This window comes from Pseudarthrobacter sp. alpha12b, assembly GCF_054130495.1.
Map to the genome: position 1 here is coordinate 1259463 of NZ_CP196746.1, position 112528 is coordinate 1371990.

A 112528-nucleotide genomic window follows, 5' to 3' on the forward strand; every position below is an offset into this window, starting at 1 on the left:
CATGGCCTGGAAGTGCGCGGCGATTGCCACCAGCGACTTTCCGGAGCCCGTTGGCGTGGCCAGGATAACGTTGGCGCCCGTTGCCAGCTCCATGATTGCCTCGTCCTGGGCCGGGTACAGGGACAGGCCCCGGCTGTCCGTCCACTCCACAAACCGGGCATAGAGGTCGTCGGGGTCGACGGCGGCGGCGTTGGGGGCGGACAGATCGCTCAGCTGGTCAACGAGTTTCATTGACTTCAACCTTAGTGCCCGCGTAATGGGCGGAGAGGCCGCTCCGTCCGGGTTAGGCTACGCCTTGCCCGTGTGCGCGTCAGAAACCTGGAGAAATTCATGAAATGGGACCCCGCCAAGTACATCCGGTTTGGCGACTACCGGAGCCGGCCATTCTTCGACCTCACCGCCCGGATCCATGCCGACCGGCCCGCGCGGGTGGTCGACCTTGGCTGCGGGCCGGGAAACCTCACGGCCACCCTGGCCGAACGCTGGCCCGGCGCCCAGGTGGTGGGCCTGGATTCATCGGCGCAAATGCTGGCAAAGGCAGCACCCCTCGCCGGCGAAGTCCGCTCCCTGACGTTTGAACGTGCCGACATCGCCGGCTGGATGCCCTCTCCGGAGACGGACGTTGTGGTGAGCAACGCAGCGCTGCAGTGGGTTCCGGGACACCAGGTATTGATACGCAGGTGGCTGGAAGCCCTCCGGCCGGGTTCCTGGTTTGCCATGCAGGTGCCGGGTAATTTCAACGCGCCCTCGCATTCGCTGATGCGCGAGCTCGCGGCGTCGGACCGCTGGGCCGCCAAGCTGGGCGGGGTGCTGCGGGGCGGAGAATCGGTGGGGGAGCCAGGGGACTACCTGGGCATCCTGCTCGACGCCGGCTGTGCGGCGGATGCATGGGAGACCAGTTACCAGCAGGTCCTGCAGGGGCCGGACCCCGTCCTGGAGTGGGTCCGGGGCACGGCACTGCGGCCGGTATTGGGCGTCCTTGGCGACGATGACGCCAAGCGTTTTGAATCGGAGTACGCGGCTGCCCTCCGGGAGGCCTACCCCCAGGGGGTCCACGGCACGGTTTTCCCCTTCCGGCGGATCTTCGCCGTGGGCCGCAAGGCAGGGTAGCCGAGGGCTCGGCCGCCTTGTTTTCCAGCCCGTCACAGGGCGTGACAGCGCCGGAAAGTGATGTGGCTTACAATGGCCACTGTGCTTTAGGGGTCAAGCCGCTGGCCCCATCTTCGGCCGTAGGCATTTACAGGGGGTATTTTGCTGGTCGGACTCATGAGGCGGCAGCTTGCCGGCCAACGCGCGCACGTATGGGCGATCGTTCTCCTCCAATTGGTACAGGCGGCGGCAAACCTGCTGCTGCCCACAGTGAACGCCGCCATCATCGATGACGGAATTGTGGCGGGCAAGCCCGACGTGATTTCACGGCTCGGCGTGCTCATGGCCGCTATCGCAGTGGTTCAGGCGGCGTCGGCCATCGCGGCGGGCTACCTGGGCGCGGTGGTTGCCATGAGGATCGGGCACCGCCTGCGGGCTGAGGTCTTCACCCGGATCCAGTCGCTGTCCTCCCAGGATGTGGCCCTGTTCGGCACCCAGAGCCTGACCACGCGCGCCACGAACGATGTCCAGCAGATCCAGGCGTTCGCCGTGCTTGTCTTCACCATGCTCTTTGCCGGGCCCGCCATGGGCATCGGCGGGATCGTCCTGGCCCTCCAGCAGGATGTGGCGCTGTCCGTGGTGGTGATCGTCATCGTGCCCCTGCTCCTCCTGATCATGTACCTGATCATCCGCCGTCTCATTCCGCTCTATCGGGACGGCCAGGACCTTCTGGACCGGTCAGGCGGCATCCTGCGCGAGCAGATCATCGGTGTGGATGTGATCCGAGCCTTCGTGCGCCAGGGCCACGAAGTGCGGCGGTTCGCGGCGACCAACGCCGGCTTGACGGCCAACAACCTCCGGTCGGCGCTCCTGGTCGCCGGGATGTTGCCGATGATCATGCTGGTGGTCAACACCAGTTCGGTGGCTGTGGTGTGGTTCGGCGGCCACCGCATCCAGGCCGGCTTGATGAACGTCGGTGCGCTTACGGCGTTCATCGCCTACATCATGCAGATCCTGCTGGCGATCATGATGTCGATGTACGTCCTGATGACGGCGCCGCGCGCCTCTGTGTGTGCCGAACGCATCCAGGCGGTCCTGGACACCGAGCCCTCCGTCCGCAGTTCAGCCCAGCCGCCGCACGTCCGGCTGGACGGGGCGCAGCCGGCAACCTTGGCCTTCCAGGGCGTTAACTTCTCCTATCCGGGAGCGGAAGCGCCGGTACTTGCAGACATCAGCTTTACCGCCGCTCCCGGTACCACCACCGCAATCGTTGGCTCGACCGGCAGCGGCAAGACCACGCTGCTGAACCTGATCCCGCGTTTCCTGGACCCCACCAAGGGCCGCATCACCCTTGCCGGCCAGGACATCCGGGACCTGCCACTGGACCAGCTCCGCGCAGCCATGGCCATTGTGCCCCAGCATTCCCACCTGTTCACCGGGACAATCGCGGACAACCTCCGGATGGCCGCCCCCGGGGCGACGGACGAGGAACTTTGGGCTGCCCTGGAGACGGCGCAGACCATGCGGTTCATGCGGGACCTCCCGCTTGGGCTGGCCACCCCAGTCGGCCAGGGAGGTGCCAGCCTGTCAGGCGGGCAGCGGCAGAGGCTGTGCATCGCCAGGGCCCTGTTGCGCAAGGCACCCCTCTACCTTTTTGACGACAGCTTCTCCGCCCTCGACTACGACACGGACACCAGGCTGCGGAATGCCCTGGGCCAGGTGCTCGCCGCCGCCACGGTCATCATCGTGGCTGAACGCATTTCAGCAGTGGAGGACGCAGACCTCATCCTGGTGCTCGACGACGGCCACCTCGTCGCCCAGGGAACGCACCGGGAGTTGCTGGAAGCGTCCGCCACCTACCGCGAAATTGCCGAATCGCAGCTTGCGCTGGACGGCACCCTGTGACGGCAGGGGAAGAGGCCGGGGGAACGGCCTACAGGTTCTGGCCGACGGCCCGCCGGCTCCTTGGCCTCCTGCGGCCCTTCCGGCTGCAGATGCTCGGAGCTATCGGAGCCACCTGCGCCTTCGCAGTCCTGAACGTTGCGTCCCCCAAGTACCTGGGGGACGCCACCGACGTGGTGGTGGAGGGCGTCTTCCAGGGCAGCCTGGATCAACGCCTCGGGGTCCTGCTGGCGGCGGTGGCCCTGATGTACCTCTTCGCTTCCCTGTTCAACTGGGTCCAGGGTGCGCTGACGGCCCGCGCCGTGCAGGGGCTCATGTATGGCCTGCGCGCGTCGGTGGAGGACAAGCTGCACCGGCTCCCTTCCACGTACTTCCGGGCACGCTCCCGCGGTGACGTGCTGAGCCGTGCCACCAACGACATCGACAACATCGCCCAGGCGCTGAACCAGGTCCTGACGCAACTGATCGTGTCCGTCCTGATGCTGTGCGGCTCGCTGGCCATGATGCTGTGGATCTCACCGTTGCTCGCAGCCATTGCCATTGCCACTGTCCCCGTCTCCACGTTGATCACCGTCCTGGTGGCCAGGCGGTCCCAGGAGCATTTCGCCCGGCAGTGGAAGGAGACCGGCGAACTCAACGGTCACGTGGAGGAATTCATCAGCGGCCACGAAGTCATCAAGGCCTTCGGCCGGCAGGAACAGGCGGCGGACGTCTTCAGCCGCAGCAACGGACGCCTGGCCCGGGCGGCCGCCAAAGCACAGTACTCAGCCGGGGTGGTCCAGCCGCTGATGGTGCTGATGTCCAACCTCAACTACATAGCCGTTGCGGTGGTTGGAGCCCTTCAGGTCATCGCGGGGGCCATGACCATCGGCGGAGTCCAGGCCTTCATCCAGTTCAGCCGGTTGTTCACCCAGCCGGTGGGGCAGATTGGCGGGCTGCTGAATGTCATGCAGTCCTGCGCAGCATCGGCCGCCAGGGTCTTTGTACTCCTTGATGCCGGCGAAGACCTGCAGGAGCCCGAAGCGCGCGGTGCCGCCATACCGGCCGGCGGGCGGATTGTCTTCCACGACGTCACGTTCGGCTACCCCGGATCCGTCCCGGCCGTCCGGAACCTCACGTTCGCCGTGGAACCGGGCCAGGCAGTAGCCATCGTGGGACACACCGGCGCGGGCAAGAGCACCGTGGTGAACCTCCTCATGCGGTTCCTGGAGCCTTCATCCGGCCGGATCACCATGGGCGGCCGCGACATCGCGGCAATTCCCCGGGATCACCTGCGGGCACAGTTCGGCGTGGTGCTCCAGGATTCCTGGCTTTTTGATGGCAGCATCCGCGAAAACATCGCCTATGGCCTGCCTGACGCGCCGGAAGCGGCCATTGTTGCCGCTGCGGAGGCCACCCACGCGGACCGCTTCATCAGGTCCTTGCCGCACGGCTACGACACGGTGCTGGAGAACGGGGGCGAGCCGCTCAGCCAGGGGCAGCGGCAACTCCTCACCATCGCCAGGGCGCAGCTTGCCGGGCGGGCCGTCCTGGTGCTGGACGAAGCAACCAGTTCCGTGGATTCCAGGACGGAACTGCTCATCCGACAAGCCATGCAGCGGCTGCGCGATGGACGGACCAGCTTCATGATCGCCCACCGTTTGTCCACTATCCGGAACGCTGATCTAATTCTCGTCATGGACCACGGACGGATCGTCGAGCAGGGCACGCATGGAAGCCTGCTGGCCGCCAACAGCTACTACGCGAAGCTATACAACGCCCAGTTTGCCGAACGGGACGGCCGGGCCGGGGTCCTGGAGGGCGGCCTGTGAGTGCGGAAGGGGACTTTCCCGGATCATGGCGGCCCAACCCGGCCAGCAGCGTTGCGCTCTTCGAGCAGCTGCGGCTCCAGGTCATCCACCTGGCTGACAATGGTGCACTGGCGCCCGGCACCAGGCTGCCCGCAGTGCGTGCCCTTGCAGAGAAACTCGACGTCGCCCCCCACACCGTGGCCAGGGCGTACAAGGAGCTGGAAGCGGCCGGCATCGTCGCCACCCGCGGGCGGAACGGGACAGTGGTTTCGGCCCGGGATGAGAGGCTGGGAGGCCTGTCTGACGCTGCCGCCGCGTACGCCGCCGTCGCCAAATCCCAAGGGGCCAGCTTCGCCGAAGCGGTGAAGCTCCTGGCCGCCGCCTACGATGTTCCCTGAGGGCGGAACCGTGAATGTTCGAAAGAGTTTTCGATTAGCATAGTGGGGTGCCTAAAGCCGTAGCTGAAGAAACCCCTGCCCTCTCCACTTCCCTCGCCGTCCCCTCCGCTGCCGCCCCGCAGCGTCCGGACCTCTCCCGCCTCGTGGTGAAGGGCGCGCGGGAGCACAACCTGCGCAATGTGGACCTCGATCTGCCGCGCGATGCCATGATCGTCTTCACCGGCCTCTCGGGATCCGGCAAGTCTTCCCTGGCATTCGACACCATCTTTGCCGAAGGCCAGCGGCGGTACGTTGAATCTCTGTCCGCCTACGCGCGCCAGTTCCTGGGCCAGGTGGACAAACCGGACGTCGACTTCATCGAAGGCCTCTCCCCGGCGGTCTCCATCGACCAGAAATCCACCAGCAAGAACCCGCGGTCCACGGTGGGCACCATCACCGAAATCTACGACTACATGCGTCTGTTGTGGGCGCGTGTCGGCAGGCCGCATTGCCCGGTGTGCGGTGAGCCGGTGTCCAAGCAGACGCCGCAGCAAATCGTGGACCAGCTCCTTGAACTCGATGAGGGCACTCGTTTCCAGGTCCTCGCGCCTGTGGTGCGCGGACGCAAGGGCGAGTTCGTGGACCTCTTCAAGGAACTCACTGCCAAGGGTTACTCCCGGGCGCGGGTGGACGGCAACCTGGTCCAGTTGAGTGATCCCCCCAAGCTGGGCAAGCAGTTCAAGCACACCATTGAAGTGGTGGTGGACCGCCTGGTGGTCAAGGAAGGCATCAGCCAGCGGCTCACCGACTCCATCGAAACAGCCCTTGGGCTGTCCGAGGGCCGGGTCCTGGCCGAATTCGTGGACCTTGAAGCCGATGCGCCCGAACGGATCCGGGCGTTCTCGGAGAACCTCGCATGCCCCAACGAACACCCCCTCGCCATTGACGAGATCGAGCCCCGCTCCTTCTCGTTCAACAACCCCTTCGGCGCCTGCGCGGCCTGCAGCGGCATCGGCACCCGCCTTGAGGTGGATGAGGAGCTGATCGTTCCCAACCCGGAACTGTCACTGTCCGAGGGCGCCATCGCCCCCTGGTCGCTGGGCACCGCCACCACTGAGTACTGGAACCGGCTCCTCGAAGGCCTGGCGAAGGAAGTGGGATTTTCCATGTCCACGCCCTGGGAGAAACTGGGCAAGGATGTGCGCCAAACCATCCTGCACGGCAAGGACCACAAAGTTGTAGTGCAGTACCGCAACCGCTTTGGCCGCGAACGCAAGTACAGCACCGGGTTCGAAGGCGCCATCCAGTACGTCCACCGCAAGCACGGCGAAACCGATTCCGACTGGGCCCGCGACCGCTATGAGGAGTACATGCGGCAGGTTCCCTGCCCCTCCTGCAACGGCGCACGCCTCAACCCGGCATCCCTTTCGGTGTTGATCAATGGCAAGTCAATCGCCGAGGTGGCGGCCCTGCCCATGCGGGACTGCGCGGAGTTCCTGAACAACCTGGTGCTGACCGGACGCGAAGCCCAGATCGCCCATCAGGTCCTCAAGGAAATCCAGGCCCGCCTGACCTTCCTCTTGGACGTCGGCCTGGAATACCTCAACCTCGAGCGCCCGTCCGCCACCCTCTCCGGCGGCGAAGCGCAGCGCATCAGGCTCGCCACCCAAATCGGCTCGGGCCTGGTGGGCGTGCTCTACGTCCTCGACGAACCCTCCATCGGCCTGCACCAGCGGGACAACCGCCGGCTGATCGAAACCCTCACGCGGCTCCGCGACATGGGAAACACCCTCATCGTCGTCGAGCACGACGAGGACACCATCCACGTGGCCGACTGGATCGTGGACATTGGACCCGGCGCCGGCGAGCACGGCGGCCAGGTGGTCCATTCGGGGACCTACAAGGAGTTGCTGGACAACAGGGAATCCCTGACCGGCGACTACCTGTCCGGCCGCAAGGCCATCGAGGTACCCAAGAAGCGCCGCAAGTACGACAAGAAGCGCGAAATCAAGGTGGTGGGCGCACGGGAGAACAACCTCGTGAACGTCGACGCAGCCTTCCCATTGGGTTTGTTCACCGCGGTGACCGGCGTGAGCGGTTCGGGCAAGTCCACACTCGTCAACGAGATCCTTTACAAAGTGCTGGCGAACAAGCTCAACGGGGCCAAGCAGGTGGCCGGGCGGCACAAAACGGTCCAGGGCCTGGAGCACCTGGACAAGGTGGTCCACGTGGACCAAAGCCCCATCGGCCGTACGCCGCGATCCAACCCGGCCACATACACGGGTGTCTTCGACAACATCCGCAAGCTCTTTGCCGAGACCACCGAGGCCAAGGTGCGCGGCTACCTTCCGGGGCGGTTCTCCTTCAACGTCAAGGGCGGCCGCTGCGAGGCATGCTCGGGTGACGGCACGCTGAAGATCGAGATGAACTTCCTGCCGGACGTGTATGTTCCGTGCGAAGTGTGCCACGGGGCCCGCTACAACCGGGAAACCCTGGAGGTGCACTACAAGGGGAAGACCATCGCCGACGTCCTCAACATGCCCATCGAGGAGGGCGCGGAGTTCTTCGCTGCGTTCTCACCCATCGCACGCCACCTGAACACCCTGGTGGACGTGGGACTTGGCTACGTCCGCCTGGGACAACCTGCCACCACCCTCTCCGGCGGCGAGGCGCAACGGGTCAAGCTCGCGGCAGAACTGCAGAAGCGGTCCAACGGCCGCAGCATCTATGTCCTGGACGAGCCCACCACGGGCCTGCACTTCGAAGACATCCGGAAGCTGCTCATGGTCCTGCAGGGGCTGGTGGACAAAGGCAACACGGTGATCACCATCGAGCACAACCTCGACGTCATCAAGAGTGCCGACTGGCTGGTGGACCTCGGACCGGATGGCGGATCGGGCGGCGGCCAGATCGTCGCGGCCGGAACGCCGGAGCAGGTGGCCAAGTCCAGCACCAGCCACACCGGGAAGTTCCTGGCCGAAATACTCGGCTGACCAGAGGAAATTACACCAAAGTATTCCTTCCCGGGAATGCGAGTTTCAGGCACTCCTGCTGTCGTGAGAAACTAACCCGGTGACTTCAACAACAGTGCCCGTGATCTTTGACCTGGACGGCACTCTTGTCGATCCGGCCGGTGGAATAACTGAGGGGATTGCCTCAGCGCTCCGCGGGCTGGGCCTCCCGGTTCCCGGCCAGGACCTGCTCGATGCGATGATCGGCCCCAAGCTGAGCGATTCCCTGCTCAATGTGGCAAAGGTGCCGGCGGACCACCTGGAAGAGGTGGTCCGCCGCTATCGCGAACACTACGTGGCCACGGGTATTGCCCAGAGCCGGCTGTACCCGGGCGTCCGGGAGATCCTGGAATCGTTCGCGGCGGCGGGACGGCGCGTGGCTGTAGCCACGCAAAAGCCGCAGCGGCTCGCGCACAAAGTGCTGGCGCATCACGGCATCGACGGACTCTTCCACGGCATCCACGGGTCCGCCGATGACGAAGCGGCCGTGGAGGGCGTCCCGCTGGGTAAGACACAGATCATCGCCGCAGCTTTGAGGGACCTGGACACGCGGCACGCCATCATGGTGGGGGACCGTGCGCAGGACGTGTCCGGCGCGATCGCGAACGGACTGGACTGCATCGGCGTTGCCTGGGGGTTCGCCCCGGACGGGGAGCTGGAAGAAGCCGGTTCTGTGGCCGTCGTCAGCACCCATGAGGAACTGGTGGCGGTCATCGAGCGGCTGCAGTCCGTCCACGCTGCGGCAATGAGTGGGGTGAGCAATGATGGAAATGTTTGATGCCGTCCGCTGGACCACGCGCAACCTGATTTCCGGCACCTGCCGGCCCACCGTCGTCGGACTCGAAAATGTCCCCTCCGATGGCCCCTTTATCGTGGCACCCAACCACCTGTCCTTCTTTGACAGTGTGATCGTGCAGGCACTGATGCCGCGGCCGGTCGCTTTCTTTGCCAAAGCCGAATACTTCACTACCGGCGGCGTCAAGGGCAAGGTCATGAAGGCGTTCTTCGAATCCGTGGGCTCCATCCCGGTGGAGCGCGGCGAGCAGGCCGCCAGCGTCCAGGCACTCAAGACCCTGCTGGACATTTTGGAGTCCGGCCGCGGCATCGGCATCTACCCGGAGGGAACCCGCTCCCGCGACGGCATCCTTTACCGGGGACGCACCGGCGTGGGCTGGCTGGCGCTCACCACCGGTGCACCCGTCATTCCCGTAGGCCTGATCGGGACCGAGAAGCTCCAGCGGGCCGGCGAAAAAGGGGTCAGGCCGCAGCACTTCACCATGAAGGTGGGGGAGCCGCTGTACTTCGACAAGACCGGGCCGGACCACTCACTGCCCGCACGCCGGGAAGTCACGGACCGGATCATGGATGCGATCGCCGAACTCAGCGGCCAGGAACGCTCCGCCAGCTACAACCAGAGCAAGGTTGCAGAATAGCCAGCTGGCAAGAAGACCCGGCGGGACTCAGTAGACTTGATAGGTGGCAAATCCAGCAAGTTACCGGCCCAAGACTGGTGAAATCCCCACCAATCCGGGCGTCTACCGGTTCCGTGACCCGCACGGCCGGGTCATCTATGTAGGCAAAGCCAAAAGCCTCCGGTCCCGGCTGAACTCCTACTTCGCCAATCCGGCGGGGCTGCTGCCGAAGACCCATGCGATGGTCCACGCGGCCAGCAGCGTCGAGTGGACCGTGGTGGGCAGCGAACTCGAGTCGCTGCAGCTGGAATACACCTGGATCAAAGAATTCAAGCCGCGCTTCAACGTGGTGTTCCGGGATGACAAAACCTATCCCTACCTGGCCGTGACCATGAGCGAAAAGTACCCCCGGGTCCAGGTCATGCGGGGGGACAAGCGGAAGGGGACCCGGTACTTCGGCCCCTACACCGCCGGCGCCATCCGGGAAACCATGGACACCCTGCTCCGCGTCTTCCCTGTCCGGAGCTGCAGCCCCGGCGTCTTCAAACGGGCAGAGGCCAGCGGACGGCCCTGCCTGCTGGGCTACATCGATAAGTGCTCCGCGCCGTGCGTGGGGCGGATCTCGCCGGAGGACCACAGGGCACTGGCCGACGATTTCTGCGCCTTCATGGGCGGTGAGGCCACGAGGTTCATCAACAAGCTGGAAAAGCAGATGGCCGGCGCCGTGGCGAAACTCGACTACGAGCACGCCGCACGGCTGCGCGACGATATCACGGCGCTGCGGAAGGTGTTTGAACGGAACGCCGTAGTGCTGTCCGAAGACACCGACGCCGACGTCTTCGCCCTGCACGAAGACGAACTGGAAGCGGCCGTCCAGGTGTTCCACGTCCGCGGCGGCAGGATCCGCGGCCAGCGCGGCTGGGTGGTGGAAAAAGTGGAGGACTTCACCACCCCGGACCTGGTGGAACATCTGCTGCAGCAGGTCTACGGCGAGGACGGCGACACGCATGGCCGGCTGCCCCGCGAAGTCCTGGTGCCGGTGGCGCCCAGCAACCCGGAAGACCTGGCCAAATGGCTGGGCGGGATCCGCGGCGCCAAAGTGGATATCCGGGTGCCGCAGCGCGGGGACAAGGCGGCGCTGATGTCCACCGTGCGCGAAAATGCCGAACACGCGCTGAAGCTGCACAAGACACGGCGTGCGGGGGACATCACCGTCAGGTCGCAGGCCCTCCAGGAGCTGCAGGAAGCCCTGGACCTGCCCGTCCCCCTGCTCCGGATCGAATGCTTCGACGTCTCCCACGTCCAGGGCACCAACGTGGTGGCCTCCATGGTGGTGGTGGAGGACGGGCTGCCCAAGAAGTCCGACTACCGCAAGTTCTCCATCACCGGCCCCGCGGCCTCTGATGACACCGCCGCCATGCACGACGTCCTGACGCGCCGGTTCCGCCATTACCTCCAGGACAAGTCCGCGCAGGTGGACGAATCAGTGCTGGCGGCGGACGGCCAGGACGAGGCGCCGGATGCCGCCGTGCTCGACACCACCACCCCGGCGCCCAAGGCCAAGTTCGCGTACCCGCCAAACCTGGTGGTGGTCGATGGCGGCCAGCCCCAGGTGAACGCCGCCGCCCGCGCCCTCAGGGACCTGGGGATCGACGATGTCTACGTGGTGGGGCTGGCCAAGCGCCTGGAGGAAGTGTGGCTCCCGGACAGCGACTTCCCGGTGGTCCTGCCCCGCACCTCGCAGGGGCTGTACCTGCTGCAGCGGATTCGTGACGAGGCCCACCGCTTCGCCATCACGTTCCACCGGCAAAAGCGCGGCAAGGCGATGACGGTGTCGGCGCTGGACGCCGTTCCGGGCCTGGGCGCCTCCAAGCGCAAAGCCCTGCTGGCGCACTTTGGATCCGTCAAGGGCGTGAAGGCTGCCACAGCGGAGGAGCTGGCACAGGCGAAAGGCATTGGCCCGGCTCTGGCCGGCGCCATCGTGAACCACTTCGCCGCTGAGGGACCCGAGGCCGTGACCGTGCCGGCGATCAACATGGCCACCGGCGAAATCATTGAAACTTAGCTAGGGTAAAGGACGGGGCAGCGCCAGAGCGGCCCCGGGGACAACGAGGAAACGGGGCAGGCTTCATGGCAGACACGACGGCGGGATCCGGAGCGGGCCACGATGGGCTGGAGCCCGTCAAGCCGCTCGAAGCGGAGCTGCTGGTGGTCACCGGAATGTCCGGCGCCGGGCGCAGCACCGCCGCCGACGCATTGGAGGACCACGGCTGGTATGTCGTGGAGAACCTCCCGCCGCAGATGCTGGGCACGCTCGCGGAGCTGGTGTCGCACGCGCCGCAGTCCATTCCCCGGCTTGCGGTGGTGATCGACGTCCGCAGCAAGGGCCTCTTCGCCGATATCCGCGCGGCGCTGGGCGCACTCGCGGCCAGCGGCGTCACCTTCCGCGTCCTGTTCCTCGACGCCAGCGACGACGTCCTGGTCCGGCGGTTCGAACAGGGAAGGCGCCCCCATCCGCTTCAGGAAGGTGGACGCATCCTTGACGGCATCGCTGCGGAACGTGAGCTGCTGCAGGAACTGCGCGACAGCTCCGACGTCGTCCTTGATACCTCCAACTACAACGTCCATGGCCTGGCCACCGCCATCACGGAACTGTTCACTGAGACCGGCCCGGTGGCCCTGAGGCTGAACGTCATGAGCTTCGGCTTCAAGTACGGGCTGCCGGTGGACGCCAACTACGTGGCCGACGTCAGGTTCATCCCCAACCCCCACTGGGTGCCGCAGCTGCGCCCGCTGACGGGCCTGGACAAGGATGTCAGCGATTACGTGCTGGAGGCTGAGGGCGTCAAAAACTTCGTGGACCGCTACGTCCTGGCCCTGGAACCCGTCCTGGAGGGGTACCGCAGGGAGAACAAGCACTACGCCACCATCGCCGTCGGCTGCACGGGCGGCAAGCACCGCTCCGTTGCGGTCGCCGTGGAACTTTCCAAGAAACTTGCCCAGTATCCCCGGGTCACGGTGACCACCGCGCACCGGGACCTGGGCCGCGAATAATGGCCCTGTTCACCGGAGCCCTGCCCCTAGTGCCGCCAGCCGCCGGTAAGGGCTCGGGCCAGCAGGACAAAGGCCCCAACGTCGTGGCGCTGGGCGGCGGGCACGGCCTGGCGGCCTCGCTGTCGGCACTGCGCCTGCTCACCTCAGAGCTCACCGCGGTCGTCACAGTGGCGGACGACGGCGGCTCGTCCGGGCGTCTGCGCGAGGAGTACGGCGTCCTTCCGCCGGGAGACCTGCGCATGGCCCTGTCCGCGCTCTGCGACGACACGGACTGGGGACGGACGTGGCGGGACGTCATGCAGCACCGGTTCCTCGCCGGGAAGGGCCCCGGGGGCTCTTTGGACGAGCATGCCATGGGCAACCTGCTGATCGTCACATTGTGGGAGCTGCTGGGCGACGCCGTCGCCGGGCTCAAGTGGGCCGGTGCACTGCTGGGTGCCCGCGGCCAGGTCCTGCCGATGTCCACCGTCCCGCTCACCATCGAAGGCGATGTGCGGGTCACCGGTCCGGACGGCGGCACCACCCTGCAGACCATCCGCGGCCAGGCGCGCTGTGCCGTGGCCGGTTCGCTGGAGGAAGTCCGGCTCCTGCCGGAAGCCGCACCTGCCTGCACCGACGCCCTGACGGCAATCGAACTGGCGGACTGGGTGGTCCTTGGCCCGGGCTCCTGGTACACGTCAGTCCTGCCGCACCTGCTCCTCCCGGAGATGCGGCAGGCACTGTGCAGCACCCCTGCCAAACGCTGCCTGACCATGAACCTCGCAACGGACACCAAGGAAACCACCGGCATGACGGCGGCCGATCATCTCCACGTCCTCCGGCGCTATGCCCCGGAGTTCAGCGTGGACGTGGTCCTGGCCGATCCCGCGTCGGTACCGGACCGGCAGGAGTTCGAGAAGGCCGCCGGCATGATCGGCGCGGAGGTGGTCTTGGGTAAAGTAGGGGCGTCGGGACGCCGCCCTGTCCACGAGCCGCTGCGGCTGGCGACGGCGTACCAGGACATTTTTGGGAACAGTTAGGAAGGTGCCATGGCACTGACAGCATCAGTCAAGGAAGAACTGTCCCGTCTGGACATCAAGAAGTCATCAGTGCGCAAGGCTGAAGTCTCCGCAATGCTCCGGTTCGCCGGGGGACTGCACATCATTTCCGGCAGGATCGTCATCGAGGCGGAAGTCGACCTGGCATCCACGGCGCGCAGGCTCCGTGCCGCCATCGCCGAGGTCTACGGACACCAGAGCGAAATCATCGTGGTCTCCGCCGGCGGTCTCCGGCGCGCCAGCCGCTACGTGGTCCGCGTGGTCCGCGACGGCGAGGCGCTTGCCCGCCAGACCGGCCTTCTGGACGGACGTGGCCGCCCCGTACGCGGCCTGCCATCCGCCGTCGTCAATGGATCGGCGGCAGACGCCGAAGCCGTCTGGCGGGGAGCGTTCCTGGCACACGGCTCGCTGACGGAACCCGGCCGGTCGTCGTCCTTGGAGGTCACCTGCCCGGGGCCCGAATCGGCCCTGGCCCTGGTGGGTGCGGCCCGACGCTTGGACATCCAGGCCAAGGCCCGCGAGGTCAGGGGAGTGGACCGGGTGGTCATCCGTGACGGCGACACCATCGCCGCCCTCCTGACGCGCATGGGTGCCCACGACGCACTGATGGTGTGGGAGGAACGCCGGATGCGCAAGGAGGTCAGGGCCACCGCCAACCGGCTTGCCAACTTCGATGACGCCAACTTGCGCCGCTCTGCGCAGGCAGCCGTTGCCGCTGGTGCGCGGGTGGACCGGGCACTGGAAATTCTTGGTGACGATGTCCCGGACCATCTGAAGTATGCAGGTGAACTGCGGGTGGCGCACAAGCAGGCAAGCCTTGACGAGCTGGGGCGGCTTGCCGACCCCGTGATGACCAAGGACGCGATCGCGGGCAGGATCCGCCGCCTGCTGGCCATGGCGGACAAGCGTGCCCTTGACCTGGGCATTCCCGGCACGGACGCCAATGTGACGCCTGAAATGCTGGACGAGTAAGCGCCCCATAGAATCAGAAATAATTCCGGGCACCAGCTGCCCGGATGCACAATCCGAGAGTTACCAACCGGGCCCTCGAGGTCCACGATATTGGAGGATTTTGTGACCGAGTACGTATTGCCGGAACTCAGCTACGATTACGCCGCCCTCGAACCGCACATTTCTGCGCGGATCATGGAGTTGCACCACAGCAAGCACCACGCCACCTACGTGGCGGGCGCCAACAACGCCCTGGCCCAGCTGGCCGAGGCCCGCGAAAAGGGCGACTTCGCCAACATCAACCGGCTCTCCAAGGACCTCGCGTTCCACACCGGCGGCCACATCAACCACTCCGTGTTCTGGAAGAACCTCTCCCCGGACGGCGGCGACAAGCCCGAGGGTGAACTCGCTGCCGCGATCGACGACGCCTTCGGCTCCTTCGACGCGTTCCGCGCCCAGTTCTCTGCCGCAGCGCTTGGCCTCCAGGGCTCCGGCTGGGGCTTCCTGGCCTACGAACCCATTGGCGGCAACCTGGTCATCGAGCAGCTGTACGACCAGCAGGGCAACACCGCGCTGGGCACCACCCCGCTGCTGATGCTGGACATGTGGGAGCACGCCTTCTACCTGGACTACGTCAACGTCAAGGCAGACTACGTCAAGGCGTTCTGGAACATCGTGAACTGGGCGGACGTCGCCCAGCGCTTCGAGGCAGCACGCGCCAACGCCACGGGACTCATCACCCTTCCGTAGTGATCGGCGTTATACATCGCTGTAACAAACTTCACATTCTGACTTAAACCGGCCGGGATGTGGACCGTCCGCCCCCGCACTTGCGGGGGCGGACCCAGTTAAACGTAAGATAGGTCACGGAAGGCGGTTAGCCTTCAGCAATGAGGCTGGTCGCCCTCCGTGTAAATCATCTCTGCCCAATGGCGTGCGGGATCTGTTAGTTGGCTTGAACGCCCGCTCAACTAGTAGTGCTTTTCAAAGCACCAAGGAGACTGTAAAAGTGACGACCCGTATTGGTATCAACGGCTTTGGCCGCATTGGCCGCAACTACTTCCGCGCAGCACTCGCACAGGGCGCGGACCTGGAGATCGTTGCAGTCAACGACCTCACCAGCCCCGAAGCACTCGCGCACCTCTTCAAGTACGACTCCGTCGGGGGCCGCCTGAAGGAAACCATCGAGGTCAAGGACGGCAACATCGTCGTCAACGGCAACGTGGTCAAGGTCCTGGCGGAACGCGATCCCGCCAACCTCCCCTGGGGCGAACTGGGCGTTGACATCGTCATCGAATCCACCGGATTCTTCACCAAGGCAGCCGACGCGAAGAAGCACATCGACGCTGGAGCCAAGAAGGTCCTGATCTCCGCTCCCGCCTCGGACGAGGACATCACCATCGTGATGGGTGTCAACCACAACCTCTACGACAACGCCACGCACCACATCATCTCCAACGCCTCCTGCACCACCAACTGCCTCGGCCCGCTGGCCAAGGTGATCAACGACGAATTCGGCATCGAACGCGGCCTCATGACCACCGTGCACGCCTACACCGCCGACCAGAACCTGCAGGACGGCCCGCACAAGGACCTGCGCCGTGCACGCGCCGCCGCCATCAACATGGTTCCCACCTCCACGGGTGCCGCCAAGGCCATCGGCCTGGTCCTGCCCGAGCTCAAGGGCAAGCTGGACGGCTACGCCATCCGCGTTCCCGTGCCCACCGGCTCTGCCACCGACCTCACCGTCACCGTGTCCCGCGAGACCACGGTGGAGGAAGTCAACGCAGCCCTCAAGCGTGCCGCCGAATCCGAGGAACTCCAGGGCTTCCTGACCTACACGGACGAGCCCATCGTGTCCTCCGACATCGTCGGTGACCCCGCTTCCTCCATCTTCGACTCCGGCCTGACCAAGGTCATCGGCAACCAGGTCAAGGTTGTTTCCTGGTATGACAACGAATGGGGCTACTCCAACCGCCTCGTCGACCTCACGGAGCTCGTGGCAGCCAAGCTGGGCTAGGGTTAGACACATGACATCACACACCCTCAACGAACTGATCGCTGAAGGTGTCCGCGGGCGGTACATTCTGGTTCGAAGTGACCTGAATGTGCCGCTCGACGGCTCTACAGTCACTGACGATGGCCGCATCAAGGCCTCCCTTCCAGTGCTGTCAAAGCTCACGGACGCCGGTGCCCGCGTGCTGGTAACAGCCCACCTCGGACGCCCCAAGGGCGCCCCGGAGGACAAGTACTCCCTCCGTCCCGCAGTGGACCGCCTCGCTGAACTGGCGGGCTTCAAGGTCACCCTGGCTGCTGACACGGTCGGTGACGGCGCCAAGGCTGCGGCCGCATCCCTGCAGGACGGCGAAGCCCTGGTGCTCGAGAACGTCCGCTTCGATGCCCGCGAGACCAGCAAGGACGACGCCGAGCGCGGCGCCTTCGCCGACGAACTGGTGGCCCTCACCGGTGACAACGGCGCCTACGTGGATGACGCCTTCGGCGCGGTCCACCGCAAGCACGCCAGCGTCTACGACGTCGCCACCCGGCTGCCGTCGTACCAGGGCGACCTGGTGCACACCGAGGTGGAGGTCCTGCAGAAGCTGACCACCGACACCCAGCGCCCCTACGTGGTGGTTCTGGGCGGTTCCAAGGTTTCGGACAAGCTCGCCGTCATCAACAACCTGATCGGCAAGGCTGACACCATCCTGGTGGGCGGCGGCATGCTCTTCACGTTCCTGGCGGCACAGGGCCACAAGGTTGCTTCAAGCCTCCTTGAAGAGGACCAGATTCCTGTCGTCCAGGACTACTTGAAGCGCGCAGCCGGCGCCGGCACGGAATTCGTGGTTCCCACGGACGTCGTGGTGGCAGAGAAGTTCGCTGCCGATGCCCGGCACGAAACCGTTGCTGCCGACGCCATCGAAGGCAGCAGCTTCGGCGCCCAGGGCATTGGCCTGGACATTGGCCCCGATACCGCTGCAGCCTTCTCCGCACGGATCAAGGGCGCCCGGACGGTCTTCTGGAATGGCCCGATGGGTGTCTTCGAATTCGAGGCGTTCTCTGCAGGCACCCGTGCCATTGCCCAGGCCCTCACTGAAACCGACGGATTCACCGTGGTGGGCGGCGGAGATTCGGCTGCCGCGGTACGCACACTGGGATTCAGCGATGACCAGTTCGGCCACATTTCCACCGGCGGCGGAGCCAGCCTGGAATACCTCGAGGGCAAGGAACTCCCCGGCCTCAGCGTCCTGGACCGGTAGAACCACCGCTGCTGTCCGGCAGTACCGGACTACGCAGTCCTCCGGCCGGCAGGTTGCCCGCGGCAGCCTGCCGGCCGATCACATATCAAGAACTTTTTTGGAGATTACGTGACTACGTCAACGAACGGCGCTTTCGACCGCAAGCCCTTCATCGCGGGCAACTGGAAAATGAACATGGACCACGTGCAGGGCATCACCCTCCTGCAGAAACTCGCGTGGACACTCTCCGACGCCAAGCACGACTACAGCCGCGTTGAGGTTGCCGTGTTCCCCCCGTTCACTGACCTCCGCGGCGTCCAGACCCTGGTGCAGGGCGACGACCTGCACATCGCTTATGGTGGCCAGGACCTCTCCCAGTTCGATTCAGGCGCCTACACCGGTGACATCTCCGGACAGTTCCTGAACAAGCTCGGATGCGGCTACGTCCTGGTGGGCCACAGTGAACGCCGCACCATCCACAACGAGTCCGACGACGTCCTCAACGCCAAGGTCAAGGCGGCCTTCAAGCACGGCGTCACCCCCGTCCTTTGCGTGGGCGAGGGCCTGGAGATCCGCCAGGCCGGCACCCACGTCGAGCACACGCTGCAGCAGCTCCGCGCCGGAGTGGCAGGGCTCACCAACGAGCAGGCAGCCGAACTCGTGGTTGCCTACGAGCCCGTCTGGGCCATCGGCACCGGCGAGGTTGCCGGACCGGAGGACGCGCAGGAGATGTGCGCCGCCATCCGGGCCGAACTTGAGAGCCTCTTCGGCGCCGACGTGGCAGCCAAGACCCGCCTGCTGTACGGCGGCTCGGTCAAGGCCAACAACGCTGCCGCCATCCTGCAGGAGCGCGACGTGGATGGCGTCCTGGTAGGCGGCGCCAGCCTCGACCCGGCCGAGTTTGCTAATATTGTCAGGTTCGAGAGCCACCTCGTGACGGACTAGTCCTTCACCGGTACACCCTCCAGCAATTCCAACTTCCGAAAGGCCGTCGTGGACGTTCTTCATGTCATTCTGCAGATCCTCCTGGGCATCACCAGCCTCCTGCTGACGCTGCTGATCCTGCTGCACAAGGGACGCGGCGGCGGCTTGTCCGATATGTTCGGCGGCGGCATGAGTTCGGGCCTCAGCTCCTCAGGCGTGGCAGAACGCAACCTCAACCGCTTCACCATCGTCCTGGGCGTCACCTGGGGCGTGGTCATCATCGCGCTTGGGCTGATCATGCGGTTCAGCGGGACCGGGGATTCCTGACCCCATGCTGTACAAGGTCCTTTAGGCCCTGGAGGCCCGTGGGCCTGCTCATTAGACTGTGGCTGCCGGAACACCCGGCAGCCACAGTTTTTGTTTAAGCTGCGGGCCTCCGGCGTCCGCTTCAAGGCAGGAGTTGCCATGGTCCATCCGTCATCAGGCTTTCGAGGCACCCGTGCCGGGGTTATCGCAGGGTCCGGATCCAGCCTGCAGTCCAACAACTCGTCCCAGCGCCCACTACCCCGCATCCGGGTGTCGTACTGGTGTGCCAAAGGCCATGAGACCCAGCCCGTGTTCCTGAAGATGCCCGAGGACCAGATTCCCCAAACATGGGACTGCCGGCGGTGCGGCGCCCCTGCTTCCCGGGACGGCCAGGCGGCGGCACCTGATGATCCGTTCGACGACGGCTACAAAAGCCACCTGGAATACGTTAAAGAACGGCGCTCCGGCCAGGACGCCGAGGACGTCCTGGCCGGAGCGCTGGAAAAGCTACGCGCCAGCGGCGTCCTTCCGGACCAGCTGCTCCGGGACACGTGACGCTGCGTTCTCGTCGATCAGCCACAGGGTACGCGCCGTTCCCCGCGGACCGGACGCAGGTACCTGCACAGGATTGGCCCCTGCCAGAGCAAGTCCAACCGCTCCGGCCTTGTCCTCCCCGGCCACAACCATCCATACCTCCGCCGCCGTGTTGATGGCAGGCAGGGAAAGGGAGATCCGCAGCGGAGGCGGCTTGGGGGAGTTCCGGACCCCCACCACCATGCGGTCCTTTTCGCGGATACCGGCCTGCTCAGGGAACAACGACGCAATGTGTGCGTCAGGCCCCACGCCAAGCAGCACCACGTCGAGCCGGGGGAGTGATGAGGGCTCCTCAGGCCTGTCGTCGGACATGTCAGCCGCGTGCTCGGCGGCTGCGGCGTCACGCAACTGGCGCGCGTAGTCCTCCGCCGCCTCCTCGGGCGTGCCGAACTCATCCGAAGAACCCGGCGAGTGAACCCGCTCCGGGTCCACCGGAATATGGGAAAGCAACGCGTCAAACGCCTGTTTGGTATTCCGTTCCGGATCAGCTGAACCGACGAAGCGTTCGTCGCCCCACCAGAAGTTGACCTTGGACCAGTCGACGGCGGGCGCCGCCGGGGAGTCCGCAACGGCCTTCAGGGTGCCGATCCCCACGGTCCCCCCGGTGAGCACCACAGTGGCTTCGCCGTACTTGTCCTGGACATCAACGAGCTTGGTGATCAGGCGTGCCGCTATGGCGGCCATAAGGACGGACGAATCAGGATGGATGCTTACTCGTGGGTCAACGCTCACTGGGTCGGACGCTCCTTAGATTGGTACGTGGCAGTCCAATAGTAATCACTTCACCAAATACTTCGTCGGGGTCGAGGCGGCGGAGTTCTTCGGCGAGGCAGTCGCGCAGGCTGCGGCGGGGAAGGGATATCCGTTGGGCGGGTTGGCCCGGCTGGGTAAGTTCGGCAATGGAGAGTCCGGGCCGGAAGAGCTGGACGTCCCCGCCCGGGCGGGTGAGGCGGACGCGGCGGATGCCCGTTCCGGCGGGGTCCGCGACGATGGTCACCGGGGCGTCCAGGGTCAGCGTCAGCCACGCAGCGAGCAGGATGGTGGAGGGTGAGTCCGACGCACCTTCGACCGCGACGGCGGTCACGGGCGAGGAGTCCACCTCATCCAGGGCTGCCGCGAGTTGGATGCGCCAGTTGGTCAGGCGGGTCCAGGCCAGATCGGTGTCGCCAGCCTTGTAGGTCTGGTGGATCCGTTCCAGGGCGGCCTGGGGGTCGGGTTCATTCGCGGAATCCGTGATCCGCCGGTGCGCGATCGCGCCGATGGAGGTTTCGCACGCGTTCTCCGGTGCGCCGTGCGGCCACCAGGCCACGATGGGTGCGTCCGGGAGCAGCAGCGCGGCAACCAGCGACTCGGACTCGTGCGCGAGTTGGCCGTAGCCGCGCAGCACGATCACCTCGGAGGCGCCGGCGTCCCCGCCGACGCGGATCTGCGCGTCGAGCCGGTCTTCTGCGTCTTTCCCGGCGTCGGCGAGCACGATGATCCGGCAGGGGTGTTCCCGGCTGGCGTCATTCGCGGCCTCGATCGCTTCTTCCTCGAGCCCGGACTTGGTCACCACCACCAGGGTCAGGACCCGGCCCAGGGCGATCACGCCGCCCTGCTCGCGGAGGGCCATGAGCTTCTTGGACACCTTTGAGGTGGTGGTGTCAGGCAGGTTAACGATCATGGCCTTCTCCAGGTTCGTCCGTCACGGGCCAGCAGCTCATCAGCAGAGGCCGGGCCCCAGGAGCCGGGGGCATAGGGTTCGGGCTGTTCGGCGAGCGACGCCCAGTATTCCTCGAACGGGTCAAGGATCTTCCAGGACAACTCCACTTCCTCATGGCGGGGGAACAGTGGCGGCTCACCGAGCAGCACGTCCAGGATCAGCCGTTCGTACGCTTCCGGAGACGACTCGGTGAATGAGTGCCCGTACCCGAAGTCCATGGTCACGTCCCGGACTTCCATCTGCGTGCCGGGGACCTTGGACCCGAACCGGATGGTCACGCCCTCGTCAGGCTGGACACGGATTACCACCGCGTTCTGCCCGAAGTCATCCTCACCATGGTCGCGGAACAGCAGGTTCGGGGCGCGTTTGAACACCACCGCGATCTCCGTCACCCGCCGGCCAAGCCGCTTGCCCGCACGCAGGTAGAACGGCACGCCGGACCAGCGGCGGGTATGGATGTCCACCCTGACCGCGGCAAAGGTCTCGGTGGTGGAATCGGCCGGGATGCCTTCTTCCTCCAGGTAGCCCAGGACCTGCTCGCCGCCCTGCCAGCCGCCGGTGAACTGCCCCCGCGCCGAATGCGTCGAAAGGTCGTCCGGAAGCTTGACCGCGGCGAGGACCTTTTCCTTCTCCGCGCGCAGGTCATCGGCGTTGAACGAGATGGGCTCTTCCATCGCCGTGAGCGCAAGCAGCTGCAGCAGGTGGTTCTGGATCACGTCGCGGGCCGCGCCCACGCCGTCGTAATACCCGGCACGGCCGCCAGTGCCGATGTCCTCGGCCATGGTGATCTGGACGTGGTCAACGTAGTTGGCGTTCCACAGCGGTTCGAACAGCTGGTTCGCGAAGCGCAGCGCCAGGATGTTCTGCACCGTTTCCTTGCCCAGGTAATGGTCAATCCGGAACACGGCATCCGGCGGGAACACGGACTCCACAATGTCGTTCAGCTGCCGGGCCGATTCGAGGTCGTGCCCGAACGGCTTTTCGATCACCACCCGCCGCCACTTGTCGCCGTCAGCCTGCGCCAGGCCGTGTTTGGAGAGCTGACGGCAGACCTGTTCGAAGGCCTTGGGCGGGATGGACAGGTAGAACGCGTGGTTTCCGCGGGTGCCCCGGACGTCGTCGAGCTCCTTGATGGTCTCGCCGAGCCGCTCAAAGGCGGCGTCGTCGTCGAACTCGCCCTGCACAAAACGGATGCCCTCTGAGAGCTGGTTCCAGACCGCCTCATCAAATGGAGTGCGGGCGTGTGCCTGCACCGAGGCCTTCACCTCCGCGGCGAAGTCCTCCCTGTCCCACTCCCGGCGGGCAAACCCCACCAGCGCGAAACTGGGCGGCAACAACCCACGATTGGCGAGATCGTACACTGCCGGCATCAGCTTCTTGCGGGCAAGGTCGCCCGTGACCCCAAAGAGCACCAACGAGGACGGCCCGGCGATCCGGTTCAAACGGCGGTCCCGCGGATCGCGCAACGGATTGCGCGCGCGGCCCGCGCCCTTCCTGCCGTATTCAGTTTCTGGCATGGTTGCTTTTGCGCCTTAGCTTTCGGTTGCGGATGCGCGGGTGGACAGCGCAGCGACGATGTCCTGCAGCTGGGCCACGCCGGCGGCACGGTCGGTGAGGTGAAGGCGCAGCACGGGACGGCCGTGCTCGCCCAGGACCTGGGCGTCGCCTGCAGCCTGGGCGGCGATGAGCTCACCAAAGCTGAACGGCCGGTCCGGGATGCCAAGATCCTCGGCAGGAGCGGCCGTGACCTGAAGGAACACGCCGATGGCGGGGCCGCCTTTGTGGAACTGTCCGGTGGAGTGCAGGAAGCGCGGGCCCCACCCAAACGTCACCGGACGGCCAGTGGCCGCCGCCAATTCGTCCCGGATGCCTTCGAGTCCGGCAAAGGCCAGCCGGTCAAAGTACGCCTGGACGCTCAGGTAGCTGTCGGAAGCCAAGGTGTCCAACAGCGCCTTGACCGCACCCTCTGCGGTGGAAGCACCGCCAAGCCAGTCGCCGCCGCGCACCTCGATGGCGCCGTCAACGAATGCGGCCGGGGTGGGCTCCGGCTGGGCGTCCAGCAGACCACGTGCCGCCACCTTGGCGGCCTCAACGTCGGGTTGGTCGAAGGGGTTGATCCCCAGCAAACGGCCCGCAACGGCGGTGGCGAACTCCCACACCATCATCTGGGTGGCCAGGCCGCCGGCGATGGCCACCTGGTTGTCGCCGAGCTCAATATCGGCATCCGGCGCCACGAGCCGCACCACCAGTACGTCGGACGCGCCGGAGGTAACCTCCGGAGCCTGCGGACCTGCGACGACCGGAAGGACGCCAGTGCCCAGCTTGCCGGTGGATTCGGCGATGAGCTGCTCGGCCCAATCAGCGAAACCAACGATGCCCGAGCCATCCTCGGCGATGACAATCTTGTTCCGCAGCGGGCTGGTCCCACCCAGGGCGGTGCCCAGTGCAAGCCCGATGTTTTCGGGGGCGTCGTCATTGAGGATCTCGGCAGCTTCCTCTGCCTCATCCAGGAACGCCTGGATATCCACCCCGGCCAGGCCGGAAGGAACAAGGCCAAAAGCGGTCAGGGCCGAATAACGGCCGCCGACGTTGGGATCGGCATTGAAGATCGCGCGGTAACCCGCTTCGCGCGAGGCCTTGTCCAGGGGTGAGCCGGGGTCTGTCACGATGATGATCCGGCTCTTGGCGTCCACGCCGGCCTCGGTGAAGGCCTGCTCGAAGATGCGCCGCTGGGAATCCGTTTCCAGGGTGGAGCCGGACTTGGACGAGACCACGATGGCGGTCTGGCCCAGCCGGTCGGCGAGGGCAGCACGGACCTGGTCCGGGTCCGTGCTGTCCAGCACTGTCAGCTCGACGCCGGCCGTGCCCGCGATAACCTCGGGAGCCAGCGAGGATCCGCCCATGCCGCAGAGCACAATCCTGCTGACGCCTTCGGCGCGCAGCGAGTCACGAAGTTCCAGGATGTCCTTGACCAAGGCCTGTGAGACCGTGGCGGCCTCCACCCAACCCAGGCGGACTGCCGACTCGGATTCGGCGTCCGGACCCCACAACGTGTGGTCCTTGGCGAAAATCCGGGTGGCGATCCGGTCCTCGACGAGGGCGGGAAGGTGCTGTCCAAGCGCCTGCTGGGCAGCGCCGGTGGCGTCGTAGCTGAGAGTGCTCATAGGTGTTAGGAAGCCTTCCGTGCAGAGGCGAGTGCGCCTTCGACGTCGGCCAGCAGTTCCTTCCAGCTGGCCACGAACTTGTCCAGGCCTTCGGTTTCAAGGAGTGCAACGACGTCGTTGTAGGAGATCCCGAGCTTCTCCAGTGCATCGAGGGTGGCATTCGCCTCCTCATAGGTGCCGGTGACGGTGTCACCGGAGACGACGCCGTGGTCGAAGGTCGCGTCCAGCGTCTTCTCCGGCATGGTGTTCACCACGCCGGGGGCCACGAGCTCGGTGACGTACAGGGTGTCCGGGTACGCCAGGTCCTTTACGCCGGTGGAGGCCCAAAGGGGGCGCTGGGGGAGTGCGCCGGCGTCGGCCAGAAGGCCCCAGCGTTCAGTGGCGAAGAGTTCCTCATATACCTGGTAGGCCAGGCGGGCGTTGGCCAGGCCGGCCTTGCCCTTGAGGGACTTTGCTTCGTCGGTGCCGATCTTGTCGAGCCGCTTGTCGATTTCGCTGTCCACGCGGGAGACGAAGAACGATGCCACGGAGTGGATCTTCGAGAGGTCGTGGCCGTTTTCCCTGGCCTGCTCCAGGCCGGACTGGAACGCGTTGATGACTGCGCGATACCGCTCCAGCGAGAAGATGAGGGTCACGTTGACGCTGATGCCCTCGGCGAGGGTTGCCGTGATGGCTTCAAGGCCCTCGATGGTTGCCGGGATCTTGATCAGGACGTTGTCCTTGTTGACGCGCTGGGAGAGGTGCTTGGCCTCGGCGATGGTCCCTGCGGTGTCCCAGGCGAGCCGGGGGTCGACTTCGATGGAGACGCGGCCGTCGATGCCCTTCGTGGCGGCGGCCACGGGTGCGAAGAGGTCGCAGGCGTCGGCGACGTCCGTGGTGGTGATCTCGAAGATCGTGTCCTCCACGCTGGCGCCTTCTGCGGCCTTGCCGGCAATGATGTGGTCGTAGTCAGTGCCGGACGTGATGGCGGCGTGGAAGATCGACGGGTTGGTGGTAACACCAACCACGTTCTTCTCCTCGATGAGCTTGCGGAGCGTGCCCGTTTCCAGGCGTCCGCGGGAAAGATCGTCGAGCCAGATGGAGACTCCGGCGTCGGAGAGCTGCTGGGTGGGAGTAGTCATTGCTGTATCTCCTGAAATTTGGGTTTAGGCCTGGGTGGCGGCGAGGGAGTCCTTGGCGGCGGCGGCAACTGCCTCTGCCGTGATGCCGAACTCCTGGAAGAGGCGCTTGTAGTCGGCGGAAGCGCCGTAGTGCTCAAGGCTGACGGAACGGCCGGCGTCGCCGACGAATTCCCGCCAGCCCAGTGCCAGTCCCGCTTCGACCGAGACGCGTGCCTTGACGGCGGCGGGCAGGACGGATTCGCGGTAGGCGGCGTCCTGCTTCTTGAACCATTCAACGCACGGCATGGACACCACGCGGGCGGCGATGCCGTCAGCCTGGAGTGCTTCGCGGGCCTGGACGGCCAGCTGGACCTCGGAACCGGTGGCGATCAGGATCACGTCGGCCGGAACCGTGGCGCCGTCCTTCGAAGCCTCGGCCAGGACGTAGCCGCCCTTTGCCACACCTGCCGTGGACGCGAAGGTGTCGCCGTCGGCGTCGCCCGTACCGCGTTCCCAGGTGGGAATGTTCTGGCGGGTCAGGACGATGCCTGCCGGGTTGGCGTGGTTCTCCAGCATGGTCTTCCAGGCCGCTGCAACTTCGTTGGCGTCGCCGGGGCGGACCACATCCAGGCCCACGATGGCGCGCAACGAGGCGAGCTGTTCCACCGGCTGGTGGGTGGGCCCGTCCTCGCCCAGGCCGATGGAGTCGTGCGTCCAGACGTACAGTGACGGGACGCCCATCAGGGCACCGAGGCGGATGGCGGGGCGCTGGTAGTCGCTGAAGATCAGGAAGGTTCCGGAGAACGCGCGGGTGTTCCCCGCCAGGCTGATGCCGTTCACGATCGACGCTGCAGCGTGCTCGCGGATGCCGAAGTGCAGCACCCGGCCGTAGGGGTTGCCGGACCAGGCGCCGGTCTGCTTGGAGGCAGGGACGAAGGACGGGGAACCTTCAATGGTGGTGTTGTTGGACTCCGCGAGGTCAGCGGAGCCGCCCCAGAGTTCGGGCAGGACCGGGCCCAGGGCGTTGAGGACCTTGCCGGAGGCTGCCCGGGTGGAAACGTCCTTGCCGGCAGGGAAGACCGGAAGGGCGGCGTCGATGTCTCCGGGAAGTTCCTGCGCTTCGATGCGCTGCAGGAGTGCCGCCCCTTCCGGGTTGGCTGCCTGCCAGGCGTTGAAGGATTCTTGCCATTCCTTGTGCTCTGCAGCGCCGCGTTCCACCACTGCCCGGGCGTGGTCCAGGACTTCCTGGTCCACCTCGAAGGACTTGGCGGGATCGAAGCCCAGCACCTCCTTCAGGGCGGCGACCTCTTCGGCGCCAAGGGCAGAACCGTGGATCTTGCCTGTGTTCTGCTTCTTGGGGGCCGGGTAGCCGATGATGGTGCGCAGCGAGATGATGGACGGCTTGGAGGTTTCGGCCTTTGCGGCGAGCAGGGCGCTGTACAGCTCCTGGACGTCTTCCTTGTATTCGCCGGTCCGGGTCCAGTCCACGCGCTGGGTGTGCCAGCCGTAGGCCTCGTAGCGCTTCAGGACATCCTCGGTGAACGCGATGTCGGTGTCGTCCTCGATGGAGATGTGGTTCTCGTCATAGATGACCACGAGGTTGCCGAGCTCCTGGTGGCCGGCCAGCGAGGATGCCTCGGACGTGACGCCTTCCTGGAGGTCGCCGTCGGAAGCGATGACCCAGATGGTGTGGTCAAACGGCGAGTCGCCGGCGGGAGCGTCGGCGTCGAACAGGCCGCGCTGGCGGCGCTGGGAGTAGGCGAAGCCCACCGAGGACGCCAGGCCCTGGCCAAGCGGGCCGGTGGTGATTTCCACACCGGCGGTGTGCTTGTACTCAGGGTGGCCCGGGGTGAGCGAACCCCACGTGCGCAGGGCCTCCAGGTCTTTGAGTTCCAACCCGTAGCCGGACAGAAAGAGCTGGATGTAGAGCGTCAGGGACGTGTGGCCGGGGGAAAGGACGAACCGGTCACGGCCCAGCCACTGCGGATCGCGCGGGTCATGGCGCATCAGCTTCTGGAAGAGAAGGTATGCGGCCGGAGCCAGGCTCATGGCGGTTCCGGGGTGGCCGTTGCCCACCTTCTCCACGGCGTCCGCGGCCAGGACGCGGATGGTGTCCACGGCACGCTGGTCCAAGCTGGTCCATGACAGTTCTTGATCTTCCAAATGTGGCACGAAAACCGGGCCCCTCTCTGTGCTGATGGCGGGCGGTACACCGGATCCGGCCAAGGGCGCGCTGTTGGCGCCCGCTGCGGTGTGTACCAGCCGTTCACCATCGAAACGTTGATCCTTGCATATCAGTCACAGACGCAATGGGAAAGCGGTTTCCACCGCTTTGTTGCTGTGTGCTGATCTGGTGACAGCTTAGCTCTTATCCATCCTGTGGGCCGCGCAAATCTCACGTTTTGGACGCAATTTCCCCTTTTGTGAATCACCATCACGGAGGGTTGACTTAATCTGCTCGAATGGGGCCGCGAGCAATCAATTGCGCATACGGCAGGGCGGGGGGAGGGCTGGCGGCGCGGTATGATATTCGGAGGCCAACGCCGGGTGCGCATCCCTATCGCCGCCCGGAGTTTCCCCGCTGTTGCACGCACCTGGCGCATTTCCTCCCTTAGTGCCGTGCCCGGGTCCGGGCCGCACGACCGGAGCTGCATTGCCAGCCTCAACTGCCACACAGAACGGGTGACTGCCACCGTGAGCACAACAGATACGCCGCTGAACGCGTCCCGGGCCTCCGGCGTCGGGTTCGCCCGTAAGGCCAAGGCGTATCTCGCCCTCACCAAGCCGCGAGTGATCGAGCTGCTCCTGGTCAGCACGCTGCCAACCATGATCTACGCCGAGAGGGGCTTCCCTTCCATCGGACTGATCCTTGCCACACTGGTGGGTGGGGCCTTTGCCGCCGGGAGTGCCGGGGCTTTTAACTGCTACATCGACCGGGACATCGACAAGCTGATGCACCGGACGGAAAACAGGCCGCTGGTCACCGGCGAAGTCACCCCTCGCGAAGCCCTGGTCTTCTCCTGGCTGCTTGGCGCGGCCGCCATCGTGATCCTTTGGTTCGGCGCCAATCCGCTCTCTGCCTGGTTGGGCCTGGGCGCCATCTTCTTCTACGTGGTCATCTACACCATGATCCTCAAGCGCCGCACGGCGCAGAACATCGTTTGGGGTGGCGCGGCCGGCTGCTTCCCCGTGCTGATTGCATGGGCAGCCGTGACCAATTCGGTGGAGTGGCCCGCGGTCATCCTGTTCATGGTGATCTTCCTGTGGACGCCCCCGCACTACTGGCCCCTGTCCATGCGCTACGGCGAGGACTACCGGAACGCCAATGTCCCCATGCTTGGAGCCATCGCCGGGGCCAAGGTGGTGTCCGTCCAGGTGGTCCTTTACGCATGGGCCATGGTGGCGTCCTCATTGCTGATGATCCCGGCCGGTGGGGCCGGCTGGGTTTACACGGTTACGGCGGTCGTCGCGGGTGCCTGGTTCCTCTACGAATCACATGCGCTGTACTCCCGGGCCCACCGCGAGGATATTCCTGACAAGCGCGCCATGAAGGTGTTCCACGGTTCCATCAGCTACCTGACCCTGCTGTTTATCGCCCTGGCGGTGGACCCGTTCGTTGGAAGTGCCGTAATGCCCGGCTAGCCACTACGGCTTGGCGCACGGCGGTTCCTGCTTTACGGCGGGAGCCGCCGCTTTTTTTGGCCGCCAATTGACGTCGACTGGATATGACAGCTTTGTCATATCCGTCACTTTAACTGTCATTGTCAATGACTGCGTGCTTACGGTGGAGCGGACCCTTCCCGCGACCAAAGGAATTTCCATGGAAGCCCGTCCCTCCGCCGTCCCCGCCCCCAGCCACAGCCCGCCTGCAGGAAAGGGAGGACGCCGCCGCTTTCCGTTTTCCCGCCCTCCGTTCTTCGCCCATCTTGGCGCCGACGTGCCGGCGTCGATGGTGGTGTTCCTCGTGGCTCTGCCGCTCTCACTCGGCATTGCAGCGGCCTCTGGGGCGCCCATTATGGCCGGCCTCATCGCGGCCGCCGTGGGCGGAATTGTGGCCGGAAGCCTGGGCGGCTCCCCGCTTCAGGTGAGTGGACCGGCGGCCGGGCTCACCGTCGTCGTGGCCGGCCTGGTGCAGGAGTTTGGCTGGCAGGTGACCTGCGCCATCACCGTGGCTGCCGGCGTCGTTCAACTCCTGCTGGGCATCAGCCGCGTCGGCCGGTCAGCCCTGGCCGTTTCCCCCGTGGTGGTGAAGGCCATGCTGGCCGGCATCGGCGTGACCATCATCCTGCAGCAGGTCCACGTGCTCCTCGGATCCCAGCCGGCAGGTTCGGCCTTCGAGAACCTCGCGGCACTGCCTGCAGCCATCACCAACCTGGAACTGCACGCGGCCCTGCTGGGACTGGCCGTGGTGGCAATCCTCCTGTGCTGGAAGTTCCTTCCCGCGGCGGTCCGGAGGGTTCCCGGCCCCCTGGCCGCCGTCGCGGCAGGCACCGCACTGTCCGTGGCCTTTGCCCCCGGTGTCGAACGCATCTCGCTGGACGGCTCGATCATCGATGCCATCGCCCTGCCGCAACTCCCGGACAGCAACTGGCGGGCCTTCGCCTTTGCCATCCTGACCATGGCCCTGATCGCCAGCATCGAATCCCTCCTGTCCGCCGTCGCGGTAGACAAGATGCAAACCGGACCGCGGACCAACCTGAACAGGGAGCTCATTGGCCAGGGCACAGCGAACATCGTTTCCGGGTCACTGGGCGGGCTGCCTGTTACGGGCGTGATTGTCCGCAGCGCCACGAATGTGGAGGCGGGTGCGGCCACCCGGACGTCCGCGGTGCTGCACGGTGTGTGGGTCCTGGCATTTTCTGCCCTTTTTGCCGGCCTGATCCAGCTCATCCCGCTGGCCGTCCTGGCCGGGTTGCTGGTGGTCATCGGTGCGCGCCTGATCAAGGTGGCTGACATCCGGACCAGCCTGCGGACCGGAGACCTCCCGATTTATGCCGTCACCCTGGTCTGCGTGGTGTTCCTGAACCTGCTTGAGGGCGTCATGATCGGCCTTGCCCTCGCTGCCGCCAGTGTGCTGTGGCGGGTCCTGCGGGCCCGGATCCATGCCCATCCGGCCGCGCCGTCGTCGCCCTGGCGTGTGACCATCGCCGGTTCGTGCAGTTTCTTCGCCCTGCCAAAGCTGAACCCCGTCCTGCAGTCCGTCCCCGCCGCCGCGGACGTGGTGGTCGAGCTGAACGCTGACTACGTTGACCACTCCTTCCGCGAAGCCCTGCTCGCATGGCAGGTCCAGCACCAGGCCACGGGCGGCACTGTACACCTTGAGGAGCACGGCAACACCGTCTTCCAGGATGCCGGACGCCAGGCCCCAAGGCGCGAGGAAGCCACCGAACTGCCGCTTCCGCCCCGGAAGGGGCCGCTGCTGCTGGGCGTTGACAAATACCACCGCCGGTTTGCCCACCAGGTGCGTCCGCTGGTGCATGACCTGGCGGAAGGCCAGAATCCGGACAGCCTTTTCGTGGCCTGCGTCGATTCCCGCGTCAACCCGAACCTGATCACCAGCAGCGGCCCGGGCGATCTGCTCACCCTGCGCAACATCGGCAATGTGGTGTGCAGCCACGGCCGGGACGCCTCGATTGACTCCGCCCTGTCCTTTGCCGTCAACGGCCTGGGCGTGCAGTCGCTGGTCATCTGCGGACACTCCAACTGCGGTGCCATGAAGGCACTGCTCGAGGAAGCCGAGGGCGGGGACAACAGTTCCCTGGGCCCGGCGTTCGAGCTCTGGCTGGACCACGCCCGGCCGGCCTACACGGCCCTGCTGGCGGGGCACCCTGTGGGGAGGCAGGCTGCGGCGGCGGGCTACCGCACCCTTGACCAATTGGCAATGGTGAACGTGGCCGTGCAGTTGGCCAAACTGCAGGAGCACCCGGTGGCGGGCCCGGCGCTGGCCGCCGGAACGGTGCAGGCCATTGGTCTGTTCTATGACATTGCCACGGCCCGGGTTCACCAGATCACCGCCGACGGCATCGAGGACCTGGATCGTGCATTCGACGGAGCGCGACAGGGCGAGGCCCTGGCGGGCCGGTAGCCTCACGGCCGGCCTCCGCGCTGGACAAAAGGAGGCCTTGAACGGCCAGGTGCCCCGGTCCAAAGATTGGACCGGGGCACCTGGTGCGTAATGGGCCTGGGCCTATTCCACCTTGCTGGAACGCGCGATGTCCCACGCATTCGTCGAGGCTGCCATCAGCAGGGCCGCGCCGAGCATGTGGGCCGCCACCAGCAATGCCGGAATGCCGTTGTAGTACTGCGTGAAGCCGATGGTGGCCTGGAGCACGGTGACGCCCAGGAGTGCCAGGACGGCCGTCCGGAAGGGGCCCCTGATGCCGCGCCTGATGACCAGCACCAGGGCCACCGCGGTTCCGGCGGTCACCAGGTAGGCCGGCACAGCATGGATGTGGGAGAACAAATCCCAGTCCAGGTCGTTGCGGGGGGCATCGGCGTCGCCGGCATGCGGACCCGCCCCCGTGACCACCACGCCGAGCATGACGGCGACTGCGGAGAAAAGGGCGACGGCGGCCGTCACCGGACGCAGGGCGGCGGGCAGTGCGGCGGGCCGGGAGGCAAGGAAGCGGCCGGTCCGCCCGAAGGCCCGGTTGACCAGCAGGGTGGCGAATACCACCAGCGCCATGGAGACCAGGAAATGCAGGCCTACAACCCAGGGGTTGAGGTTGGTGAGGACCGTGACGCCGCCAATCACGGCCTGGGCGGGGATGCTGGCCAGCAGGCCCAGGGCCAGGAGGAAGAGGTCCTTGCGTTCCTTCCTCAGGTTCCACAGGTACACCAGCATCAGGGCAGCCACCGCGGCCAGCGCGAAGGTCAAAAGCCGGTTCCCGAACTCGATGAAGCCATGAATGCCCATCTCCGGGGTGTTCACCAGGGAGTCCGAGGTGCAGCGGGGCCAGGTGGGGCAGCCGAGGCCGGATGCCGTCAGGCGAACAGCGCCGCCGGTGACTACCAGAAGCGTCTGGCCAAGCAGGGAAGCGACGGCCAGGCGGCGGATCCGGGCGTCCACGGTGCGGGGGAGCCGCGATGCCAGGCGGCCGGCGAGCTGGGGGAGGCGTGAAGCCGTGGTCACGATTATCTCAATTCCACTTGAACCAACGGATGGCTGCGGCCCCGGCGATAACCGTCCAGAGCAGCAGGATGAGGGCAGCGCCGCCGTTCACGGCCCCGCCCAGGAAGGCGGCCCGCATCGATTCGCCCAGGGCGCCGGAAGGCAGGAAGTGCACAATGGCCTGCGCCGCGGCAGGCAGCCGTTCGGCAGGGATGACGATGCCGCCCATGGCGCCGAGGAGGATCCACAGCAGGTTGGTGATGGCCAGCGTGGCTTCCGGCCGGACCGTTCCGGCCACCAGCAGCCCCAGCGCGGTGAACGCCGCCGCGCCCAGCGCGAGCAGCGCCAGGCCCGGGAGCCAGCCCGCCGCCGTCGGCTGCCATCCCAGCGCCAGGGCAACCAGGCCCACCACCACCACCTGGAGGCACAGGACGGCCAGGACTGAGAGGACCTTGCCGGCGATCAGGCCGCCGCGGCCCAAGGGTGTGGTGGAAAGGAACCGCAGCACGCCGTAGCGGCGGTCGAAGCCGGTGGCGATGCCCTGGCCGGTGAATGCCGTGGACATTGCGCACAGCGCCAGGATTCCGGGAACCGCCACGTTGATTCGGCTGGAGCCCATTCCGTCCAGGAAAGGAGTCACCGTCAGGCCGACAAGCGCCAGCAGCGGCAGCACCACCGCCAGGATCAGCTGCTCGCCGTTCCGCAGCATTGTCAGTGCCTCGTATTTGCCCTGCAGCAGGACACGGCGCAGAAGGGAGGCCGGCTGCTGCGTCTCCTGAATCGCTGCGGTCATCGGATGTCCTTTCCCGAAATGTCCAGAAAGACGTCTTCAAGGCTACGCGCCTGGAGGCTCATCGATGCCGGCATGATGCCCTTCGCTTCCCACCACTGGGCCAGTGCGGAGAGGTGGCGCGGGGTCAGGGCACCGGTCACGGTGTAGCTGCCGGCGCGGGCTTCGGAGACGTCCACGCCCGCCGGCAGCACCGCTGCCAGGTCCAGGCCGGGCGGGACCTCGAACACCAGCGTCCGGATGTGCTCGCCGCCCTGGTCCGCAACCGGGCTGCGCTGAAGCAGCTCCTGCACGGTCCCTTCGGCAACATTGCGGCCGCCGTCGATGATGTACACGTAATCCGCCAGGCGCTGGGCGTCGTCCATGAGATGCGTGGTCAGGATGATTCCCATCCCGCTGTCGCGCAGCTCGGCAATGAGATCGAACACCAGCTGCCGTGACTGCGGGTCCAGGCCGGCGCTGGGCTCGTCCAGGAACAGTACTTCGGGCCTGCCGATCAGGGCGGCGGCCAGCGCCAGGCGCTGCTTCTGGCCGCCGGACAGCCTCCGGACGCTCGTCCGGCTGAAGCCATCGATGCCCAGCCTGGCCACCAGGTCCTCCAACGGCCAGGGGCGGGCGTACAGCCCCGCGATATGCCGCAACAACGGCAGGGGCCTTGCCGACGGCGGGAGCCCACCGTCCTGCAGCATCACGCCCACGCGGGAGCGCAGATCAGCGCCTGCCGTTGCCGGGTCCTGGCCCAGCAGGGAGATGCTGCCGCCGCTGCGTTTCTGCAGGCCCTGGGCGCACTCGAGGGTGGTTGTCTTCCCTGCGCCATTCGCGCCCAGCAGGGCGGTTACCTGGCCCCGCTCCGCGATGAGGGAGACGCCGCTGACAACCCTGAGCATCTTTCCGTCCAGGCTGGAGAGGGGGCCAACGTCCTTGATGAGCCCATGGATGGACAAGACGGGGGACTGGGGGGATCGCACCAGAGTATTCTACGGGATGTAGTATTTAGCGCCGTCCGTCGGAAACTGCGCAGTGCCCAGCTAAGGTCAGCCTGCCCTTACTGGAGTGCGGGACTAAATTACGACATGATTGTGTTGTGTATTCCATGACCAACAGTAGCGCTGTGCCCATGGCCGGACCCGGTCCTGCGGCGCCCAGTCCTGTGGCTGATGCGGACGAGCGTACCCGGGACCGGGTCCTCGCCGCCGTCCTGGAAAACGGCCCTGTCAGCGCGGCCGAGCTGGGAGACATGCTGGGGTTCACCCCGGCCGCAGTCCGGCGCCACCTGGACCACCTCTCGCGTGCCGGCGTCATCGAGGTTAAGCGGGTGGCCAAGCCCGGAGCCGGTGCCGGCCGCCCCGCCCGCCGCTATGTCCTCAGTTCCCAAGGCCAGTCGAGCCTGGGCAATGACTACCTGGACATCGCCGCCCTTGCGCTCCAGCAGCTGCAAAAGGCTGCCGGTCCGGATGCAGTGCGCGCCTTCGCCGAGGAGCGCTTTGCGGACATGGAGCGGCGCTATGCACCCGAAATTGAGCAGGCCGGGCCCGACATCCGGGACCGCGCCACCGCACTCGCAGCTGCCCTGACCCGCGACAACTTCGTGGCCTCCGCTGCGTCCATCGAGGCGAAGGCACCGCTGCCCGCGGCGCTTTCCAGCGTCCAGCTCTGCCAGGGCCACTGCCCCATCCAGCAGCTCGCCGCCCGCTTCCCTGTGTTCTGCGACGTTGAAACCGAAGTCTTTTCAAGGCTGGTGGGAGTGGACGTCCGCCGCCTGTCAACGCTGGCCCGCGGCGGCCACGTCTGCACCACCCACATTCCTACAGGCAGGCTGTCTGCCAAACCGGCCACCGCGCCGGCGGCAGCCCCCGCCAGCCTGCACGAAGTAACCAACCATCAGTAAGAAAGGCCGTGATGACGGACCAACTATCAGAGAAAGCAGTAGCCGAAAACACTGTGATCTCGGAGATTCTGGAAAAGAATCCCGAGCTCCACGGCATCGGCAACTACGAGTACGGCTGGGCCGACAAGAATGACGTCGGCGCCAATGCGCGGCGTGGTCTCGATGAAGAGGTAGTCCGGGACATCTCGGCCAAGAAGAGCGAGCCCGAATGGATGCTCGACCTCCGGCTGAAGGGCCTGAAGTACTTCGACCGCAAGCCCATGCCCACCTGGGGTGCAGACCTCTCCGGCATCGACTTCGACAACATCAAGTACTTCGTCCGCTCCACCGAGAAGCAGGCCGCCACCTGGGAAGACCTCCCCGAGGACATCCGCAATACCTACGAGAAGCTGGGCATTCCGGAAGCTGAGCGCAGCCGCCTGGTCTCGGGCGTCGCGGCCCAGTACGAATCCGAGGTGGTCTACCACCAGATCCGCGAGGACCTCGAAGCCCAGGGCGTCATCTTCCTGGACACCGACACTGCGCTGAAGGAACACCCGGAGATCTTCCAGGAGTACTTCGGCACCGTGATCCCGGTGGGCGACAACAAATTCGCCTCGCTGAACACGGCAGTCTGGTCAGGCGGTTCGTTCGTGTACGTCCCCAAGGGCGTCCACGTGGACATCCCGCTGCAGGCCTACTTCCGCATCAACACGGAAAACATGGGCCAGTTCGAGCGCACCCTGATCATCGCCGACGAGGACTCCTACGTCCACTACATCGAAGGCTGCACCGCGCCGATCTACACCTCCGACTCGCTGCACTCCGCCGTCGTGGAGATCATCGTGAAGAAGGGCGCCCGCGTCCGCTACACCACCATCCAGAACTGGTCCAACAACGTGTACAACCTGGTGACCAAGCGTGCCATCTGCGAAGCCGGTGCCACCATGGAATGGGTTGATGGCAACATTGGCTCCAAGGTCACCATGAAGTACCCGGCCGTCTACCTCGTCGGTGAGGGCGCCAAGGGCGAGACCCTCTCGATCGCGTTTGCCGGCGAAGGCCAGCACCAGGACACGGGCTCCAAGATGGTGCACATCGCGCCGAACACCAAGAGCTCGATCGTTTCCAAGTCGGTGGCCCGTGGCGGCGGCCGTGCGGCATACCGCGGCCTGGTCCAGATCCGTGAAGGAGCCAAGCACTCGGCCAACACTGTGCGCTGCGACGCCCTCCTGGTGGACACCATTTCCCGGTCTGACACGTACCCGTACATCGACATCCGCGAGGACGATGTCCAGCTGGGACATGAGGCCACCGTTTCCCGCGTCAGCGAGGAGCAGCTCTTCTACCTCATGTCCCGCGGTATGCGCGAGGACGAGGCCATGGCCATGATCGTGCGCGGCTTCATTGAGCCGATCGCCCGCGAACTGCCCATGGAATACGCCCTTGAGCTGAACCGCCTCATCGAACTCCAGATGGAAGGATCCGTCGGTTAATGACTGCCGAAGCAACTACCGAAAAGGCGCGCATCGGCGCACCGTCGATCGCCGGCTTCACCGAGGAGGGCGAGCACCTCGTCGCCTTCAAGGTGGACCGCCACCACAGCCATGGCACGCAGGTCATGGCCTCCCGCGCCGAGCGGCTTACCAGCCATGACGTGGCCGACTTCGCCCTGCCCAACGGCCGGGAAGAGGAATGGCGCTTTACGCCGGTGCGTGAGCTGGGCAACCTCCTCTCCGATTCCGCGTCCGAGACCGGCGCCCTGGGCGTTTCGTTCGAGGCGCCTGCCGCCGTGGTGCAGGGCACCCTCCGCGCAGGCGAGGCCCCCCGTGGCGCCACCCTGGTCCCGGCCGACCGTGCCGCCGTCGTGGCTTCCGCCAACGCCGTGGAAGCCCAGCTCATCTCCATCCCGGCAAACGCCGAGCTGGACGTGCCGGTGCGACTGGTCCTGACGGGCAACGGCGCGGGCCGCCGCACCAACTCCCATGTCGTGATCGAAGCCGGAACCAACAGCCGCTCCGTCGTGATCATCGAGCACGACGGCACCGCAGACCACAACGGCAACGTCGAGGTCCTGGTCCGCGAAGGCGCCCACCTCACCGTCGTTTCCGTGCAGCTGTGGGAAGACGACGCCAAGCACCTGGCGCAGCATGACGCCGAGGTCGCCAAGGACGCCGTGTACAAGCACATCGCCGTCACGCTTGGCGGCAGGATCGTCCGCCTGAACTCCAACGTCCGGTTCGCCGGGGAAGGAGCCGAGGCTGAGCTCCTGGGCCTCTACTTCGCCGACGCCGGCCAGCACCTGGAGCACCGTTCGTTCGTGGACCACAACGTAGCCAACTGCAAGTCCAACGTCCTGTACAAGGGCGCGCTGCAGGGCAAGGGTGCGCACACGGTCTGGGTTGGCGACGTGCTGATCCAGAAGCAGGCCGAAGGCACCGACTCCTACGAGAAGAACCAGAACCTGGTCCTCACCGACGGCTGCCGCGCGGACTCCGTGCCCAACCTCGAAATCGAGACCGGCCTGATCCAGGGTGCCGGCCACGCGAGCTCCACCGGCCGCTTCGACGACGAGCACCTGTTCTACCTGATGGCCCGCGGCATCCCCGAAGATGTTGCCCGCCGGCTGGTGGTCCGCGGCTTCCTGAACGAGATCATCCAGCAGATCAAGGTCCCGGCCCTCGAAGAGCGCCTGACCGAGGCTGTGGAACGCGAACTCACGGCAATCGACTACTAGAGACAGGCAGGCAGGAACGTATGAGCGGCAAACCCAAGGGTGAGCTGGTGTGCAGCGCCAATGACATCAAGGTCAAGCAGGCGCTGCGCATCCTGGTGGACGGCTATCCAGTGGCCGTGGTCCGGGACTCGATGGGGGACATCCACGCCATCGGTGACACCTGCTCGCACGCGGACATCTCACTGTCCGAAGGCGACGTGGAAGGCTGCGCCATCGAGTGCTGGGGGCACGGCTCCCAGTTCGACCTGCGCAGCGGCCAGCCACTCCAGCTCCCCGCCTACGATCCCGTGCCGGTGTTCGCCGTCGAACTCGACGGAGACGACGTCTACGTGGACGTCACCAACGTTTTGAACGGCGCAGCAGTAAACAATTACTGAGCGCCTGCAGCACCAGACTTACGAGCGAAAAGAAAGAAGAGCATGTCAACTCTTGAGATCAAGGACCTGCACGTCAGCATTGACACGGAGCAGGGCACCAAAGAGATCCTGAAGGGCGTCAGCCTGACCATCAGGACCGGTGAGACACACGCCATCATGGGCCCCAACGGCTCGGGCAAGTCCACCCTGGCCTCCACGATTGCAGGCCACCCCCGCTACACCGTGACCAGCGGCACCATCACGCTGGACGGCGAAGACGTACTGGCCATGAGTGTTGACGAGCGTGCCCGGGCAGGCCTCTTCCTGGCCATGCAGTACCCCGTAGAGGTTCCGGGCGTCACCATGACCAACTTCCTGCGCACCGCCAAGACTGCCATCGACGGTCAGGCACCTGCCCTCCGCACCTGGACCAAGGACGTCAAGGCCGCCATGGAGAAGCTGCGCATCGACGCCGACTTCGCCCAGCGCAACGTCAACGAAGGCTTCTCCGGCGGCGAGAAGAAGCGCGTGGAGATCCTCCAGCTGGAGCTCTTCAAGCCCAAGTTCGCCGTCCTGGACGAGACCGACTCCGGCCTGGACGTCGACGCGCTGAAGATCGTGTCCGAGGGCGTCAACCGTGCCCACGCTGAGGGCAACATGGGCACGCTGCTCATCACCCACTACACGCGCATCCTGCGCTACATCAAGCCTGAATTCGTCCACGTATTCGTGGACGGCCAGGTTGTCGAGGAGGGCGGCCCCGAGCTGGCCGACCGCCTCGAGGAAGAAGGCTACGACCGCTACGCCAAGGGCGCCGGCGCTGCCACCATCGCCGCTGAAGCCGCAGTACAGGCCTAGTTAGGACTTGCCATGACCGAAATCAAGCCGGGCCGGACGGCCCTGGAGGACGTCGAAGAGGCGCTCAAGGACGTCATTGACCCTGAGCTTGGCGTCAACGTTGTGGACTTGGGGCTGCTGTACGGCCTGAAGTACTCCGATGAGGACGGCGCGCTCCTGATCGACATGACGCTTACCACCGCCGCCTGCCCGCTCACCGATGTGCTCGAGGAGCAGGTGGGCCAGGCGCTGGACGGCGTCGTGGACGATTGGCGCCTCAACTGGGTGTGGATGCCGCCATGGGGTCCCGAGCGGATCACCGACGATGGCAAGGACCAGATGAGGGCCCTCGGCTTCAACATCTAAGCAAGTACGACGACGGCCGGTCAGCTTTCCCGGGAAAGGTGACCGGCCGTCGTCGTTCCCCGCTCCCTCACATCGATTGCTCCGTAACGGCCGTTATGAACGTTCAAAACGGCAGTTACGGAGCAATCGACGGGGGCGGACCGGGGGTTAGAGGGTGGCGGCGCTGAAGGTGTCGCACTGCTTGATGTCGCCGGACTGGTAGCCCCGGGTGAACCAGCGCTGGCGTTCCTCGCTGGAACCGTGCGTCCAGCCCTCGGGGGAGACCCGGCCGGTGGCGGCTTTCTGGATCCGGTCATCGCCCACGGACGCGGCGGCGGACAAAGCGTCGTTCACATCCTGCTGGGTGAGGGGTTCCAGGTAGGGCTGGCCGGTGGCGGGGTCAGGCGTGGTGGAGGCGTATTTGGCCCACAGGCCTGCGTAGCAGTCGGCCTGCAGTTCGGTACGGACGGAGCCGGACTCCGGTCCCTGCGGATCCTGCTGCGCCCGGCCCAGGTCACCCAGGAGGTTCTGGACGTGGTGGCCGAATTCGTGGGCCACCACGTACTCCTGGGCCAAGGGGCCGCCGGAGGAACCAAAGCGGTCCACCAGTTCCTGGAAGAAGCCGGGATCGAAGTATGCGGTGGTGTCCGTGGGGCAGTAGAAGGGGCCAACCTCGGAGGTGGCGGCGCCGCACCCGGTGTTGGTGCCCCCGCTGAAGATCACTGCCTCCGGGCGCGGGTACTGCACGTTGTACTGCTTCAGGTAGCCGGGCCAGAACGCATTAAGGCTGTTGACGGTGCCGGTGATCCGGCAGTCAAGCCGGGCGTCGGCGTCCGCTCCGGTGCTGCAGGCAGGTGCCGTGCCCTGGGACTGCCCGGCACTTCCGCCGTCGGTCAAGCCTCCAAGCAAATTGGGATTGATGCCCAGCAGGAGCGCAACAAGCAGCACCAGGCCGCCACCGATTCCGCCGCCGACTTTCACCCCGGTGCCCATGCCCCGTCGGTCCTGGACCTGGCTGGGATCAAGCTGCACGTTGTCATTGAAACTCATAACGTCACATTACCCGCGGGCCGGGGGCTCAACCCGTAGGGCCGGTAAAGTTGGTCCGTGCCTTTCCTCGACAAAATCCAGCTCTGGGCCGGGCAACGGCCGCACGACACCGCCGTCGTGATCGCCGGGCGGCGCCTTGACTGGGCGGGGCTGCTGGATGCTGCCGCCGGGCTGGTGCCGGACATGAAGTCGGTCAGCACCCTCTGTGAGTCCAATTCCGTGGACTTTGCCGTTAAGTTCGCGGCCGCGGTGGCTGGCCGCCGCCAGTGCGCCGTCCTTGACCCCACCTGGCCCGCGTCCCTGCAGGAGGACATTGTCCGGCGGGTGGAGGCATGCGCCGTTCCGGCCCCGGTCTCCGCGGACGACGACCTGGTTGATGGGCCGCCAGAGTCCAGCTTCCTCATCGGCCTGACCTCCGGCACCACGTCAGTGCCCAAGGCATTCAGCCGCTCCCGCCGGTCATGGCAGCAGTCCTTCGATGCCTCAATCGAGTTCTTCGGGCTTCGCCAGGACGATGTCACCCTTGCGCCCGGCCCGCTGGCCGCCAGCCTTAACCTCTATGCCCTGGCCGAATGCCTCTATGCCGGGTCTGAATTCCAGACGCTGGAGACGTTCGACGTCGGCGACGTCCACGCTGCCATCACGTACGACAGCGTCACCCGGCTGGTGCTGGTGCCCACCATGCTGCGGATGCTCAGCGAACGGGGGATGACAGGTTGCGTCGACGCTTCCGGAATCCGCACCATCATCTGTGCCGGCTCCAAACTTGACGCCCGCACCCTGGAAGCGGCCCGTCGCTGGGCCCCGAACGCCACCATTTACGAGTACTACGGCGCCTCCGAGCTGAGCTTCGTCTCCGGCCTTGGCCTGGCCGCAGGTCAGGACGCCGCAGCCGGCGGCACCGGAATCGGGCGGCCCTTCCCCGGCGTCGACGTCCGGGTCCTGGACGACGACGGCGGCGTGGTTCCGGACGGCGGCTACGGCAACATCTGTGTCCGCAGCGGCATGGTGAGCAACGGCTACCTGTGGGGCGACGACGGCGAGGCGCTGCGGTCCTTCGGCGACTGGTACACGGTGGGGGACCAGGGCTACCTCGCGGACGGGGAACTGCACATCCTTGGCCGCCGCGCCGACATGATCCTTACCGCGGGAAGGAACGTCTACCCGCACGAGGTGGAACTGGCCCTGGCTGCAGTCCCCGGCGTTGCGGCAGCGGTGGCCGCAGGCATGCCGGACGATCTGCGCGGCCAGCGCGTGGTGGCCGGAGTGGTGGCATCCCATGGCGGGCTCACGGCAACGCAGCTGCGGGCCGGCCTGGAGGACATCCTGTCCCGGCACAAGCGGCCCCTTCAGTACTACCTCCTGCCGGAACTGCCTGTCACGGACCGCGGAAAGGTCAGCCGGAGCCTGCTGCTGGAGTGGATCAATGCCCGGGATCCCAGGATACGGGCCCTTGGTGGCTGACCTTCTGCCGGACGGCCTTCTGCCACCGGACCGCCAGCCGGTGATCATCGCGGCGCGCCGGACCCCGGTGTGCCCCATGAACGGAGCCCTTCGGACCCTCCGGGCACATGAACTGCTGGCTCCGGTCCTGCGCGGGCTTGTCATTGGACTGTCACTGGATCCGGAGTCTGTTGCTGACGTCGTGATCGGCAACGCCGTGGGCGGCGGCGGAAACGTCGCCAGGCTGGCCCTGCTGGCGGCGGAACTGCCTGTCACCGTGCCCGGGATCACTGTGGACCGGCAGTGCGGTTCAGGCCTGGACGCCATCGTGCTTGCCGCCCGGCTCGTGGCGGCCGGCGGGAGCCCGCTCTATTTCGCAGGGGGAGTGGAGAGCACCAGCACTGCGCCCATGCGCGCCCACCGGAAGGACGACGGCAGCCCGGAGTTCTACCGCCGCGCGCAGTTTGTGCCCGCCAGCTTCGGTGACCCGGACATGGGCGTGGCCGCGGAAACGGTGGCAGGGGAATATGCCATCGGCAGGGACCGCCAGGATGCCTTTGCGCTGGCCAGCCACCGGAAAGCCCTCGCGGCGATCAGGGAGGGGCGGTTCGCAGACGAAATTGTTCCCCTGGCCACCGGTACGGGGCCTGTTACCACTGACGGAGGCCCGCGCGCGGGCCTCAACCCCGCCATCATGGCACGGTTCCCTGCCGCCTTCGTGCCCGGAGGAACTGTCACCGCCGGAAACTCCTGCTTCGACGCGGACGCCGCATCCGCCGTCGTCATCACTTCCCTGCAGCGCGCGCGTGAACTTCAGGCGCGTGACGGCCTGTTGGTGCGTGGCACCGCCACGGCCGGGGTCGATCCGCAGCTGCTGGGGATCGGTGCTGTCCCGGCCGCCCGGGAAGTGCTGGCTGAGGCAGGCGTGAAGGCCGGCGACCTGGACCTGGTGGAGTTCAATGAGGCCTTCGCGTCACAGACACTTGCCTGCCTGGACCAGCTTGGCATTGATTCCGGGCGGGCCAACCTGGACGGCGGCGCCCTGGCGCTGGGGCATGCGTACGGCGCGTCGGGTGCCGTGCTGGTGACCCGGCTGCTGGCCCAGGCGCGGCGGGCGGACACCGAGGGTGCCCTGGGGCTGGCCATGATCAGCATGGCCGGTGGAATGGGCACGGCGGCGCTCCTGGAGTACCGGCTGCTGGGCTCCCGCTGACTTTCCCGGCCGTCAGTCTTCGGCCTCGCCCAAGCCGCGGGCGGCGAGTGCTTCACCGGTTTGGCGGGCGTAGGCCACGGAGGTGATGAACACCGGCAGGATCAGGGCCCGCGGGTTGCGTTCCAGGCCCCTGGCCCGGGCGGAGTCCCGGACGTCGGCAAACGTGCCGGCGATGAACGGGATGCTGCGGAGCATGATGCCAATGGTCAGGGCGAAGCGTTCCGGATCTGCACCGAACCTTTTGAAGGGACGCGCCAGGCGTACTACCCCATCCAGGAGCCGCTGAATGGGCGTGGTGGCCGTGAGCAGGGAGGCGGCCACCACGCAGACCAGGATGTTCAGCACGATCCGCGCCGCGGTGGGTCCACCCAGCTGCCACCACTGGAAGAGCCCGATGGCCAGCAGCACCGGAGCGAGCGGCCGGACGGCCCCCCAGAGCCGTTTCACGCCGGCGCCGGTCAGGAGGAAAAGGCCGCTAAGAAGGGCCAGCACGGCTGCGGAAATGCTCCAGTCCACGATGATGAAGGACGCCAGCCCGCAGGCGAGGACCAGCGCGAACTTCAACGCCAGCGGTGCCCGGTGAAGGAGGGAGTTGCCCGGCACATAGTTGGCCAGGAGGAACCCGTGGCCCCTCATTGTGCGTCCCGGCCTGCGTGGTCAAGCCCGTGCAGGCACCACGAACGGTAGGTAGCCACGGCTTCGGCGGGGCCGCCGTCGAATGCCACGCGGCCCGCTTCAATGACCAGGACGCGGTCCATCTCCAGGGCAAGGTCAAGGTCATGGGTGGACATGATGATCTGCTGGTCCAGGGTGGCCAGTGTCCTGCGGAGCAGCTCACGGTTGCGCAGGTCAAGGAGCGTGGAGGGTTCGTCCAGGACCAGCACCGCCGGGTCCACCGCGAGCACGGCGGCGAGCGCCATCAGTTGCCGCTCTCCGCCGGACAGTTCGTAGATGCTCTGGTCCGCCAGGTGCAGGAGGCCAAGGCGTTCGAGCGCGGCTTCGGCCTGGCGGCGCCGTTCCGGGCCGTTCTTCACGGAGCGGCGCAGGGACAGCTCCACATCCTCCCTGCCGGTGGGCATCACCAACTGGGAGAGGGGGTCGGTGAAAACGAAGCCGACGTTCCGCCTGACTTTCCGCACGGCACGCACCGTATCGTCGCCGTCGACCGTCACCCTGCCGTGGGTGGGCTGGACGAGTCCGTTGACCAGGCGCAGCAGCGTGGACTTGCCGGAGCCGTTGGCGCCGATGACGCCCACGCGTGCCTCCTCAAGCCGGAGGGTCACCGCGTCAAGGAGGACTTTGGGGTGCGGGGAGTTCTCCGTTTCGACGGCGACGGCCACCTGGTCAAAGGTCACTGCGGGCATGGCGATGGGTCCTAGGCGCTTTCGGTTGCGAGGGCACGGCGGCGCACGCGGCGCACCAGGACGTCGGGGAAGGCGCGGTGAAGGGCGACGGCGATGGCGGCCGCCAGGACATTCTTGATGATGTCGCCCGGGTAGAAGACAAGGTCGCTCAGGAAGGCCTGCTCCAGGGTGGCCTTGGAGTTCAGGGCGATGCCCAGGATGCCCAGCGAGTGCACCACCACGATGCTTGTAACCGTGGCAGACAGGAAGAACCAGAGGGCGCGGGCCTTGGTGGTGCGTTTGATCACCACACTGGCCAACCATCCAACGACGCCCGCAGCGATGGGGAAGGCAATGATGTAGCCGGCCGAGGGACCGGCAAGGATGCCCAGGCCACTGCGGCCCTGGCTGAAGATGGGCAGGCCGGCGAGGCCAAGGAGTGTGTAGAGCCCGACGGCGGCGAACCCGCGGGCGGGCCCCAGCACCAGTCCGGTGAGCATGACGGCCAGGGTCTGAAAGGTGATGGGGACTCCGAAGCCGTTCAGGGCCAGCCCCGGCACAAGGGCTGCGCCGGCCACGAGCGCGGCAAAAACGGCGATGAGCCCTAGGTCAGTGCCGTTCCAGCGGCGGCGTTCCGTCCGCGGGCTGTTCTTGGTAGTGGTGGTGCCCGTGTTGCTCATGGTGGTCCTGTCGGGGTTGTACAAGCGGAATCTAATGTACAGCCGACGCTACCGGGGCGGAACGATGTCCATTTTGTAGGAAACCCACCAAGCACGGCCCCGTCTGCTTCGGGCTGGTCACAATGAGGAGGCCGCTACTCTAACTGTCTTCTGTCCCTACCCCTGAGAAAGGGGCCATGCTACGTTCAGCGTGATCAGGAAGTCCCAACGCGGTCCCTCCCCTTCGGCTCCTGACGCAAGTTCAGAAAGCAGGGGCAACGATGCCAACGCTAATCATCACCCACGAGGTCGACGACGTTGAGCACTGGCTCAGCTCACCACGACGGGAAGAAATTTTCGGCCCTCTGGGCATCACGGTTCGAACGTTCGTCGATCCGGCGAAGGCCAACCGTGTGGGCCTGATCGTCGAAGTTCCCGACATGGATACATTCCAGCGAACAATGGAGTCCGAAGCTGCGGCCGATGCGATGAAATCCGACGGCGTCCGCCCGGAAACCATCCTGACGCTCGTCGAATCCTAGAATCCGCCCGACGGTTGACCGGCCACGCCGGCTTGGTAACGTGTGCCGCATGTCCATCAAACTAGAGAACGTCGGCATTGCAGTCCGGGACCTGGAGGCGGCCATCGCGTTCTTCACGGACCTCGGCCTCACCGTGATGGGCCGTCAGACGGTCAGTGGGGAGTGGGCCGATACGGCCGTAGGCCTGGACGGCAACCACGCCAAAATCGCCATGCTCCAAACCCCGGACGGCCATGGCCGCCTCGAGCTCTTCGAGTACATCCACCCCGCGGCGATCGAGACTCGACCCACCCTGCCCAACGAGATCGGCATGCACCGCGTTGCCTTCTCGGTGGACGATATCGACGCGGCACTGGAGATTGCGGCGAGGCACGGCTGCCACCCCCTGCGCGGCGTGGCCACGTACGAAGACGTCTACAAGCTCACCTACGTCCGGGGGCCCAGCGGCATCATTGTGATGCTCGCCGAGGAACTGAAGAAGGGCTGACCGCCTGCTGCAATATACTCCGAATATGCCCATCACGCACCCAGTCCTTACTGCCCATCGGTCCGTTACCGTGCTGCGCGGAGGCGAACTGTGAGCGGCGGTCTCGTTGCCCTGCTCGATGACGTCGCAGCCTTGGCCCGTATTGCGGCAGCCTCCGTGGACGACGTTGCCGCCGGCGCCGCCAAGGCGGGTGCCAAGGCCGCGGGCGTTGTAATTGACGACGCCGCCGTCACACCGCAGTACGTCTCAGGCGCTGACCCGTCACGCGAACTGCCGATGATCAAGAAGATCTTCTGGGGCTCCATCCGGAACAAACTCCTGATCATCCTGCCGGCCCTGCTGCTCATCAGCGCCTTCGTCCCGTGGATCATCCCCTTCATCCTCATGCTGGGCGGCACCTACCTCTGCTACGAGGGTGCCGAGAAGGTCTGGCACAAGTTCCGCGGCGGCCACCATGAGGATGAAGAAGCGCCGGCGGTGGAACGCGGGCACGACGCAGAGGCCAAGGTCGTCAAGGGCGCCATCACCACAGACTTCATCCTGTCCTGCGAGATCATGGTCATCTCCATGAACGAGGTAGCCGCAGAATCGATCTGGGTCCGCGCGTTCATCCTGGTCATGGTGGCGTTCGCCATCACGGTGCTCGTGTACGGCGCTGTCGCACTCATTGTCAAGATGGACGACATCGGAATGCACCTGGCCGCCAAGGACTCTGCCCGTTCCCAGCGCTTCGGCAGGCTCCTTGTGAGAGGCATGCCGGCCGTGCTGGCCGCGATTACCTTCGTCGGCACCATCGCGATGCTCTGGGTTGGCGGCCACATCATGCTGCAGGGAGCACATGACCTCGGCTGGCACGGACCGTACGACCTGGTCCACGCCCTCGAATCCCCGGCATCAGGCGTTCCCGTACTCGGCGGTCTCCTCGGCTGGCTCGTCAACACGCTGTGCTCAACGGTCGTCGGACTGGTCTGGGGCCTCGTCGTCATGGCCATCGTGGGCCCGGTGTTGAAGGTGCTGCCGTTCGGCAAGGCGAAGGACGGCCATGGGGAAGGCGACGTGCGTGCCGAGGGCGCCGGCCACCCGGCCCGGAAGCACGAAGGCTGACGGCTGCCGCATATCCAACTAGAAGGCGTAGCGGATGCGGCAGTACGGCGCTATGTCCTCAATGAGCCCGGTCAACTGCCGAACGTAGCCCGCCTTGGCACGAGACCGGTAGCGGACGTTGTTGAAACCGTTGGACGAGATTTTGGACTCCTGGAGGTCGGGACGCCACAGGACATTTTCGGCCTGCGGATGCCAGCCCAGGTTGACCTGGTGCAGTTGCTCGTTGTGCGTTAGGAAAATGACCTCCGCGGCCAACTGCGCCTTGGCTGCCGGCGTCAGGGTCGCGTCGAGTTGGCGCAGCAGTTGCTCCCAGTCCGCGAGCCATGTGTCCGTGATGATGACGGGGGAGAAGTTCACATGGACTTCGTAGCCCGCGTCGACGAAGTCGTTGATGGCGGCCATCCGTTCCGCCACAGGTGAAGTCCGGACGTCGATGGACTTAGCCATGTCTGCGGGCATGAGCGAAAAGCGGATCCGAGTGTGGCCGCCGTGGTCCCACGTGAGCATCTTGGGGTTGACGAACTTGGTGGCGAAGGACAGCTTGGCGTTGGGCAGTTCGCGGAAGAGCATGACCAGCTCCTCCACGTTGTCGCTGATCAGCGCATCGACTGAACAATCGCTGTTCTCGCCGATGTCGTATACCCACAGCTCCGGATCGCACTGGTTGGGCTCCAGTTTCAGGCCTTGGCGGGTGGCGTGCCGCTCCACTGCCTTGGCGATCTGGTCTATGTTGGCGAACACGGTGACGGGGTTGCTGTAGCCCTTGTGGCGCGGAACGTAGCAATAGGCGCAAGCCATAGCGCAACCGTTTGCCGTGGAAGGTGCAATGAAGTCCGCCGACCTGCCGTTCGGCTTAACGGTCAGCGCCTTCTTGACGCCCAGGACCAGCGCCTCCGTCTTGATCCGGGACCAGCGCGGCACATTGGTTTCGTCACCGTGCACGTCCGGAATGTTCCAATGGCTGTCCACCAGCACGACGTCGGCCCCCGGCCAGCGCGCGACGATTTCCTGGCCACGGGGCAGCTCCAAGGCGGCAGGCTGTGCGTAAATGCGCCGAATCTGGAGCAGCCGATCAAAGTCCATGACCTCATTCTTCATGAACCCCCGGGTCTGCTGGCCGCGGTTAAGCCCACGGCATCAGCCACGCGGCTTTCCCGCGGGCCTTGACTACATTGACATTGTGTTGGCCCGCCGGACGGTAGACTTGATTGTGCCGTTCTCCGGCCACTCTGCCCCAGCGTCCTTTCGCACTACGTGCGCGGACTGTGGCGTTCCCTGTTGTGAAAGGCCTTACCTGCTGTGATTACTGTCCAGGATCTTGAACTGCGTGCCGGCGCCCGGCTCCTGATGGATCAGGTGAGCTTCCGCATCGACAAAGGGGACAAGATTGGCCTGGTGGGCCGGAACGGCGCCGGCAAGACGACCCTAACGCGTGTTCTTGCAGGCGAAGGCCTTCCCGCCGCCGGCAAGGTGACCCGCAGCGGTGAGATCGGCTACCTGCCGCAGGATCCACGTACCCCCGACATGGAGCAGCTGGCACGGGACCGGATTCTGTCCGCCCGCGGCCTGGACGTGGTCGTCGGAAAACTCCGCAAGGCGCACGACGAAATGGCAAGCGAGGACGCCGACGTCCAGCGCAAGGCAATGAACCGCTACGACCGGCTGGAATCCGAGTTCCTCGCAGCGGGCGGCTACGCGGCCGAGGCCGAGGCGGCGTCGATCTGCTCCAACCTTGCGCTCCCTGACCGGCTGCTGAACCAGCCCCTCAAGACGCTCTCCGGCGGCCAGCGGCGCCGCGTGGAGCTTGCGCGCATCCTCTACTCGGATGCTGAGACCATGCTCCTGGACGAACCCACCAACCACCTCGACGCCGATTCCATCGCCTGGTTGCGTGACTTCCTGAAGAACCATCAGGGCGGCCTGATCGTCATCAGCCACGACACCGACCTGCTGGAAGCCACCGTCAACAAAGTGTTCCTGCTGGACGCCAACCGCGCCCAGATCGACTTCTACAACATGGACTGGAAGCGCTACCTGCTGCAGCGGGAGACGGACGAGCGTGCCCGGAAGCGGGAACGGGCCAACGCCGAGAAGAAGGCGCAAGTCCTCATGGACCAGGCCAACAAGATGCGTGCGAAGGCCACCAAGGCTGTGGCCGCGCAGAACATGGCCAAACGCGCCGAGCGGCTGCTCAGCGGCCTGGAAGCCGTCCGCGAGCAGGACCGCGTGGCAGCGCTGCGGTTCCCGGACCCGTCACCCTGCGGGAAGACCCCGCTCACCGCGGACGGGCTCAGCAAGTCCTACGGGTCGCTTGAGATCTTCACTGATGTGGACCTGGCCATCGACCGCGGCTCCAAAGTAGTCATTTTAGGGCTCAACGGTGCCGGCAAGACCACCCTCCTGCGCATGCTCGCCGGCGTGGACACCCCGGACACCGGCGAGGTCATCCCTGGCCACGGCCTGAAGGTGGGCTACTACGCCCAGGAACACGAGACCCTGGACCACAACCGCACCGTGCTGGAGAACATGCGCTCTTCCGCGCCCGACATGAAGGACGCCGAGGTCCGCGGCATCCTCGGCTCATTCCTGTTCTCCGGCGATGACGTCGATAAGCCGGCTGGTGTACTCTCAGGCGGTGAGAAGACCCGCCTGGCCCTCGCCACCATCGTGGCCTCGAGCGCCAACGTCCTCCTCCTCGACGAACCCACCAACAACCTCGACCCCGCCAGCCGCGCGGAAATCCTCGGCGCCCTCCGCAACTACACTGGCGCCGTCGTCCTGGTCAGCCACGACGAAGGCGCGGTGGAAGCCCTGAACCCCGAACGCGTCGTCATGCTTCCGGATGGTGTCGAAGACCTCTGGAACGAGGACTACCTGGACCTGATCACCCTGGCCTAAGCCGCTCCATGCCTTACGTTCGCTGCGCGACGCAGGCGATTTCCCGCGTGCTGGCTCCTTCGTCGCCTTTGACGCACGCTACATAAATCACCTGCGCCGCTCCGCTTGTGCCTTCGTCGCCTTTGGTCTAGCGCACCTTCAGTTCCAGGGCTTCGGTTATTTGTTGGAGCTGCCCGTAGGTGATGCTGAACATCGACTTGTGGTCTCCTGCTCCGGCCCAGAGGGTCTGGTGTTCCCGGAGGCTCAGGTCCAGCAGGGTCCTGATCCGTTTCGGGTGCCCTACCGGGGCTACGCCGCCTACTTCCTGGCCCGTGTGTTCCAGGACGAAGTCGGGGGAGGCGCGGCGGATCCTGCCGTGGCCCAACTGCGTTGAGACCAAGGCGGTGTCCACGCGGGCTGCCCCGCTGGCCAGAATCAACAGCGGTTCGCCGTTAAGGTCGAAAATGAGGCTGTTGGTGATCGCCGCCAGATCGCATCCCAGTGCTTCCGCCGCTGCCGCGGCTGTCGGGACGCCCGACTCAAAGATCCGCACCGTGTCGCCAACCCCGGCACGCACCAGGGCCGAGCGCACCAAGGCGACGGGGCCGGCGTCGTATGTTGTCACGCCTTAGTACCCCTGCGCGTCCAGGAGGGCGTCTTCTTCTTCCTCCGCTGTCGCCTTCTTCCGCTTGCGCGGTGGGGCCTGCCGTCGGCGGGGAGCCTGGACGGCGGAATGGACCGCTCCGTCCTGCACAGTCTCTTCCTGGTCCTCGGCGTCGATCGCTGCATTGCGTGCCTGCTGCCGGGCCGCATAGCCAAAGCCGACGAACATCAGCACGCCGAAGGCGAACCATTGCAGCGAGTAGGACAGGTGTGTCCCCTCGTCCGTGGACGGCTTGGGGAACGCCACGGGCATGTCCGCGGACGGCGGCGTTTCCGAGGCAAGCTGGCCGTACGCGCCGGTGAGCAGGGGATAGCCCAGCTGCGCGGCGTAGGTGGGCAGGTCAATGGATGCGAGCTGGCCTTCGGGCGCCCCGCGCTGCAGTTCCGGCTCGCCATGCTTCAAACGCACGACGGCGGTCACGTCACCGGAGGGAGGGGCCGGCACGGAATCGGGGCTGCCCGGATTCTTGTTCCCGATGGGCAGCCAGCCGCGGTCAACAACAACGGTTTCCCCCGATGTGAGGCGGAAGGGAACCACCACCTCGTACCCGGGCTGTCCGTTCAGCGGCCGGTTGCGGACAATCCGCTGCCCGGCGGCATCGTATGAGCCTTTCAGCTCAACCTGGGTCCATTCCCTGGCCGGGTCCAGCTGGGTGAACTGGTCCCGTGCCTGCGCGAAAGGGATGGGGGTCGCCGAGTAGTTGCTGACCACGCGGTTAATTTCGGCAAGGGTCTCGGCGCGCCGGTCCATCTGCCAGCGGCCCAGGAACACGCACGCCGTGGCAAAGATGGCGGCCAGCAGGAGATAGCCCAGCCACTTGCTGGAAAAAAGGAACCGGTACATTCAGATGTCCTGCTCCGGTGCCGCGTCCCCGGCGGCCTCCAGCGGAAGCGTTTCCTTCCAGAGCCCCCGCGTCTGCAGGTAGTCCTCCAACCACTCCCTGTGGTCGCCGCAGGCCAGCCAGGTCTTGCGCCGCTCGGGAGCATGGATTTTCGGGTTGTTCCAGAGAAGCTGCCAGGACGCCTGGGCCCTGCACGCTTTCCGTGAGCAGACGGCGGCAGCCTCCGACGCCACGTCCGATCCTGCTGCGAAATCGAAAATGCTCATGATGCCTGCCACTCCTCCCCATGGTCCGGGTCATCGTCCTTCACCAGTTCGCCCTGCAGTACGGCACTTCCTGGTTCTTCATCCGTGTCCGGGAGCACCGGGCTTTCCAGTTCGGCCAGCGGGGCTGAGTCCAGGAGCAGGTCGCTGTGCCCTTCAGCCTTGTCGCTGCCGTTGGCTATCACCACCGCAATCCACGGCAGGAATACCGCACCGGCCACCGCAATAATCTTCAACCAGCCGTCCACCACGAAAATCAGGATCAGGCACACCATGCGGATGCCCATGGCCAGGGCGTACTTGATCATCCGCTGCCGCATGTCCTCCGAGTGGGCGCCCGCTGCGTCCGTAATGCTGTGGACGCCGGTGTCGCCGGAGAACCGGCCCGGTTCTCCGGGCGCGGAGTGTCCCGCATGGTTTTCAAGGGTCACGGTGAATGATCACGCTCCAAAGGCTTCCCTTAATTCTCGCACCATCGGCAGTGCTGCCCAAACCCGCGGCAGCGCTGCCGCTAAGATCGGATGCAGCCAAACCACACCCTGCTACCGCGGCGCAGCCTGCCGCAGAATCCCGGAGCACCTCTATGACTGAAGCAGTTTCCACACCGCGCAGCGTCCTCATCACCGGCGGGAACCGCGGTATCGGCCTGGCCATCGCGCAGGCGTTCTTCGCCAACGGCGACAAGGTGGCTGTCACCTACCGCAGCGAAACCCAGTTGCCGCAGGGCATCATGGGCGTCAAGGCGGACGTCACCGATGAGGCTTCCGTGGATGCTGCGTTCAAGGAAGTGGAAGCTGCCCACGGTCCGGTGGAAGTCCTGGTGGCCAACGCCGGCATCACCAAGGACACCCTGCTCCTGCGCATGAGCGAGGACGACTTCACCTCCGTCATCGACACCAACCTGACCGGCGCCTTCCGCGTGATCAAGCGTGCGTCCAAGGGCATGATCCGGCTCCGCAAGGGCCGCGTGGTGCTCATTTCCTCCGTCTCAGGCCTGTACGGCGCGCCGGGACAGATCAACTACTCCGCATCCAAGGCCGGCCTGGTGGGCATCGCCCGGTCCCTCACCCGCGAACTGGGTTCCCGCGGCATCACGGCCAACGTGGTGGCACCCGGCTTCATTAACACGGACATGACGGCCGAACTCCCCGAGGCCACCCAGAAGGACTACCTTTCCAGCATCCCCGCCGGGCGCTTCGCTGAAGCTTCAGAGGTGGCCAACGTGGTCCGGTGGATCGCCAGCGATGAAGCCGCTTACATCTCCGGTGCTGTCATTCCGGTTGATGGCGGCCTGGGCATGGGCCACTGACCTTCCGGCCCCGGCCGCTGCAGGAAACTAGCCCTGGGGTCCTTCTTTGTCGATGTCGGACAAGGGATATCGGCAATCACCGCTGGCATGATGGACTGCAGACCACCACGATTTAGATGTTTCGAACAAAGGAAGCTCGCATGGGACTGCTGGACAACAAGACGGCAATCGTCACCGGATCATCGCGGGGCATTGGCGCCGACGTAGCCAAGATCCTCGCCTCGGAGGGTGCCGCCGTCGTGGTCAACTACCGCCAGAAGGCACCGCGCGCCAACAAGGTGGTACAGGGAATTGAAGCTGCCGGCGGCCGTGCCGTCGCCGTGGGGGCCGACCTCACCACGCAGGAGGGCGTGCAGGCCCTGGCCAGCGCCGCGATGGAGAACTTCGGCTCGCTGGACATCCTGGTGCTGAACGCCTCGGGCGGCATGGAAACCGGCATGGGGGAGGATTACGCCCTCAAGCTGAACCGTGATGCCCAGGTGAACATGCTCAACGCCGCCGTGCCGCTGATGAAGGAAGGCTCCCGCGTGGTGTTCGTCACCAGCCACCAGGCCCACTTCATCAACACGGTGCCCACCATGGAGGCTTACGAGCCGGTGGCCCGGAGCAAGCGTGCCGGTGAGGACGCCCTGCGTGAACTGATCCCCAACCTGGCGGAGAAGGGCATCTCGCTGGTGGTGGTGTCCGGCGACATGATCGAAGGAACGGTCACCGCCACGCTGCTGGACCGCTCCACCCCGGGGGCGATTGAGGCCCGCCGCGCGGAAGCCGGCAAGCTGTATTCCGTGGAAGAGTTCGCTGAGGTGGTGGCCGGGATGGCAACGGCCGACGTCGAGTCCGGCCACACCGAGTACGCCGGCGGAGCAGACTACTTCGGCAAGAGCGCGCAGTAGCCCCAGGCCAAGCCCATTAGGTAACGCGGGATGACACTTCGCGGCAATGTTCCATCGGAACACGGCCGCGAAGTGTCATTTCGCGGTTCGTTGCGGCAGACGAACGCAGCTACGGTGTGCTGGTGACTTTGGCGGCCCCTCCAGAGATTCGTTGAGTCCCCGTGCACGCTCGAAGAGATCGCGCCATCTCCGATGTGACATAAGGCAATACCGACTAAACGATCGATCTGCGGATCAAGTTTCGGGTCCCGGCCGCGGTCCCACCGGCCAGCGCCTTGAATTTCCTCGCCTTGCCGTCCTCGAAGAGTGCGATAACGAGCGCCTTTGTGGCTAACACACCATAGGTCCCAAGAGTGCCGCGCTGGTTAACCTTCAAGTGAGTCGGTGACGTCCGGTGCTTGTGCGCGTATGCGAGTATGTCGCTGGCCATGTGCCGAAGCCGAAACGCCGAGTGGTTGTATGCCGTCAGCCGGCCGTGCCTCGTGATCTTGCCGATTTCGTGGAGAATAACTGCGTCGTTGTCCCTGATCAGTGTGTAACCGATCATGCGGAGCCTGATGCAGTAGTCGAAGTCAACGAAATCAATAAACAGCGACTCGTCGTAGCCGCCCACAGTTCGCCACGCGCCTATATCGCATAGAGATCCAGAGGTGATGCAGTAGTCCACCTGCTCCCGGCCGCTCTTGCGGCCATGAGTGTCAGGGTTGTTGCGGTCTACGACCGCGGGAGCAGCAATAGCCACGCCAGGTAGCAGGGCATCTTTAAGCCTCCCTACCGCGCCTGAACCCAAAACTGAGTCCTGATCGAGAAGGACCACTGCCCCTGCGCCGTGGCGTTCGGACCATTCCATCGCCTGGTTGAGGGCTTTGGACATGCCCCCATTGTGACTCTTGTTCAGTATGTGAAGGCTGGGGAAGGTGCGCAGCATCGTTCGGATGGCCTCCAGATTGGAGGACGCGTTGTCTATTATCAACACTTCATCCACCTGTGAGCAGACAGCATCAACATTGTCTATAAGCCGCTGCAGATCCGGATTAAAAGTAATGATGGCAGCTATGGTTTTGGGCTCCGCCATGCTGCCGATATTAGCAGCGCACGGACACAATCGTTCGCGAATTCAGGGCCCAGGATTCCCTCCGGGGCATGGCAAGGCATCGCCGGCGGGATGAAGCAGAACCAGGAAGCAGGACATCAGAGCCTGTGCCTAAAGCCAGCACAGGTCATAGGGCAATGGCGGGCAAACCGCCGGCCCATGGATTCAGACGCCGGCGATGTGCCGGACGGCGTCCAGGTACGGCATGTTCAGAGCGGCGTCGGCTACGGCACGGACGGCGGGCTTGGCGTTAAAGGCCACGCCGATCCCGGCAGCGCCGAGCATGTCCAGGTCGTTGGCGCCGTCGCCCACGGCCACGGTGTGCTCCAGGGCGATGTCCTCGGCAGCGGCCCACTCCCGCAGGTACTTTTCCTTGGCGGCCCTGTCCACCACGGCGCCCAGCACCTTGCCGGTCAAAGCGCCGTCGACGATTTCCAGTTCGTTGGCCTGCCAGTAATCCAGGTCGAGGCCGGCGGCGATCGGCTCGAGGATCTGGTTGAACCCGCCGGACACCACCGCCACCGCGTGGCCGGCGGCCTTGAATGCCGCCACCAGTTCCGCGGCGCCTTCGCTGAGTTTCACTTCGTTGCGGACGGAATGGACGACGTCGGCCGGCAGCCCGGCGAGCACGGCCACCCGGGCGTGCAGGCTCTGGGCGAAATCCAGTTCGCCGCGCATGGCAGCTTCCGTGACGGCTGCGACTTCCTCCCGCTTGCCGGCGTAGGCCGCCAGGAGTTCAATGACCTCCTGCTGGATCAGCGTGGAATCCACATCCATGATCAGCAGCTTCCGGGCAGCGGACCGAAGGCCGGCCGGGACAACAGCAGTATCGAAATCGCCGGTGGCGGCCTCAGCCACGGACCGGCGCAGGGCGGCGAGCCCCGCCGCTGTCGCGTCGGGAAGGGCCAGTTCAGCGACATGGACCTGGTACCGGTCCGCCGCCGGGGCCGATTCGGACAACACCTGTGCCCCGCGCGTTGCAAGGACGGAACGCAGCTGCTCCAGCCCGGTGGGGGTCACATTGAGGCCATAGCTGACCGCAGTCACGTTCGAAGTCATGCCTGCAATCTTAGCCAGCGCCGGTGGCGCGACTGGAATTCGTTGCAGGCCCGCCGCCGCGGAGCATTTAGGGGACCTTCACACCGGTTATCAGTCATCTTCTTTTTTGTCCTAGTGTCTACTCCTATGAGTGATGTTCTGGAACTGGACTCCGTCAGCGTTGTCCGAGGTAAGAAGACCCTGCTGGACAAGGTTGACTGGCAGGTCAATGAAGGCGAACGGTGGGTCATCCTGGGCCCCAACGGCGCCGGCAAAACAACCCTTCTCCAGATCGCGGCAGCCCGGCTCCACCCGAGCAGCGGCACCGCCGGCATCCTCGATGAGATCCTGGGCCGCGTTGACGTCTTCGAACTCAGGCCCCGCATCGGCCTTTCCTCTGCGGCACTTGCAACCCAGATCCCCGAACACGAAAACGTCCTCAACGTGGTGGTAACCGCCGCGTACGGTGTCACCGGCCGCTGGCGCGAAGGCTACGAGCGCGACGACGAACGCCGCGCCTTCCGGCTGCTTAACGACTGGGGCATGGGCCCCCTGCTCAACAGGACCTTCGCCACCCTGTCCGAAGGTGAGCGCAAGCGCGTGCAGATCGCCCGGGCCCTCATGACGGACCCGGAACTACTGCTCCTCGACGAGCCGGGTGCCGGCCTGGACCTGGGCGGCCGCGAGGAACTGGTCCACAAGCTGGGCGAGCTGGCCAGGGATGAGTCGGCTCCGGCCATGGTCCTTGTCACGCACCACCTTGAAGAAGTCCCGCCCGGATTCACGCACGCCATGCTGCTGCGGGACGGCGGCGTCGTGGCCGCCGGCCCCATCACCGAGGTCCTGACTGAAGAGCACCTGAGCACCACCTTCGGGCTTCCTTTGGATGTCGCCGAAAACGCGGGGCGCTACACCGCCACTGCACGCCGCTAGAAGAGGCCTGCGCTACTACCTTGGAACTCTTCAGCAGCATCATTGTGTTCATCGCCGGGCTGTGGGCCGGCACCATCAACGCGGTGGTGGGCTCCGGCACCCTTGTCACGTTCCCGGTGCTCATCGCCCTGGGCGTGGCCCCCGTGACCGCCTCCATGAGCAACGCCATGGGCCTGGTGGCCGGTACCGGTGCCGGGGCCTTCGGCTACCGCCGCGAACTGGCCGGCCGGGGACGGCAGGTCCTGCGCCTGCTGCCGGCATCCGTCCTGGGCGGTATCACTGGTGCCTGGCTGCTGCTGCACCTGCCCGAACAGGTCTTCCACTACGTCGCCCCCGTCCTGCTGGTCCTCGCACTGTTGATGGTCGTATTCCAGCCGCGGCTCCAGGACTGGGTCCGCAACCGCGAGGCCAACCCCGAGCACGCTGTCAGGGACAAACGCCACGGCATCCTGCTGGTGGTCCTGGTCTACCTGGCCGGCGTATACGGCGGCTACTTCGTGGCAGCACAGGGCATCCTGCTGGTCGGCATCCTTGGCGTGTTCCTCACCGGCACCATCCAGAATGCCAACGCCATGAAGAACATCCTGGTGCTCGGCGTGAACATGGTCGCCGCCATTTCCTACCTGCTGTTCGCCTTCGACCGGATCAACTGGCTGGTGGTGCTGCTCATCGCTGTCAGTTCCACCATCGGCGGCCTCATGGGATCGAAAGTAGGGCGGAAGCTCTCGCCGCGTGTTCTCCGCGCCGTGATCTTCAGCCTGGGCATTGTTGCCCTGGGCGTCATGATCGCCAACCTGCTGAAATAATCACCCGGTGACCTTCCACTACCTCGAATCCGCCGATGACCCGCGCGTCAGTGACTACACCACCCTGACCGACGTGCACCTGCGCAAGCTCCGTGAACCCGCCGAGGGGATGTACATCGCCGAATCCTCGCGGGTCCTGCGCCGGGCCCTCGCAGCTGGCCACCAGCCGCGCTCGTTTTTCCTGGCCGAGAAGTGGATGGCGGACCTGGAGGACGTCTTCCAGGCCTACCCTGACGTTCCGGCCTTCATCGGCTCAGCTGCCCTGCTGGAGGAAATCACCGGGTTCCACCTGCACCGGGGAGCCATGGCTGCCATGCAGCGTCCTGCCCCCGTGCCGCTGCCGGAGCTCCTCGCCGGAGCGCGCCGCGTGGCCGTGCTTGAGGACATCGTGGACCACACCAACGTGGGCGCCATCTTTCGTTCCGCAGCGGCACTGGACATCGACGCCGTACTGGTCTCGCCGCGCTGCGGCGACCCTCTCTACCGCCGCAGCGTACGGGTCAGCATGGGGACCGTGTTCCAGGTACCGTGGGCACGCCTGCAGGACTGGCCCGGGGACCTCCAAGTGCTCAAGGAGCATGGTTTCACCGTCGCGGCACTGGAACTGACGCCGGACGCGGAGGACGTCGACGCCGTCGCCTCCCGCAACGTGGACAGGCTCGCCCTGGTGCTCGGCACGGAAGGTGCCGGCATGAGCCCGGAGACGCTCGCCGCCGTCGACCTCGCCGTCAAGATCCCCATGCGCAATGGCGTGGATTCCCTGAACGTGGCTGCTGCCTCGGCCGTCGCCTTTTGGGAGCTTCGCGCCCGGTAGGTGTGCGATGCCGCAGGAGAACCGGTTCGTCAGCCCCTTCCGAATCGGCTATGATTGATAGCTGGTTGTCCTGCTTTTTCAGCTTCGGCTGATGCGACAGATCCCGGCCATCCCATTCATACCTGGCAACTGGCAAAATCCAGCTGCGCGAACAAAGGTCCCATTATGAAGTCTGATACCCACCCGAAGTACGAAGCTGTTGTCTTCAACGACCTGGCCTCCGGCACCAAGTTCCTGACCCGCTCCACCGTGTCTTCCTCCAAGACCATCGAGTGGGAAGACGGCAACACCTACCCGGTCATCGACGTCGAAATCTCTTCCGAGTCCCACCCGTTCTACACGGGCAAGCAGCGCATCATGGACTCTGCAGGCCGCGTCGAGCGCTTCAACGCTCGCTTCAAGGGCTTCGGCGGCAAGAAGTAATTCCTTCGCCCAAGCTTGTTGCAGAAAGCCCGCACCGGTCACGGTGCGGGCTTTTTCGCGTTAAGGGCGTCCTCAATTTTGGGGCAGGATGGGATGTATGACCGAATCATCCTCTTCTCCCAACAAGACCGCGGGCCAGCGCCTGCACGGCGAGTACAAAGTTCCGGGCGGCAAGCTCGTGGTGGTGGACCTGGCCGTGGTGGACGGCGCCCTGGCGGACGTGTCCGTCAGTGGTGACTTCTTCCTGGAACCGGACGAGGCCCTGGAAGACATCAACCGCGCGCTGACCGGGCTCCCGGACACCACGCCTGCCGCAGACCTCGCAGCGGCCGTCACTGCCGCCCTGCCGGCCGGAGCCGTGCTGTTCGGCTTCTCTGCGGACGCCGTGGCTGTGACCGTCCGCCGGGCGCTGGCAAAGGCCACCTCCTGGGGAGACCACGAGTGGAACGTCATTGCCCCCACGGTGCTTCCCACGGAGATCAACGTTGCCCTTGATGAGGTGCTCACCGAGGCCGTTGGCGCCGGCGAACGGACGCCCACCCTGCGGTTCTGGGACTGGCAGGAGCCGTCGGTGGTCATCGGCAGCTTCCAGTCCGTGCAGAACGAGGTGGACCCCGAGGGCGTGGCCAGGCATGGCATCAACGTGGTCCGCCGGATCAGCGGCGGGGGAGCGATGTTCATGGAGGCCGGCAACTGCATCACCTACTCGCTCTACCTGCCGCAGACCCTGGTGGACGGCCTCAGCTTCGCGGACTCCTATCCGTTCCTCGACTCGTGGGTCATGGCGGCACTGGAGCGGCTCGGCATCAACGCGTTCTACATCCCGCTCAATGACATCGCCACGGACCAGGGAAAGATCGGCGGTGCCGCGCAGAAGCGCCTGGCCAACGGCGGCATGCTGCACCACGTCACCATGAGCTACGACATCGACGCCGACAAGATGGTGGAGGTCCTCCGGATCGGCAAGGAGAAGCTGTCCGACAAAGGCACCCGCAGCGCGAAGAAGCGCGTGGATCCGCTGCGGCGCCAGACCGGCCTGGCCCGCACGGCAATCATCGAAGCGATGATCGAGGTTTTCAGCGAGCGTTACGGGGCTACCCCGTCAAAGCTGGCCGGACACGAGCTGGCAGCTGCCGAGGACCGGGTGGCGGCCAAGTTCGGGACCCGGGAGTGGCTCCACAGGGTTCCCTAGCCCCATCCACTGCTGCGTACTGGTCGTTTTGACGCCCCAAAACGGCAGTTAGGGAGCAATCGATGGGTGGTGGGCCCACGCCGGCAGGGTTCCCTGGCCGAGCGCAGCGAGGTTAGGGGGCCGGTGGGGAACGACGGCGGCCTGTGCGGTCAGTGCGCGCAGCAGGTGGCTGCGCTGTTCGATGATGATCCGGCACAGGGCGTGCGGCGCGTCAGGGTTGGTGTTCAGCCAGTCATCCGTCCGCCGCACGACAGGGTGGTCCGCGGGGCGGGTACCTGCCGGCAGGTCCTGCGCCGACGGGTAGAGGCCACGGACGATCCGGCTGGCGATTTCGATGCTTCGTGCGTCCCAAACAGCGCGCAGGCAGTCGAAGTAAGGCTCCACATACGGCTCCAGCAGCGCCGGCGGCGCGGTGGTGAAGCCGCTGATCGTGGCCGTCAGGAGCTGGTTGGAGAGCTCGGTCCCGTGGACGGCTGCATCCCAGGCCGCAGCCTTGACCCCGGGGTCGGGCCGGGACGCCATGGCCGTCGCATGGCCCGCCCGGCCAGAGGCGGTGGTGTCCCTGGCGAGTTCGGCGTCGAGTTCGGCGGCATCGGCCTGGCCATGTGCTGCCAGTGCATGCCACAGGTGCCACCGCAGTTCAGCGTCCACCGTCAAGCCCTCCACGGGAGCGCTGGCATCCAGCAGGCCGCGCAGCCGGGGGAGCATGGCGGCGTCATGCCTGCTGAGGGTGGCCACCGTACGGGCCCAGGCAAGCTGCGCGTCGGACCCCGGCACGGCCCTGTCCAGCTCGGCAGCGGCTGCAGCGAGGAAGGACGTTCGGACGGCGTCCCGGGTATCGGCAGACGTGTAGCGTTCCACGGCGGTGGAGGCGTTGTCGAGGATGTTCAGCAGGACGCCGATGCCGGTCTCGGCCGGGGCGAAAGCAGCCACGGCGTCAACATATTGGGAGGCGGGACTTTCGCCGTCCCGGGCGGAGTTCCAGAGCGCCGTCCAGCACAGGGCGCGGGCCATTGGATCGGTGATCCGGTCCAACGATCCACGGACCGTCAGCAGGGATGCCTGATCCAGCCGGACCTTGGCGTATGTGAGGTCGTCATCATTGACCAGCAGGAGCGCTGGCCGCGGCTTGCCCGCGAGCTGGGGGAGTTCAGTCCGTGCGCCGGCCACATCGGTCTCGATGCTCCCGGTCCGCACCAGTGCGCCGTCACCGTCGAAATCGTAGGAACCCACGCGGAGGCGGTGCGGACGCAGCTCCTGCCGTCCCGTGACCGGGTCCACCGCTTCCTGCACGATCGCCACCCCGCCCAGCACGCCGTCGTCGTCCGCTGCCGTCGCATGGGGAGTGAAATCCAGGGACAGGGTGGGGATCCCGGAGGTCTGCAGCCACTGCCGGGCCCAGCCTGACAGGTCCCTGCCCGAGGCGGCTCCCAGGGCCGCCAGCAGGTCACCCAGCGAGGTGTTCCCGTAGGCATGCTTCCGGAAGTAGTCCCGCGAGCCGGCGATGAAAGCATCGAAGCCCACGTAGGCCACCAGCTGCTTGAGGACGGAGGCGCCCTTGGCGTAGGTGATGCCGTCGAAGTTCTGTTTTGCCGCTTCCAGGTCCGGGATGTCCGCCACGATGGGGTGTGTGGTGGGCAGCTGGTCCTGGACGTAGGCCCATGCCTTGCGCTTGTTCGCGAAGTTGACCCACGCGGTGTCCCAGTCCGTGGCCCGGTCAACACCGAGCGTTCCCATGTAGTCGGCGAACGATTCCTTGAGCCACAGGTCGTCCCACCACTGCATGGTCACCAGGTCCCCGAACCACATGTGGGCCATCTCGTGCATCAGGGTGTTGGCCCGCGCCTGGTACTGGGCATCGGTGGCCCGTGAGGTGAACACGTAGCTCTCCGTGAACGTGACCAGTCCGGGATTCTCCATGGCACCGAGGTTGTACTCGGGCACGAACGCCTGGTCGTACTTGCCCCACGGGTACGGGAAGTCGAAGAGGCGGTTGAAGAAGTCCAGGCCCCTCTTGGTGAGGGCAAAGAGCTCGTCGGTGTCGAAGGATTCCGCCATGGATGCGCGGCAGTAGAGGGCCAGCGGGACGTCAAGGCGGGTGCCGTCGTCGAGCGTTGCCTGCCAGCGGTCGTCGGCCCTGTAGTAGGGCCCGGCCAGGACAGCGGTGATGTAGGTGGACATGGGCAGCGTGGTGGCGAAGTCCCAGCACGCGGTGGCGGGGTCGCTGGTCAGCAGGGTCCGGTTCACCTCGGCGCCGTTTGAGGCTACCTTCCACTCGGCCGGAGCCATCACATGGAAGGTGTAGGTGGCCTTGAGGTCGGGCTGTTCGAAGTTGGCGAAGACGCGGCGGGCATCGGCCGGTTCATACTGCGTGTACAGGTACGTTTGCCCGTCCGCGGGGTCCACGAACCGGTGCATGCCTTCGCCGGAGCGGCTGTACAGGGCTGTTCCGGTGACGGTGACCTGGTTCTCGGCCCTCAGGTTGTCCAGCCTGATCCGGGCGCCGTCCACCACGTCCTCCACCCGCAGGCCCTTGCCGTTGAGGAACACGCTGTGCACCTCGCCGGCGATGAAATCCAGGAAGGTACTGGCTCCGGGAACGGCCGTGAAGGTGATGACGCTGCGGCTCGTGTAGCCGGGAACGGTGGGATCTGCCGCCTGCCGCACATCCAGGGAGATGTCGTAGCTGGTGGTGCGGATCAAGGCTGAACGTTCGGCGGCTTCGCGGCGCTGCAGATTCTCATGTGGCACCCGGCTATCTAATCACGGTGCTGTTCCATTGGTTCAGCCCGCGATCAGGAAGGCAGCCCCCAGCCCCAGGACGGCAATCAGGAGCCAGGACGCCATCGCGGCCAGGAGCGCCTGCCCGCCCGTATGGAGGAGGCTGCGGATCCTTACTGCGGAGCCCAGCCCGAAGAGTGCCGCACCCAGGAGGATGTCCTGCAACGTGCCACCGGTTTCAAGCCAGGCCGGCGTCAGCCAGCCCGTGGAGCGCAGGGCCACCATGGCCACGAAGCCAACGACGAACAGCGGCACCACCGGCGGCATTTTGGATGTGGCGCCGTCGGCGGCACCCAGGGCCCGCGCACCTTTCCGGTGGTGCGCGCCCGCCAGGGCGGCAACAGGCGCCAGCAGCAGCACGCGGGTGAGTTTGACGACGACGGCGATCGCCAGGGCGGCGGTCCCTGCGGTCTGCGCCGTGGCCACCACCTGGCCTACATCGTGCACGGAGGCGCCGGTCCAGGCACCGAACACCGTAGCCGTCAGTCCCAGGGGGTGGGCCAGGAGGGGCAGGACGCCGATGGCGAGCGTTCCGCAGAGCGTCACCAGGGCCACCGGCAGGACGGTTTCCGCATGCCGGATGCGGCGGACGGCGGCCATGGCGCCAATGGCAGAGGCGCCGCAGATGGAGAATCCCGTGGCCACCAGGAGCGAGGTCACCGGCGGAAGACGGAACAGGCGCGAGATCGCATAGGTCCCGCCGAAACTTGCGGCCACCACGGCCACGATCAGGACCAGTGCCGCCCACCCCAGGTGGAGGACGTCCATAATGCTGACCTTCAGGCCCAGGAGCACGATCCCGCCACGCATCAGGTGCTTGCCCGCGAAGTCCAGGCCCGCACGGGCCCGGCCGCCGGTCCAGCTGCCTGCGCCGGGCAGGTTGGCCGCAAGAACACCCAAAACCACGGCCAGGGTCATTGCAGGCAATGCCGGCAGCAGCGCATGCACCATGAAGGCCACTGCAACGGCGGCGGCCGCCGTCAACAGGCCTGGAACCAGGCGCGCCACAAGGGGCCGGAAACCGCCGCGGCCCGGCACTGGGAGGCTTCTGCTGTCTGGCACTCAACTACTGTGCCCGAAGAGGCCAGTAAAGTACGAACCGGGCCATCGGCGCCAACACGCCAGAATGGATGGCAGTAATGAACTCGAAACAAAAAGATGGTTGGCTATTGGACATGTCAGACCTATTCCAGGATTACTCCGAGGCCGCGGGCCGCACCGGAGCCTATGACGAGATGTTCGCCCCCGGGCAAGAGGCAAGAGACTCGTACGGGCAGGTGGCGGAGGCACTCCGGAAGCTCTCCCTGGCGGACGTCAGCGCGCGCGCTGACTCGATGGCCCGCACCTTCCTGGACCGTGGCGTCACGTTCGACTTCGCGGGCGAGGAGCGGCCCTTTCCCCTCGACATCGTGCCCCGGGTCATCCCCGCGGCTGAATGGGATGTCCTGGAACGCGGCGTCGCCCAGCGCGTACGCGCCCTGGAAGCCTTCCTGAACGACGTCTACGACAAGATGACGGTGGTGGCCGACGGCGTGATTCCCCGCCAGCTCGTGACCACCAGCGCCCACTTCCACCGGCAGGTCCACGGCTTTGAGCCGGCAGGCGGGGTACGGGTCCACATCTCCGGCATCGATGTCGTCCGTGACGCCGCCGGCACCTTCCGGGTCCTGGAAGACAACGTCCGCGTGCCTTCCGGGGTCAGCTATGTGCTGGAGAACCGGCGCGCCATGGCCAAGGGCCTGCCTGAGGCGTTTGGGCAGCAACTCATCCGGCCTGTGGAAGAGTACCCGCGCCGGTTGCTCTCTGCCCTGCGCAAAACCGCACCGGCGGGCGTGGATGACCCCACCGTCGTCGTCCTGACCCCCGGCGTGTTCAACAGCGCCTACTTCGAGCACACCCTCCTGGCTGGCCTGATGGGCGTGGAGCTGGTGGAGGGCCGGGACCTCATCTGCCGCGGAAACCGCGTGTACATGCGCACAACGGCGGGCGAGCAGCGCGTGGACGTCATCTACAAGCGGATCGACGACGACTTCCTGGACCCGCTGCAGTTCCGGTCCGACTCCATGCTGGGCTGCCCGGGCCTGGTCAACGCGGCCCGCGCCGGCGGCGTCACCATCGCCAACGCGGTGGGCAATGGCGTAGCCGACGACAAACTGGTTTACAGTTACGTCCCTGACCTGATCCGCTACTACCTCAGCGAGGAGCCCATCATCGCCAACGTGGACACCTTCCGCCTTGAGGAGAAGGAGGCCCGGGAGTACACCCTGGACAACCTGGCGGAACTGGTGGTCAAGCCGGTGGATGGCTCCGGCGGCAAGGGCCTGGTCATCGGCCCCGATGCCTCCAAGGACGAGCTGGACGCCCTCCGCCAGCGGATCATCTCCGATCCCCGCGGCTGGATCGCCCAGCCGGTGCTGCAGCTCTCCACCGTTCCCACCTTGGGCGGGGACAAGTTCGGTCCGCGCCACGTTGACCTGCGGCCTTTCGCCGTGAACGACGGCGACGACGTCTGGGTGCTCCCGGGCGGCCTGACCCGCGTTGCATTGAAGGAAGGGTCGCTGATCGTGAACTCCAGCCAGGGCGGTGGATCCAAGGACACCTGGGTCCTTGCCGATTCACCCCAGATGCCGGTGGAAACCGTGCCCCGCCAGTCCGTCACGGTCCGTGAACGGGTTTCCGTGTGGCCGGTGGAAAGCAACTGGCGCGACCGCCAGTCGGAGCAGCAGCAGTGAGCCCGGCACTTGAAGACGTGGCCGCCGTCGCACATTTCTTTGACAACGTTCCGGGCGCGCAGGAGGTAGCCGCGAATGCTTAGCCGTATTGCCGAGTCCCTTTTTTGGATCGGCCGCTACGTGGAGCGGGCGGACGGTACCGCCCGCATTTTGGATGTCCACCTGGAACGCCTGAACCACCTCCCCATGGAGGAACGCAAAAGCGTGGCCCAGGAACTCCTGGCCGTCATGGGCGCCAAGCCGCAGAGCGAGGATTTCGGCCTGCCGGAACTGCTCCATGCCCTGGCCTACGACAAGACCAGCGCCACGTCCATTGCCGGTTCACTGGGCGCTGCCCGCGAGAACGCCCGCCGCGCACGCGAAACCGTGTCCTCCGGGCTGTGGGAGAGCCTGAACACCACCTACTACGGGCTGAGCCAGCACCGCAAGGACGTGGTAGGCACCTACCGGTTCTGCAACTGGACCCTGGAGCGCACGGCGATGGTCAGCGGCCTCGCCGACACCACGGTGAGCCATGACGAGAGCTGGCTCTTCCTGGTCCTGGGGCGTTCCCTGGAGCGTGCGGACATGACGGCAAGGATGCTCTCCACCCGCGACGTGCTCTCCGCAGGCATGTCCTGGGTGAACATGCTCCGCTGTGCCGGCGCCTATGAATCCTTCCTCCGCACCCGCCGCGCTGCGTTCGGCGACCAGCACGCTGCCGAATTCCTGCTCCTGGACCGCCTGTTCCCCCGGTCAATTGTCTATGCGCTGCGGGACGCTGACGAATGCCTCGCCAAGCTGGACCCCTCCGCGCAGCGGGTGGGCTTCATCAACGATGCCCGCCGCATCGTGGGCCAGGCGCGGACCTTCCTTGAGTTCCACCGGACGGATGACCTCATGTCCGAACTGCCCGAGCACATGGAGCGGGTGCAGAAAGCGGTGTCCCAGGCCTCGGACGCCATTTCCCGTAAGTACTTCAATCAGGCGGACGAACTTGCCTGGGTGGGAGAAGTGTCATGACCCGGTTGAGCATCGTCCACAGGACGGCCTACAAATACAACAAGCGGGTGACACTGTCCTACAACGAGGCCCGGATGACGCCGCTGACGGATTCGCAGCAGGTGGTGCTCGAGTCCGTGGTGAAGGTTTCCCCGTCACAGGCGGCGGTGAGCACCTACCGCGACTACTGGGGAACCAGGGTCACGGCCTTCGACATGCAGATGCCGCACGAGAACCTCGAAGTGGTGTCCAACATCACCGTTGAGGTGCACAGGGCGGAAAAGATCCCTGCGGAGGCTGACATCGTGGGCTGGGATGACTTGGCGTCCCCGGAGACCCTTGACGCGTTCAGCGACTGGCTGCCGCAGTCCCGGCTGAGCGGCCCGGGGGACGAAGTCCTGGGCATCATCCCGGACGTCGTGGCAGGGAAGAACCCGCACGAGGCAGCCATGGCTATTTTCGCCTGGATGCGCGGGGAGATGACCTACATGTCCGGCTCCACCGCCGTCACCACCAACGCCGAGGAAGCCTGGGGCCAGCGCCAGGGCGTGTGCCAGGACCTGGCGCACCTGGCCATCGGCGCGCTGCGCAGCTGCGGCATTCCGGCCCGCTACGTCTCCGGCTACCTGCACCCGCGCTCCAGCGCCGGAATCGGCGAGACCGTGGCCGGGCAGTCGCACGCCTGGCTCGAATGGTGGGACGGTGACTGGCGCAGCTGGGACCCCACCAACCACAAACCGGCCGGCGACTTCCACGTCACCGTGGCCCGGGGCAGGGACTACCGGGACGTGCCCCCGCTCAAGGGCATCCTGTCCGGGGGCGGCGGCTCCGCCCTGAAGGTCAGCGTGGAGATCACGCAGCTCGCCTGACACTGCAGGTTCCCCGGCCTCCCTGGCCGGGGAACCCGCCGTCGGCCTATTCAGACGCCGACCTGCCGGAGCCGCTGATCTGTGTCCACCACGTCATCGGATCGGTGACCTTGAAGCGGCGCCCCGTGACGGTGTCCGGGGTAATGCGGACGAACGCGTCCTTGCGCCCCGCCTGCCAGGGGAAGAGATACAGGCGGGAGGTGTCCAGTACTTCCTCAGTGCTCTTGACCAGAGCAGCAGTGCCCTTGATCACCACGCTCCACGCCAGGCCCGTGTCAGGGTCCACCCCGTCCGCCTCCACGGCCACGGCGGCATCGCCGGAGGCTGCCGACAGTTTGGTTCCCTGGGCCGTCCGGAAGACCAGAGTGCCGCCGTCTACCGTGAAGTTGACCGGGAAAATGTCCGGCCGGCCCTCCACGAGGACCGCCAGCCTTCCCACGGACACCGTCCGCAGCAGTGCCCAGCATTCGTGGTGTTCAAGTTTCTGCACTTGGGTGGATGACTCGTTGCTCATGCCGTGAGCATACGCCCATCACCAGGGGCTGGGTTTGTAATCCTTCAGGAAGACGCCGTACTGGTCCTCGCCCTTCTCGCCCATGACGATGGGATCGTAAACGCGGGCCGCGCCGTCCACGAGGTCCAGGGGCGCGTGGAAGCCTTCCTCCATGAGCCGGACCTTGGTGAAGTGCGGACGCTCGTCCGTGATCCAGCCGGTGTCCACGGCGGTCATGAGGATGCCGTCCGTGTCCAGCATCTCCTGGGCGCTGGTGCGGGTCATCATGTTCAGCGCCGCCTTGGCCATGTTGGTGTGCGGGTGCCCGGGCCCCTTGTAGGCCCGGGAGAACTGTCCTTCCATGGCGGAGACGTTCACAATGTATTTCCGCCGTGCGGTGGACCGTTTCATGGCGCCGCGGAGCCGGCTGACCAGCAGGAACGGTGCGGTGACGTTGCAGAGCTGCACCTCGAGCATCTCCAGGGGGTCCACTTCGTCCAGCACCTGCGTCCAGCTGTTGATCGTGGCCAGGTCCGGGACCAGGCCGCCGGCGTCGATGGCGGTCCCCGAGGCGATGCGCTCCAGCGAGGCGGACCCGGTGGAGAGCGCCAGCGAGGTGATGGCGTCGCCGGCCAGGACCGGATGCTCAGTGACGCTGCCGGCAAGCGCCAGCGGGTGCTTGTCATGGGCATGGCCGAAAGTCAGCAGTTCAGGGCCGCCGTTGGCGTGCTCCAGTGCTGCCGGAAGCGGCTCGTCCTCAGCGTCCACCAGTGGCTTATAGGCGTTGCCCGACCGGCGCACGGTCTGGGCCGCGTTGTTGATGATGATGTCCAGCGGGCCGGCCTGGTCGAGTGAGTCGGTCAGGGCCATGACCTGGGCAGGATCGCGCAGGTCGATGCCCACGATACGGAGCCGGTGCAGCCAGTCGCCGCTGTCTTCCATCGCAGCGAAGCGCCGGGCTGCGTCCTTAGGGAACCGCGTGGTGATGGTGGTGTGTGCTCCGTCGCGCAGCAGCCGGAGCGCGATGTACATCCCGATCTTGGCCCGGCCGCCGGTGAGCAGGGCCCGCCGGCCGGTCAGGTCGGTCCGGGCATCGCGCTTGCTGTGGCTGAAGGCCGCGCATTCGGGGCAGAGCTGGTGGTAGAAGGCGTCCACTTGGGTGTAATGCTGCTTGCAGATGTAGCAGGGACGGGACCGGATGAGGTGGCCCGCGATGTTCCCGGTGGCGGACGTAGCCAGTTTATTGCCACGGGTTTCGTCATCGATCCGGTCCGGGGCAGCGGTGGCCGTCTGGGCGATCACGGCGCGGTCAGCCTCGGCGATGGAATCGCGCTTGGTGACCCTGCGGTGGCGTTTGACGGCCTTGAACATCTTCCCCGTGGCGCGGCGCACCGAAATGTAGTCCGGGTGCTCCTCGTCGTACGCGTGGATGGTGTTCAGGACCTTGAGGCAGGCCTGGATGTCCTCAGGGGTCAGATCGGGGGAGCTCATTGGGAAAATTTTACAGCGTACGCCGCAGGCCGGGGCACCATCTCTGGTGCCCCGGCCTGCAGTATGCCTTTGGGAGGTTCTGGCTGCGGGTCAGCGCAGCCGGGCGGCGGGAGCGGCCTCCGCCGCTGCGGCCGCGTGCGTGCCGGCCACCTTGTCCGCGGCCTCGCGGACGTCGGGGTACTGCTCTGCGGCCGCTTTGATGGCGTTGGGCAGGACGCTCAGGTGGCTGGCGGCAAGCCGGCGTTCCTCATCGCCCGGTTCCGGAACTTCCTGGCCCTTGGCGAGGACCGTGATGCCGGACTCCGTGACCTTGAACCCGCGCGCCCGGTCCAGGTCCGGGTCCAGGCCGATGGCGGCACCGGCCGGGACCTTGACGTTCTTGTCCAGGATGGCGCGGTTGATCACTGCCCCTTCACCCACCTGTACCTTGTCCATCAGGACCGAATCGATGACCCGGCCGCTGGTTGCGACGTAGACGTCGTTGGACAGCACGGAGCCTTCCACCACGCCACCGGAAATCACCACACCGCTGGAGACGATTGAGTCCAGCGCCGTGCCCACGGTGTTGTTCTTGCCCCGGACGAACTTGGCGGGCGGGGAAATGCTCTGCCGAGTGTAGATGGGCCACTCGGAGTTGTAGAGGTTGAAGACCGGCAGCGGGGAGATGAGGTCCATGTGGGCGTCATAGAAGGAGTCGATGGTGCCGACATCGCGCCAGTAGGTGCGGTCGCGTTCGGTGGAACCCGGGATGTCGTTGAGCGTGAAGTCGTAGACACCCGCCTCGCCCTGGTTGACGAAGTAGGGGATGATGTCCCCGCCCATGTCGTGCTTGGTGTCGAGGCGCTCGGCGTCCACGTGCAGAGCCGCCACCAGGGCGTCGGCGTCGAACACATAGTTGCCCATGGAGGCCAGGAACTGCGAGGGGTCGGCAGCAAGCCCGGGGGTGCTGGCTGGCTTTTCCACGAACGCGGCAATCTTCTGGGGATCGTTCTGGTCCACTTCGATGACGCCGAACTGGTCTGCCATATGCAGGGGCTGGCGTACGGCCGCCACGGTGGCCTTGGCCCCGCTGAGCACGTGTTGTTCCACCATCTGGGCGAAGTCCATCCGGTACACGTGGTCTGCGCCCACCACGACGACAATGTCGGGGTTGGCGTCGTGGATCAGGTTCAGGGACTGGTAAATGGCGTTTGCGCTGCCCAGGAACCAGCTCTTGCCGACGCGCTGCTGCGCGGGAACGGAGGCGACATAGTTGCCCAGCTGGGTGGACATGCGCCACGCTTCGGATATATGCCGGTCGAGGCTGTGGGACTTATATTGCGTGAGGACCACGATTTGCAGATAGCGGGAATTCACCAGATTGGAAATGGCGAAATCGATAAGGCGGTAACTGCCGGCAAACGGCACGGCAGGCTTGGCCCGGTCTGCCGTCAGTGGCATCAGCCTGTTCCCCTCGCCGCCTGCGAGGACAATGGCCAGGACTTTTTTGGTCAACGGCATAATGGTCGCTCCTGTACGCCTTCGTAACTCCCCAAGACAGTCCGGTAGGCCCGGACTCCTTCACACTAGAACAGTTATCCGTGAACGACTACCTTGGGTCTTGTGCGAATAGACATTGTGACTAAAGAGTTCCCGCCCGAGATCTACGGTGGCGCCGGAGTGCACGTAGCCGAACTGAGCAGGGTGCTTAGTAAGCACGTTGACCTGCAGGTTCGTGCGTTCGGGGCACCCCGCGATTCCGATTACCATGGCGCGACCGTGACCTCCTACCAGGTCCCGGAGGACCTCGGCGGGGCCAACGCAGCGGTGCAGACCCTCGGTGTGGACCTGCGCATTGTGCCGGACGTGCAGGGCGCAGACCTTGTCCATTCGCATACCTGGTATGCCAACATGGCCGGGCATCTGGCCTCGCTGCTGCACGGAATTCCGCACGTTCTCAGCGCCCACAGCCTTGAGCCGCTGCGGCCGTGGAAGGCTGAGCAGCTTGGCGGTGGTTACGCCCTTTCCTCCTGGGTGGAGAAGACGGCGTACGAAGCGGCGGCGGCGATCATCGCCGTGTCCGAGGGCATGCGCCAGGACATCCTGCGCAGCTACCCCAACGTGGACCCCGAAAAGGTCCGGGTGGTCCACAACGGCATCGACGTGGAGCTTTGGCAGCGTGACGAAAACGACGACGCCGTCCGCGCCCTGGGCATCGACCCCACCAAGCCAAGCGTCGTCTTTGTGGGAAGAAACACACGCCAGAAGGGCGTTCCGTACCTCCTGCGGTCGGCAGCGAAACTTCCGGCTGACGTCCAGCTGGTCCTGTGCCTGGGCGCGGCGGACACCCCGGAACTGGCGGCCGAAACGGCGGCACTGATTGAGGAACTGCAAAAGCAACGCACGGGCGTGGTGCTGATTGAACGGATGCTGCCGCGCCACGAGCTGATCCAGGTGCTCAGCCATGCCACCGCCTTCGCCTGCCCCTCCATCTATGAACCGCTGGGTATCGTCAACCTCGAGGCCATGGCTTGCGGGGCGGCCGTGGTGGCAAGCGCCACCGGCGGCATCCCCGAGGTTGTTGAGCATGGCCGCACGGGCCTGCTGGTGGACCTGGAGCAGGTCACCGACGGCACCGGGACGCCCTTGGACCCGGAGAAGTTTGTCGCGGAATTCGCGGCCGCCCTGACCGAGGTAGTGTCCGATCCCGAACGCGCCCGTGCCATGGGGCAGGCCGGCCGGGAGCGGGCTGAAAAGCATTTCTCCTGGGAATCGATCACCGAGACCACCCTTGAGGTGTACCGCTCGGTGCTGCCCGCAGCCGGCTGAGCGTCCCGGCAGTACACATAACGACGGCGCCGCCCCCTGGGAGGGGGAGCGGCGCCGTCGCTATTTCCACGGCTGGCCGGCGTGGCCGGCAGGTCAGCCCTTGCCGCCCGCTGTCCTGGCGATCATGACCTTCTCGTCAACCGGGGCCTGCCCGCTGGCCCGCTCGCTGCGGAAGTGTGCACGCGCCTCGTCCTGGCGGGCCTTCTCGGCCCCCGTGGCGATGGCGGCCCGCACGTGCTCGTCGCCGTACCCGAAGGCGTCCACCAGGTCCACGGCGTGCGGGCGGATTTTCTCCAGCAACCTGTTGATGTACCCGCCCACGGTGCGTGCGCGCTGCATGGAGAGGCGCCCGTTCATGAGGTACCAGGACAGGTTCTTCTCAATCAGGGACAGGCCGAAGAGGTCCCGCAGCCAGGTCAGGACCTTCCGGGTTCCGGGGTCCGTTACCTGCTGCAGGGCGTCCGTGAACGCTTCCCACTGCAGCAGCTCCGCGTGTGCCTGGGCGGCGTCGATAAGTTCATTCTGGTGCCGGTTGAACAGGGCGGCACCCTTGTCCTGCGGAAGCCGCTTGCTGCCCTTCAAAGCGGCACCGGCCTCAGCCACCATGGTCTGCACCCGGTCCGTGAGGAGGGCGCGCTGGGCGTCCTCGTCGCGCAGGGCGATTGCGGCTCTTTGGACCGAACCGGTGTCGGCCATGAACTGGGCCACCTGGCGCAGACCGGTGCGGTGGACGGCAGCGCCGGCGGCCTGGTTCACCACGTACCGGGCCAGCACGCCGAAGTCCACGCTGCGGAATTCCTTGGCGTAGTCGGCAAGCAGGCGCTTGGCCACCAACTGGAGCAGCACCGTGTTGTCGCCCTCGAACGTGGCGTAGACGTCCAGGTCGGCGCGCAATGACGCGAAGCGGTTTTCGATCAGGAAACCGGCCCCGCCGCAGGCTTCGCGGCATTCCTGCAGTGTGTCCAGGGCGTGCCAGGTACTGAGCGGCTTCAGGGCTGCTGCCAGGGTTTCCAGGTCCTGGCGGTCTGCGTCGGTGTCATGGGCACCGGAAAAGACGTCATCGAACTTCTGCAGCAACTGCTCGTGGGCAAATCCGGCCGCGTAGGTGGTGGCCAGCCGGGTGAACAGACGCCGCTGGTGCCGCTGATAGTCGAGCAGGACTTCTTCCTCCGTGTGCGAGGAGGCGTTGAACTGGCGGCGTTCAGTGGCGTACTGGATGGCGGCCTTCAGGGCCACCTTGGAGGCCGCGACGGCGGCGCCGTCCAGTGACACGCGGCCCTGGACCAGCGTTCCCAGCATGGTGAAGAACCGCCGGCCGGGGCTGGCAATTGGGGAAGTGTACGTTCCGTCTGCGTCGACGTTGCCGTACCGGTTCAGGAGGTTGGCCCGTGGAACGCGGACGTTGGTAAAGTGCAGCCGGCCGTTGTCGATGCCGTTCAGGCCGCCCTTGATGCCGTCATCCTCCCCGCCGATGCCCGGGAGGAATTCCTTGGTGGCCGGGTCCCGCAGGTCCACGTAGAAGGCGTGGACGCCGTGGTTCACGCCGCGGGTGACCAGCTGGGCGAACACTACTGCGCCGAGGCCGTCGTTGGCCGCGTTGCCGATGTAGTCCTTCCAGGCGGCGCGGAAGGGGGTGTGGATGATGAACTCTTCGGCGGCGGGGTCATAGGTGGCGGTGGTGGCGATGCTGGCCACGTCCGAGCCGTGGCCGGTTTCGGTCATGGCGAAGCAGCCGGGGATGTCCAGGTTCATGATTCCCGGCAGCCATTTGGTGTGGTGTTCTGCGGTGCCCAGGTGCATCACGGCGGAGCCGAAGAGCCCCCACTGGACGCCTGCTTTGATCTGCAGCGACGGGTCCGCCACCACCAGTTCCTCAAAGCCGGCGATGTTGCCGCCGTGGTCATCGGAGCCCCCCAGTTCCGAGGGGAAGGCGCGGTGTACGGCTTCATTGTCCACAAGGTATTTGAGCTGGCCGAACACGCGGGCACGGTGGTCCGTGTGCGTGAGCCCTTCGATTTTGTGCAGTTCGGGCCTGGCGGCCAGCTGCCGTGCCTGGAGCCGCACGTCGGCCCACTTGCCCAGGAGCTGCCGTCCCAGTGCCTCGACGTCGACGGCGGGCGTGAAGCTTTCGTCAAGGGGCTTGGCTGAAGCGGTTGCTCCGGGGCGAAGCCCTTTGCGGGCGGTGCGGTCCACTACATCAGTCATGTCACAGTCCTTCTTTGGCGGATAACTTGGTGGTTGGTGAGGCGGGAGAGAGCTCGGGGACTATGCCCACGCACAGCCACGCCGTGATCTGGCGGGCCATGGTCTCCTGGTCCGGTTTGGTGGGGGAGCCCGGGGTGCTGAGCCACTGCTCGCCGGCGTTCCGTACCAGACCGATCGCCGCCTTTGGCCAGTAGCCGATGACGGTTTCCCTGACGTCACCCAGATGTGACCGCATGGGGGTGGCGATCATGTCCGCGATGGCATCAAAAAAGGGGCCCAGTGGGCCGCCGGCAGAAGCCGGATGCGGGGGGTTGGCGGTATCACTCGGGGCGTAGCTGGTGACGAATGTGTAGACGTTGGGGCTGGTATCGGCCATTTGGAGGTAGGCCGAGACCATGGCCAGCAAGCCTTCCCGGGGTGTGACGGCACTTTGGGCGGCCTCCTGGATGCGGTGCTGCATCTGGCTGAGAACCACTTCGCCCACGGCCTGCTGCAGCCCTGCCTTATCTCCGAAGTACCGGTAGAAGACCGATTTCGACGTTCCCGCAGCCGTCGCGATGTCCTCCATGGAAGCATCGCTCCCCAGCACGTGGACCGCGCGGCGGGCCTGCTTGATGAGTTCCCTGCGCCGTTCCTCCCGATGGCTCTGCCAGCGGGACGAACGCCCGTCAGGGCTGGCCGGTGACGGCAGCTCGATGGTTACGGGAAACCGCGTGTCCTGAAAGTTCACGATACTCAGCGTATCAGGTACGCTGGGTATCGGTAACCACAGTGACCAGAGGAGCCCTCCATGTCCACAGAAGGACAGTCCACGCCCACACCTGATGGATCGGGTCGGGGCGCCGCGCCCGCAGCCCGCCGTGCCGTCGTCGTCGGAGGCAATAGGATTCCGTTCGCCCGCGCCGGCGGAGCATATGCAAAATCCTCCAACCAGGACATGCTGACAGCCGCCCTCGATGGCCTGATCGCCCGGTTCGGCCTTCAGGATGAGCGGATCGGCCAGGTGGCGGCCGGTGCGGTACTCAAGCACTCCCGGGACTTCAACCTCACCAGGGAAGCGGTCCTGGGATCGGCACTCTCTGCCGAAACGCCTGTGTACGACCTCCAGCAGGCGTGCGCCACGGGTCTTGAAACCGTGGTGGGCCTGGCAAACAAGATCAAGCTGGGACAGATCGATTCCGGCATCGCCGGCGGTGTGGACTCAGCCTCCGACGCACCGGTGGTGGTCAGCGAGGGGCTCCGCGAGGTGATCCTGGACCTTCACCGGGCCAAAACACTTCCCCAGCGCGTGCAGATCCTGAGCCGGCTCCGGCCCAAGGACCTGGCCCCGCTGGCCCCCGGTACGGCAGAGCCGCGAACCGGCCTGACCATGGGTGAGCACCAGGCCCTGACCACTGCACAGTGGAAGATCTCCCGGGAAGCGCAGGACGAGCTGGCAATGAACAGCCACCACAACCTCGCTGCGGCCTACGACTCCGGGTTCTTCGATGACCTCATGACCCCATACCGGGGACTGACGCGTGACGCGAACTTGCGGGCGGACACCTCGCTGGAGAAACTCGCGTCGCTGAAGCCGGTCTTCGGCCGCAATCTTGGCGCCGACGCCACCATGACGGCGGGCAATTCCACCCCGCTGACGGACGGCGCCTCCACGGTGCTGCTGGCGTCTGACGAATGGGCTGATGCCCGCGACCTGCCCAAGCTGGCAGCCGTTGTGGACGCCGAGGCCGCCGCGGTTGACTTCGTCCATGGCAAGGACGGGCTGTTGATGGCTCCCGTGTTCGCTGTGCCCAGGCTCCTGGCCCGGCAAAACCTGACGCTGGCGGACTTTGATTACTTCGAAATCCATGAAGCCTTTGCAGCCACCGTCCTCAGTACCCTGGCAGCCTGGGAGGATGACGAGTTCGGCCGCACCCGCCTTGGACTCGACGGTGCATTGGGCCGCATCGACCGTTCCCGCCTCAACGTCAACGGGTCCTCGCTGGCAGCAGGCCACCCCTTTGCCGCCACCGGCGGCCGAATTGTAGGCACCCTGGCCAAAATGCTCCACGCCAAGGCGGCCTCCACGGGCCGTCCAGCACGTGGCCTGGTGTCCGTTTGCGCGGCCGGTGGCCAGGGCGTCGTCGCGATCCTGGAATCTCTGTAGGGGGCGGCCATGGCGGACACATACTCACAACTGGTCAACAGCGGCCTGGGCCGCAGCCTTGCAAAGAAGCTCGGCCTTCCACAGCCCGCGGTCCTGCGCCGATACAAGCCCGGCCAGCCACTGGTCACCGGACCCGTCGTTGTCCTGGGGGATACTCCGGGGGCGGACAAGCTCGCTGCAGAGCTGCTGTCCTGGGACCTTGACGTCAGGCGCCACGCCGTTCCGGCCGAAAAACTGGGTGCCATTATCCTTGTCCTCGATGAGATCGAGCACCCTGCAGACCTGGAAAAGCCGGTGTTGGCCGCTGCAGGTTCCCTCCGCGACCTTCGCGCCGGGGGCCGGATCATCACGGTGTCCCGCCCGGCGGCGGAGGCCTCCTCACCTGACGCTGCAGCAGCGCGGCAGGGAGTGGATGGCTTCCTGCGGTCCCTGGCCAAGGAACTGCGGGCCGGTGCAACCGGCAACGGCGTAGTCCTTGCCGATGCCACCACAACCACCAGCCCCAGTGCACTGGGCGCCGTCAGGTTCTTCCTCTCCGGCCGGTCGGCGTTCGTCGACGGACAGTTCCTGACGGTCTCATCGGAGGACGGCGGTCTTCCCGCCGACGCGGAAAAGCCATTGGCAGGGAAGGTAGCCGTCGTCACCGGCGCAGCCCGGGGCATCGGCGCCCAAATTGCCAGAACCATGCACCGCGACGGCGCTACCCTGATCCTGGTGGACATTCCTGCGGCGGGCGACCAGCTGGCAGCCGTGGCCAACGAGGTGCGGGCCACTGCTTTGCAGCTCGACATCACGGGCGCAGACGCGGGCCGGCGGATCATCGACCACGCCGTGCAGCGGCACGGCCGGCTGGACATCGTGGTGCACAACGCCGGCGTCACGCGGGACAAACTGCTGGCCAACATGGACCAGGCACGGTGGAACCCGGTGATCAATATCAACATCGCCGCCCAGCTCCGCATCAACGAGGCACTTCTGGCATCCGAGCACTTCCAGTCGTCACCACGTATTGTTTCAGTTGCTTCCACCAGCGGCATCGCCGGGAACAGGGGGCAAACCAACTACGCGGCATCCAAGGGAGGAGTCATGGGAATGGTCCGTGCCACCGCCCCTCTGCTCGCATCACGCGGCGGCACCATCAATGCCGTGGCCCCCGGTTTCATTGAAACCGAGATGACGGCACGCATCCCCTTTGCCGTCCGCGAAGTGGCGCGGCGGCTGAACTCGCTGCAGCAGGGCGGCCTGCCGTCCGATGTTGCCGAGACCATCGCGTTCCTGGCCAGCGATGCTGCGGGCGGGATCAACGGAGAGGTACTGCGGGTGTGCGGGCAGAACCTGGTGGGGGCATGACGGTCCAACAACCAGTGATCCTGGCCGAGATGCCGTCGTTGTCCAAGCTGTACGTCAATGCCGCCGCGCAGGCGGCACGGCGCAGGCTCCTGGGAACGCATGACTCTCCGGTCCTCCCGGCGGAAAGCCACGAAGTCAGGGGCATCACGGTGGGGGTCGAAAACCTTACTGCCTATCAGCACCTGATTGGCGAGACGGCCAGTGACGTACTCCCTGCCGGTTTCATCCACGCCATCGTGTTCCCGCTGGCCATGAGCGTGCTGAACCGCGACGACTTTCCGCTGCCCCTGCTGGGCATGATCCACCTGCGCAACAGCGTTGAGCAAAGGGCACCACTGGTGTTCACTGATGTTCTTGACATGACCGCCAGGGTGGAAAACCTGCGCGGCCACCGTGCAGGAACGCAGGTGGACGTGGTGGCCGAGGTGCGGCGTGCCGGTTCTGACGATGCGCGCTGGCGTGGGGTGTCCACCTATCTCGCCAAGGGAGTGTTCCTGCCGGGGATCGACAAGCCCACGGCCATTCCGCCCAAGGCTGACTTCACAGCTCCTGATCCAACGGCCCTGTGGCACCTGGGCGTGGACACGGGGCGGGCCTACGCAGCGGTTTCGGGGGACTTCAACCCGATCCACCTGAGTGTGCTCTCGGCGAAGGCCCTGGGCATGCGGCGGTCCATAGCGCACGGCATGTACCTGGCCTCGCGAGCGCTCGCAGATGTGGGCCCCGCCCGGGGCGACTCATTCAGGTGGGACGTGGAGTTTGAGGCCCCGGTCTTCCTGCCCTCCCGGGTCGCCTTGGAGATCGGGACCGAACAAAGCGATACGGGCGCATGGAAGCACTCCGGCTTTGTCGCGTGGAGTCCACGCTCGGGGCGGCGTCATTTCAGTGGGACCGTTTCGGCCCTGCAGCTCTGACGCACGGCCTCCAGCCTAGTCCTGTGGGCGAACAGCGCGAAGGATCCGGTGGAGGCTGAGGAGGACCGATTCTGACGCGGGGACGGTCCCCTGAGTGGATTGCCTGCCTGCGGCGGCTGCCATGCAGGCTTCCACCGCCTCTTTGGCGGCATCAAACCGGTGTTTCTGGGTCTGTTCGTCAGCCTCGCCGTAGGACGCCAGCAGCTCTCCGGTTGCAGTGATGGCAGCGGCAAGCGGTTCACTGTCCTGCAGCGGGATGTCGTACGGGACGTCGCTTTCCCATATGACGTCGGAGAGCACGTCCGTCATGTCCTGGATATGGAAGGTGACCCGCTCCAGTTCGCGGAGGTCGCGGTAGTCCTTGTCAACGTCCCGGGGGTGCAGCTTCCGCCTGGGATTTGCGCGGCGGCTGGCGTCTGCCTCCTTGACGAGGTGCCGCACCGACCTCGCGGCCGACGCCAGTTCGTCCGACCGCCGCGACCAGTCCTCGTGTTCCGGCGGCCACTCCTCCGTGATCGCCGCCCCCATATCGGTCAGTTGCCGCCCAAGGGCAAGGCGAAGGTCCTTCAGGCTTGATGCCGCTGCGTCGAAGTGCAGCGGCGGGAAGATGAGGAAGTTTACGGCAATGCCCACAGCCACGCCTGCACCCATCTGGACCAGGTATCCGAAGGAGAAATCGTCCGCGTTGCTGCCGCCGACCAGCAAGACCAGCAGGGCCGCCGTCGGAATCCAGTCACTGCCCGAACCGATGCCCGGCAAGCCTCCCAGGAGCACTCCGACACCCATGAAGAGTGCCACCGTCAACGGGGAGGGTTGGGCCATGCTGACCAGGATGAAGGCAAGACCGATTCCCATTGCCAGCCCCGCGAGCGCCTGCGCTCCCTGCTTCACCGAGCCCGCGACGTTGTGGTACATGGCCACCAGGGCGCCCAGCGGCGCGTAGTACGCGTAGTGCGAGGCGGCGCCCGGCATCAGCGGCGCAATGGCGAACGCCAGGCCCGCGGCAAGCGCGGCTTTGGCAGCCAGTTGCAGCCGCTGCGCCGCGAAGGCAGCGGAGAGTCCCGCCACCGATTGTTTAAGAAGTTGGGTCCCCCGAGCCCACCGTGCATCCGGTCGTGCTTGAGTATTGCCCATCCGGACAACAGTAGGGCCGGGGGTGCGTCAGGACAAACCGGCTGTTGAGCGCCGCACTGCAGCGGCAAGGCGATGGGCCCGGCCCGGCGTGCGTCCCTCTTCCGCGCGCCGGGGGATGTAACCGAAGCCCAGTCCATAGGACGGGTCGGCAAAGCCGAGGGCCGCGTTGGCCCCCTCATGGCCGAAGGCACGGTGGCTGCCGAAGTTCCGCGAGGGGTGGGGCTTCATGAAGACCACGGCAAAGGCATTGTCCAGGCCGGAGGACCGGTCCAGGCCCCACACCTGCTCCCGCGTCATCACCGCGATGGTCCCTGCTGTGAGGAACGCCCCACCGCCTTCGACGCCGGTGGTCGCCGCCGCATACAGCCGCGCCAGTCCGTCGGCGGATCCAACACCGCCGGCTGCGGACATGCCTGCAGCCCGTACGGAACGGATGTTTGGCAGCTCCATGACGGTGCTGACGGGCGCATTGCTGTTAAGGCCTTCGAGGCTGAGCGGGTCAACCCAGACCTGGCTGGGGTCTTCCTCATAGAGGACATCCCGGTACCGCGGCTCCAGGTCCTCCGGGAGTCCCAGGAAGAAATCCACGTCCTGCGGCTTCCGGATCCGGCGGTCGAACATACCTTGAAGCGCCTCGCCCGTGACGCGGCGGCACAGCTCCTCCATGAGGATTCCGATGGTGAGGGCGTGATAGCCGAACTGCCGGCCGGGCTCCCAGGCGGGGGCGGCAGTGGCAAGCCGTGCGGCGGCCCGGGACGTGGTGAACTCGTCCGGGCCAAAGCCGCCTTCAACACCCATCAGGCCAGCCTGATGCGACAGCGCTTCCCTGACCAGCAGCCTGTCCTTTCCGTGCACGGCAAACTCAGGCCAGTAATGCGTCACCGTCTTGTCCAGGTCAAGGACGCCATCCTGGACCAGCAGGGCGATCACCATTGCGGCAACGCCCTTGGAGCAGGAATAGGCGCCGGTCAGGGTTTCGGGCGCCATGTCGGGACCGCCCGTCAGGCGTACCACCGGCACCCCGTCATGGTAGGCCGCCAGTTGCGCACTGTAGCGGAGGTCTTCAGCAAGGAACGACTCAAACAGGGCCAGGACGTCTTCGTATCCAGGGGCCACGAAACCGAGAGATGTCTGCATAGCCCCCAGTCTAAGAGGAAAGCGATTTCCTGCCGTGGGATTGGCTTAGCGGGCGGCTCCATGTCCCGGTGCAACTTCCTCGCCAGGCCGGACCGGCCCCGGCGGGGTGCCCTCTCCAAACGGGCGGCCGCCCAGCGCCTCCCGGCCGTGGTCCTCCAACCATCCGGCCAGGTCCGGGCCGGCAGGGACGATGCCGGTGGGGTTAATGTCCTCATGCACGATGTAGTAGTGCCTCTTGATCTGCACGAAGTCCGTGGTGTCCCCGAAGCCGGGCGTCTGGAACAGGTCCCGCGCGTAGCCCCACAGGTTGGGCATTTCGCTCAGCTTCTGGCGGTTGCACTTGAAGTGTCCGTGGTAGACGGGATCGAACCGTGCCAGCGTGGTGAACAGCCGTACGTCTGCTTCGGTGATGGTGTCGCCCACCAGGTAGCGTTGCCGCGAAAGGCGGTCCTCAAGCCAATCCATGGCGGTCCACAACCGCTCGTAAGCCGAATCGTAGGCTTCCTGTGATCCGGCGAAGCCGCAGCGGTAGACGCCGTTGTTGATCTCGGTGAACACGCGCTTGTTAACCTGGTCGATTTCACCGCGGAGGTGCTCCGGGTAGAGCTGCGGTGCACCCTTGCGGTGGAACTCGGTCCACTCGGTGGAAAAGTCCAGGGTGATCTGGGGGAAGTTGTTGGTCACCACTTCACCGCTGCGTACATCCACGATGGCAGGCACGGTAATTCCCCGCGGATAACCGGGAAAACGCTTAAAATAGGCTTCCTGCAGGCGCTCTATGCCCAGAATGGGATCCACTCCGCCTGGATCCAGGTCAAAGGTCCAGGAACGAGCGTCGTGGGTGGGGCCGGGCTGGCCCAGGGAGATCGCCTCCTCCAGCCCCAGCAGCCTGCGGACAATGACGGTCCGGTTTGCCCATGGGCAGGCCCTTGCAGCTATGAGCCGGTAGCGCCCTGCCTCTACCGGCCACCCCGGCTCGCCGTTGGTGCCAGGAGAGGCATTCCTGGTGATTCGGTCCTCGATGTAACTGGTGTCCCGGGTGAATTCGGCTCCGCCTGTCACATACGCTCCGCGGGTGCTGTGTCCGCTGGAGGGGTCGGTCGCTGCGGGGGTGCTTTCCGTTTCCTGGCTCATGCCCCAAGCCTATGCGCCACCTCTGCGTACTAGCCGCCTTGCAACAGGATTATCGAGATGGGCTGCCAGGCCGCCAGCCATGCAGCGGCCACCAGGAGCGTGAACAGGGCGATCCAGATGCCGGACGGAACAGAAGTGGTGCGGTACAGGAGATACGCGTCGGAGCTGGTGAGACGGTCCCGACGCCGGATATGGACGTGGGTGAGTTTGAGCAGGTCCCGAACAGCGGCCACGAGGAGTGCGAGGCCGAAGATGACGGCACCATGGCCCACGACGGGAGGCGGCGCAAGGAAGGTGAGTGCGCCGGCGCCGGCGATGGCAGCGCCCGTGATGACGAACCCGGCAAGGTTGCGGAGGAAAAGGAGCGAAGCGGCAAGCACGAGCGCACTGACGGCCGTGGCTGCCGGTCCCCATCCGTTGAGCCCGCACCAGACAAAGGCGGCACCGGCCAGCGCCGGTACCGGATATCCCCAGAAGCAGGACCAGGCCGCGGCCAACCTGCTCCTGCTGTAGGTAGTGGTGGTTCCGGAGTGGTCAGGCCGAAGGCGGATCCCGGACAGCCGCTGGCCGGATGTCAGGGCAGCGAACGCGTGGCCGAGTTCGTGCGTAACGGTGGCAAGGAGGCCGAAGTAGCGCCAGCTGCGGCGGGGGACGCACAGCGCGACGGCGGCCGCAAAGGACAGCAGCATCTCGGCCCGTGTGACGTTGGGTACGTTTGTCTGGGTGAACGCCGCGCCGAAGGTGTTCCATAAGCTAACAGGGCTGTCCAATGTTGCCTCCTGGCTGCCGTGTCGCCGTCGTAAGTACTGCGCCCAACGCTACGCACGTGAGCCGGATGAAGCATAAAGCCACCAAGCAGGGGCTTAAAGCCGAAAGGCACGCCCGTTGCGGCGTGCCTTTCGGGCGGGACCAGGCTTCCTGCCCCTTGGAAAGCTTCTTGACTAGCCTTCGCACTCGGTGCAGTAGCTGTGGCCATCTTTTTGCCGGGCAATCTGGGACCGGTGACGGACCAGGAAGCAGGAGTAGCAGGTGAATTCATCCTCAGCCTGCGGGATGACCTGGACTACGAGCTCCTCAGCGACGAATTCGCCACCAGGGACCCCGGCGCCGTCCAGCCCGTCAGCCTCGTCCAACTCCTGCACAACACTGCGGGCGTCGGGAGCGTTCGCTGACTGGAGCTGCTCGAGTGAGTTGTCCTGCGATTCCTTGACGTCGGAACGCAGTTCATCGTAATCGGTTGCCACTTTGGGTGCTTCTCTTTTCTTTGATTGGCTGTCGGGTATGAAACGTACAGCATCAAGCCGGTATTCCCCAACAGGAAGCGTAGATCCGGCGCCGATTGGGTAAAGGTTCAAGGAGCGGCCGAAGGTTTGGAACCGCAGTGCGGCTGCATGGACAGTGGAGGGACGGCCGGTGCTGTTCCCTCCGCGTGACGGAAGGGCAGTTTGTGGAGCAACTCACTGCAGAGTTTGGCGGTGCCGACCAAATCGGTGTGGGCGTCGGTCCCGTGCTGGAGAAGTTCAATGCAGTGTCCAGGATCGTTGTCCTGCGCGGGGGCGGGCTGGGGGACCTCATCTTCGCGATTCCGGCAATGGCTGCGCTGAAGGCGGCCTATCCTGCATCGACCATCACCTTGCTGGGCACGCCGATCCACCAGGCGCTTCTGGGCGCGGTGGAAAGCCCGGTGGATGAGGTGGTTGTGCTGCCGTTCGCCGAAGGAGTCCGGCCCGGAGAAGAAGATGCGGATGAACTGGACCGCTTCTTTGCAGACATGCGCGGCCGCAATTTCGATGTGGCCGTCCAGCTTCACGGCGGTGGACGATACTCAAACCCCTTCCTGTTGCGGCTGGGCGCCCGCCACACGGTAGGGACCCGGACGGCGGACGCAGCCAGCCTTGAGCGCAGCATTCCTTACCTCTACTACCAGCACGAACCCCTTAGGGCTCTGGAGGTGGCCGGGTTCGCCGGCGCCTTCCCCGTTGACCTTGAGGCCCGGCTGGCACCCGCCGGCGGGGGAGCGATCCCTGAAGCTGCCGCCGGTGACGGCGGCCACCCGCTCGTGGTGATCCATCCTGGCGCCACCGACCCCCGCCGTCGTTGGCCTGCCGGCAAATTCGCCGAACTTGCTGCCGCCTGCGCGGCTGATGGCTCGCGGGTGGTGATTATTGGGGACAGCAGTGAGCAGGATCTGGCGGAGGGGATTGCCGCCCGGGCGGCCTCGACGGGGGTTCATTCGGTGGCCGGCGTCCTGGATATGGCAGGCCTCGTGGCGCTGCTGGCCAAAGCTGACGTTGTGGTGGCGAATGACAGCGGCCCCAGGCATCTTGCGCAGGCGCTCGGTGTGCCCACGGTGGGCATTTTCTGGGCGGGCAATGTGATCAACGCCGGGGCCTTGGGACGGAGCCTTCACCGCATACATGCCTCATGGGTGACGGCCTGTCCCACGTGCGGCATCGACGTCACGCAGGTTGGCTGGACAGCACCGCGCTGCGTCCACAATGACTCTGCGGTGGCCGGGATTGGCGTAGCCGAAGTCTATGAGGACGTCCGCAGCCTCACAGCCACCAGGTGTGCGAAGCAGGACGCATGAGCGGGACGGTAACTGCGGGAGAAGGGGATGCTTCGGTGCCCCTGGACGATAAACCTGAACTGCTGGTCCTGCGCGCCTTGAAGCTGGGTGACCTGCTGGTTGCCGTACCGGCGCTGAAAGGCATCCAACGTGCGTACCCCGGGCACCGGCTGCGCTATGCGGCGCAGGGGTGGCTGGTCCGAGGCCCTGGGGCTGGTGGGCGGCTACGAACTGCTTCCCACGCACGGTCTGGACGAGCCGCTGGCGATGGAACCTGGTGTGGTGGACGTGGCCGTCAACCTGCACGGCAGCGGCCCGGAGAGCCAGGGACGGATCGAGGCGCTGAAGGCCCGCCAGACCCTGGGTCACCGAAGCGCCCACCGGGACGGGCCGCCGTGGCGGCCGGAACTGCATGAACGCGAGCGCTGGGTGAGGCTCCTGGAATGGCATGGGATAGAAGCTGATCCACTGGACGTGCAGTTGAATACACCGCACGTGCCCAGTCCCGTCCCCGGCGCTTCGGTCCTGCACGTAGGTGCCGCTTACGGGAGCAGGCTTTGGCCGGCGGAGCGGTTTGCAGCGGTGGCCGCGGCATTGACCGACGCCGGACACCAGGTGGTGTTCACCGGGGGTAGCTCCGAAAGGGAACGGGCGGAGGAAGTGTGCCGCCTCGCAGGACTACCCGGCACCGCCGTACTGGCCGGTGTGCTGGGCCTGGGGGAGTTCGCCGCCACGATCGCCGCCGCACGCCTGGTGGTGTCGGCTGACACGGGGGCTGCGCACCTGGCGTCCGCGTACGGTACTCCCTCCGTGGTGCTTTTCGGGCCGGCCCCACCCGAAATCTGGGGTCCGCCGCCGGGTCCCCATGTGGTCCTGACCCGGGCGGAACTGCGGCGCGGGGACACCTTCGCGGCCCAGCCGGATCCTGCCCTGCTTGCTGTCCAGGTGTCCGACGTCATGGCTGCTGTCAAAGGGCTTGGATTGCTGTAGACGCTGTGGGTTTGCGTGCTATTGGTGTGGATCTGCAGGGGGTGGATTGGACCCAGCGCGCCTAAAATTGTGTCCATGAGCACTGAGTTGGAAATCGCCTTGGTGTTGGGGACGGCGTTCCTGTGGATTACCGTGACGCTGACCATCCTGTCCGCCATCGACCGGCCCGAAAGGAAGGCGCGGCGGCAGGAACGGCGCCACAGCCGGACGGAAAAGCGGCGGATTGAGTACCGTCCGGTGGCCGCGGCGTCCCATCCCCAGGGACGGACCCGGCATTCGCGGGCCCGAAGGCTACACCCGCACTGACGACGGCGGGACTTGCGCAGGTGCACCGGCGTGGAGCACCCGCCCGGGCCATGCGCGCGGCCAGGCGCTCGCCGTCGTCCGCTTTACTTCCGTCAACGGAACTGCACGCCGCTGATCGCCGCCAGTCAAGTCTTGACGGGGCTGGCCGGAACCCCAGACACTTTCCCGATGGGAGTAAGCGAAGAGTTGCGGGCGCTGGGCGACGTGGTGGACAGGCTGGCGGCGAAGTTTCCCGCCCTGCCCAGGGAACACATCGAGGACGTGGTGCAGCAGGAGCACAGCCTCCTGGACACCGGCAAGGTCCGCGCGTTCATACCGGTCCTGGTTGAACACGCAGCAAGGGACCGCCTCTCGCGATAGCCCCTCAGGGTGCAGGCGCGACGTCGATAATCACCTTTCCGACGGTTTCCTGTTCCACTGCGTCATGGGCTGCGGGAGTCTGCTCAAGCGGGAATCGCGTCAGCGGCAGTCCGTGGTCTTCTCCTACCCGGAGCGCGCCCGCGGCGAGGGCCTCGGCGACGGCGGCTACGGCGTGCTGCTTCTGCTGGTCCGTCACTGTGTACGTGAGGATGAACTGGTAGCGGACGTTCTTGGTCATGCTTTCGCGGATGGGGACTGTGAGGGATTCTCCGGGGTTCGCCGCGTAGATGGAGATGGTTCCTCCGGGCCTGAGTACCTCAAGGTCCGTTTCGATGTTCGCAGGCGCGTTGACGTCCACGATAATGTCTACGCCGTCTGCGGCCACCTCCTGGATGGCGCGAACGACGTCGTCCGTCCGGTAGTTAATGACCGTGCCGGCACCGGCACGGCGGGCCAATTCAGCTTTCCGGTCGCCACTGACGGTTGTGATGACCGCTGCCCCGGCCCATCGCGCCAGCTGGATGGCCGCGTGGCCCACGGCTCCGGCGCCGCCCGTGACCAACACGGTGCGCCCAGCCAGGGCGCCGGGGGAAAGCCTGGCCGGTCCGTCCTCGCTCGCTGCCAGGGCCCGGTGGGCCGTCAGGGCCGGGATTCCCAGCGAGGCGCCGGTGTCGAAGGATTCGGCGCGGGGAAGTGCCACTGCTTTGTGCGCGGGCACGACGACGTATTCCTGGGCGGTCCCTTCGTTGCCGCCCCAGGCGACGTCCCACAGCCAGACGCGATCGCCCACCTTAAAACCGGTCACGCCGGAGCCCACTTGGTCGATGACGCCGGCTCCGTCCTGGTTGGGAACCTTGGGGGATTCCAGCTTCCTGCTTCCGGCTCCGGACCGCGACTTCCAGTCGGTGGGGTTGACTCCTGACACCACCAGCCGGACGCGGACTTCCCCCGGACGTGGCTCCGTCAGTGGCTTGTCCTGGAGCTTCAGCACGGATGAGGGCCCTGTTTCCTCGTACACGATTGCTTTCACGTCTTCTCCCATGTCCGGTTGTGGATGCCCTTACCGCTCCAACCTACCGAAAGCGCCGGCGGCGTGCAGGGGAAGGCGGAAGGTCCGGAGGCTCTTATCGTTAGCCCTGCTGCCTAGAACCTGGACGTGCCACGAAGCCGGCGGGGCCGGCCATCCGGGTCCACGATGAGCCGGTAGATGGGATCGGCCCAGAGACGGTGGAGCAGGGGGACGGGCGCCGGGTCATGGTGGCGCGCCTGCCCGGCGGGGCGGTGCTTGAGGCTGCCGGTTCGGTGCCATTGGTCCAGGGCATCGGCCGCGCTGTTCCACAGCTGCAATTCGCCCCCCTTGGCCTGGAGCCGGGTGTCGTCCTGGTCAAGGCCGAGATGTTCGGCCCAGAGCTGGAGCCTCAGCTTCCTTGCGAGCGGTTGGGCTGCCGGGGTGCCCGTGCCGGCAGCGTCGGAGCCGCCGGCTGATGTGTCGATCACTGCGCAGGTGAGTTCGCTGTCGGTGGTCCAGGAGCGGCGGTTGAAGTTGTCTGATCCGCAGGTGAGCCAGGTGTCGTCGATAATGCAGACCTTGGCGTGGACATAGATCGGGGTCCCCTCGCCGTTTTCCAGGTCGAAGACCCCCACCCTGTCCGGCGCGGCCCGGCGGAGCATGCTGATGGCGCGCAGTTGCCCCAAGCGCCGGGGCGGTCCGCCAAGGGCGCCGTCGGAGTCCGGGTACCTGGGCACCACGATGATCACGTTCAGCGCCTGGTTGCGTTCCAGCGCGGCTGCAATTCCAGCGGCGACCTCCGTTGACCACAGGTACTGGTCCTCGATGTAGATGAGTGAACGGGCCTGGGCGAAGGCCTTTGCATAGGCCCGGGCTATGCTTCGCTCTCCGTGTGGCGCGAACGGAAATGGAGGGTGTTTTACACCGTAGGTGCGCAGCAGCTGCACGGCGTGTGGCCCGGCCGGCGGCGGGGGCGGAGCAGCCTCCGGCAATGGTTTGGGGTGCCGGGGCATGCGGGCCAGGCGCTGCAAGAGCATTCGGTAGGGAGTGCGTCGGTCCAGCGCGTGGGGATCGTTCCAGCGTTCAGCAAACACGGCAAGCACATCTGCTACCACCGGACCGCGGAGTTCAAGGGCGGCATCGTGCCACGGGGGCCTCTGCCCGTAGCGTGAATCCATGGTCACCGCCTGCGGGTCGCCCGCGTGGCCGGCGTCGTCCCGGCGGCTGTGTGAGAGGTCGATCCCACCCACAAAGGCAACGTCGCGGGAGGGGTCGTCACGCCGGCGGATGACCACCAGTTTCTGGTGGTGGGAGCCGAAGATACGGACCCGCTGATCCAACAGCGCCTCCCCGCCGGCGTCGTTGATTTGGCGGCTCAGAAGTTCATTCGAGCGGCCACTGATGGGGGCGGAGACCCGTTCACCATGGGATCTCCAGACGAGGCCCCGGACTTCCACGCCGGACCGGGCCAACTTTGCCAGCAAGCCGCCGATTGTTGTACCGCCCGCTTCCAGCTGTTCGTCGCCGTCGCCCCGCCAGTCGGTAAACCACACCCGGTCTCCCGCCTGGAGGGCCGACAGTTCCGCATGCAGTCTGGAAAAGTAGGTTGCTCCATGAACCAGGGGCCGCACCAGGTTACCTTCTGACCACGACGGAGATTCTCCAACGCGTGCATGGACCGCAGAGGCGGGGTTGCCCCGCTCGGCCCGATTCAGAAACCACTTGCCAGCCGTGCTGTCCACTCGGTGCTCCTTTCGGGCCCGGGGGACCAGGCCGCTGCGGATTCCAAACTAGCCTACGGCCGCGCCCGGGCTGTCGTTCCACAGGGACGGGGGGCGAACGAGCCAGAATGCAGCAGCGCGCCACGGCCAGGTGCGGAATAGGCTTGTCCCAGGCCGCTTCCCATCCAGAAAGAATGAGGCAGAACATGTCAATGAAGGAAAAGTTGAAGGGCGACGTCGTCGTCCACATGAAGGACGGCAATAAGGTGGCCCTCACGACGGTGCGCAACGTCCTCGGCGAGATCGAAACACGGGAGAAGTCCGGCAAGACCCCGGTCGAGCTTGATGACCTCCAGGTCACCGCGTTGCTGCAAAAGGAGGCCGCCAAACGCCGCGACACCGCCGCCACCTATTCGGCGGCGGGCCACGACGACCGCGCACAGGCGGAGATTGCTGAAGCTGAGGTCATTGAGGCCTACCTGCCGAAAGCCCTGACCCGTGCGGAAGCGGAAGCCATCGTCGACGAGGTTGTTGCGGAACTGAAAGCGGACGGCACCGAACTGACTATGCGCTCCATGGGCGCCGTCATGAAATCCGTGACCCCCAAAATCAGCGGGCGCTTCGACGGCAAAGCCGTCAGCGAGATCGTGAAGGCACGCCTGGCGTAGTTACCCGCACCGCAGCCATCGGCCTTCAAGGCCACGAGATACTCCATCAGTGCCCGTAATCAGTCCCGCGCTCTGGGCAGGGGCAGTAGCCGTGGACGGTGCCGGAACCTAGGATGTCGGCATGAGGGAGTGGGGCGCCATGCATCCCGCACTTCGCGCCGTTCTGGTGGGCGCGGCAGTTTGCGTGATCATTCTGGGTGCGGGCCTACTTGCTGGCGGCCCAGCCGATGATGCCATCGCCAACGCGGTCTTCTACGCGCTCATTTTCGGTGGCGGCATGTTCTTCACTGCAAAGCGGATGCGGGCCACGGCTGACAGGCTCCGCAGGGATGGCCAGGCCCTCGTGTACCTGCGATACCCAAACGCAGTGCCTGGTTCCTTGAGTGCGAGCTGGGAGATGGGTGTCGCCACCACGGGGCCCGGCCGGATCGACTTCCAGCCGGCCGTTTACGACGAGCTCATACCCAGCGGACGCAGCAGGCCCCTCACCGAGCTCCAGGTCCTGTCACCGCCCCGAAAAGCGACACACCAAGAGACCAGGCAGGGTCTGCCTATCGGATTCCAAATCATTACCTTCGAATCCGCCAGAGGAGTCATCGAGATCGCGGCCAACGTGGACACACTCCGGAAAATTCAGGAAGACCTTGGCTCCGGACGCCCGTAGCCTCTCCCGAGTGGTGGCTCTGCCCCCGCCCTCAGACTTGGGGATTGAGCCTGCAAGAGGGCGCCAGACGCACGTCCGGATGCACCGTGATTGCCCGATAGGCTTGGCCCCATGTTGTTGGGGGACGCGGCGGCGCCGTTTGTGCACATCAAAGCCGTCGGGATGGACTCCGGGGACAAGACGGTCATCAAGAACCCGTTCGACGTCCGGGCCGTGGAAGCACCTGGTCGATGAGCCCCTTCGTCGTCCTGCCCGTCATCGCAGGGTTCCTTTGGTTGGTGCATGCGTCCCTGGATGCCCTGGGCCATCGCGCGGCCTACCGGTACAGCCGCTGGATCTTGTTTGGCGGGCTGGTGGTGACCGCCCTGGCGTTCTTCCTCTTCGCCGTTCAAGCGAGCAGGGCCGTCCCCCCGGAATGGGAGGAAGACTCTCTTGCAGGGGTCTTGGAAGGGGTGCTGGCGGTGGAGACTTTGCTGGTGCTGCTGGCTCTCGCGCTGCTGGAGATCATTCACGTTGCGGTGGCACAGACGGTAAAGGACTCGCGGGCTGCGGCTGCCGGCGAGCGCCCGGACCAGCCTGCCGCCGCATGAAGCGCCGGGAAATCTGGGGGACCGCCCTCATCGGCGTGGCGGCACTGTGCGTCTGGGCAAACCATACGATCAGTGAGGCGCACTGGGCCGCCGCACGGGAGGGCCTGCTCTTCTACATGGGCATTCCGGGGGACTCCATCGCCTCCTGGTTCCTGATCGCGGCGATCCTGGCTGGGGCCGCTGGTGTGCTGCTCGTCCTGACAGCGCTGGTATGCCGCATCCCCCGGACAGTGCCCCGGCGCATCGTCGGGTGGACCACCGGGGTGGTCGCCGCGGCTGCCGTACCGTACTTAGGCCTGATGTGTCTCTTCGCAGTTCTTGGCGCCTACGGCATCGGCGACACCGTAAGGGTGACAGCAAGGGACGGACAGTCAGTGCTCGTCACGCAGGATGGTTTCGACGGTGACACGGTACACATCTACACCGAGCACGACGGGCTCCACTACAAGCGGGTGCGCAGCGCCCCGGAAATATCCGGATGGCCCCGGGTGAAAGACCAGAACTGCCGGCTGGAAGCCGCTGCCGGCGAGGAGCTGCGGCTCAAATGCGGGGACAAAACCCTGATGGTTGTCCCGGAAGAAGCAGGCACGTGATGGCGATGTCAGAAGCAAGGCGCCGGAGGATCGGAACCATCGCCTGGATCCTGCTCGTGCTCGCCTCGATGATCATGATCGCCTGTGGGATATGGCAGGCCGGCTGGCATATATGGCTTCCGGGTCCGGCCGAGCAGGAAGAGGTCTGGGTCGGTAACCGCTACATCCTCGCCGGGTGCGTGCTGTCCCTCGTGGCTGCCGTCTGGTCAGGCGCACGTGACAACCGGGTCTGGGTGACCATCTGTGTGGGGCTGCCAGGAGCTTTCGTGGGCTGGGCGATGATGGATTCCCCGTACGACCTGAAGCGTTATCTGGCCGCCGTTGTGGCATTCCCTCTGGCACTGGCCGGCGTCGCTGAGGTCATCAGGGTGCGCGGCCGCCGGCAGCGGCAGTAGCCGGGCCGGCAGGCTTACCGGTGCTGGTGCCCGCCGGCACCATACACATAAAATGCGAATCCGATACCCGATAGAAAGACTTCCGTGAAGCAGAGTATTTTCGCCCGTGTTGCCCAGCTCGCCAAGGCCAACCTGAACGCCCTCCTGGACTCCGCGGAAGACCCGCAGAAGGTGTTGAACCAGATGGTCCGCGACTATTCCGAGAACATCCGCGAAGCTGAGTCAGCGGTCGCGCAGACCATCGGCACCCTACGGATGGCCGAGGACGACCACGCCCGCGCGGTGAACGAGGCCAACACCTGGGGCAGTAAGGCGATCGCCGCCTCCCGCAAAGCTGACGAGTTCCGGGCGGCCGGGAACAGTGTGGACGCCGACAAATTCGATGCCCTGGCCAAGGTCGCGCTTCAGCGGCAGATGACCGCCGAGTCCAGCGCCAAGGCCCAGGAACCGAATCTGGCCGTGCAGAATCAGGTCGTCGACAAGCTGAAGCAGGGCCTGGACCAGATGAAAGGCAAGCTGCACGAGCTGACCGCCAAGCGCAACGAGCTGGCCAACCGGGCCCGCGTCGCTGCCGCCCAGTCCCAGGTCCACGATGCGCTCAAATCCCTGGACGCCGGAGACCCGACCTCGGCCATTGGCCGGTATGAGGAGAACATCCGTCGCCAGGAGGCCACGGTCCGCGGCCAGCAGGAACTCGCAGCCTCATCCTTGGATGCCCAGTTCGCATCACTGGAAGACCTCGGCGAGGAGGCCGAAGTGGAGGCCCGGCTCGCCGCTCTCAAGTCCATCGACCGCAAGTCCATCGACTCTTAGGACACCATCCAAGTGTCCTGGACTTTTGAACTGCTCCCCGAAAGTTGGACCCGTGCATTCCTCTGACAGCCGCCGCTGATCCGCTCAAGCAAGCCAGCGCCACCAGCGGGACTGCTCCGGTTCCGGCGTCGGTTCCGGTTCCGGCTCCTCGCCCAAGGCCAGTGCGGCCTCGACGATGTCGTCCACGGTGAGCGTCATGACGGCCTCACGATCGAGCGCATCGAGACTTTGTTCCTCGTCGAGCGACAGCCGCAGCGCCTGGCGGTTGAGCGCCTGCTCGAACAGGGTGCGGGCGAACCGTGCGTTGCCGGAGTCCTCGCCTGCGTGGAGCCCGGTGAGGATGCGGCGCAGCATCTGGTCGGCACCCGGCTCCAGCGTGTACTCGTGCTGGGCCAGCATCTGGTGGAAGATCGTCTGGAGTGCGTCGACAGAGTAGTCGGGGAACGTAATCTCGCGGGCGAACCGGGAGCGCAGTCCGGGGTTCGAGAGCAAGAAGGACTCCATCAGCCGCGGGTACCCGGCCACGATCACGACCAGCCGGTGGCGGTGGTCCTCCATCCGCTTGAGCAGGACCTCGATCGCCTCGGGGCCGAAGTCCATCCGGCCGTCCTCCGGGGCCAGCGCGTAGGCCTCGTCAATGAACAGAACGCCGTCCAGGGCACGCCGGATAACCCGGTCCGTCTTTATGGCGGTCGCGCCGACGTACTGCCCCACCAGGCCCGAACGGTCGACCTCGACCAGGTGGCCTTTCTGCAGCAGACCGACCGCTCGGTACATCTCGGCCAGGAGCCGCGCCACAGTGGTCTTGCCCGTACCCGGATTTCCGAGGAACACCAGATGCTGTGATGTGGCTACTTCCGGCAGGCCGTGCATCTTACGGCGGGCCTGGACCTGCAGCAGTGCGACGAGGGCCCGCACCTGTTCCTTCACGGTCTCCAGTCCCACCAGCGCGTCGAGTTCGGCTTGCACCTCGGACAGCGGCCGGGCCGGGCCCGGCCTCGCACCGATGAGATCGCCGACGAGGTCGTCGACGCGCTCTGAACCAGGCAGCTTGAGCTGATCGGCCAGGTGGCCGATGGTTTCGCGCAGGTCGTCGAGTGGATGGCGGCTGGGAGCCATGCATCAACTGTAGTACGCGATTTCCGGCCCGGGTGGGATTGGTCCGGCAGTTCACGCCCTCGCCGTGGCGCCGGGAGGGTGGCAGGGCCGTCGAGTGGACCCTCTTGGAAAAGGAAGACCGGTCCCGGCACGGCTTTAAGGAGCGTGTCCAGGGCCTGGTAATTTCCAACCTCGTGCTGCAGGAGCAGAGGATCAGCGGGACTGGCGCTACACCGTGGTCGATTCCAGGGATGTGGCATTAGTGTTCGTGGACACCTGGCTCGTGGACGCCATCGCCCTCAACTACGACTCCTGGGCGCCGATACGACCCAAAGAACTTCTTCAGGCCTTCATGGACTTAGTGCCGGGACGCAGGACGCTCCTCCGCGCATGCCTCCACGACCGTTGACATGTCGGGTCTGGAATGCAGCGATGTGAACGTTCGCCTGCACTGCTGGCACGGCCAGCACAGAGGCGCGGCCGGAGCTCAAACTATGCGCTGATGAAGTAATGTCAACCCCTGAAGCTTATGGTCGATGTCACGATCGCAGCCATGTAGTGGCCGACAGCCTTCGTCATATTAGGCTCGGGCCGTAACTGGCAACCGAAAGGCGAAGCAATGGGCGCATGGGGCTACCTGCCGTTTGAGAACGACGACGCGCTGGACTGGCTGGAGGACCTCGAGGCCGGCGGGGCGGACGTCGTGCGGTCGGCACTGGCAAAGGCTGGTGACAGGTACGTCGAAGCACCGGAGGGGGCGGTTGCCCTTGCTGCCGCGGAAGTCACATCCGCCAGCCGGGGCAACCCGTTGGGGGACCTGCCGGAAAACGTCGCTGACTGGGTGACCGCCCACGGGGCCGAGATCACCGCCGAGGACGTGGAGATGGCCTTGGAAGCAGTCGAACGGGTCGCGGGGGAGAAGTCCGAGCTGGCCGAGTTGTGGGACGGCGCCGACGAACCGGAATGGCGCGAATCCCTGGACGACCTCGCGGAGCGGCTGCGGAGGGCGTTGCGGTAACCCTTCGGCCTCATAGAACGCCAGGTGCAGCAGGTGGCACCCAGCTATCTTGGGGTAACCCTCTCACTGGCGTTACGGGGCTCCACATTCCGGCCCACGCGGCTGAAACCGGCGGGCGGCCGGCGTCGGGCTTTGACCAAGGCAATCAGCAGGGTCAGGATGGTGCCCAGCCAGGCAATCGCGGCCAGGAACACCAGGCCGATCGCCACTAAGGGGTGCATGCCGAAAGCTTAGGACTGGAAGACCGGGAATCTCGTACGCAACTCCGCAGCATCAGGCCGGACTTTGCAGGAGCCGGGCAGTGGCTGGTGGAAATGCCTGCGGGCACGAAAAAAGAGGTCGCCCCGTTCGCCGAGTGCACCCTCTTGGGTGCGCTCGCAGTCGCATCCCAACCCGGCTGGAATCATCGCCTGTGTGGCACCAGGCTGCTGGTCGGCGGTCGGCCAACAGGAGCTCATCGTCTCCCACAGTCTGCGGCCGTAGAGCGCCAGCTCGGTCGCTCCGACCCTGTCGGACCACCGTTGGAACAGATCATCGCTGGGGACGCTCCAGCCGAGGTCGTCGCCGGGCGCGGCGATGTAGCCGTCCAGGCTCACGTTCATGTGATCAATTTCCGTGTGAGGCCAGTCTTCCCCCAATAAGGCCGTGGACGTTAGCGATCGGTTTGGATGCGAGGCACTTAGCCTGCATTGGTGGGAACCCGGTCCCGCGTGGTTGAAGACACAAAAAAGCCCCGGAACATCACTGATGTTCCGGGGCTTCCGTTTGTGCGCGGAGGGGGACTTGAACCCCCACCCCCTTTCGAGGACTAGCACCTCAAGCTAGCGCGTCTGCCATTCCGCCACCCGCGCAGGTGGTATTTCGGGAAGCCGTCCCGCCTTTCAGCGTTTCGCGCCTCTCCGAAGCAGCGAGAAAAACTCTAACATGACTTTCCGGGAACAACGAATCGGGCCAAGTAGGTAGGCTGAGGGCAGCGATTCAGGTCGTGCCACCCAGTCATTCCCTACCAAGGAGTAACCCATGCCTGACGTCCTGCCCGAGGATGAAGTTGTCCGGATCTGCCAGGAACTCATCCGGATCGACACCTCCAACTACGGCGACGGGTCGGGACCGGGGGAGCGGGTGGCCGCAGAATATGCCGCCGGGCTCATCGAGGAAGTGGGGTTGGAGGCCGAGATCTTCGAATCCGCCCCTGGCCGGGCAAACGTTGTCACCAGGATGGCGGGGGAGGACCCCTCCGCCAGCGCCCTGGTAGTCCACGGCCACCTGGACGTCGTCCCCGCCCTCCGCGACCAATGGTCTGTGGACCCATTTGGCGCAGAACTGAAGGATGGCCTCATTTGGGGACGCGGCGCCGTCGACATGAAGGACATGGACGCCATGATTCTTTCGGTGCTGAGGAGTTTTGCCAGGGAGGGCAGGAAGCCCAAGCGGGACATCATCTTCGCTTTCTTCGCGGATGAGGAGGCTGGCGGCGTCTATGGCGCCCGCTACGCCGTTGACAACCGGCCTGAACTTTTCGAGGGTGCCACCGAAGCAATTTCCGAGGTGGGCGGCTTCTCAGCCACCATCGGCGGCCAGCGGACCTACCTGCTGCAAACCGCGGAGAAGGGCATCTCCTGGCTCCGCCTCGTAGCGCACGGACGGGCCGGCCACGGTTCGCAGATCAACACCGACAATGCCGTGACCCGGCTGGCCGCCGCTGTGACCCGGATTGGCGAATACAAGTGGCCGATTGAGCTCACGCCCACCACCCGGCAGTTCCTTGACGGCGTGACAGAACTCACCGGTGTCGAGTTCGACGCCGACAATCCGGACCTCCTGCTCAGCCAGCTTGGCACGGTGGCCAGGTTCGTCGGTGCCACCTTGCAGAACACCACCAATCCCACCCTCCTCAAGGGCGGCTACAAGCACAACGTCATCCCCGAGTCTGCCGAAGCCCTGGTTGACTGCCGCACCCTGCCGGGCCAGGAACAGCAGGTCCTTGAGATAGTCCGCGAACTCGCCGGCACCGGTGTGGATGTCAGCTACGTCCACAACGACGTCTCGCTTGAGGTCCCGTTCGCAGGCAACCTTGTGGACTCCATGATCGACGCCCTCCACACAGAGGACCCCGGCGCAAAGGTGTTGCCCTACACGCTCTCCGGCGGCACGGACAACAAGTCGCTCAGCCGCCTCGGCATCACCGGCTACGGCTTTGCGCCCCTGATGCTCCCGGACGAGCTCGACTTCACTGGCATGTTCCACGGCGTGGACGAGCGTGTTCCGGCGGACTCCCTCAAGTTCGGCGCCCGGGTGCTGAACACCCTGCTCACCAACTACTGAGAGGAACCGGCCGTGACTCCGGAAGAAGTATTGCCGGATGAGCTCCTGGAGCGCATCCGCGGCCGCGCCGCCGGGTACGACCGGGACAACTCGTTTTTCCACGAGGATCTGCGGGAGCTTGCGGCGGCTGGGTACCTGAAGCTTTTCGTGCCGGCATCCGACGGCGGCGCGGGGCTTGGGCTGGAAGCGGCGGCGCAGTGCCAGCGCAGGCTGGCAACGGCTGCCCCAGCCACCGCACTGGCGGTCAACATGCATCTGGTGTGGACCGGCGTCGCGCACGTCCTCGCGGCCCGCGGCGACCACTCCCTTGCCTTCGTCCTCGAGGAAGCCGCTCAGGGCGAGGTCTTCGCGTTCGGCAACTCGGAGGCGGGCAACGATTCCGTCCTCTTCGACTCACGGACCGTCGCCACGCCGGATGCGGAGGGAAGCTACTCGTTCACCGGGACCAAAATTTTCACCAGCCTCTCGCCGGCCTGGACGCGGCTCGGGATTTTCGGAAAAGACAGTGCGGCACATGACGGTGCCGGGGAACTCGTCCACGGCTTCATCACCCGGGAAACGCCCGGTTACCGGATCCTGGACGACTGGGACACCCTGGGCATGCGGGCCAGCCAGTCTGCCACCACGGTCCTTGACGGCGTGCAGGTCCCAGCGGACCGGATCTTCCGCAAGCTGCCTGTTGGCCCCAACGCCGATCCACTGATTTTCGCGATTTTCGCCTGCTTCGAAAGCCTCCTGGCCGCCGTCTACACCGGGTTGGGCGAACGCGCCCTGGCCGTGGGCGTGGAAGGCGTGAAGCGGCGTACCTCATTCAAGAACGGCGGACGCAGCTACGCGCAGGACCCCGATATCCGCTGGAAGGTGGCGGACGCCGCGATGGCCATGGACAACCTGTACCCGCAGCTCAGGTCCGTCACTGCCGACGTCGACGCCCTGGCGGACCATGGGCCCCAGTGGTTCCCCAAACTGGTAGGGCTGAAAGTGAACGCCACCGAAACGGCACGGCGGGTTGTGGACCTCGCCATCCGCGTCAGCGGGGGATCAAGCTACTTCAGGGGCTCAGAGCTGGAGCGGCTCTACCGGGACGTGCTGGCCGGGATGTTCCACCCCTCCGACGACGAGTCAGCCCACAACACGGTGGCTAACGCCTGGCTGGGCCCGTTGGAAAACTAGACGGTCCGCTGGACCTGCATCACGCGGCGACGCAGCCAAAAGCGCCTGCCGCCGCCCACGTATAGCTTGCTTCGTTCCAACTCCCACTTGCCGTATTCAGAGTGTTCCACGAGGCGGCGCCGCGCTTCCGGCAAGGAATCGTCAGGACTCACGGTCAGCACGAGGTACTCGTACTGACGCAAATAATCCCGCTCCCGCTGGACCGAGCTGGTGAGAAATTGTTCCTTCATTTGCTCTCCATTTTCGTCCTTTTCCGGCTAACGTGAAGTCATGAGCATCGATCCGCGTGTCGCGCTTTCGTCCCTGACCACCGCTTTGGAAGAACACCTTATAGCAGCATCGAACCGCCGCGGGGATGGTGATCCCTCAGTTGAGGCAGCGTTTTTCGCAGTAGCCGATGCCTTCGAAGTTTACGAGGACGCCCTCTACGAGGCTTACAACGAAGTAACCCCGCTGCAGGTCTTTGACGACGAGGACGAAGAGGACGAGGATGCCGACGTGGACGACGAGGACCTGGAGATCGTCGAGGAATAGCGCGACGCCCCAGCCGCCCCAGTGCCAGGCAGGGCCGGGCGGGGTTAGGAGCAGGCCTGGGAGGCGGCGGAAACATCCTCCAGCGCCCGTGCAATCTGCGGCGGCAGCGGGGCAAGCTGGGCATCGAGGATGTCCTTCAGCTGCACAGGTGTGCGGGCGCCAACGATCGCAGTGGCAACCCCTTGCTGGGACAGCAGCCAGGACAGCGCCACGTCCTGGGGACTCCGGCCCAGCCCGTTGGCGGCCATGCACACCGCGTCCACGATGCGCGACGGCTTCTCCTCCAGATACGGTTCCACATAGGCCGCTTCGGTGGCCGAGGCACCGCGGGAACCGGCGGGGATGCTGCCGCGGTACTTGCCGGTGAGGACCCCCCGGCCCAGCGGACCCCACGCCATCAGACCAAGCCCTGCGTCCTCGGCGGCCGGGATCAGTTCCGTCTCCGCTGTCCGGTCAAGGAATGAGTATTCGGCCTGGACAGCCACCAGGGGGACAGCGCTGGTGGCTGCGGCCTTCGCGGCCTGCCAGCCCCTGAAGTTGGAAATACCCGCGTACCTGGCCCGCCCGGTGCGGACAGCGAACTCCAGCGCGGCCAGGGTTTCGTCGAGGGGAACGTTGCCGTCCCACGCCTCGGTGAACCAGAGGTCAACATAGTCGGTGCCCAGCCTGGCCAGGCTCGCGTCCAGGCCGGTGAGCATCGCATTGCGTGATGTGTCCACCGCACGGCGGCCATCCGGCGTCGTCATTCCCGCTTTGGTGGAGATGGAAATCTCCGTTCGGGACACCACGTCGCCCAGGAGCGAGCCGAGGATGGCCTCCGAGCCGCCGCCGGCGTAAGACGCCGATGTGTCCACGTGCCGGCCTCCGGCATCAAGGAAGGTGCGCAGCAACTCCGATGCGTCCTGCTCGTCAGTTTCGCCACCCCAGGAACGGGTGCCAAGGGAGAGGGCTGAAACTCGCAATCCACTGTTGCCGACGTAACGCTGCTGCATAGCAGCAAGCTTACGGGCAGTCACAGCGCTGCCATGCCGTAGGGTCTTAGCGTGAACTGGTTTGAAGCGGCCCTGCTGGGCCTAGTGCAGGGACTGACCGAATTTCTACCGATTTCATCAAGCGCGCACCTGCGGATCGTGGGGGAGTTCCTCCCCAACGCGCAGGACCCGGGAGCAGCCTTCACGGCCATTACACAGCTCGGCACGGAGACCGCCGTGCTGATCTTCTTTTGGCGCGACATTGTCCGCATCGTCAAGGCCTGGGCGGGTTCCCTCAGCGGCAAGGTGCCGCGGCAGGATCCTGATGCCCGCATGGGCTGGCTGGTGATCCTGGGCAGCCTGCCCATCATCGTGTTGGGGCTGCTCTTCCAGGACCAGATCGAATCCGTGCTCCGCAGCATGTGGATCGTAGCCACCATGCTGATCGTCTTCGGACTCTTCCTCGCCGTGGCCGACGCCATTGGGGCCCAAAAGCGGGACCTGGCCCACCTGACCTACAACCACGGCATGCTGTATGGCTTGGCGCAGGCCCTGGCCCTTATCCCCGGCGTATCCCGCTCTGGCGGCACCATCACCGCAGGCCTGCTGATGGGCTACACCCGTGAGGCCGCTGCACGTTACTCGTTCCTGCTCGCCATCCCCGCAGTCTTCGGCAGCGGGCTGTACCAGCTGTACAAGGTGGTCACCAAGGAAGGGCTCTCCGGACCGTTCGGCCTGCCGGAGACCGCTCTGGCCACCGTCATCGCTCTGGTGGTGGGTTACGTGATCATCGGCTGGTTCCTGAAGTTTGTATCCACCCGCAGCTACCGGCTTTTTGTCTGGTACCGGATCTTCCTGGGACTGGCCCTGTACCTGTTGCTCGGTTTCGGCGTCATCAGCGCCTAGGACTAGGCTTGGCATGTGAAATCCTGGACTTCCCGCCCTGTGCCTGCCCTGCCCGGAAACATGCCCTCCATTCGGCTGTTCGATACTGCGGCAGGCCGCGAAGTGGCCCTGGAAAGGGAGGTCCGGCCGTCCATGTACGTCTGCGGCATCACTCCCTACGACGCAACCCACATGGGACACGCGGCAAGCTATGTAGCTTTTGACCTGTTGAACCGGGCGTGGCGGGACGCCGGCAGCGAGGTTTCCTACGTGCAGAACGTGACGGACGTGGACGACCCCCTGCTTGAGCGCGCCACAGCCACCGGCGTCGATTGGCGCCACCTCGCCGCGGAGCAGGTGGAGCTCTTCCAGACGGACATGGAGGCGCTGAACGTCCTGGCGCCGGACCACTATGTTGGCGCGGTTGAGTCCATCGGCCTGATCGTGCCTGAGGTGGAGCGGCTGGTCAGCATGGGGCTGGCATACCAGGTTGCCGGCACCAACGGGGAGCCCGACGGAGATGTCTATTACGACGTCGAAGCGGCCGGCAAGCAGTCAACGGCACCTGACGCCTGGGCTCTGGGATGCATTTCCCACCTGGGTGAAAGCACCATGCTGGAGCTCTTCGCCGAGCGTGGCGGGGACCCTGGCCGAGCGGGGAAGCGGCAGGCTCTTGACCCGCTGCTGTGGCGGGTGGAACGGCCGGGCGAGCCCAGCTGGCCCGGCGGAAGCCTCGGCGCGGGAAGGCCGGGCTGGCACATCGAATGCACGGTCATCGCCCAGAAGTACCTGCCGTCCCCCTTCACCGTACAGGGTGGGGGATCGGACCTGATCTTCCCGCACCACGAAATGGGAGCCGGCCACGCATACTCCCTGGCCGGGGTGCCGCTGGCCCGGCACTACGCGCACGCCGGCATGGTGGGGCTGGACGGGGAGAAAATGAGCAAGTCCAAGGGCAACCTGGTGCTGGTTTCCCGGCTCCGCGCAGCCGGCGAAGATCCGGCAGCAATCCGGCTGGCCATCCTGGCCCACCACTACCGCTCCGATTGGTCCTGGACTGACGAAGGCTTCACGGCGGCCAAGGCAGACCTGGCCGCATGGCGGAAGGCACTCGAGCACGCTCCCGAGGGTTCCGGCCAGGCGCTGCTGGCCGGGATGCGGGAAGCGCTGGCCGCAGACTTGAATGCCCCGGCTGCGGTCGCCGCGGTGTCGCGCTGGGCACGGACCGCGAACGACGACGGTGCTGACGCCAGCGCCGCTGACGCGGCCCTGGTCAAGAATGCGGTGGACGCGCTCCTGGGCATCCGGCTCTAAGGCTTCGGCTCGCGGCGGGAAAAGGCCGGGGGCCTGGCAGGGATTCCTCCCAGCCAGGCCCCCATCCAGTTAACGTCAGGGCCGGTCTTGCCCCCGCCGCTTCAGGTAGCGCTCAAATTCGCGGGCAATGGACTCCCCGCTGGCCTCAGGGAGGTCGGCGGTGTCCTTGGCTTCCTCCAGCTGCCGCACGTAGGCAGCAATCTCCGGGTCCTCGGTGGCAAGCTCGTCCACGCCGCGCTCCCACGCGTCAGCTTCCTCTGCCAGTTCATGGGTGTCCAGGGGGACCTGCAGCAGCTCCTCGATGCGGTGCAGGAGGGCAAGCTGGGCCTTGGGGGAGGGCGCCTGTGCCACATAGTGCGGCACCGCGGCCCACAGCGATACGGTTGGGATTCCGGCCAGCAGGGCCACCTCGGACAGGACTCCCACGATGCCCACGGGGCCTTCGTACTGTGACGCTTCCAAGTTCATGCGCTCCCGGAGCGGAGTGTCGTCGGAAGAGGTGCTTACCGGGATGGGGCGGCTGTGCGGGACGTCCGCCAGCAGTGCGCCTACCAGCACCACGTAGTCGACGTTCAGCGCTTCGGCATGGACCAGCAGCTCCGCTGTGTAGGCCCGCCATTTATAGGACGGCTCCGTCCCCTGCACAAAGATGACGTCCACATTGGAGTTGGGCGCACTGGCCTTGTAGATCCGGGTGGAAGGCCATTTGATCTTGCGTTCACCGGCAGCGTTCCTGCGCACCGTGGGCCGCGTGAACTGGAAGTCGTAGTACTCGTCGGCATCGATGGAAGCGACTTTCTTGCCACCCCACAACTTGTTCAGGTAGCGCAGTGAATCGCTGGCCGCTTCTCCGGCGTCGTTCCACCCTTCAAAGGCGGCAAGCATTACGGTTACGCGCTGTCCGTCAGCCACCGGCTGCAGGAACCGTTCCCGCTCGGGTCCGGCACCCTGTTCGGCGGTGTCTCCCTCGAAGCTATTCATTTCTTCACCCTACGTCCAAGGTGCACACTCGCGCATGGAATGAAGCGCCGTAAGTCGCCGGCACCCGGTGCAAAGGGCACTTGGCCTGTGCCATATTCGCCAAGGGCGTAGCCCACAGCCTCCGCCCAGCCGTGCCCCGTAGACTGGCGGTATGCCAATTCCTGCCGCCAGTTCTCCGCTCAAAGCCGTCCTTTGGGACATGGACGGGACCATAGTGGACACCGAGCCGTACTGGATTGCGGCGGAGCATGCTCTGGTGGAGGCGCACGGCGGAACGTGGAGCCACGACCAAGCTATGCAGCTGGTTGGCCAGTCATTGACGTTTTCCGCGGGGCTGCTCCAGCAGGCCGGCGTCGAGCTCGGAATCCGGGAAATCATCGACTCCCTGACTGCCCAGGTCATCAGCAGCGTCCAGGAGCAGGTGCCGTGGCGGCCGGGTGCCCGGGAACTCCTCGAGGAACTTCACCTGGCCGGCGTGCGCTGTGCCCTGGTCACCATGTCCGAGGGCCCGTTGGCCCGCGAGGTGGTGGCCAACCTTCCCCGGCCATACTTCGACGTAGTGGTAACGGGCGACACCGTGACCCAGGGCAAGCCGCATCCGGAGGCGTACCTGACCGCGGTGGAGCTGCTGCAGGAGCGCGATCCCGATCTTGGAATCCACCACTGCGTAGCGCTCGAGGACTCCGTACCCGGCGTTGCCGCGGCCGTGGCCTCCGGGGTTGCCACCGTGGCTGTCCCGCACATCGTGCCGCTGCCGGACCACGACAGCTACGCCCTTTGGGATTCCCTCTCCGGCCGAAGCCTCGTGGAGCTGGAAGCGCTGCTTCAGCGGGCGGACGCAACGGGTGCGGCGGCCACCTCCGCAGGTGATTCCCTTGGCTGAACCGGAGACCCCGACACGCCGCGAGGGCATCCCGCTGGGCCGCATCGCCGGCGTCCCCGTCGTCCTTGCGTACTCGTGGTTCGTCATCGCGGCCTTCACCGTCATTGTCTATGGGCCGGTACTGGCGAGAAACAACCCCATGCTGGGCGTGAGCGCCTACGTCGTGGCCTTCGCCTACGCCGTCCTGCTTCTGATCTCCGTCCTCGTCCACGAGCTCGCCCACGCCCTGACCGCAAAGGTCTACGGCTGGCCCACCCAAAAGATCGTCCTTAACCTCTGGGGCGGCCATACGCAGTTTGAAAGCTTCACCGCCTCACCCGGCAGGTCCGTGCTGGTTGCGCTGGCGGGCCCGGCCGCCAACTTCGTCCTGGCCGGGGGAGCCTGGCTGGTGCTCGGCACCAACAGCCTGGGAAGCGTTGCCGAAATCCTGACGAACATCTTCATGTGGGCCAACTTCCTCATTGGTGTCTTCAACGTGCTGCCGGGCCTGCCGCTGGATGGCGGCCGGCTGGTCGAATCCATCGTCTGGAAGGCCACCGGCAGCCAGGCGAAGGGCACCGTGGCGGCCGGCTGGGGCGGGCGGATCATCGTCCTCGCCATCGCCTACTGGTTCCTCCTTCGTCCGTTCCTTGCCGGCGACCAGCCCGACTTCAGCCTCCTCATGATCACCATCCTGGTCGGCGGGTTCCTGTGGATGGGCGCATCCGCGTCCATCCAGCAAGGCACCCTGCGGGGGCGGCTCCCGCTGGTCAGCGCGGCAGCATTGTCGACGCCGGCTGCCGGAGTTGCTGCCACCGGCACGGTCCGCGATGCCCTCCGCGTGGGCGCAGCAGGAACAAGGTCCGTGGTGGTATGCGGACCGGACGGCCGGCCGCAGGGCGTGGTGGACCCGGACGCGCTGGCCGCGGTGCCCGGTGCTGCGGCGGATACGACGCCGGTCACCGCTGTGTCGTTCCCCCTGGCTGCCGGCGCCTACATTCCCGAGTGGTCCAAAGGGCAGGAGCTGATCCAGTTCCTTTCCCAGCTCGAGGGACGCCACTACGCTGTTGTGGACCACAACGGAACAGTCACCGGACTCCTGACGCAGGAGGCTGTCCTCGCAGCCATCACCGGGAAGCGCCAGCGCAACGATAGGCACCCGCAGGGCCAGAACCGGTAGAGTTACCTGCCGGTCGTGCATTGCCGCCGAAGCGCCACGTCGTCCCACAGGACTGACCGGCCGCGGCACAACAGGTTTACAGGAGCGAGGAAACATCATGAGCAGCGAAACTGCCGTCAACGACGCCAAGGGAGCAGCGCAAGCCGGTGCTGCCGCCGGCGGCTCGCAGCCGGTGGGCGCTGCCCGTCGCCGGGGCCCCTTCCGTGAAGGCGAACGCGTCCAACTCACTGACGAACGTGGCCGCATGAACACCATCACGCTGGAACGCGGCGGGGCATTCCACACCCACCGCGGCTTCCTGAACCACGACGAAATCATCGGCAAGGTTGACGGCTCGGTCGTGGTGAACAACGTGGGCCAGCAGTACCAGACCCTCCGCCCCCTGCTGTCCGACTTCGTGCTCTCCATGCCGCGTGGCGCCGCCGTCGTCTATCCCAAGGACGCCGGCCAGATTGTCACCATGGCGGACATCTTCCCGGGAGCACGCGTTGTGGAGGCCGGCGTGGGCTCCGGTGCCCTGTCCATCTCCCTGCTCCGCGCGGTGGGGGACAACGGCTACCTGCACTCCTTTGAACGGCGTGAGGAGTTCGCGGACATCGCCCGCGGCAATGTGGAAACCATCTTTGGCGGCCCGCACCCTGCCTGGCAGATCTCCCTCGGGGATTTCCAGGAGGAAGTGGTCAAGGCCGAGGAGCCGGGCTCCGTGGACCGCGTGGTCCTGGACATGCTGGCGCCCTGGGAGTGCCTCGACGCCGTCGCCACTGTCCTTGCCCCCGGTGGTGTCTGGATCAACTATGTGGCCACGGTCACCCAGCTCTCCCGCACGGCGGAAGCCATCCGTGCGGACGGCCGCTTCACCGAACCCGATGCATGGGAGTCGATGGTCCGCGGCTGGCACCTTGAAGGCCTGGCCGTGCGTCCGGACCACCGCATGGTGGCCCACACGGGATTCCTGCTGGTCACCCGGCGGCTGGCAGACGGGGTCACCGGCATCTCGGTCAAGCGGCGCCCGTCCAAGACTGAGTTCAACGAAGAGGACGTCAACGCCTGGACGCCCGGCGCGGTAGGGGAGCGGGCCGTGTCAGACAAGAAACTCCGGCGCGCCGCCCGTGACGCCATTGCGGGGACCAACGTCGTGGACAACCCCGAGGTTACGAACTAGTCCACATTTCGGGAGTCTCCATCCCTACCCGGCATCTTGGGACTAATGTCTTAAGAGAAGCGCAGGAAGGGGCTGATACATCATGGAGACACCAAACCAGGACTCCGGACGTACACCGGCAGAGCAGTCTGCCGCCAACGACCTCTCGGTTGCTGACCGCCAGGTCAACATACTTCGGGACAAGCTCAGGCACATCGACCGCCAGTTGGCAGCGGCAACGCAGAACAACTCCAAGCTGGTCAGCATGCTTGAGACGGCGAAGGCAGAGATCCTCCGGCTGAAAAATGCCCTGGACCAGGAAGGGCAGCCGCCCTACAGCTTCGGCACCATCCTCCAGATCAACCCGAAACGGCAGCCCGCTCCCGGCAACAGCGGCCAGGCCGCCACCGAGGAGTCGGTGGACATCTTTAACGCGGGCCGGAAGATGCGTGTGGGCATCAGCCCGCTGGTGAACATCAACCAGCTTGCCGTGGGGCAGGAAGTTCTGCTGAACGAAGCACTCCTGATCGTGGCAGGGCTGGGCTACGAACGTGCCGGCGAACTGGCAACCCTGAAGGAAATGCTGGGACGCGACCGCGCCCTGGTAGTGGGCCGGGCGGACGAAGAACGCGTGGTGCGGCTTTCCGGCGCCCTCCTGTCCGAGAAGCTGAGGGTTGGCGACGCCCTTTCCGTGGATTCGCGGACCGGCTACGCGCTGGAGAAGGTGCCCCGCTCAGAGGTGGAGAACCTGGTCCTCGAGGAAGTTCCGGACATCACGTATGAGGACATCGGCGGCCTTGGCCCCCAGATCGAGCAGATCCGGGACGCCGTCGAACTGCCGTTCCTGCACCCGGACCTCTACCGGGAGCATGGCCTGAAGGCCCCCAAGGGCATTCTCCTTTACGGCCCTCCGGGCTGCGGAAAAACCCTTATCGCCAAGGCCGTGGCCAACTCCCTCGCTGCCCGCGCCGCGGAGCGGTCCGGAAACGTGGACCTGAAGAGCTACTTCCTGAACATCAAGGGGCCTGAACTCCTTGACAAGTACGTGGGTGAAACGGAGCGGCACATCCGCCTGATTTTTTCCCGCGCCCGTGAAAAGGCATCCGATGGCAGCCCCGTCGTGGTGTTCTTCGACGAAATGGACTCGCTGTTCCGCACCCGCGGCACCGGCATCTCGTCCGACGTCGAAACCACCATCGTGCCCCAGCTCCTCAGCGAGATTGACGGTGTGGAACGCCTGGACAACGTGATCGTCATCGGCGCATCCAACCGCGAGGACATGATCGACCCCGCCATCCTCCGGCCCGGCCGGCTGGACGTGAAAGTCAAGATCCAGCGGCCGGATGCTGAAGCCGCGGCCGATATTTTCAACAAATACATCACGCCCGACCTGCCGTTCCACGAATCGGACCTCGCTGAACACAACGGTGACGTCCAGGCCACCGTTGACGCCATGGTCCAGCGCACCGTGGAAGCCATGTACTCCACGGAGAAGTCCAACGAATTCCTGGAGGTCACCTATGCCAACGGTGACACTGAGATGCTGTACTTCAAGGACTTCAACTCCGGCGCCGTAGTGCAAAACGTGGTGGACCGGGCCAAGAAGTACGCCATCAAGGACCTGCTGACGTCGCACCAGAAGGGGCTCCGAATCGAGCACCTGCTGCGCGCCGTGGTGGACGAATTCCGAGAGCACGAAGACATGCCCAACACCACCAACCCTGACGACTGGGCACGCATTTCCGGAAAGAAGGGCGAACGGATCACCTATATCCGCACCATCGTCCAGGGCAAGGCCGGCCAGGAGCCCGGCAAGTCCATCGAGACCATGCCCACCACAGGGCAGTATCTGTGACGGGTGCCCAGGGATCCGCCGCCGGGGAAGCTCTCCCCGCCGGCGGGGCCATGCGGGTCATGGGGGCAGAAACCGAATACGGCATCCACGCTCCGTCCGCCCCCTCCGCGAACGCCACCATGATGAGTGCCCGCGTGGTCCAGGCCTACGCCCAGGTCACCCGGCAGCGGGCGGCAGGGGGTGCCGAGACCCGCTGGGACTATACGGATGAGGAGCCGCTCCATGATGCCCGGGGCTGGACCGTGGACCGCGGTGCCGCACACCCCAGCCAGCTGACCGACCAGCCGCCGGTACTCGACGCAGAGGCGGTGGCCCTGGCCTACGGCCGCGAGGAGCTGGAACTGGACGGCCAGGACGAGTCGGGGACCCTCCTGATGAACATGGTCCTCGGCAACGGAGCGCGGCTGTACGTTGACCACGCCCATCCCGAATACTCAAGCCCCGAGGTCACCAACCCCCGGGACGCGGTGGCCTGGGACGCTGCCGGTGACCTGGTGGGCCTGGCGGCCGTTCGCCGGCTTGCCGCGGACCCGGCCCTCCCACCGGTCAACCTCTACAAAAACAACACTGACAACAAATCCGTTTCGTACGGTTCGCACGAGAACTACCTCATGCCCCGGTCCGTGCCGTTCGGGGACATCGTGCGCGGGCTGACACCATTTTTCATCAGCCGCCAGGTGGTCTGCGGAGCCGGCCGGCTGGGGATCGGGCAGGACAGTTCCACCCCAGGCTTCCAGGTCAGCCAGCGCGCCGACTTCTTCGAAGCCGAAGTGGGCCTGGAAACCACCATCCGCAGGCCCATCATCAACACCAGGGATGAGCCGCACTCCACAGCTGACAAATACCGGCGCCTGCATGTGATCATCGGGGACGCCAACCTCAGCCAGGTGTCCAATTACCTCAAGTTCGGCACCACTGCCTTGGTCCTCAGCCTCATCGAGGCAGGGCTTGCCCCCAAAATCGAAGTCTACGAGCCCGTGGCGGCACTCAAGACGGTGAGCCACGATACGTCGCTGACAGCAAAACTGCGCCTGCTGGACGGCAGGCGCGTCACCGCGCTGGATCTTCAGTGGATGTACCACGAAGCGGCCGCCAAACTCGCCCAGGACACCGGTGTAGGTGACGCAGTGGACGGCGATGGACATACCCACGACGTCCTGGAACGGTGGGCGTCCGTCCTCACCCAACTCGACAGCGACAGGGCCGCCGCCGCCACCTCCGTGGAGTGGCTGGCCAAACTTTCCCTGCTGGACGGCTACCGCCAGCGCGACGGCCTGGACTGGAGCGACGCTCGGCTGGGCCTGGTGGATCTCCAGTGGGCCGACATCAGGCCCGAGAAGGGCCTCTACTACCGGCTCCTGTCCAGGAACCGGATGCAGCGTGTGGTTGATGATTCGGTTATCGCCGCCGCCGTCGCGGAGCCCCCTGCCGATACCCGAGCCTTCTTCCGCGGCAAGTGCATCAGCAGCTTTGGCAAGGATGTAGTGGGAGCAAGCTGGGATTCCGTCATCTTCGACGTGCCCGGCTACGGGCGGCTTCAGCGGGTGCCCACCAGGGAGCCCCTGAGGGGAACCAAAGCCCTGACCGGAGCGTTGTTCGAGCGCTACCGGGAAGCGGGTCCGTTCCTCGGCGAACTGCTGGGACACAAGAGCACTCCGCCTGCGGCGTAAACCGCGCCGGAACGCCCGTCCCGTGGCAGGATGGGCATATCGGAGGATCCGCCGGATCCACCGACGGAAGAAGGAGGGAAAGCAATGGCAGGCCAGGAGCAACAGCAGCCGCAGGCACGTGACAGCCAGGTCGAAGACGACATCCCCGAGGCACCCCCGGCACCGCCCGAGGCCCAGGCGTCGGCATCGACCGAAGGCGTGGACGACCTTCTCGACGAGATCGACGGCGTCCTGGAATCCAACGCCGAAGAGTTCGTCCGGGCATTCGTCCAAAAGGGCGGCCAGTAACCCGGACCCGGAAGGTGGCGGAAGCCGCGGACGGCAGCAATCTGTACCGACGTTGAAGTACCACGTTCAAGGAGTGATGAGTGCAGGAATCAACCGCCAACCAGGTAGCCGCCAACGCCACCTCGTCCTTTACCGAGCACCTGCAACGGGACCGGCCCGAACTACTGCCCTTTAGCCGGTCCCTCCAGGGTGGCGTTACCACGGCTGCCCCGGTGCAGGTTCCGCACGCCACCACCATCGTTGCCATGAGCTACGGCGGCGGTGTCCTGATGGCGGGCGACAGGCGCGCCACCATGGGAAACATCATTGCCAGCAGGCACATCGAGAAGGTCTTCCCGGCGGACCACTTCTCTGTCCTTGGGATTGCCGGAACGGCCGGCATAGCGATTGACCTGACGCGGCTCTTCCAGGTTGAACTCGAGCACTACGAAAAAATTGAAGGAACCCAGCTCAGCCTCGAAGGCAAGGCAAACCGGCTGGGCGCCATGATCAGGGGCAACCTCCCCATGGCCTTGCAGGGCCTTGCCGTGGTGCCGCTGTTTGCAGGCTTCGACACCAGCGCCGGTGTCGGCAGGCTCTTTTCCTATGACGTCACCGGTGGCAGGTACGAGGAACACGAACACCACACCGTGGGCTCCGGCTCCGTTTTCGCACGCGGTGCCCTGAAGAAGCTGTGGCGGCCCAACCTCAGCGCTGAGCAGGCCCTGTCGGTTGCCGTGGAATCGCTCTATGACGCCGCCGACGACGATTCGGCCACAGGTGGTCCGGATACGGTCCGGCAGTTGTGGCCTGTGGTTTATACGGTGGACAGGACGGGAGCCCGGCGGGTTCCGGAGGCTGAACTTGCGGCCGCGTCGCGCAGCGTGATCGAAGCACGCACCATCGCCGGACGGGAGGCCTGAGATGACCCAGCAGTTTTACGTCTCGCCCGAACAGTTGATGAAGGACCGCGCGGATTTCGCGCGGAAAGGGATCGCCCGCGGCCGATCGGTCGTTGTCATCAGCTGCGCCGACGGCATCGCACTCGTGGCCGAAAATCCTTCGCCGTCACTGCACAAGATCGGCGAAATCTACGACAAGATCGCATTCGCCGCCGTGGGCAAATACAACGAATTCGAAAGCCTCCGGCAGGCCGGCGTCCGCTACGCAGACGTCCGTGGATATTCGTATGACCGTGAGGATGTGACCGCCCGCGGCCTGGCAAGCGTGTACGCGCAGAGCCTGGGGGCCGTCTTCACCGCCGAGCAAAAGCCCTTCGAAGTGGAACTCGCCGTCGCCGAAGTAGGGTCCACGCAGGCCGAAGACCACCTCTACCGGCTGACATTTGATGGCTCGATCGCCGACGAGCACAGCTTCGTCGTCATGGGCGGGCAGGCGGAAAAAGTGTCATCGGCCATTGAGGCGGGATGGCAGGCATCACTGGGCTTCGCCGACGCCGTGCGGCTGGCACTTAAGGGACTTACTCCCGTCCAGGAGGGAGGCCAGCCAGCGGCGCCGTTGCCGCCAAGTGCACTGGAAGTGGCCGTCCTGGACCGGCTTTCCGAAAGCTCCCGCGGCACCCGGCGCGCCTTCCGCAGGCTGAATGACGCGGACATCACAGCACTGCTGGCCTAGGAGGACCACATGGACAAGAGAATCTTCGGCATCGAAACCGAGTTCGGGATTTCCTACTCGAGCCCCGACTCGAGGCCCCTTGCTCCG

The 112528-nt window shown here is 65.7% G+C and carries 111 protein-coding genes, 1 tRNA gene and 2 pseudogenes (2 of these 114 only partly in view); 72 read left to right on the forward strand and 42 right to left on the reverse strand.

All coding sequences use genetic code 11. From position 1 onward, the window contains the following. Positions 1–231 carry the 5' portion of a DEAD/DEAH box helicase gene (locus ACTAQI_RS05595; protein WP_457950094.1) on the reverse strand. It extends 2310 nt beyond the left edge of the window, so 231 of the gene's 2541 nt are visible here — the first part of the coding sequence; it begins with the start codon at positions 229–231; its stop codon lies off the left edge, out of view. Between the two features lie 99 nt (positions 232–330). Between ACTAQI_RS05595 and ACTAQI_RS05600 the strand changes: the two genes are divergently transcribed. The 17 genes from ACTAQI_RS05600 to ACTAQI_RS05680 all read left to right on the forward strand — a co-directional run bounded on the left by ACTAQI_RS05600 (position 331) and on the right by ACTAQI_RS05680 (position 19644). Then, entirely contained in the window at positions 331–1110 is a 780-nt protein-coding gene (locus ACTAQI_RS05600; RefSeq protein ID WP_457950095.1) for a trans-aconitate 2-methyltransferase, read from the forward strand. A gap of 156 nt (positions 1111–1266) precedes the next feature. Beyond that, positions 1267–2994 (forward strand): ABC transporter ATP-binding protein, encoded by a 1728-nt coding sequence (locus ACTAQI_RS05605; RefSeq protein ID WP_457950096.1) that lies wholly within the window; start codon positions 1267–1269, stop codon positions 2992–2994. Beyond that, a complete protein-coding gene (locus ACTAQI_RS05610; protein WP_457950097.1) occupies positions 2991–4802 on the forward strand; it encodes an ABC transporter ATP-binding protein in 1812 nt (603 codons plus the stop codon). Before ACTAQI_RS05605 ends, ACTAQI_RS05610 begins: the two co-directional genes overlap by 4 nt. After that, complete coding sequence (locus tag ACTAQI_RS05615) at positions 4799–5179, forward strand: GntR family transcriptional regulator (protein ID WP_457950098.1); 381 nt, start codon at positions 4799–4801, stop codon at positions 5177–5179. Before ACTAQI_RS05610 ends, ACTAQI_RS05615 begins: the two co-directional genes overlap by 4 nt. A gap of 47 nt (positions 5180–5226) precedes the next feature. After that, a complete protein-coding gene (uvrA, locus tag ACTAQI_RS05620) occupies positions 5227–8151 on the forward strand; it encodes an excinuclease ABC subunit UvrA (protein WP_457950099.1) in 2925 nt (974 codons plus the stop codon). Between the two features lie 79 nt (positions 8152–8230). Continuing rightward, the gene (locus tag ACTAQI_RS05625) at positions 8231–8947 is read left to right on the forward strand and encodes an HAD hydrolase-like protein (RefSeq protein WP_457950100.1); all 717 of its coding nucleotides are present in this window, start codon (positions 8231–8233) and stop codon (positions 8945–8947) included. Further along, positions 8934–9602, forward strand: a complete 669-nt coding sequence (locus ACTAQI_RS05630) for a lysophospholipid acyltransferase family protein (protein WP_457950998.1) — start codon at positions 8934–8936, stop codon at positions 9600–9602. Before ACTAQI_RS05625 ends, ACTAQI_RS05630 begins: the two co-directional genes overlap by 14 nt. A 43-nt stretch (positions 9603–9645) precedes the next feature. Next, a complete protein-coding gene (uvrC, locus tag ACTAQI_RS05635) occupies positions 9646–11646 on the forward strand; it encodes an excinuclease ABC subunit UvrC (RefSeq protein WP_457950101.1) in 2001 nt (666 codons plus the stop codon). Between the two features lie 65 nt (positions 11647–11711). Further along, positions 11712–12635 carry an RNase adapter RapZ gene (rapZ, locus tag ACTAQI_RS05640; RefSeq protein ID WP_457950102.1) on the forward strand — a complete coding sequence of 308 codons (924 nt, stop codon included), beginning with the start codon at positions 11712–11714 and terminating at the stop codon, positions 12633–12635. Continuing rightward, the gene (locus ACTAQI_RS05645) at positions 12635–13654 is read left to right on the forward strand and encodes a gluconeogenesis factor YvcK family protein (protein ID WP_457950103.1); all 1020 of its coding nucleotides are present in this window, start codon (positions 12635–12637) and stop codon (positions 13652–13654) included. Before rapZ ends, ACTAQI_RS05645 begins: the two co-directional genes overlap by 1 nt. Before the next feature lie 9 nt (positions 13655–13663). Beyond that, entirely contained in the window at positions 13664–14644 is a 981-nt protein-coding gene (gene whiA, locus ACTAQI_RS05650) for a DNA-binding protein WhiA (RefSeq protein ID WP_015937022.1), read from the forward strand. Between the two features lie 102 nt (positions 14645–14746). After that, positions 14747–15373, forward strand: coding sequence for a superoxide dismutase (locus ACTAQI_RS05655; RefSeq protein WP_306631207.1), 627 nt, complete (start codon positions 14747–14749; stop codon positions 15371–15373). Between the two features lie 259 nt (positions 15374–15632). Continuing rightward, positions 15633–16643 carry a type I glyceraldehyde-3-phosphate dehydrogenase gene (gene gap, locus ACTAQI_RS05660; RefSeq protein ID WP_457950104.1) on the forward strand — a complete coding sequence of 337 codons (1011 nt, stop codon included), beginning with the start codon at positions 15633–15635 and terminating at the stop codon, positions 16641–16643. Positions 16644–16653: 10 nt separating this feature from the next. Further along, positions 16654–17880 carry a phosphoglycerate kinase gene (locus tag ACTAQI_RS05665; RefSeq protein ID WP_457950105.1) on the forward strand — a complete coding sequence of 409 codons (1227 nt, stop codon included), beginning with the start codon at positions 16654–16656 and terminating at the stop codon, positions 17878–17880. A 108-nt stretch (positions 17881–17988) separates the two neighbouring features. Further along, positions 17989–18804, forward strand: coding sequence for a triose-phosphate isomerase (gene tpiA, locus ACTAQI_RS05670; protein ID WP_457950106.1), 816 nt, complete (start codon positions 17989–17991; stop codon positions 18802–18804). Positions 18805–18852: 48 nt separating this feature from the next. After that, entirely contained in the window at positions 18853–19110 is a 258-nt protein-coding gene (gene secG / locus ACTAQI_RS05675) for a preprotein translocase subunit SecG (protein WP_457950107.1), read from the forward strand. A gap of 138 nt (positions 19111–19248) precedes the next feature. Further along, positions 19249–19644, forward strand: a complete 396-nt coding sequence (locus tag ACTAQI_RS05680) for an RNA polymerase-binding protein RbpA (protein ID WP_457950108.1) — start codon at positions 19249–19251, stop codon at positions 19642–19644. Here ACTAQI_RS05680 and pgl read toward each other — a convergent pair. The 6 genes from pgl to tkt are packed head-to-tail and all read right to left on the reverse strand — an operon-like array spanning position 19597 to position 27812. After that, positions 19597–20367, reverse strand: a complete 771-nt coding sequence (pgl, locus tag ACTAQI_RS05685; RefSeq protein ID WP_457950999.1) for a 6-phosphogluconolactonase — start codon at positions 20365–20367, stop codon at positions 19597–19599. The two genes, ACTAQI_RS05680 and pgl, sit on opposite strands and share 48 nt — an antisense overlap. A 37-nt stretch (positions 20368–20404) precedes the next feature. Further along, positions 20405–21346, reverse strand: a complete 942-nt coding sequence (locus tag ACTAQI_RS05690) for a glucose-6-phosphate dehydrogenase assembly protein OpcA (protein ID WP_457950109.1) — start codon at positions 21344–21346, stop codon at positions 20405–20407. Further along, the gene (gene zwf / locus ACTAQI_RS05695; protein WP_457950110.1) at positions 21343–22902 is read right to left on the reverse strand and encodes a glucose-6-phosphate dehydrogenase; all 1560 of its coding nucleotides are present in this window, start codon (positions 22900–22902) and stop codon (positions 21343–21345) included. Before zwf ends, ACTAQI_RS05690 begins: the two co-directional genes overlap by 4 nt. 15 nt (positions 22903–22917) lie before the next feature. Further along, entirely contained in the window at positions 22918–24549 is a 1632-nt protein-coding gene (locus ACTAQI_RS05700; RefSeq protein ID WP_457950111.1) for a glucose-6-phosphate isomerase, read from the reverse strand. Between the two features lie 5 nt (positions 24550–24554). Then, on the reverse strand, positions 24555–25670 hold the full coding sequence (gene tal / locus ACTAQI_RS05705) for a transaldolase (RefSeq protein ID WP_457950112.1): 1116 nt from the start codon (positions 25668–25670) through the stop codon (positions 24555–24557). Positions 25671–25694: 24 nt separating this feature from the next. Next, positions 25695–27812 carry a transketolase gene (gene tkt / locus ACTAQI_RS05710; RefSeq protein ID WP_457951000.1) on the reverse strand — a complete coding sequence of 706 codons (2118 nt, stop codon included), beginning with the start codon at positions 27810–27812 and terminating at the stop codon, positions 25695–25697. A gap of 519 nt (positions 27813–28331) precedes the next feature. On the opposite strand from tkt, the gene ACTAQI_RS05715 reads away from it, so the two are divergent. Both ACTAQI_RS05715 and ACTAQI_RS05720 read left to right on the forward strand, forming a co-directional pair. Beyond that, the gene (locus tag ACTAQI_RS05715; RefSeq protein WP_457950113.1) at positions 28332–29291 is read left to right on the forward strand and encodes a heme o synthase; all 960 of its coding nucleotides are present in this window, start codon (positions 28332–28334) and stop codon (positions 29289–29291) included. A gap of 178 nt (positions 29292–29469) precedes the next feature. Then, positions 29470–31734, forward strand: a complete 2265-nt coding sequence (locus tag ACTAQI_RS05720) for a SulP family inorganic anion transporter (RefSeq protein ID WP_457950114.1) — start codon at positions 29470–29472, stop codon at positions 31732–31734. A gap of 102 nt (positions 31735–31836) precedes the next feature. Here ACTAQI_RS05720 and ACTAQI_RS05725 read toward each other — a convergent pair whose 3' ends face one another. The 3 genes from ACTAQI_RS05725 to ACTAQI_RS05735 are packed head-to-tail and all read right to left on the reverse strand — an operon-like array spanning position 31837 to position 34518. Beyond that, entirely contained in the window at positions 31837–32781 is a 945-nt protein-coding gene (locus ACTAQI_RS05725) for a COX15/CtaA family protein (RefSeq protein WP_457950115.1), read from the reverse strand. 7 nt (positions 32782–32788) lie between these two features. After that, positions 32789–33553: an ABC transporter permease gene (locus ACTAQI_RS05730; protein ID WP_457950116.1), complete on the reverse strand. Its 765-nt coding sequence runs from the start codon at positions 33551–33553 to the stop codon at positions 32789–32791. Beyond that, on the reverse strand, positions 33550–34518 hold the full coding sequence (locus tag ACTAQI_RS05735) for an ABC transporter ATP-binding protein (RefSeq protein ID WP_457950117.1): 969 nt from the start codon (positions 34516–34518) through the stop codon (positions 33550–33552). The genes ACTAQI_RS05730 and ACTAQI_RS05735 overlap by 4 nt, the downstream gene beginning before the upstream one ends. Positions 34519–34643: 125 nt before the next feature. On the opposite strand from ACTAQI_RS05735, the gene ACTAQI_RS05740 reads away from it, so the two are divergent. From ACTAQI_RS05740 to ACTAQI_RS05765, 6 genes are read left to right on the forward strand one after another with little or no spacing between them, the layout of a single operon-like run. Then, entirely contained in the window at positions 34644–35438 is a 795-nt protein-coding gene (locus ACTAQI_RS05740; RefSeq protein WP_457950118.1) for a helix-turn-helix transcriptional regulator, read from the forward strand. 11 nt (positions 35439–35449) lie between these two features. Next, on the forward strand, positions 35450–36913 hold the full coding sequence (gene sufB / locus ACTAQI_RS05745; protein ID WP_457950119.1) for a Fe-S cluster assembly protein SufB: 1464 nt from the start codon (positions 35450–35452) through the stop codon (positions 36911–36913). Beyond that, entirely contained in the window at positions 36913–38154 is a 1242-nt protein-coding gene (sufD, locus tag ACTAQI_RS05750; protein ID WP_457950120.1) for a Fe-S cluster assembly protein SufD, read from the forward strand. Before sufB ends, sufD begins: the two co-directional genes overlap by 1 nt. A 20-nt stretch (positions 38155–38174) precedes the next feature. Next, positions 38175–38531: a non-heme iron oxygenase ferredoxin subunit gene (locus tag ACTAQI_RS05755; protein WP_141160488.1), complete on the forward strand. Its 357-nt coding sequence runs from the start codon at positions 38175–38177 to the stop codon at positions 38529–38531. Between the two features lie 42 nt (positions 38532–38573). Beyond that, complete coding sequence (gene sufC / locus ACTAQI_RS05760; protein ID WP_457950121.1) at positions 38574–39368, forward strand: Fe-S cluster assembly ATPase SufC; 795 nt, start codon at positions 38574–38576, stop codon at positions 39366–39368. Between the two features lie 12 nt (positions 39369–39380). Next, positions 39381–39713 (forward strand): metal-sulfur cluster assembly factor, encoded by a 333-nt coding sequence (locus tag ACTAQI_RS05765; protein ID WP_110543073.1) that lies wholly within the window; start codon positions 39381–39383, stop codon positions 39711–39713. A gap of 147 nt (positions 39714–39860) precedes the next feature. Here the strand turns inward: ACTAQI_RS05765 and ypfJ are convergent, their stop codons facing one another. Then, positions 39861–40742: a KPN_02809 family neutral zinc metallopeptidase gene (gene ypfJ, locus ACTAQI_RS05770; protein ID WP_457950122.1), complete on the reverse strand. Its 882-nt coding sequence runs from the start codon at positions 40740–40742 to the stop codon at positions 39861–39863. 57 nt (positions 40743–40799) lie between these two features. On the opposite strand from ypfJ, the gene ACTAQI_RS05775 reads away from it, so the two are divergent. Continuing rightward, positions 40800–42206, forward strand: a complete 1407-nt coding sequence (locus ACTAQI_RS05775) for a class I adenylate-forming enzyme family protein (RefSeq protein WP_457950123.1) — start codon at positions 40800–40802, stop codon at positions 42204–42206. Next, complete coding sequence (locus tag ACTAQI_RS05780; protein WP_457950124.1) at positions 42169–43398, forward strand: thiolase family protein; 1230 nt, start codon at positions 42169–42171, stop codon at positions 43396–43398. The genes ACTAQI_RS05775 and ACTAQI_RS05780 overlap by 38 nt, the downstream gene beginning before the upstream one ends. A 12-nt stretch (positions 43399–43410) precedes the next feature. On the opposite strand, the gene ACTAQI_RS05785 is transcribed toward ACTAQI_RS05780, so the two are convergent. Genes ACTAQI_RS05785 through ACTAQI_RS05795 form a run of 3 tightly spaced genes read right to left on the reverse strand, consistent with a single transcriptional unit; the run spans position 43411 to position 45421 of the window. After that, positions 43411–44034, reverse strand: coding sequence for an energy-coupling factor transporter transmembrane component T family protein (locus ACTAQI_RS05785; RefSeq protein WP_457950125.1), 624 nt, complete (start codon positions 44032–44034; stop codon positions 43411–43413). Next, the gene (locus ACTAQI_RS05790; protein ID WP_457950126.1) at positions 44031–44762 is read right to left on the reverse strand and encodes an energy-coupling factor ABC transporter ATP-binding protein; all 732 of its coding nucleotides are present in this window, start codon (positions 44760–44762) and stop codon (positions 44031–44033) included. Before ACTAQI_RS05790 ends, ACTAQI_RS05785 begins: the two co-directional genes overlap by 4 nt. Positions 44763–44773: 11 nt before the next feature. Beyond that, a complete protein-coding gene (locus ACTAQI_RS05795; RefSeq protein ID WP_457950127.1) occupies positions 44774–45421 on the reverse strand; it encodes a biotin transporter BioY in 648 nt (215 codons plus the stop codon). A 260-nt stretch (positions 45422–45681) separates the two neighbouring features. On the opposite strand from ACTAQI_RS05795, the gene ACTAQI_RS05800 reads away from it, so the two are divergent. The 3 genes from ACTAQI_RS05800 to ACTAQI_RS05810 all read left to right on the forward strand — a co-directional run bounded on the left by ACTAQI_RS05800 (position 45682) and on the right by ACTAQI_RS05810 (position 47533). Further along, complete coding sequence (locus tag ACTAQI_RS05800) at positions 45682–45942, forward strand: hypothetical protein (RefSeq protein WP_457950128.1); 261 nt, start codon at positions 45682–45684, stop codon at positions 45940–45942. Positions 45943–45991: 49 nt separating this feature from the next. Further along, positions 45992–46429, forward strand: a complete 438-nt coding sequence (locus ACTAQI_RS05805; protein ID WP_457950129.1) for a VOC family protein — start codon at positions 45992–45994, stop codon at positions 46427–46429. A 90-nt stretch (positions 46430–46519) separates the two neighbouring features. After that, entirely contained in the window at positions 46520–47533 is a 1014-nt protein-coding gene (locus tag ACTAQI_RS05810; protein ID WP_457950130.1) for a DUF808 domain-containing protein, read from the forward strand. 18 nt (positions 47534–47551) lie between these two features. Here the strand turns inward: ACTAQI_RS05810 and ACTAQI_RS05815 are convergent, their stop codons facing one another. Continuing rightward, positions 47552–48616 carry a spore photoproduct lyase family protein gene (locus ACTAQI_RS05815; protein WP_457950131.1) on the reverse strand — a complete coding sequence of 355 codons (1065 nt, stop codon included), beginning with the start codon at positions 48614–48616 and terminating at the stop codon, positions 47552–47554. Between the two features lie 216 nt (positions 48617–48832). Between ACTAQI_RS05815 and ACTAQI_RS05820 the strand changes: the two genes are divergently transcribed. Continuing rightward, positions 48833–50431: an ABC-F family ATP-binding cassette domain-containing protein gene (locus ACTAQI_RS05820; protein WP_457950132.1), complete on the forward strand. Its 1599-nt coding sequence runs from the start codon at positions 48833–48835 to the stop codon at positions 50429–50431. 127 nt (positions 50432–50558) lie between these two features. Here ACTAQI_RS05820 and ACTAQI_RS05825 read toward each other — a convergent pair whose 3' ends face one another. From ACTAQI_RS05825 to ACTAQI_RS05840, 4 genes are read right to left on the reverse strand one after another with little or no spacing between them, the layout of a single operon-like run. Further along, positions 50559–51035: a YbaK/EbsC family protein gene (locus ACTAQI_RS05825; protein WP_457950133.1), complete on the reverse strand. Its 477-nt coding sequence runs from the start codon at positions 51033–51035 to the stop codon at positions 50559–50561. A gap of 3 nt (positions 51036–51038) precedes the next feature. Then, positions 51039–51917 (reverse strand): SURF1 family cytochrome oxidase biogenesis protein, encoded by an 879-nt coding sequence (locus ACTAQI_RS05830; protein ID WP_457950134.1) that lies wholly within the window; start codon positions 51915–51917, stop codon positions 51039–51041. Next, a complete protein-coding gene (locus ACTAQI_RS05835; protein WP_457950135.1) occupies positions 51918–52181 on the reverse strand; it encodes a hypothetical protein in 264 nt (87 codons plus the stop codon). Further along, the gene (locus tag ACTAQI_RS05840; protein ID WP_457950136.1) at positions 52178–52609 is read right to left on the reverse strand and encodes a DUF3099 domain-containing protein; all 432 of its coding nucleotides are present in this window, start codon (positions 52607–52609) and stop codon (positions 52178–52180) included. The genes ACTAQI_RS05835 and ACTAQI_RS05840 overlap by 4 nt, the downstream gene beginning before the upstream one ends. 152 nt (positions 52610–52761) lie before the next feature. Between ACTAQI_RS05840 and ACTAQI_RS05845 the strand changes: the two genes are divergently transcribed. Next, on the forward strand, positions 52762–53487 hold the full coding sequence (locus tag ACTAQI_RS05845) for a beta-ketoacyl-ACP reductase (RefSeq protein ID WP_457950137.1): 726 nt from the start codon (positions 52762–52764) through the stop codon (positions 53485–53487). 140 nt (positions 53488–53627) lie between these two features. Then, complete coding sequence (locus tag ACTAQI_RS05850) at positions 53628–54380, forward strand: SDR family oxidoreductase (RefSeq protein ID WP_457950138.1); 753 nt, start codon at positions 53628–53630, stop codon at positions 54378–54380. A gap of 214 nt (positions 54381–54594) precedes the next feature. Here the strand turns inward: ACTAQI_RS05850 and ACTAQI_RS05855 are convergent, their stop codons facing one another. Together ACTAQI_RS05855 and serB are read right to left on the reverse strand one after the other, a co-directional pair. Further along, positions 54595–55455: a glycosyltransferase gene (locus ACTAQI_RS05855; RefSeq protein ID WP_457950139.1), complete on the reverse strand. Its 861-nt coding sequence runs from the start codon at positions 55453–55455 to the stop codon at positions 54595–54597. 183 nt (positions 55456–55638) lie between these two features. Next, positions 55639–56532, reverse strand: a complete 894-nt coding sequence (gene serB, locus ACTAQI_RS05860; RefSeq protein ID WP_457950140.1) for a phosphoserine phosphatase SerB — start codon at positions 56530–56532, stop codon at positions 55639–55641. 126 nt (positions 56533–56658) lie between these two features. On the opposite strand from serB, the gene ACTAQI_RS05865 reads away from it, so the two are divergent. The 5 genes from ACTAQI_RS05865 (at position 56659) to ACTAQI_RS05885 (ending at position 60679) form a co-directional block, all read left to right on the forward strand. Further along, entirely contained in the window at positions 56659–57444 is a 786-nt protein-coding gene (locus tag ACTAQI_RS05865; RefSeq protein ID WP_457950141.1) for an ABC transporter ATP-binding protein, read from the forward strand. Between the two features lie 20 nt (positions 57445–57464). Further along, positions 57465–58250: a sulfite exporter TauE/SafE family protein gene (locus ACTAQI_RS05870; protein ID WP_457950142.1), complete on the forward strand. Its 786-nt coding sequence runs from the start codon at positions 57465–57467 to the stop codon at positions 58248–58250. Between the two features lie 7 nt (positions 58251–58257). Then, complete coding sequence (locus tag ACTAQI_RS05875) at positions 58258–59064, forward strand: TrmH family RNA methyltransferase (protein ID WP_457950143.1); 807 nt, start codon at positions 58258–58260, stop codon at positions 59062–59064. A 165-nt stretch (positions 59065–59229) separates the two neighbouring features. Further along, a complete protein-coding gene (locus ACTAQI_RS05880; protein ID WP_018761303.1) occupies positions 59230–59487 on the forward strand; it encodes a type B 50S ribosomal protein L31 in 258 nt (85 codons plus the stop codon). 88 nt (positions 59488–59575) lie between these two features. Beyond that, positions 59576–60679, forward strand: coding sequence for a lipoate--protein ligase family protein (locus ACTAQI_RS05885; protein ID WP_457950144.1), 1104 nt, complete (start codon positions 59576–59578; stop codon positions 60677–60679). Between the two features lie 48 nt (positions 60680–60727). On the opposite strand, the gene pepN is transcribed toward ACTAQI_RS05885, so the two are convergent. Together pepN and ACTAQI_RS05895 are read right to left on the reverse strand one after the other, a co-directional pair. Next, complete coding sequence (gene pepN, locus ACTAQI_RS05890) at positions 60728–63430, reverse strand: aminopeptidase N (protein ID WP_457950145.1); 2703 nt, start codon at positions 63428–63430, stop codon at positions 60728–60730. 33 nt (positions 63431–63463) lie between these two features. Then, positions 63464–64522 (reverse strand): YeiH family protein, encoded by a 1059-nt coding sequence (locus ACTAQI_RS05895; RefSeq protein ID WP_457950146.1) that lies wholly within the window; start codon positions 64520–64522, stop codon positions 63464–63466. Positions 64523–64635: 113 nt separating this feature from the next. On the opposite strand from ACTAQI_RS05895, the gene ACTAQI_RS05900 reads away from it, so the two are divergent. The 3 genes from ACTAQI_RS05900 to ACTAQI_RS05910 all read left to right on the forward strand — a co-directional run bounded on the left by ACTAQI_RS05900 (position 64636) and on the right by ACTAQI_RS05910 (position 68042). Further along, entirely contained in the window at positions 64636–66192 is a 1557-nt protein-coding gene (locus tag ACTAQI_RS05900) for a circularly permuted type 2 ATP-grasp protein (protein ID WP_457950147.1), read from the forward strand. 75 nt (positions 66193–66267) lie between these two features. Then, positions 66268–67194 carry an alpha-E domain-containing protein gene (locus ACTAQI_RS05905; protein WP_141160461.1) on the forward strand — a complete coding sequence of 309 codons (927 nt, stop codon included), beginning with the start codon at positions 66268–66270 and terminating at the stop codon, positions 67192–67194. Next, positions 67191–68042 carry a transglutaminase family protein gene (locus ACTAQI_RS05910; protein ID WP_457950148.1) on the forward strand — a complete coding sequence of 284 codons (852 nt, stop codon included), beginning with the start codon at positions 67191–67193 and terminating at the stop codon, positions 68040–68042. The genes ACTAQI_RS05905 and ACTAQI_RS05910 overlap by 4 nt, the downstream gene beginning before the upstream one ends. A gap of 46 nt (positions 68043–68088) precedes the next feature. On the opposite strand, the gene ACTAQI_RS05915 is transcribed toward ACTAQI_RS05910, so the two are convergent. The 3 genes from ACTAQI_RS05915 to glgC form a co-directional block, all read right to left on the reverse strand. Then, the gene (locus tag ACTAQI_RS05915) at positions 68089–68556 is read right to left on the reverse strand and encodes a pyridoxamine 5'-phosphate oxidase family protein (RefSeq protein WP_457950149.1); all 468 of its coding nucleotides are present in this window, start codon (positions 68554–68556) and stop codon (positions 68089–68091) included. 18 nt (positions 68557–68574) lie between these two features. Next, complete coding sequence (locus tag ACTAQI_RS05920; protein WP_457950150.1) at positions 68575–70026, reverse strand: SDR family NAD(P)-dependent oxidoreductase; 1452 nt, start codon at positions 70024–70026, stop codon at positions 68575–68577. A gap of 90 nt (positions 70027–70116) precedes the next feature. Beyond that, entirely contained in the window at positions 70117–71526 is a 1410-nt protein-coding gene (gene glgC, locus ACTAQI_RS05925) for a glucose-1-phosphate adenylyltransferase (RefSeq protein WP_457950151.1), read from the reverse strand. A 102-nt stretch (positions 71527–71628) separates the two neighbouring features. Between glgC and glgA the strand changes: the two genes are divergently transcribed. Next, entirely contained in the window at positions 71629–72834 is a 1206-nt protein-coding gene (gene glgA, locus ACTAQI_RS05930; RefSeq protein WP_457950152.1) for a glycogen synthase, read from the forward strand. A 93-nt stretch (positions 72835–72927) separates the two neighbouring features. Here the strand turns inward: glgA and ACTAQI_RS05935 are convergent, their stop codons facing one another. Together ACTAQI_RS05935 and ACTAQI_RS05940 are read right to left on the reverse strand one after the other, a co-directional pair. Next, on the reverse strand, positions 72928–75039 hold the full coding sequence (locus tag ACTAQI_RS05935; RefSeq protein WP_457950153.1) for an acyl-CoA dehydrogenase family protein: 2112 nt from the start codon (positions 75037–75039) through the stop codon (positions 72928–72930). Position 75040: 1 nt separating this feature from the next. Beyond that, positions 75041–75769, reverse strand: a complete 729-nt coding sequence (locus tag ACTAQI_RS05940) for a TetR/AcrR family transcriptional regulator (RefSeq protein ID WP_457950154.1) — start codon at positions 75767–75769, stop codon at positions 75041–75043. A gap of 60 nt (positions 75770–75829) precedes the next feature. Here ACTAQI_RS05940 and ACTAQI_RS05945 point away from each other — a divergent pair, with 60 nt between their 5' ends. From ACTAQI_RS05945 to ACTAQI_RS05955, 3 genes are read left to right on the forward strand one after another with little or no spacing between them, the layout of a single operon-like run. Further along, a complete protein-coding gene (locus tag ACTAQI_RS05945; protein WP_457950155.1) occupies positions 75830–77185 on the forward strand; it encodes an acetyl-CoA C-acetyltransferase in 1356 nt (451 codons plus the stop codon). Between the two features lie 9 nt (positions 77186–77194). Further along, positions 77195–78535, forward strand: a complete 1341-nt coding sequence (locus tag ACTAQI_RS05950; protein WP_457950156.1) for a 3-oxoacyl-ACP reductase — start codon at positions 77195–77197, stop codon at positions 78533–78535. After that, on the forward strand, positions 78532–79449 hold the full coding sequence (locus tag ACTAQI_RS05955; protein ID WP_457950157.1) for a MaoC family dehydratase: 918 nt from the start codon (positions 78532–78534) through the stop codon (positions 79447–79449). Before ACTAQI_RS05950 ends, ACTAQI_RS05955 begins: the two co-directional genes overlap by 4 nt. Positions 79450–79464: 15 nt before the next feature. Here the strand turns inward: ACTAQI_RS05955 and ACTAQI_RS05960 are convergent, their stop codons facing one another. The 5 genes from ACTAQI_RS05960 to ACTAQI_RS05980 form a co-directional block, all read right to left on the reverse strand. Beyond that, a complete protein-coding gene (locus ACTAQI_RS05960) occupies positions 79465–80517 on the reverse strand; it encodes an FUSC family protein (protein WP_457950158.1) in 1053 nt (350 codons plus the stop codon). 93 nt (positions 80518–80610) lie between these two features. Continuing rightward, complete coding sequence (locus ACTAQI_RS05965; RefSeq protein WP_457950159.1) at positions 80611–81720, reverse strand: serine hydrolase domain-containing protein; 1110 nt, start codon at positions 81718–81720, stop codon at positions 80611–80613. 45 nt (positions 81721–81765) lie between these two features. Beyond that, the gene (locus tag ACTAQI_RS05970; RefSeq protein ID WP_457950160.1) at positions 81766–82854 is read right to left on the reverse strand and encodes a glutathione S-transferase family protein; all 1089 of its coding nucleotides are present in this window, start codon (positions 82852–82854) and stop codon (positions 81766–81768) included. Between the two features lie 29 nt (positions 82855–82883). Next, positions 82884–83624, reverse strand: coding sequence for a M50 family metallopeptidase (locus tag ACTAQI_RS05975; RefSeq protein WP_457950161.1), 741 nt, complete (start codon positions 83622–83624; stop codon positions 82884–82886). A gap of 171 nt (positions 83625–83795) precedes the next feature. Next, a complete protein-coding gene (locus ACTAQI_RS05980) occupies positions 83796–84098 on the reverse strand; it encodes a DUF4193 domain-containing protein (RefSeq protein ID WP_018761323.1) in 303 nt (100 codons plus the stop codon). 203 nt (positions 84099–84301) lie between these two features. Here ACTAQI_RS05980 and ACTAQI_RS05985 point away from each other — a divergent pair, with 203 nt between their 5' ends. The 4 genes and pseudogenes from ACTAQI_RS05985 (at position 84302) to ACTAQI_RS06000 (ending at position 87079) form a co-directional block, all read left to right on the forward strand. Beyond that, positions 84302–85444, forward strand: coding sequence for a glycosyltransferase family 9 protein (locus ACTAQI_RS05985; protein ID WP_457950162.1), 1143 nt, complete (start codon positions 84302–84304; stop codon positions 85442–85444). Continuing rightward, positions 85441–86413: pseudogene (locus tag ACTAQI_RS05990) on the forward strand (glycosyltransferase family 9 protein). Before ACTAQI_RS05985 ends, ACTAQI_RS05990 begins: the two are co-directional and overlap by 4 nt. A 75-nt stretch (positions 86414–86488) precedes the next feature. Next, on the forward strand, positions 86489–86719 hold the full coding sequence (locus ACTAQI_RS05995; RefSeq protein WP_457950163.1) for a hypothetical protein: 231 nt from the start codon (positions 86489–86491) through the stop codon (positions 86717–86719). Between the two features lie 168 nt (positions 86720–86887). Further along, positions 86888–87079 (forward strand): three-helix bundle dimerization domain-containing protein, encoded by a 192-nt coding sequence (locus ACTAQI_RS06000; RefSeq protein WP_457950164.1) that lies wholly within the window; start codon positions 86888–86890, stop codon positions 87077–87079. Between the two features lie 4 nt (positions 87080–87083). On the opposite strand, the gene ACTAQI_RS06005 is transcribed toward ACTAQI_RS06000, so the two are convergent. Together ACTAQI_RS06005 and ACTAQI_RS06010 are read right to left on the reverse strand one after the other, a co-directional pair. Next, entirely contained in the window at positions 87084–88109 is a 1026-nt protein-coding gene (locus ACTAQI_RS06005) for an NADPH:quinone reductase (RefSeq protein ID WP_457950165.1), read from the reverse strand. Between the two features lie 113 nt (positions 88110–88222). Next, positions 88223–89719 carry a phospholipase D family protein gene (locus tag ACTAQI_RS06010; RefSeq protein WP_457950166.1) on the reverse strand — a complete coding sequence of 499 codons (1497 nt, stop codon included), beginning with the start codon at positions 89717–89719 and terminating at the stop codon, positions 88223–88225. A gap of 296 nt (positions 89720–90015) precedes the next feature. Here ACTAQI_RS06010 and ACTAQI_RS06015 point away from each other — a divergent pair, with 296 nt between their 5' ends. The 7 genes from ACTAQI_RS06015 (at position 90016) to ACTAQI_RS06045 (ending at position 93532) form a co-directional block, all read left to right on the forward strand. Continuing rightward, complete coding sequence (locus ACTAQI_RS06015; RefSeq protein WP_457950167.1) at positions 90016–90477, forward strand: GatB/YqeY domain-containing protein; 462 nt, start codon at positions 90016–90018, stop codon at positions 90475–90477. A gap of 121 nt (positions 90478–90598) precedes the next feature. Continuing rightward, on the forward strand, positions 90599–91141 hold the full coding sequence (locus ACTAQI_RS06020; RefSeq protein WP_457950168.1) for a hypothetical protein: 543 nt from the start codon (positions 90599–90601) through the stop codon (positions 91139–91141). Between the two features lie 111 nt (positions 91142–91252). Further along, positions 91253–91375 (forward strand): hypothetical protein, encoded by a 123-nt coding sequence (locus ACTAQI_RS06025; protein ID WP_457950169.1) that lies wholly within the window; start codon positions 91253–91255, stop codon positions 91373–91375. After that, on the forward strand, positions 91372–91731 hold the full coding sequence (locus ACTAQI_RS06030) for a hypothetical protein (RefSeq protein ID WP_457950170.1): 360 nt from the start codon (positions 91372–91374) through the stop codon (positions 91729–91731). The genes ACTAQI_RS06025 and ACTAQI_RS06030 overlap by 4 nt, the downstream gene beginning before the upstream one ends. After that, positions 91728–92324, forward strand: coding sequence for a hypothetical protein (locus ACTAQI_RS06035; RefSeq protein ID WP_457950171.1), 597 nt, complete (start codon positions 91728–91730; stop codon positions 92322–92324). The genes ACTAQI_RS06030 and ACTAQI_RS06035 overlap by 4 nt, the downstream gene beginning before the upstream one ends. Beyond that, positions 92324–92719 (forward strand): hypothetical protein, encoded by a 396-nt coding sequence (locus tag ACTAQI_RS06040; RefSeq protein ID WP_457950172.1) that lies wholly within the window; start codon positions 92324–92326, stop codon positions 92717–92719. Before ACTAQI_RS06035 ends, ACTAQI_RS06040 begins: the two co-directional genes overlap by 1 nt. An 84-nt stretch (positions 92720–92803) precedes the next feature. Beyond that, a complete protein-coding gene (locus tag ACTAQI_RS06045) occupies positions 92804–93532 on the forward strand; it encodes a PspA/IM30 family protein (RefSeq protein WP_457950173.1) in 729 nt (242 codons plus the stop codon). 84 nt (positions 93533–93616) lie between these two features. Here ACTAQI_RS06045 and ACTAQI_RS06050 read toward each other — a convergent pair whose 3' ends face one another. Beyond that, positions 93617–94651, reverse strand: a complete 1035-nt coding sequence (locus tag ACTAQI_RS06050) for an AAA family ATPase (protein WP_457950174.1) — start codon at positions 94649–94651, stop codon at positions 93617–93619. Between the two features lie 214 nt (positions 94652–94865). Here ACTAQI_RS06050 and ACTAQI_RS06055 point away from each other — a divergent pair, with 214 nt between their 5' ends. Together ACTAQI_RS06055 and ACTAQI_RS06060 are read left to right on the forward strand one after the other, a co-directional pair. Beyond that, positions 94866–95039 carry a hypothetical protein gene (locus tag ACTAQI_RS06055; RefSeq protein WP_457950175.1) on the forward strand — a complete coding sequence of 58 codons (174 nt, stop codon included), beginning with the start codon at positions 94866–94868 and terminating at the stop codon, positions 95037–95039. A 210-nt stretch (positions 95040–95249) separates the two neighbouring features. Continuing rightward, positions 95250–95648 (forward strand): DUF4259 domain-containing protein, encoded by a 399-nt coding sequence (locus tag ACTAQI_RS06060; protein WP_457950176.1) that lies wholly within the window; start codon positions 95250–95252, stop codon positions 95646–95648. 44 nt (positions 95649–95692) lie between these two features. Here ACTAQI_RS06060 and ACTAQI_RS06065 read toward each other — a convergent pair whose 3' ends face one another. The 3 genes and pseudogenes from ACTAQI_RS06065 to ACTAQI_RS06075 all read right to left on the reverse strand — a co-directional run bounded on the left by ACTAQI_RS06065 (position 95693) and on the right by ACTAQI_RS06075 (position 96499). Beyond that, entirely contained in the window at positions 95693–95869 is a 177-nt protein-coding gene (locus tag ACTAQI_RS06065; protein ID WP_457950177.1) for a hypothetical protein, read from the reverse strand. A 180-nt stretch (positions 95870–96049) separates the two neighbouring features. After that, a pseudogene (locus ACTAQI_RS06070) lies at positions 96050–96250 on the reverse strand (dihydrofolate reductase family protein); the annotation flags it as partial. Positions 96251–96416: 166 nt separating this feature from the next. Continuing rightward, a tRNA-Leu gene (locus ACTAQI_RS06075) sits at positions 96417–96499 on the reverse strand. 169 nt (positions 96500–96668) lie between these two features. On the opposite strand from ACTAQI_RS06075, the gene ACTAQI_RS06080 reads away from it, so the two are divergent. Together ACTAQI_RS06080 and ACTAQI_RS06085 are read left to right on the forward strand one after the other, a co-directional pair. Then, positions 96669–97973, forward strand: coding sequence for a M20/M25/M40 family metallo-hydrolase (locus tag ACTAQI_RS06080; protein ID WP_457950178.1), 1305 nt, complete (start codon positions 96669–96671; stop codon positions 97971–97973). Positions 97974–97985: 12 nt separating this feature from the next. Then, positions 97986–99146 carry an acyl-CoA dehydrogenase family protein gene (locus ACTAQI_RS06085; RefSeq protein WP_457950179.1) on the forward strand — a complete coding sequence of 387 codons (1161 nt, stop codon included), beginning with the start codon at positions 97986–97988 and terminating at the stop codon, positions 99144–99146. On the opposite strand, the gene ACTAQI_RS06090 is transcribed toward ACTAQI_RS06085, so the two are convergent. Beyond that, entirely contained in the window at positions 99143–99376 is a 234-nt protein-coding gene (locus ACTAQI_RS06090; protein WP_018771130.1) for a DUF5703 family protein, read from the reverse strand. The two genes, ACTAQI_RS06085 and ACTAQI_RS06090, sit on opposite strands and share 4 nt — an antisense overlap. Positions 99377–99416: 40 nt before the next feature. Between ACTAQI_RS06090 and ACTAQI_RS06095 the strand changes: the two genes are divergently transcribed. Continuing rightward, positions 99417–99680 (forward strand): hypothetical protein, encoded by a 264-nt coding sequence (locus ACTAQI_RS06095; RefSeq protein WP_457950180.1) that lies wholly within the window; start codon positions 99417–99419, stop codon positions 99678–99680. 44 nt (positions 99681–99724) lie between these two features. On the opposite strand, the gene ACTAQI_RS06100 is transcribed toward ACTAQI_RS06095, so the two are convergent. Next, positions 99725–100672 (reverse strand): aldo/keto reductase, encoded by a 948-nt coding sequence (locus ACTAQI_RS06100; RefSeq protein ID WP_457950181.1) that lies wholly within the window; start codon positions 100670–100672, stop codon positions 99725–99727. Positions 100673–100723: 51 nt separating this feature from the next. Here ACTAQI_RS06100 and ACTAQI_RS06105 point away from each other — a divergent pair, with 51 nt between their 5' ends. Further along, a complete protein-coding gene (locus ACTAQI_RS06105; RefSeq protein ID WP_457950182.1) occupies positions 100724–101557 on the forward strand; it encodes an undecaprenyl-diphosphate phosphatase in 834 nt (277 codons plus the stop codon). Positions 101558–101572: 15 nt separating this feature from the next. After that, on the forward strand, positions 101573–102850 hold the full coding sequence (gene mshC, locus ACTAQI_RS06110) for a cysteine--1-D-myo-inosityl 2-amino-2-deoxy-alpha-D-glucopyranoside ligase (protein WP_457950183.1): 1278 nt from the start codon (positions 101573–101575) through the stop codon (positions 102848–102850). Between the two features lie 75 nt (positions 102851–102925). Here mshC and ACTAQI_RS06115 read toward each other — a convergent pair whose 3' ends face one another. Continuing rightward, positions 102926–103831, reverse strand: a complete 906-nt coding sequence (locus ACTAQI_RS06115) for a PAC2 family protein (RefSeq protein ID WP_457950184.1) — start codon at positions 103829–103831, stop codon at positions 102926–102928. Positions 103832–103982: 151 nt separating this feature from the next. On the opposite strand from ACTAQI_RS06115, the gene ACTAQI_RS06120 reads away from it, so the two are divergent. From ACTAQI_RS06120 to pafA, 9 genes are all read left to right on the forward strand, one after another. Next, positions 103983–104714 carry an HAD family hydrolase gene (locus tag ACTAQI_RS06120; RefSeq protein WP_457950185.1) on the forward strand — a complete coding sequence of 244 codons (732 nt, stop codon included), beginning with the start codon at positions 103983–103985 and terminating at the stop codon, positions 104712–104714. Continuing rightward, the gene (locus ACTAQI_RS06125) at positions 104707–105873 is read left to right on the forward strand and encodes a site-2 protease family protein (RefSeq protein ID WP_457950186.1); all 1167 of its coding nucleotides are present in this window, start codon (positions 104707–104709) and stop codon (positions 105871–105873) included. Before ACTAQI_RS06120 ends, ACTAQI_RS06125 begins: the two co-directional genes overlap by 8 nt. A gap of 97 nt (positions 105874–105970) precedes the next feature. Further along, entirely contained in the window at positions 105971–107035 is a 1065-nt protein-coding gene (locus ACTAQI_RS06130; RefSeq protein WP_457950187.1) for a tRNA (adenine-N1)-methyltransferase, read from the forward strand. A gap of 82 nt (positions 107036–107117) precedes the next feature. After that, positions 107118–108869, forward strand: a complete 1752-nt coding sequence (gene arc / locus ACTAQI_RS06135; RefSeq protein ID WP_457950188.1) for a proteasome ATPase — start codon at positions 107118–107120, stop codon at positions 108867–108869. 50 nt (positions 108870–108919) lie between these two features. After that, the gene (gene dop / locus ACTAQI_RS06140) at positions 108920–110539 is read left to right on the forward strand and encodes a depupylase/deamidase Dop (protein WP_457951001.1); all 1620 of its coding nucleotides are present in this window, start codon (positions 108920–108922) and stop codon (positions 110537–110539) included. Between the two features lie 84 nt (positions 110540–110623). Beyond that, complete coding sequence (locus ACTAQI_RS06145; protein WP_457950189.1) at positions 110624–110827, forward strand: ubiquitin-like protein Pup; 204 nt, start codon at positions 110624–110626, stop codon at positions 110825–110827. 80 nt (positions 110828–110907) lie between these two features. Then, positions 110908–111729 (forward strand): proteasome subunit beta, encoded by an 822-nt coding sequence (gene prcB / locus ACTAQI_RS06150; RefSeq protein WP_457950190.1) that lies wholly within the window; start codon positions 110908–110910, stop codon positions 111727–111729. Between the two features lies 1 nt (position 111730). Then, positions 111731–112441: a proteasome subunit alpha gene (gene prcA, locus ACTAQI_RS06155; RefSeq protein ID WP_457950191.1), complete on the forward strand. Its 711-nt coding sequence runs from the start codon at positions 111731–111733 to the stop codon at positions 112439–112441. Between the two features lie 9 nt (positions 112442–112450). After that, positions 112451–112528, forward strand: the start of a protein-coding gene (pafA, locus tag ACTAQI_RS06160; RefSeq protein WP_457950192.1) for a Pup--protein ligase. It continues 1287 nt past the right edge of the window; the window shows 78 of its 1365 coding nt (coding positions 1–78); it begins with the start codon at positions 112451–112453; its stop codon lies beyond the right edge, outside the window.

Bases quoted from the DNA above. Each gene is read 5' to 3' on its own strand.
- ACTAQI_RS05600 (WP_457950095.1), top strand. From the start codon at position 331: ATGAAATGGGACCCCGCCAAGTACATCCGGTTTGGCGACTACCGGAGC.
- ACTAQI_RS05605 (WP_457950096.1), top strand. From the start codon at position 1,267: ATGAGGCGGCAGCTTGCCGGCCAACGCGCGCACGTATGGGCGATCGTT.
- ACTAQI_RS05630 (WP_457950998.1), top strand. From the start codon at position 8,934: ATGGAAATGTTTGATGCCGTCCGCTGGACCACGCGCAACCTGATTTCC.
- rapZ (WP_457950102.1), top strand. From the start codon at position 11,712: ATGGCAGACACGACGGCGGGATCCGGAGCGGGCCACGATGGGCTGGAG.
- ACTAQI_RS05645 (WP_457950103.1), top strand. From the start codon at position 12,635: ATGGCCCTGTTCACCGGAGCCCTGCCCCTAGTGCCGCCAGCCGCCGGT.
- whiA (WP_015937022.1), top strand. From the start codon at position 13,664: ATGGCACTGACAGCATCAGTCAAGGAAGAACTGTCCCGTCTGGACATC.
- ACTAQI_RS05665 (WP_457950105.1), top strand. From the start codon at position 16,654: ATGACATCACACACCCTCAACGAACTGATCGCTGAAGGTGTCCGCGGG.
- ACTAQI_RS05680 (WP_457950108.1), top strand. From the start codon at position 19,249: ATGGTCCATCCGTCATCAGGCTTTCGAGGCACCCGTGCCGGGGTTATC.
- pgl (WP_457950999.1), bottom strand. From the start codon at position 20,367: ATGGCCGCCATAGCGGCACGCCTGATCACCAAGCTCGTTGATGTCCAG.
- ACTAQI_RS05690 (WP_457950109.1), bottom strand. From the start codon at position 21,346: ATGATCGTTAACCTGCCTGACACCACCACCTCAAAGGTGTCCAAGAAG.
- zwf (WP_457950110.1), bottom strand. From the start codon at position 22,902: ATGCCAGAAACTGAATACGGCAGGAAGGGCGCGGGCCGCGCGCGCAAT.
- ACTAQI_RS05700 (WP_457950111.1), bottom strand. From the start codon at position 24,549: ATGAGCACTCTCAGCTACGACGCCACCGGCGCTGCCCAGCAGGCGCTT.
- tal (WP_457950112.1), bottom strand. From the start codon at position 25,670: ATGACTACTCCCACCCAGCAGCTCTCCGACGCCGGAGTCTCCATCTGG.
- ACTAQI_RS05720 (WP_457950114.1), top strand. From the start codon at position 29,470: ATGGAAGCCCGTCCCTCCGCCGTCCCCGCCCCCAGCCACAGCCCGCCT.
- ACTAQI_RS05730 (WP_457950116.1), bottom strand. From the start codon at position 33,553: ATGACCGCAGCGATTCAGGAGACGCAGCAGCCGGCCTCCCTTCTGCGC.
- ACTAQI_RS05740 (WP_457950118.1), top strand. From the start codon at position 34,644: ATGACCAACAGTAGCGCTGTGCCCATGGCCGGACCCGGTCCTGCGGCG.
- sufB (WP_457950119.1), top strand. From the start codon at position 35,450: ATGACGGACCAACTATCAGAGAAAGCAGTAGCCGAAAACACTGTGATC.
- sufD (WP_457950120.1), top strand. From the start codon at position 36,913: ATGACTGCCGAAGCAACTACCGAAAAGGCGCGCATCGGCGCACCGTCG.
- ACTAQI_RS05755 (WP_141160488.1), top strand. From the start codon at position 38,175: ATGAGCGGCAAACCCAAGGGTGAGCTGGTGTGCAGCGCCAATGACATC.
- sufC (WP_457950121.1), top strand. From the start codon at position 38,574: ATGTCAACTCTTGAGATCAAGGACCTGCACGTCAGCATTGACACGGAG.
- ACTAQI_RS05765 (WP_110543073.1), top strand. From the start codon at position 39,381: ATGACCGAAATCAAGCCGGGCCGGACGGCCCTGGAGGACGTCGAAGAG.
- ypfJ (WP_457950122.1), bottom strand. From the start codon at position 40,742: ATGAGTTTCAATGACAACGTGCAGCTTGATCCCAGCCAGGTCCAGGAC.
- ACTAQI_RS05780 (WP_457950124.1), top strand. From the start codon at position 42,169: ATGCCCGGGATCCCAGGATACGGGCCCTTGGTGGCTGACCTTCTGCCG.
- ACTAQI_RS05785 (WP_457950125.1), bottom strand. From the start codon at position 44,034: ATGAGGGGCCACGGGTTCCTCCTGGCCAACTATGTGCCGGGCAACTCC.
- ACTAQI_RS05790 (WP_457950126.1), bottom strand. From the start codon at position 44,762: ATGCCCGCAGTGACCTTTGACCAGGTGGCCGTCGCCGTCGAAACGGAG.
- ACTAQI_RS05795 (WP_457950127.1), bottom strand. From the start codon at position 45,421: ATGAGCAACACGGGCACCACCACTACCAAGAACAGCCCGCGGACGGAA.
- ACTAQI_RS05800 (WP_457950128.1), top strand. From the start codon at position 45,682: ATGCCAACGCTAATCATCACCCACGAGGTCGACGACGTTGAGCACTGG.
- ACTAQI_RS05805 (WP_457950129.1), top strand. From the start codon at position 45,992: ATGTCCATCAAACTAGAGAACGTCGGCATTGCAGTCCGGGACCTGGAG.
- ACTAQI_RS05815 (WP_457950131.1), bottom strand. From the start codon at position 48,616: ATGGACTTTGATCGGCTGCTCCAGATTCGGCGCATTTACGCACAGCCT.
- ACTAQI_RS05830 (WP_457950134.1), bottom strand. From the start codon at position 51,917: ATGTACCGGTTCCTTTTTTCCAGCAAGTGGCTGGGCTATCTCCTGCTG.
- ACTAQI_RS05835 (WP_457950135.1), bottom strand. From the start codon at position 52,181: ATGAGCATTTTCGATTTCGCAGCAGGATCGGACGTGGCGTCGGAGGCT.
- ACTAQI_RS05845 (WP_457950137.1), top strand. From the start codon at position 52,762: ATGACTGAAGCAGTTTCCACACCGCGCAGCGTCCTCATCACCGGCGGG.
- ACTAQI_RS05850 (WP_457950138.1), top strand. From the start codon at position 53,628: ATGGGACTGCTGGACAACAAGACGGCAATCGTCACCGGATCATCGCGG.
- ACTAQI_RS05855 (WP_457950139.1), bottom strand. From the start codon at position 55,455: ATGGCGGAGCCCAAAACCATAGCTGCCATCATTACTTTTAATCCGGAT.
- serB (WP_457950140.1), bottom strand. From the start codon at position 56,532: ATGACTTCGAACGTGACTGCGGTCAGCTATGGCCTCAATGTGACCCCC.
- ACTAQI_RS05865 (WP_457950141.1), top strand. From the start codon at position 56,659: ATGAGTGATGTTCTGGAACTGGACTCCGTCAGCGTTGTCCGAGGTAAG.
- ACTAQI_RS05880 (WP_018761303.1), top strand. From the start codon at position 59,230: ATGAAGTCTGATACCCACCCGAAGTACGAAGCTGTTGTCTTCAACGAC.
- ACTAQI_RS05885 (WP_457950144.1), top strand. From the start codon at position 59,576: ATGGGATGTATGACCGAATCATCCTCTTCTCCCAACAAGACCGCGGGC.
- ACTAQI_RS05900 (WP_457950147.1), top strand. From the start codon at position 64,636: ATGTCAGACCTATTCCAGGATTACTCCGAGGCCGCGGGCCGCACCGGA.
- ACTAQI_RS05905 (WP_141160461.1), top strand. From the start codon at position 66,268: ATGCTTAGCCGTATTGCCGAGTCCCTTTTTTGGATCGGCCGCTACGTG.
- ACTAQI_RS05910 (WP_457950148.1), top strand. From the start codon at position 67,191: ATGACCCGGTTGAGCATCGTCCACAGGACGGCCTACAAATACAACAAG.
- ACTAQI_RS05915 (WP_457950149.1), bottom strand. From the start codon at position 68,556: ATGAGCAACGAGTCATCCACCCAAGTGCAGAAACTTGAACACCACGAA.
- ACTAQI_RS05920 (WP_457950150.1), bottom strand. From the start codon at position 70,026: ATGAGCTCCCCCGATCTGACCCCTGAGGACATCCAGGCCTGCCTCAAG.
- glgC (WP_457950151.1), bottom strand. From the start codon at position 71,526: ATGCCGTTGACCAAAAAAGTCCTGGCCATTGTCCTCGCAGGCGGCGAG.
- ACTAQI_RS05935 (WP_457950153.1), bottom strand. From the start codon at position 75,039: ATGACTGATGTAGTGGACCGCACCGCCCGCAAAGGGCTTCGCCCCGGA.
- ACTAQI_RS05945 (WP_457950155.1), top strand. From the start codon at position 75,830: ATGTCCACAGAAGGACAGTCCACGCCCACACCTGATGGATCGGGTCGG.
- ACTAQI_RS05950 (WP_457950156.1), top strand. From the start codon at position 77,195: ATGGCGGACACATACTCACAACTGGTCAACAGCGGCCTGGGCCGCAGC.
- ACTAQI_RS05955 (WP_457950157.1), top strand. From the start codon at position 78,532: ATGACGGTCCAACAACCAGTGATCCTGGCCGAGATGCCGTCGTTGTCC.
- ACTAQI_RS05965 (WP_457950159.1), bottom strand. From the start codon at position 81,720: ATGCAGACATCTCTCGGTTTCGTGGCCCCTGGATACGAAGACGTCCTG.
- ACTAQI_RS05970 (WP_457950160.1), bottom strand. From the start codon at position 82,854: ATGAGCCAGGAAACGGAAAGCACCCCCGCAGCGACCGACCCCTCCAGC.
- ACTAQI_RS05995 (WP_457950163.1), top strand. From the start codon at position 86,489: ATGAGCACTGAGTTGGAAATCGCCTTGGTGTTGGGGACGGCGTTCCTG.
- ACTAQI_RS06000 (WP_457950164.1), top strand. From the start codon at position 86,888: ATGGGAGTAAGCGAAGAGTTGCGGGCGCTGGGCGACGTGGTGGACAGG.
- ACTAQI_RS06015 (WP_457950167.1), top strand. From the start codon at position 90,016: ATGTCAATGAAGGAAAAGTTGAAGGGCGACGTCGTCGTCCACATGAAG.
- ACTAQI_RS06020 (WP_457950168.1), top strand. From the start codon at position 90,599: ATGAGGGAGTGGGGCGCCATGCATCCCGCACTTCGCGCCGTTCTGGTG.
- ACTAQI_RS06025 (WP_457950169.1), top strand. From the start codon at position 91,253: ATGTTGTTGGGGGACGCGGCGGCGCCGTTTGTGCACATCAAAGCCGTC.
- ACTAQI_RS06030 (WP_457950170.1), top strand. From the start codon at position 91,372: ATGAGCCCCTTCGTCGTCCTGCCCGTCATCGCAGGGTTCCTTTGGTTG.
- ACTAQI_RS06035 (WP_457950171.1), top strand. From the start codon at position 91,728: ATGAAGCGCCGGGAAATCTGGGGGACCGCCCTCATCGGCGTGGCGGCA.
- ACTAQI_RS06040 (WP_457950172.1), top strand. From the start codon at position 92,324: ATGGCGATGTCAGAAGCAAGGCGCCGGAGGATCGGAACCATCGCCTGG.
- ACTAQI_RS06050 (WP_457950174.1), bottom strand. From the start codon at position 94,651: ATGGCTCCCAGCCGCCATCCACTCGACGACCTGCGCGAAACCATCGGC.
- ACTAQI_RS06060 (WP_457950176.1), top strand. From the start codon at position 95,250: ATGGGCGCATGGGGCTACCTGCCGTTTGAGAACGACGACGCGCTGGAC.
- ACTAQI_RS06065 (WP_457950177.1), bottom strand. From the start codon at position 95,869: ATGCACCCCTTAGTGGCGATCGGCCTGGTGTTCCTGGCCGCGATTGCC.
- ACTAQI_RS06080 (WP_457950178.1), top strand. From the start codon at position 96,669: ATGCCTGACGTCCTGCCCGAGGATGAAGTTGTCCGGATCTGCCAGGAA.
- ACTAQI_RS06090 (WP_018771130.1), bottom strand. From the start codon at position 99,376: ATGAAGGAACAATTTCTCACCAGCTCGGTCCAGCGGGAGCGGGATTAT.
- ACTAQI_RS06095 (WP_457950180.1), top strand. From the start codon at position 99,417: ATGAGCATCGATCCGCGTGTCGCGCTTTCGTCCCTGACCACCGCTTTG.
- ACTAQI_RS06100 (WP_457950181.1), bottom strand. From the start codon at position 100,672: ATGCAGCAGCGTTACGTCGGCAACAGTGGATTGCGAGTTTCAGCCCTC.
- ACTAQI_RS06115 (WP_457950184.1), bottom strand. From the start codon at position 103,831: ATGAATAGCTTCGAGGGAGACACCGCCGAACAGGGTGCCGGACCCGAG.
- ACTAQI_RS06120 (WP_457950185.1), top strand. From the start codon at position 103,983: ATGCCAATTCCTGCCGCCAGTTCTCCGCTCAAAGCCGTCCTTTGGGAC.
- ACTAQI_RS06130 (WP_457950187.1), top strand. From the start codon at position 105,971: ATGAGCAGCGAAACTGCCGTCAACGACGCCAAGGGAGCAGCGCAAGCC.
- arc (WP_457950188.1), top strand. From the start codon at position 107,118: ATGGAGACACCAAACCAGGACTCCGGACGTACACCGGCAGAGCAGTCT.
- dop (WP_457951001.1), top strand. From the start codon at position 108,920: ATGCGGGTCATGGGGGCAGAAACCGAATACGGCATCCACGCTCCGTCC.
- ACTAQI_RS06145 (WP_457950189.1), top strand. From the start codon at position 110,624: ATGGCAGGCCAGGAGCAACAGCAGCCGCAGGCACGTGACAGCCAGGTC.
- prcA (WP_457950191.1), top strand. From the start codon at position 111,731: ATGACCCAGCAGTTTTACGTCTCGCCCGAACAGTTGATGAAGGACCGC.